103 protein-coding genes, 2 tRNA genes and 2 pseudogenes (1 of these 107 cut by a window edge) are annotated in these 112,321 nt (G+C 65.4%); 50 read left to right on the top strand and 57 right to left on the bottom strand.

Annotated features, from left to right (window positions below; genetic code table 11):
- A protein-coding gene (locus tag Q1A36_RS14890) for a hypothetical protein (protein ID WP_299845698.1) crosses the window boundary here: on the top strand, window positions 1–1,594 show its 3' portion. Its footprint begins 1,445 nt before the window's first position; 1,594 of the gene's 3,039 nt are visible here — the last part of the coding sequence; its start codon lies off the left edge, out of view; its stop codon occupies window positions 1,592–1,594.
- Window positions 1,595–1,841: 247 nt separating this feature from the next.
- Window positions 1,842–2,477: a hypothetical protein gene (locus Q1A36_RS14885; protein WP_299845697.1), complete on the top strand. Its 636-nt coding sequence runs from the start codon at window positions 1,842–1,844 to the stop codon at window positions 2,475–2,477.
- A 7-nt stretch (window positions 2,478–2,484) separates the two neighbouring features.
- Here Q1A36_RS14885 and Q1A36_RS14880 read toward each other — a convergent pair whose 3' ends face one another.
- On the bottom strand, window positions 2,485–3,723 hold the full coding sequence (locus tag Q1A36_RS14880; RefSeq protein WP_299845695.1) for a cytochrome P450: 1,239 nt from the start codon (window positions 3,721–3,723) through the stop codon (window positions 2,485–2,487).
- On the opposite strand from Q1A36_RS14880, the gene Q1A36_RS14875 reads away from it, so the two are divergent.
- From Q1A36_RS14875 to Q1A36_RS14845, 7 genes are all read left to right on the top strand, one after another.
- The gene (locus Q1A36_RS14875; RefSeq protein ID WP_299845691.1) at window positions 3,722–3,976 is read left to right on the top strand and encodes a hypothetical protein; all 255 of its coding nucleotides are present in this window, start codon (window positions 3,722–3,724) and stop codon (window positions 3,974–3,976) included. The genes Q1A36_RS14880 and Q1A36_RS14875 overlap by 2 nt on opposite strands.
- Window positions 3,977–4,033: 57 nt before the next feature.
- A complete protein-coding gene (locus tag Q1A36_RS14870) occupies window positions 4,034–5,626 on the top strand; it encodes an ABC transporter substrate-binding protein (RefSeq protein WP_299845689.1) in 1,593 nt (530 codons plus the stop codon).
- A gap of 71 nt (window positions 5,627–5,697) precedes the next feature.
- Window positions 5,698–6,705: an ABC transporter permease subunit gene (locus tag Q1A36_RS14865; RefSeq protein ID WP_299845687.1), complete on the top strand. Its 1,008-nt coding sequence runs from the start codon at window positions 5,698–5,700 to the stop codon at window positions 6,703–6,705.
- On the top strand, window positions 6,702–7,619 hold the full coding sequence (locus Q1A36_RS14860) for an ABC transporter permease subunit (protein WP_299845684.1): 918 nt from the start codon (window positions 6,702–6,704) through the stop codon (window positions 7,617–7,619). The genes Q1A36_RS14865 and Q1A36_RS14860 overlap by 4 nt, the downstream gene beginning before the upstream one ends.
- Window positions 7,620–7,622: 3 nt before the next feature.
- A complete protein-coding gene (locus tag Q1A36_RS14855; RefSeq protein ID WP_299845682.1) occupies window positions 7,623–8,459 on the top strand; it encodes an ABC transporter ATP-binding protein in 837 nt (278 codons plus the stop codon).
- On the top strand, window positions 8,459–9,328 hold the full coding sequence (locus tag Q1A36_RS14850; RefSeq protein ID WP_299845679.1) for an ATP-binding cassette domain-containing protein: 870 nt from the start codon (window positions 8,459–8,461) through the stop codon (window positions 9,326–9,328). Before Q1A36_RS14855 ends, Q1A36_RS14850 begins: the two co-directional genes overlap by 1 nt.
- Window positions 9,325–10,488, top strand: a complete 1,164-nt coding sequence (locus Q1A36_RS14845) for a Xaa-Pro peptidase family protein (RefSeq protein ID WP_299845677.1) — start codon at window positions 9,325–9,327, stop codon at window positions 10,486–10,488. Before Q1A36_RS14850 ends, Q1A36_RS14845 begins: the two co-directional genes overlap by 4 nt.
- A gap of 25 nt (window positions 10,489–10,513) precedes the next feature.
- Here Q1A36_RS14845 and Q1A36_RS14840 read toward each other — a convergent pair whose 3' ends face one another.
- The 5 genes from Q1A36_RS14840 to Q1A36_RS14820 all read right to left on the bottom strand — a co-directional run bounded on the left by Q1A36_RS14840 (window position 10,514) and on the right by Q1A36_RS14820 (window position 17,936).
- Window positions 10,514–10,915 carry a hypothetical protein gene (locus Q1A36_RS14840; RefSeq protein ID WP_299845672.1) on the bottom strand — a complete coding sequence of 134 codons (402 nt, stop codon included), beginning with the start codon at window positions 10,913–10,915 and terminating at the stop codon, window positions 10,514–10,516.
- A gap of 110 nt (window positions 10,916–11,025) precedes the next feature.
- Window positions 11,026–14,325, bottom strand: coding sequence for a M10 family metallopeptidase C-terminal domain-containing protein (locus tag Q1A36_RS14835; protein WP_299845669.1), 3,300 nt, complete (start codon window positions 14,323–14,325; stop codon window positions 11,026–11,028).
- Window positions 14,326–14,796: 471 nt separating this feature from the next.
- Window positions 14,797–16,008: an NADP-dependent isocitrate dehydrogenase gene (locus tag Q1A36_RS14830; protein WP_101752343.1), complete on the bottom strand. Its 1,212-nt coding sequence runs from the start codon at window positions 16,006–16,008 to the stop codon at window positions 14,797–14,799.
- 111 nt (window positions 16,009–16,119) lie between these two features.
- The gene (locus Q1A36_RS14825; RefSeq protein WP_299845750.1) at window positions 16,120–17,271 is read right to left on the bottom strand and encodes an HD domain-containing protein; all 1,152 of its coding nucleotides are present in this window, start codon (window positions 17,269–17,271) and stop codon (window positions 16,120–16,122) included.
- A gap of 2 nt (window positions 17,272–17,273) precedes the next feature.
- Window positions 17,274–17,936 carry an alpha/beta hydrolase gene (locus tag Q1A36_RS14820; RefSeq protein WP_299845666.1) on the bottom strand — a complete coding sequence of 221 codons (663 nt, stop codon included), beginning with the start codon at window positions 17,934–17,936 and terminating at the stop codon, window positions 17,274–17,276.
- 168 nt (window positions 17,937–18,104) lie between these two features.
- Here Q1A36_RS14820 and Q1A36_RS14815 point away from each other — a divergent pair, with 168 nt between their 5' ends.
- Both Q1A36_RS14815 and Q1A36_RS14810 read left to right on the top strand, forming a co-directional pair.
- Entirely contained in the window at window positions 18,105–18,563 is a 459-nt protein-coding gene (locus tag Q1A36_RS14815; protein WP_101752345.1) for an Rrf2 family transcriptional regulator, read from the top strand.
- Between the two features lie 247 nt (window positions 18,564–18,810).
- On the top strand, window positions 18,811–20,583 hold the full coding sequence (locus Q1A36_RS14810; RefSeq protein ID WP_299845661.1) for a DUF3616 domain-containing protein: 1,773 nt from the start codon (window positions 18,811–18,813) through the stop codon (window positions 20,581–20,583).
- Between the two features lie 12 nt (window positions 20,584–20,595).
- On the opposite strand, the gene arsH is transcribed toward Q1A36_RS14810, so the two are convergent.
- The 3 genes from arsH to Q1A36_RS14795 are packed head-to-tail and all read right to left on the bottom strand — an operon-like array spanning window position 20,596 to window position 22,229.
- Window positions 20,596–21,315 carry an arsenical resistance protein ArsH gene (gene arsH, locus Q1A36_RS14805; protein ID WP_299845658.1) on the bottom strand — a complete coding sequence of 240 codons (720 nt, stop codon included), beginning with the start codon at window positions 21,313–21,315 and terminating at the stop codon, window positions 20,596–20,598.
- On the bottom strand, window positions 21,315–21,686 hold the full coding sequence (gene arsC, locus Q1A36_RS14800) for an arsenate reductase (glutaredoxin) (protein WP_299845655.1): 372 nt from the start codon (window positions 21,684–21,686) through the stop codon (window positions 21,315–21,317). The genes arsH and arsC overlap by 1 nt, the downstream gene beginning before the upstream one ends.
- Window positions 21,687–21,713: 27 nt before the next feature.
- Window positions 21,714–22,229 (bottom strand): Lrp/AsnC family transcriptional regulator, encoded by a 516-nt coding sequence (locus Q1A36_RS14795; protein WP_299845652.1) that lies wholly within the window; start codon window positions 22,227–22,229, stop codon window positions 21,714–21,716.
- A gap of 99 nt (window positions 22,230–22,328) precedes the next feature.
- Between Q1A36_RS14795 and Q1A36_RS14790 the strand changes: the two genes are divergently transcribed.
- From Q1A36_RS14790 to Q1A36_RS14765, 6 genes are all read left to right on the top strand, one after another.
- Window positions 22,329–22,691 (top strand): DUF2849 domain-containing protein, encoded by a 363-nt coding sequence (locus tag Q1A36_RS14790; RefSeq protein WP_299845650.1) that lies wholly within the window; start codon window positions 22,329–22,331, stop codon window positions 22,689–22,691.
- Complete coding sequence (locus Q1A36_RS14785) at window positions 22,684–24,342, top strand: nitrite/sulfite reductase (RefSeq protein WP_299845648.1); 1,659 nt, start codon at window positions 22,684–22,686, stop codon at window positions 24,340–24,342. Before Q1A36_RS14790 ends, Q1A36_RS14785 begins: the two co-directional genes overlap by 8 nt.
- Window positions 24,335–25,078, top strand: coding sequence for a phosphoadenylyl-sulfate reductase (locus Q1A36_RS14780; protein WP_299845645.1), 744 nt, complete (start codon window positions 24,335–24,337; stop codon window positions 25,076–25,078). The genes Q1A36_RS14785 and Q1A36_RS14780 overlap by 8 nt, the downstream gene beginning before the upstream one ends.
- Window positions 25,075–25,452 carry a DUF934 domain-containing protein gene (locus Q1A36_RS14775; RefSeq protein ID WP_299845642.1) on the top strand — a complete coding sequence of 126 codons (378 nt, stop codon included), beginning with the start codon at window positions 25,075–25,077 and terminating at the stop codon, window positions 25,450–25,452. Before Q1A36_RS14780 ends, Q1A36_RS14775 begins: the two co-directional genes overlap by 4 nt.
- A 69-nt stretch (window positions 25,453–25,521) precedes the next feature.
- A complete protein-coding gene (locus Q1A36_RS14770; RefSeq protein ID WP_299845639.1) occupies window positions 25,522–26,367 on the top strand; it encodes a ferredoxin--NADP reductase in 846 nt (281 codons plus the stop codon).
- A 249-nt stretch (window positions 26,368–26,616) separates the two neighbouring features.
- Entirely contained in the window at window positions 26,617–28,605 is a 1,989-nt protein-coding gene (locus tag Q1A36_RS14765; RefSeq protein WP_299845636.1) for an OmpA family protein, read from the top strand.
- Between the two features lie 73 nt (window positions 28,606–28,678).
- Here Q1A36_RS14765 and Q1A36_RS14760 read toward each other — a convergent pair whose 3' ends face one another.
- The 3 genes from Q1A36_RS14760 to rlmB form a co-directional block, all read right to left on the bottom strand.
- Window positions 28,679–29,134 (bottom strand): CoA-binding protein, encoded by a 456-nt coding sequence (locus Q1A36_RS14760; RefSeq protein ID WP_101752355.1) that lies wholly within the window; start codon window positions 29,132–29,134, stop codon window positions 28,679–28,681.
- A 194-nt stretch (window positions 29,135–29,328) separates the two neighbouring features.
- Entirely contained in the window at window positions 29,329–29,739 is a 411-nt protein-coding gene (locus Q1A36_RS14755; RefSeq protein ID WP_299845629.1) for a YHS domain-containing (seleno)protein, read from the bottom strand.
- A gap of 89 nt (window positions 29,740–29,828) precedes the next feature.
- Entirely contained in the window at window positions 29,829–30,632 is an 804-nt protein-coding gene (gene rlmB / locus Q1A36_RS14750) for a 23S rRNA (guanosine(2251)-2'-O)-methyltransferase RlmB (protein ID WP_299845626.1), read from the bottom strand.
- A gap of 147 nt (window positions 30,633–30,779) precedes the next feature.
- On the opposite strand from rlmB, the gene Q1A36_RS14745 reads away from it, so the two are divergent.
- Window positions 30,780–30,863: transfer RNA gene (locus tag Q1A36_RS14745), tRNA-Tyr, on the top strand.
- A gap of 36 nt (window positions 30,864–30,899) precedes the next feature.
- On the opposite strand, the gene Q1A36_RS14740 is transcribed toward Q1A36_RS14745, so the two are convergent.
- Together Q1A36_RS14740 and Q1A36_RS14735 are read right to left on the bottom strand one after the other, a co-directional pair.
- A complete protein-coding gene (locus tag Q1A36_RS14740) occupies window positions 30,900–31,346 on the bottom strand; it encodes a hypothetical protein (RefSeq protein WP_299845624.1) in 447 nt (148 codons plus the stop codon).
- A gap of 3 nt (window positions 31,347–31,349) precedes the next feature.
- Window positions 31,350–32,447, bottom strand: coding sequence for an agmatine/peptidylarginine deiminase (locus tag Q1A36_RS14735; RefSeq protein ID WP_299845622.1), 1,098 nt, complete (start codon window positions 32,445–32,447; stop codon window positions 31,350–31,352).
- Between the two features lie 243 nt (window positions 32,448–32,690).
- Between Q1A36_RS14735 and Q1A36_RS14730 the strand changes: the two genes are divergently transcribed.
- Window positions 32,691–33,710: a hypothetical protein gene (locus tag Q1A36_RS14730; RefSeq protein ID WP_299845619.1), complete on the top strand. Its 1,020-nt coding sequence runs from the start codon at window positions 32,691–32,693 to the stop codon at window positions 33,708–33,710.
- Between the two features lie 3 nt (window positions 33,711–33,713).
- On the opposite strand, the gene mgrA is transcribed toward Q1A36_RS14730, so the two are convergent.
- The 6 genes from mgrA to Q1A36_RS14700 form a co-directional block, all read right to left on the bottom strand.
- Window positions 33,714–34,784: an L-glyceraldehyde 3-phosphate reductase gene (mgrA, locus tag Q1A36_RS14725; protein WP_299845617.1), complete on the bottom strand. Its 1,071-nt coding sequence runs from the start codon at window positions 34,782–34,784 to the stop codon at window positions 33,714–33,716.
- Window positions 34,777–37,674 (bottom strand): isoleucine--tRNA ligase, encoded by a 2,898-nt coding sequence (ileS, locus tag Q1A36_RS14720; protein WP_299845614.1) that lies wholly within the window; start codon window positions 37,672–37,674, stop codon window positions 34,777–34,779. The genes mgrA and ileS overlap by 8 nt, the downstream gene beginning before the upstream one ends.
- 307 nt (window positions 37,675–37,981) lie before the next feature.
- The gene (locus tag Q1A36_RS14715; RefSeq protein ID WP_299845611.1) at window positions 37,982–38,797 is read right to left on the bottom strand and encodes an NAD(P)-dependent oxidoreductase; all 816 of its coding nucleotides are present in this window, start codon (window positions 38,795–38,797) and stop codon (window positions 37,982–37,984) included.
- Window positions 38,794–39,246 carry a MarR family transcriptional regulator gene (locus Q1A36_RS14710; RefSeq protein ID WP_299845608.1) on the bottom strand — a complete coding sequence of 151 codons (453 nt, stop codon included), beginning with the start codon at window positions 39,244–39,246 and terminating at the stop codon, window positions 38,794–38,796. The genes Q1A36_RS14715 and Q1A36_RS14710 overlap by 4 nt, the downstream gene beginning before the upstream one ends.
- A 48-nt stretch (window positions 39,247–39,294) precedes the next feature.
- Entirely contained in the window at window positions 39,295–40,776 is a 1,482-nt protein-coding gene (locus tag Q1A36_RS14705) for a UdgX family uracil-DNA binding protein (protein ID WP_299845606.1), read from the bottom strand.
- Window positions 40,776–42,005, bottom strand: a complete 1,230-nt coding sequence (locus Q1A36_RS14700) for a putative DNA modification/repair radical SAM protein (RefSeq protein WP_299845603.1) — start codon at window positions 42,003–42,005, stop codon at window positions 40,776–40,778. The genes Q1A36_RS14705 and Q1A36_RS14700 overlap by 1 nt, the downstream gene beginning before the upstream one ends.
- Window positions 42,006–42,098: 93 nt before the next feature.
- Here Q1A36_RS14700 and Q1A36_RS14695 point away from each other — a divergent pair, with 93 nt between their 5' ends.
- Complete coding sequence (locus Q1A36_RS14695) at window positions 42,099–42,890, top strand: DUF3445 domain-containing protein (protein WP_299845600.1); 792 nt, start codon at window positions 42,099–42,101, stop codon at window positions 42,888–42,890.
- Window positions 42,891–42,953: 63 nt separating this feature from the next.
- Here Q1A36_RS14695 and Q1A36_RS14690 read toward each other — a convergent pair whose 3' ends face one another.
- On the bottom strand, window positions 42,954–43,376 hold the full coding sequence (locus tag Q1A36_RS14690) for a glyoxalase superfamily protein (RefSeq protein ID WP_299845599.1): 423 nt from the start codon (window positions 43,374–43,376) through the stop codon (window positions 42,954–42,956).
- 318 nt (window positions 43,377–43,694) lie between these two features.
- Here Q1A36_RS14690 and Q1A36_RS14685 point away from each other — a divergent pair, with 318 nt between their 5' ends.
- Window positions 43,695–44,762 carry an alkene reductase gene (locus Q1A36_RS14685; protein ID WP_299845597.1) on the top strand — a complete coding sequence of 356 codons (1,068 nt, stop codon included), beginning with the start codon at window positions 43,695–43,697 and terminating at the stop codon, window positions 44,760–44,762.
- Window positions 44,763–44,841: 79 nt separating this feature from the next.
- Here the strand turns inward: Q1A36_RS14685 and glnA are convergent, their stop codons facing one another.
- Window positions 44,842–46,248 carry a type I glutamate--ammonia ligase gene (glnA, locus tag Q1A36_RS14680; RefSeq protein WP_299845594.1) on the bottom strand — a complete coding sequence of 469 codons (1,407 nt, stop codon included), beginning with the start codon at window positions 46,246–46,248 and terminating at the stop codon, window positions 44,842–44,844.
- 73 nt (window positions 46,249–46,321) lie between these two features.
- A complete protein-coding gene (locus Q1A36_RS14675) occupies window positions 46,322–46,660 on the bottom strand; it encodes a P-II family nitrogen regulator (protein WP_101752364.1) in 339 nt (112 codons plus the stop codon).
- A 162-nt stretch (window positions 46,661–46,822) separates the two neighbouring features.
- Between Q1A36_RS14675 and Q1A36_RS14670 the strand changes: the two genes are divergently transcribed.
- The 5 genes from Q1A36_RS14670 (at window position 46,823) to Q1A36_RS14650 (ending at window position 51,290) form a co-directional block, all read left to right on the top strand.
- Window positions 46,823–48,511, top strand: a complete 1,689-nt coding sequence (locus tag Q1A36_RS14670; RefSeq protein WP_299845588.1) for an NAD(P)H-hydrate dehydratase — start codon at window positions 46,823–46,825, stop codon at window positions 48,509–48,511.
- Window positions 48,512–48,594: 83 nt separating this feature from the next.
- Window positions 48,595–48,679: transfer RNA gene (locus Q1A36_RS14665), tRNA-Leu, on the top strand.
- Between the two features lie 24 nt (window positions 48,680–48,703).
- On the top strand, window positions 48,704–50,038 hold the full coding sequence (tig, locus tag Q1A36_RS14660; RefSeq protein WP_299845585.1) for a trigger factor: 1,335 nt from the start codon (window positions 48,704–48,706) through the stop codon (window positions 50,036–50,038).
- Between the two features lie 109 nt (window positions 50,039–50,147).
- Window positions 50,148–50,825: an alpha/beta hydrolase gene (locus Q1A36_RS14655; protein ID WP_299845583.1), complete on the top strand. Its 678-nt coding sequence runs from the start codon at window positions 50,148–50,150 to the stop codon at window positions 50,823–50,825.
- Window positions 50,826–50,897: 72 nt separating this feature from the next.
- Window positions 50,898–51,290: a nuclear transport factor 2 family protein gene (locus tag Q1A36_RS14650; protein WP_157935892.1), complete on the top strand. Its 393-nt coding sequence runs from the start codon at window positions 50,898–50,900 to the stop codon at window positions 51,288–51,290.
- Between the two features lie 4 nt (window positions 51,291–51,294).
- Here the strand turns inward: Q1A36_RS14650 and Q1A36_RS14645 are convergent, their stop codons facing one another.
- Window positions 51,295–52,398 carry a YihY/virulence factor BrkB family protein gene (locus Q1A36_RS14645; protein WP_299845579.1) on the bottom strand — a complete coding sequence of 368 codons (1,104 nt, stop codon included), beginning with the start codon at window positions 52,396–52,398 and terminating at the stop codon, window positions 51,295–51,297.
- A 37-nt stretch (window positions 52,399–52,435) separates the two neighbouring features.
- Complete coding sequence (locus Q1A36_RS14640) at window positions 52,436–53,191, bottom strand: hypothetical protein (RefSeq protein ID WP_299845576.1); 756 nt, start codon at window positions 53,189–53,191, stop codon at window positions 52,436–52,438.
- A 128-nt stretch (window positions 53,192–53,319) separates the two neighbouring features.
- Between Q1A36_RS14640 and purB the strand changes: the two genes are divergently transcribed.
- From purB to gap, 4 genes are all read left to right on the top strand, one after another.
- The gene (gene purB, locus Q1A36_RS14635) at window positions 53,320–54,648 is read left to right on the top strand and encodes an adenylosuccinate lyase (protein WP_299845573.1); all 1,329 of its coding nucleotides are present in this window, start codon (window positions 53,320–53,322) and stop codon (window positions 54,646–54,648) included.
- A 60-nt stretch (window positions 54,649–54,708) separates the two neighbouring features.
- The gene (locus Q1A36_RS14630) at window positions 54,709–55,731 is read left to right on the top strand and encodes a FliG C-terminal domain-containing protein (RefSeq protein ID WP_299845570.1); all 1,023 of its coding nucleotides are present in this window, start codon (window positions 54,709–54,711) and stop codon (window positions 55,729–55,731) included.
- 65 nt (window positions 55,732–55,796) lie between these two features.
- The gene (locus Q1A36_RS14625) at window positions 55,797–55,940 is read left to right on the top strand and encodes a hypothetical protein (RefSeq protein ID WP_299845567.1); all 144 of its coding nucleotides are present in this window, start codon (window positions 55,797–55,799) and stop codon (window positions 55,938–55,940) included.
- 211 nt (window positions 55,941–56,151) lie between these two features.
- Window positions 56,152–57,153, top strand: a complete 1,002-nt coding sequence (gene gap / locus Q1A36_RS14620; protein ID WP_101752372.1) for a type I glyceraldehyde-3-phosphate dehydrogenase — start codon at window positions 56,152–56,154, stop codon at window positions 57,151–57,153.
- A 99-nt stretch (window positions 57,154–57,252) separates the two neighbouring features.
- Here the strand turns inward: gap and Q1A36_RS14615 are convergent, their stop codons facing one another.
- On the bottom strand, window positions 57,253–57,567 hold the full coding sequence (locus Q1A36_RS14615) for an antibiotic ABC transporter (RefSeq protein WP_101752373.1): 315 nt from the start codon (window positions 57,565–57,567) through the stop codon (window positions 57,253–57,255).
- 128 nt (window positions 57,568–57,695) lie between these two features.
- Between Q1A36_RS14615 and pyrC the strand changes: the two genes are divergently transcribed.
- The 8 genes from pyrC (at window position 57,696) to Q1A36_RS14575 (ending at window position 66,169) form a co-directional block, all read left to right on the top strand.
- Entirely contained in the window at window positions 57,696–58,739 is a 1,044-nt protein-coding gene (gene pyrC / locus Q1A36_RS14610) for a dihydroorotase (protein WP_299845558.1), read from the top strand.
- Window positions 58,736–59,407, top strand: coding sequence for an orotate phosphoribosyltransferase (locus tag Q1A36_RS14605; protein WP_299845556.1), 672 nt, complete (start codon window positions 58,736–58,738; stop codon window positions 59,405–59,407). The genes pyrC and Q1A36_RS14605 overlap by 4 nt, the downstream gene beginning before the upstream one ends.
- A 157-nt stretch (window positions 59,408–59,564) precedes the next feature.
- Window positions 59,565–61,052: a replicative DNA helicase gene (locus Q1A36_RS14600; RefSeq protein ID WP_299845554.1), complete on the top strand. Its 1,488-nt coding sequence runs from the start codon at window positions 59,565–59,567 to the stop codon at window positions 61,050–61,052.
- Window positions 61,043–61,399, top strand: coding sequence for a DMT family protein (locus Q1A36_RS14595; protein ID WP_299845551.1), 357 nt, complete (start codon window positions 61,043–61,045; stop codon window positions 61,397–61,399). The genes Q1A36_RS14600 and Q1A36_RS14595 overlap by 10 nt, the downstream gene beginning before the upstream one ends.
- A gap of 28 nt (window positions 61,400–61,427) precedes the next feature.
- The gene (locus tag Q1A36_RS14590; RefSeq protein WP_299845548.1) at window positions 61,428–62,594 is read left to right on the top strand and encodes a multidrug effflux MFS transporter; all 1,167 of its coding nucleotides are present in this window, start codon (window positions 61,428–61,430) and stop codon (window positions 62,592–62,594) included.
- A 171-nt stretch (window positions 62,595–62,765) separates the two neighbouring features.
- Entirely contained in the window at window positions 62,766–64,163 is a 1,398-nt protein-coding gene (locus tag Q1A36_RS14585) for a helix-turn-helix transcriptional regulator (protein ID WP_299845543.1), read from the top strand.
- A gap of 172 nt (window positions 64,164–64,335) precedes the next feature.
- The gene (locus tag Q1A36_RS14580) at window positions 64,336–65,661 is read left to right on the top strand and encodes a M23 family metallopeptidase (RefSeq protein WP_299845540.1); all 1,326 of its coding nucleotides are present in this window, start codon (window positions 64,336–64,338) and stop codon (window positions 65,659–65,661) included.
- Window positions 65,651–66,169 (top strand): polymer-forming cytoskeletal protein, encoded by a 519-nt coding sequence (locus tag Q1A36_RS14575; protein ID WP_299845537.1) that lies wholly within the window; start codon window positions 65,651–65,653, stop codon window positions 66,167–66,169. The genes Q1A36_RS14580 and Q1A36_RS14575 overlap by 11 nt, the downstream gene beginning before the upstream one ends.
- A gap of 78 nt (window positions 66,170–66,247) precedes the next feature.
- On the opposite strand, the gene Q1A36_RS14570 is transcribed toward Q1A36_RS14575, so the two are convergent.
- The 4 genes from Q1A36_RS14570 to Q1A36_RS14555 form a co-directional block, all read right to left on the bottom strand.
- Window positions 66,248–67,078 (bottom strand): DUF2189 domain-containing protein, encoded by an 831-nt coding sequence (locus Q1A36_RS14570; protein ID WP_299845534.1) that lies wholly within the window; start codon window positions 67,076–67,078, stop codon window positions 66,248–66,250.
- Window positions 67,079–67,138: 60 nt separating this feature from the next.
- Window positions 67,139–67,630 (bottom strand): pantetheine-phosphate adenylyltransferase, encoded by a 492-nt coding sequence (gene coaD / locus Q1A36_RS14565; RefSeq protein ID WP_299845531.1) that lies wholly within the window; start codon window positions 67,628–67,630, stop codon window positions 67,139–67,141.
- A gap of 88 nt (window positions 67,631–67,718) precedes the next feature.
- Complete coding sequence (locus tag Q1A36_RS14560; protein WP_232816646.1) at window positions 67,719–68,156, bottom strand: CBS domain-containing protein; 438 nt, start codon at window positions 68,154–68,156, stop codon at window positions 67,719–67,721.
- A gap of 43 nt (window positions 68,157–68,199) precedes the next feature.
- Window positions 68,200–69,150, bottom strand: coding sequence for a LysR family transcriptional regulator (locus Q1A36_RS14555; protein WP_299845528.1), 951 nt, complete (start codon window positions 69,148–69,150; stop codon window positions 68,200–68,202).
- A gap of 103 nt (window positions 69,151–69,253) precedes the next feature.
- Between Q1A36_RS14555 and Q1A36_RS14550 the strand changes: the two genes are divergently transcribed.
- From Q1A36_RS14550 to Q1A36_RS14525, 6 genes are all read left to right on the top strand, one after another.
- The gene (locus Q1A36_RS14550; protein ID WP_299845525.1) at window positions 69,254–70,753 is read left to right on the top strand and encodes a CoA-acylating methylmalonate-semialdehyde dehydrogenase; all 1,500 of its coding nucleotides are present in this window, start codon (window positions 69,254–69,256) and stop codon (window positions 70,751–70,753) included.
- Window positions 70,754–70,887: 134 nt separating this feature from the next.
- Complete coding sequence (locus Q1A36_RS14545) at window positions 70,888–72,033, top strand: acyl-CoA dehydrogenase family protein (RefSeq protein ID WP_299845523.1); 1,146 nt, start codon at window positions 70,888–70,890, stop codon at window positions 72,031–72,033.
- Window position 72,034: 1 nt separating this feature from the next.
- Window positions 72,035–73,042, top strand: a complete 1,008-nt coding sequence (locus Q1A36_RS14540; RefSeq protein WP_299845520.1) for an enoyl-CoA hydratase/isomerase family protein — start codon at window positions 72,035–72,037, stop codon at window positions 73,040–73,042.
- Window positions 73,039–73,908 carry a 3-hydroxyisobutyrate dehydrogenase gene (gene mmsB, locus Q1A36_RS14535; protein ID WP_299845517.1) on the top strand — a complete coding sequence of 290 codons (870 nt, stop codon included), beginning with the start codon at window positions 73,039–73,041 and terminating at the stop codon, window positions 73,906–73,908. The genes Q1A36_RS14540 and mmsB overlap by 4 nt, the downstream gene beginning before the upstream one ends.
- A gap of 99 nt (window positions 73,909–74,007) precedes the next feature.
- On the top strand, window positions 74,008–74,313 hold the full coding sequence (locus Q1A36_RS14530) for a hypothetical protein (protein WP_299845514.1): 306 nt from the start codon (window positions 74,008–74,010) through the stop codon (window positions 74,311–74,313).
- Between the two features lie 155 nt (window positions 74,314–74,468).
- On the top strand, window positions 74,469–74,948 hold the full coding sequence (locus tag Q1A36_RS14525; RefSeq protein WP_299845511.1) for a hypothetical protein: 480 nt from the start codon (window positions 74,469–74,471) through the stop codon (window positions 74,946–74,948).
- 21 nt (window positions 74,949–74,969) lie between these two features.
- On the opposite strand, the gene recN is transcribed toward Q1A36_RS14525, so the two are convergent.
- From recN to ftsW, 14 genes are all read right to left on the bottom strand, one after another.
- Window positions 74,970–76,613, bottom strand: a complete 1,644-nt coding sequence (gene recN, locus Q1A36_RS14520) for a DNA repair protein RecN (RefSeq protein WP_299845508.1) — start codon at window positions 76,611–76,613, stop codon at window positions 74,970–74,972.
- 34 nt (window positions 76,614–76,647) lie between these two features.
- Window positions 76,648–77,502 carry an outer membrane protein assembly factor BamD gene (locus tag Q1A36_RS14515; protein ID WP_299845743.1) on the bottom strand — a complete coding sequence of 285 codons (855 nt, stop codon included), beginning with the start codon at window positions 77,500–77,502 and terminating at the stop codon, window positions 76,648–76,650.
- A 139-nt stretch (window positions 77,503–77,641) separates the two neighbouring features.
- A complete protein-coding gene (gene lpxC, locus Q1A36_RS14510; protein WP_299845505.1) occupies window positions 77,642–78,577 on the bottom strand; it encodes a UDP-3-O-acyl-N-acetylglucosamine deacetylase in 936 nt (311 codons plus the stop codon).
- A 229-nt stretch (window positions 78,578–78,806) separates the two neighbouring features.
- Entirely contained in the window at window positions 78,807–80,417 is a 1,611-nt protein-coding gene (gene ftsZ, locus Q1A36_RS14505; protein WP_299845502.1) for a cell division protein FtsZ, read from the bottom strand.
- A 224-nt stretch (window positions 80,418–80,641) separates the two neighbouring features.
- The gene (gene ftsA / locus Q1A36_RS14500; protein ID WP_299845499.1) at window positions 80,642–81,976 is read right to left on the bottom strand and encodes a cell division protein FtsA; all 1,335 of its coding nucleotides are present in this window, start codon (window positions 81,974–81,976) and stop codon (window positions 80,642–80,644) included.
- 6 nt (window positions 81,977–81,982) lie between these two features.
- Window positions 81,983–82,912, bottom strand: coding sequence for a cell division protein FtsQ/DivIB (locus Q1A36_RS14495; RefSeq protein ID WP_299845496.1), 930 nt, complete (start codon window positions 82,910–82,912; stop codon window positions 81,983–81,985).
- Window positions 82,900–83,835, bottom strand: coding sequence for a D-alanine--D-alanine ligase (locus Q1A36_RS14490; protein WP_299845493.1), 936 nt, complete (start codon window positions 83,833–83,835; stop codon window positions 82,900–82,902). Before Q1A36_RS14490 ends, Q1A36_RS14495 begins: the two co-directional genes overlap by 13 nt.
- Window positions 83,836–83,984: 149 nt before the next feature.
- A complete protein-coding gene (gene murB / locus Q1A36_RS14485) occupies window positions 83,985–84,920 on the bottom strand; it encodes a UDP-N-acetylmuramate dehydrogenase (protein WP_299845492.1) in 936 nt (311 codons plus the stop codon).
- A 200-nt stretch (window positions 84,921–85,120) separates the two neighbouring features.
- Entirely contained in the window at window positions 85,121–86,713 is a 1,593-nt protein-coding gene (locus tag Q1A36_RS14480) for a hypothetical protein (protein WP_299845489.1), read from the bottom strand.
- A gap of 48 nt (window positions 86,714–86,761) precedes the next feature.
- The gene (locus tag Q1A36_RS14475) at window positions 86,762–87,109 is read right to left on the bottom strand and encodes a hypothetical protein (protein WP_299845486.1); all 348 of its coding nucleotides are present in this window, start codon (window positions 87,107–87,109) and stop codon (window positions 86,762–86,764) included.
- On the bottom strand, window positions 87,106–87,372 hold the full coding sequence (locus tag Q1A36_RS14470) for a DUF2484 family protein (protein WP_299845483.1): 267 nt from the start codon (window positions 87,370–87,372) through the stop codon (window positions 87,106–87,108). The genes Q1A36_RS14475 and Q1A36_RS14470 overlap by 4 nt, the downstream gene beginning before the upstream one ends.
- Entirely contained in the window at window positions 87,369–88,796 is a 1,428-nt protein-coding gene (gene murC, locus Q1A36_RS14465; protein ID WP_299845480.1) for a UDP-N-acetylmuramate--L-alanine ligase, read from the bottom strand. Before murC ends, Q1A36_RS14470 begins: the two co-directional genes overlap by 4 nt.
- The gene (locus tag Q1A36_RS14460; RefSeq protein WP_299845477.1) at window positions 88,793–89,878 is read right to left on the bottom strand and encodes a UDP-N-acetylglucosamine--N-acetylmuramyl-(pentapeptide) pyrophosphoryl-undecaprenol N-acetylglucosamine transferase; all 1,086 of its coding nucleotides are present in this window, start codon (window positions 89,876–89,878) and stop codon (window positions 88,793–88,795) included. Before Q1A36_RS14460 ends, murC begins: the two co-directional genes overlap by 4 nt.
- Entirely contained in the window at window positions 89,878–91,044 is a 1,167-nt protein-coding gene (gene ftsW, locus Q1A36_RS14455; RefSeq protein WP_299845474.1) for a putative lipid II flippase FtsW, read from the bottom strand. Before ftsW ends, Q1A36_RS14460 begins: the two co-directional genes overlap by 1 nt.
- 164 nt (window positions 91,045–91,208) lie before the next feature.
- Between ftsW and Q1A36_RS14450 the strand changes: the two genes are divergently transcribed.
- Window positions 91,209–91,562: a metalloregulator ArsR/SmtB family transcription factor gene (locus Q1A36_RS14450; RefSeq protein WP_299845469.1), complete on the top strand. Its 354-nt coding sequence runs from the start codon at window positions 91,209–91,211 to the stop codon at window positions 91,560–91,562.
- Window positions 91,559–92,017, top strand: a complete 459-nt coding sequence (locus tag Q1A36_RS14445) for an SRPBCC domain-containing protein (protein ID WP_299845464.1) — start codon at window positions 91,559–91,561, stop codon at window positions 92,015–92,017. The genes Q1A36_RS14450 and Q1A36_RS14445 overlap by 4 nt, the downstream gene beginning before the upstream one ends.
- A 24-nt stretch (window positions 92,018–92,041) precedes the next feature.
- Here Q1A36_RS14445 and murD read toward each other — a convergent pair.
- The 9 genes and pseudogenes from murD to Q1A36_RS14400 form a co-directional block, all read right to left on the bottom strand.
- A pseudogene (gene murD / locus Q1A36_RS14440) lies at window positions 92,042–93,511 on the bottom strand (UDP-N-acetylmuramoyl-L-alanine--D-glutamate ligase); the annotation flags it as partial.
- A 28-nt stretch (window positions 93,512–93,539) separates the two neighbouring features.
- The gene (mraY, locus tag Q1A36_RS14435) at window positions 93,540–94,622 is read right to left on the bottom strand and encodes a phospho-N-acetylmuramoyl-pentapeptide-transferase (RefSeq protein WP_299845461.1); all 1,083 of its coding nucleotides are present in this window, start codon (window positions 94,620–94,622) and stop codon (window positions 93,540–93,542) included.
- Window positions 94,623–94,625: 3 nt separating this feature from the next.
- Window positions 94,626–96,008, bottom strand: a complete 1,383-nt coding sequence (gene murF / locus Q1A36_RS14430) for a UDP-N-acetylmuramoyl-tripeptide--D-alanyl-D-alanine ligase (RefSeq protein WP_299845459.1) — start codon at window positions 96,006–96,008, stop codon at window positions 94,626–94,628.
- Entirely contained in the window at window positions 96,005–97,483 is a 1,479-nt protein-coding gene (locus tag Q1A36_RS14425) for a UDP-N-acetylmuramoyl-L-alanyl-D-glutamate--2,6-diaminopimelate ligase (RefSeq protein ID WP_299845740.1), read from the bottom strand. The genes murF and Q1A36_RS14425 overlap by 4 nt, the downstream gene beginning before the upstream one ends.
- Before the next feature lie 21 nt (window positions 97,484–97,504).
- Window positions 97,505–99,334: a penicillin-binding protein 2 gene (locus tag Q1A36_RS14420; protein WP_299845456.1), complete on the bottom strand. Its 1,830-nt coding sequence runs from the start codon at window positions 99,332–99,334 to the stop codon at window positions 97,505–97,507.
- The gene (locus Q1A36_RS14415; RefSeq protein WP_299845454.1) at window positions 99,331–99,717 is read right to left on the bottom strand and encodes a cell division protein FtsL; all 387 of its coding nucleotides are present in this window, start codon (window positions 99,715–99,717) and stop codon (window positions 99,331–99,333) included. Before Q1A36_RS14415 ends, Q1A36_RS14420 begins: the two co-directional genes overlap by 4 nt.
- Window positions 99,717–100,685, bottom strand: a complete 969-nt coding sequence (gene rsmH, locus Q1A36_RS14410; RefSeq protein ID WP_299845451.1) for a 16S rRNA (cytosine(1402)-N(4))-methyltransferase RsmH — start codon at window positions 100,683–100,685, stop codon at window positions 99,717–99,719. The genes Q1A36_RS14415 and rsmH overlap by 1 nt, the downstream gene beginning before the upstream one ends.
- A 4-nt stretch (window positions 100,686–100,689) precedes the next feature.
- The gene (gene mraZ / locus Q1A36_RS14405) at window positions 100,690–101,199 is read right to left on the bottom strand and encodes a division/cell wall cluster transcriptional repressor MraZ (RefSeq protein ID WP_299845448.1); all 510 of its coding nucleotides are present in this window, start codon (window positions 101,197–101,199) and stop codon (window positions 100,690–100,692) included.
- 603 nt (window positions 101,200–101,802) lie between these two features.
- Window positions 101,803–103,113: an FAD-binding oxidoreductase gene (locus Q1A36_RS14400; protein WP_299845445.1), complete on the bottom strand. Its 1,311-nt coding sequence runs from the start codon at window positions 103,111–103,113 to the stop codon at window positions 101,803–101,805.
- A 245-nt stretch (window positions 103,114–103,358) separates the two neighbouring features.
- On the opposite strand from Q1A36_RS14400, the gene Q1A36_RS14395 reads away from it, so the two are divergent.
- Complete coding sequence (locus Q1A36_RS14395; protein WP_299845442.1) at window positions 103,359–104,039, top strand: hydrolase; 681 nt, start codon at window positions 103,359–103,361, stop codon at window positions 104,037–104,039.
- Between the two features lie 69 nt (window positions 104,040–104,108).
- Here the strand turns inward: Q1A36_RS14395 and Q1A36_RS14390 are convergent, their stop codons facing one another.
- The 3 genes from Q1A36_RS14390 to Q1A36_RS14380 all read right to left on the bottom strand — a co-directional run bounded on the left by Q1A36_RS14390 (window position 104,109) and on the right by Q1A36_RS14380 (window position 107,361).
- A complete protein-coding gene (locus Q1A36_RS14390) occupies window positions 104,109–105,470 on the bottom strand; it encodes a glutamine synthetase family protein (RefSeq protein WP_299845439.1) in 1,362 nt (453 codons plus the stop codon).
- A 136-nt stretch (window positions 105,471–105,606) separates the two neighbouring features.
- Entirely contained in the window at window positions 105,607–106,305 is a 699-nt protein-coding gene (locus Q1A36_RS14385; RefSeq protein ID WP_101752412.1) for a type 1 glutamine amidotransferase, read from the bottom strand.
- Window positions 106,306–106,392: 87 nt separating this feature from the next.
- The gene (locus tag Q1A36_RS14380) at window positions 106,393–107,361 is read right to left on the bottom strand and encodes a threonine dehydratase (protein ID WP_299845434.1); all 969 of its coding nucleotides are present in this window, start codon (window positions 107,359–107,361) and stop codon (window positions 106,393–106,395) included.
- A 116-nt stretch (window positions 107,362–107,477) separates the two neighbouring features.
- Here Q1A36_RS14380 and Q1A36_RS14375 point away from each other — a divergent pair, with 116 nt between their 5' ends.
- Window positions 107,478–108,605, top strand: a complete 1,128-nt coding sequence (locus Q1A36_RS14375) for an aminotransferase class V-fold PLP-dependent enzyme (RefSeq protein ID WP_299845431.1) — start codon at window positions 107,478–107,480, stop codon at window positions 108,603–108,605.
- 10 nt (window positions 108,606–108,615) lie between these two features.
- On the opposite strand, the gene Q1A36_RS14370 is transcribed toward Q1A36_RS14375, so the two are convergent.
- Window positions 108,616–111,117 carry a cation:proton antiporter gene (locus Q1A36_RS14370; protein WP_299845429.1) on the bottom strand — a complete coding sequence of 834 codons (2,502 nt, stop codon included), beginning with the start codon at window positions 111,115–111,117 and terminating at the stop codon, window positions 108,616–108,618.
- Window positions 111,118–111,431: 314 nt separating this feature from the next.
- Between Q1A36_RS14370 and Q1A36_RS14365 the strand changes: the two are divergent.
- Window positions 111,432–111,692, top strand: a pseudogene (locus Q1A36_RS14365) (transposase); the annotation flags it as partial.
- Window positions 111,693–111,842: 150 nt separating this feature from the next.
- A partial coding sequence (locus Q1A36_RS14360) for a transposase (RefSeq protein WP_299845426.1) occupies window positions 111,843–112,321 on the top strand: 479 nt, incomplete at its 3' end.

Here is a 112,321-nt window from a genome sequence, read left to right as displayed (position 1 = left end):
GAGCGCCAATGCCGTGCGGCTCGAAGGCCGGGCAGATCTGGCCGAATTGACCGGCGGTCGCGCGCAGGGGGCGATCGGGCTGTGGTATGACGACAAGCAGGAAGGTTTTGTCTCGGCCGATGACGATATCGACCGCGACCAGACCGACTGGGGCTTCCTCGGCGAACTGGCCCTTGGACCGGCCAGCACGTTGACCTTTGGCCACAAGGATTTCCGCCGCGACGGCGGCGAGAAGCGCCGTGACAGCCGGCTTGGCATCGCTCACCGGATCGCCCCGCACTGGACGGTTGAGGGCGAGGTCGCCCATACCGACCGGCTGGACCCGGATGGCGATGACGAGGCGCAGGGCCAGCGCACCGATCTGGGGGCAAGGCTGACCTATGATCCCGGTCGCGGCTATCGCCTCTGGGCGTTCGGCCAAGCGACGGCCAGCCACGAAGGCGGCCTGCCCCGCAACAATCGGGCGGGCGTCGGGGCCGAGGCCGATCTGTCGGACCGTCTCAGCGCCGCCGCCGAAGTGTCGGACGGCAATCTGGGTTTCGGCGCCGATGCCTCGCTGCGCTGGCGTGGCGAGAACGGCAGCACCTGGGTCTCGTACCGGATGGACCCGATGCGGCGCTTTGACCGGACCGATTTCGAGGGCCGGGATCGCGGCATCTGGGTTCTGGGGGCCGAGCGGCAGCTGGGCAGCAATACCACGTTCCGCACAGAACAGACCATCGATCGCTTCGGCGACCGGCATTCGCGTGGGGTAACGCATGGCCTGCGCTATGCCACCGAAGGCTGGCAGGTCGATGGCACGCTGACCAATGGCCGGCTGGCCGATCCCGATGGCGGCGAGATCCGCCGCAAGGGCATCTCGCTGGCCGCAGCCTTCAGCGATGGAGATGCGTTGAAGACCGGGCTGCGCGGCGAATACCGCACGGATGACGGCGATGATGACGACCGCGACCGGGAAAGCTGGGGCCTCAGCGGCCACCTGCGCTACAAGCTCAGCGAAGAGTGGCGACTGGTCAGCGATCTGGACGCGATCATCTCGGATTCAAGCGAGTCGGCCCTGCGCGACGGGCGTTATATCGAGGGCAATCTGGGCCTCGCCTATCGCCCCGTGGCCAACGACCGGCTGAACATGCTGATGCGCTATACCTATCTCGAGGACCTGCCGGGCCCAGATCAGGTCAATCTCGACGGCGATGAGGGCGGCCCGCGCCAGAAAAGCCACATCTTCGGCATCGACGCCAATTACAAGCTGAACGATCTCTGGACCATCGGCGGCAAGCTTGGCTATCGCCGCGCCGAGGTCTGGACCGAGCGCGAAAGCGGCGGCGCCAGCGTCCCGAACACCGCCTACCTGGCGATCCTGAGGGCGGATTATCACGTCATGCACAACTGGGACCTGATGGCAGAGCTGCGCAGCATGCGCTTCAAGGAAGCCGAAGTGACCGAGCATGGCGTGCTGGCCAGCGTCTGGCGCCATGTCGGCCCGAACATGAAGCTGGGGCTTGGCTACCAATGGGGCGATGTCTCGGACGACCTGCGCAGCCTCGATGGGCGAAAATCCGGCGTGTTCATGAACGTGGTGGGCAGCTTCTAGACGCGCGGGATTCTCGCCTGCAGGACAAGAATCTTGCATTGACTGCAGGTTTTGGCTTCTGCTGGACTGAACGGTTTGCTAGGCTTGAAAATATGGTGCCGGGAATCGCCCCATTTTTTCATTGCAGTTTGTGCATTACAACTCTAGATTGAGTCGTAACTGCCCCGACCATTGCGCGATGTCCCGGGTGAGCGTTCATCCCAGTTGCGTTTTCGGGCGGGCCTGTGATCGGGAAGCATGAACCGGAATGATCCACGCGCTCGACTTCACCCATGCCGGGGATGGTTCCCGGAGCCCGGCTTTCCCGGGCAATCGCGTGATTTCCGGTCAGGGCTATCTTGAACATCACTGGCATCCCTTCCAGACGCCGCCGCAGCCGGTCGTATTTGCTGGCCTTGCGGCCCTGGCACTGATCGGGCTGCTGGTTGAGAGCGGCGCGATTTCGATCTGGCCGGCGATGACAATCGCGGCCTTCGGCCTTTACTGCTATCTTGTCATCTCCAGTGACGGGGAAGACGCCGAAATCGAAAATGTCACCCCGATTGATACCCGCTCTGGCTGTATCGACCCGGCTGATGTCGAGCAACTGATGACGATCCTGATGCGCAATCGCTTGTCGGCTACCCGGCGCGGCTTGCAGGCATCCAGCCGCGCGCTGCGCAATACGGATGTCCTTCGCCACGAGATCGGGTTCCACCACGGACGGTTGACCCATTCGATCATCTCGCAGCACCCCGGCAGCCGGCGCGAAACCCGTGTCAGGGTCAAGGGCGACGACCAACTTGCCGATCTGGCGCGGGACATCTTTGGCGACGACCTGAACCGGGTGTCCGTCTATACCGGCGGCATGCTGGACTGCCTGACCGCGCGCAGCGGACGCTAGGCGCGCATCATCCCTGCCGCGACAAGCGCAGGTTCAACGCCACCGGCCCCCGCACCGACAGCCCGCGCTTGTACGCCACCTGCTCCTGCGCCAGCGAGATGGTCCCGAACCGCGCCAGCAGGGTCTCGAAGATCACCTTCATGTTCAGCCGGGCGATATTGTTGCCAAGACAGAGATGCGCCCCCTGCCCGAAGGCCAGGTGCCGGTTCGGGCTGCGCTCGATGCGGAAGCTGTCGGGTTCGTCGAACATCGCCGGATCGCGGTTGGCCGCGCCGTAGAGCAGGCCGAAGGTGGTGCCGGCGGGCCAGACCCGCCCGCCGATCTCGATCTCGGCGGTGGCGTGACGGTGGAAGAAGGGCAGCGGCGGCTCATAGCGGAAGATCTCCTGGATCGCCACCGGCAGGCCCTCGGGGTGTTCGCGCAGCGCCGCCATCGCCTCGGGATGCTTCAGCAGAAGATGCATCCCGCTGCCCAAGACGTCGATGGTCGAGCCATGACCTGCCATCAGGATCAGCATGCAGGTCGAGATGAACTCGTCGCCCTGATACTGCCCCGTCGCCTCGTCCGCGATCATGCGCGAGATCAGGTCGTCATGCGGGTTTTTCTGCCGTTCGGCCTTCAGTTCGACAAGGAAATCGTGGAACTCGCGCGTGGCCTTTTCGGCCAGCGCCTTGCGCGCATCGCTGCGATCCACGTCGAAATACTGCACCACATCCTCGGACCAGGCCCGCATCTGGGCCGAATGCTCCTGCGGCGCGCCGAGGATATGGGCGATGACCCGGCCGGGGACATGGGCGGCGAAATCCTCGATGAACTCGATCTCGTCGCGCCCCTCCAGATCATCCAGCAGACCGTTTACGATCTGCCGGACCATCGGCTCCAGCCCGGCGACGGCCGAGGCGGTGAACTTGCCCAAGAGCAGCCGGCGCAAGCGGCGATGCGGCTCCCCGTCGCTGTCCAGAAGCGAGACCTGCACGAAACGCTGGTGATAAGGCATGTCGTGCCAATTCGCCTGCCGCTGCCGCCTGGCGGCCTCTTCCGCAGATTCCAGCCCGTCGAGCGAACGCACCATGTTCGGGTCGGTCGCCACCTTGGACACATCTGCAAATCGCGACAGAAGCCAGAGGCCCTGATCCTCGAACCAGGTCGGCCCCTCTGCCTCGCGCAGGGAACGGTAAACGGCATAGGGATCCTGTGCGAAGGCGTCCGACAGAGGGTCGAAGCTGATGCGGTCAAGCGAGGTCATGGCCTGGTCTTTTCTGGTTCTGCCGGGCGGGCATCTTCTGACAGGTGGTTGGGCGCTGCAAGCCGGATGGCGCAGCCACGACGCGCAGCAAGATCTGTGCCGCAGGAAAAAGATGTTGCACGGATTACAGAATTCGGATGAGACTCCCGTCAAGCGTGCATTCGGCAACCCCATCCGCCGACTTGCCGCTACGGCAAGCCGCTACGTTATTGCGGCGGGGCGAGGGCTCGGCTACGCCAACGAGCGTGGTTAATGCTTTTGCCGATTGACGTGGCAATTGCTTTCACAACGACAACAGGGAGAACGACCTATGAAAAAATTCTTTATCTTTGCGTCAGCGCTGGCAATGACCGCCGCGATGGCCGAAGCCAAGACCTTCGTCTATTGCTCGGAGGCCTCGCCCGAGGGGTTTGACCCCGCGCCCTATACCGCAGGCACCACCTTCGATGCCTCGGCGCATCCGATCTACAACCGACTGACCGAGTTCAAGAAGGGCACGACCGAGGTCGAGCCGGGCCTGGCTGAAAGCTGGGAAGTCTCCGAGGACGGCACCGAATACACCTTCAAGCTGCGCCAGGGCGTGAAATGGCATTCGAACGAGAAATTCACCCCGACCCGTGATTTCAACGCCGATGACGTGATCTTCTCGTTCGACCGTCAGGGCAATGCCGAGAACCCGTGGCACCAGTATATCCCGGGCATCACCTATGAATACTATACCTCGATGTCGATGCCGGACCTGGTGAAGTCGGTCGAGAAGATCGACGACTATACCGTCAAGATCACGCTGAACTCGCCGGAAGCGCCGTTCCTTGCGAACATCGCCATGCCCTTCGCCTCGATCGTGTCCAAGGAATATGCCGATGCGCTGGACGCTGCCGGCACCAAGGAAGACCTGAACAACATGCCGATCGGCACCGGACCGTTCAAGTTCGTGGCCTACCAGAAGGACGCGGTCATCCGTTACGCCAAGAACCCGGATTACTGGGGCACGGCGCCGATCATCGACGATCTGGTCTTCGCCATCACCCCCGACGCCGCCGTGCGCCTTCAGAAGCTGAAGGCCGGCGAATGCCACCTGATGCCCTACCCGGCCCCGGCCGATCTCGAGGCGATCCGCGCCGACAGCAACCTGAAGCTTGACGAGCAGGCAGGTCTGAACGTCGGCTACCTGGCCTATAACACCACCGTTGCGCCCTTCGACAAGCCCGAGGTCCGCAAGGCGCTGAACATGGCGATCAACAAGCAGGCGATCGTCGATGCGGTGTTCCAGGGCGCGGCCGAGCCGGCCAAGAACCCGATCCCGCCGACCATGTGGTCCTATAACGACGCGATCCAGGACGATCCCTACGATCCGGAAGCCGCCAAGGCCGCATTGGAAGCCGCCGGCGTCACCGACCTGTCGATGAAGATCTGGGCGATGCCGGTGCAGCGCCCCTACATGCCGAACGCCCGCCGCACGGCCGAGCTGATGCAGGAAGACCTGTCCAAGGTCGGGGTGAAGGTCGAGATCGTCTCCTATGAATGGGGCGAATACCTGGCCAAGTCGATGGAGCCGGGCCGTGACGGCGCGGTGATCCTGGGCTGGACCGGCGACAATGGTGATCCGGACAACTTCCTGCAGGTGCTGCTCAGCTGTGATTCCGCTGGCGAAGGCGGCGCGAACCGCGCATTCTGGTGCAACGAGGATTTCTCGAAGCTGCTGAAGGATGCCAAGATCACCGCCGATCAGGCCGAGCGCACGGCGCTCTATGAGCAGGCGCAGGTGATCTTCAAGGAGCAGGCCCCGTGGTACACGATTGCCCATTCCACCCAATATGTGCCGATGTCGGCCAAGGTGTCGGGCTTCGTGATGAGCCCCCTGGGCGACTTCACCTTCGAGACCGTCGATATCGCCGAGTAATCGGGCCTATCTGAACCGAAACCGGACGCGCGGGGACCAGTTCCCCGCGCGTTTCACAAGGACAAGGGCGCATGGTCCGTTTCATCCTGACAAAGCTTCTTTACCTGATCCCGACATTCCTCGGCATCACCATCATCGCCTTCGGGCTGGTGCGGATCCTTCCCGGCGATCCGGTGCTGCTGATGGCCGGCGAGCGCGGCGTGACGCCCGAGCGCCATGCCGAACTTTCCGCGGCGCTTGGCTATGACAAGTCGCTGCCGTTGCAATATCTCGATTTCCTCGGCCGGCTGATGCAGGGCGACCTCGGCAATTCGCTGGTCACCAAGAAGCCGGTCCTGACCGAATTCCTGGCCCTGTTCCCGGCGACGCTGGAACTGGGCTTCTGCGCCATCATCATCGCCACGCTGATCGGCGTGCCGGTCGGCGTGCTGGCCGCGATCAAGCGCGGCAGCTGGTTCGACCAGATCTCGATGACCGCCGCGCTGGTGGGCTTTTCCATGCCGATCTTCTGGTGGGGCCTTTTGCTGATCATCTTCTTCTCGGGGATGCTGGGCTGGACGCCCGTCAGCGGCCGGATCAGCCTGCTTTACTACTTCCCGAACGTCACCGGCTTCATGCTGATCGACAGCCTGCTGTCGGGCCAGAAGGGTGCCTTCCTGTCGGCGGTCAGCCACCTGATCCTGCCCTCGGTGGTGCTGGCGACCATTCCGCTGGCCGTCATCGCGCGCCAGACCCGCTCGGCCATGCTCGAGGTGATGGGCGAAGATTACGTCCGCACCGCCCGCGCCAAGGGGATGCCGCCGCGCCGGGTGATCGGCATTCACGCGCTGCGCAATGCGATGATCCCGGTGATCACCACCATCGGCTTGCAGGTCGGTGTGCTGATGGCCGGGGCGATCCTGACCGAGACGATCTTTTCCTGGCCCGGCATCGGCAAGTGGATGATCGATTCCATCTCGCGCCGGGATTACCCGGTGGTGCAATCCGGCCTGCTCTTGATCGCCGTCATGGTGATGCTGGTGAACCTGCTGGTTGACCTGACCTATGGCCTCATCAATCCGAGGATCCGTGTGAAATGACCGACACCATCCAAACCAACACCCCGGTCAGGCTGTCCAATGCCGCCATCCGCCGCCGCATGATGGCCGAATTCTGGTTCTATTTCAGCCAGAACCGCGGCGCGGTCATCGGCCTCGTCGTGTTCATCCTGCTGGTTCTGGTGGCGATCTTCGCCCCGGTGCTGGCCCCCCACAGCCCGACCCAGCAATACCGCGACGCCCTCTTGGTGCCGCCGATCTGGCAAGAGGGCGGGCGCGAGGGCTTCATCCTCGGCACCGATGCGGTGGGCCGGGACATCCTGTCCCGCCTGATCTTCGGCGCGCAGTATTCGCTGTTCATCGGCATCGTGGTCGTGTCGATCGCGCTGGTCGGCGGCATCATCATCGGGCTGGTCGCCGGTTTCTTCGGCGGATGGATCGACAATGTCATCATGCGGGTCATGGACGTGATTCTGGCATTCCCCTCGCTGCTGCTGGCCCTTGTGCTGGTCGCCGTGCTGGGGCCGGGGCTGACCAATGCGATGATCGCCATCGCCATCGTCTACCAGCCGCATTTCGCCCGCCTGACCCGCGCCGCCGTCATGTCCGAGCAGAAGCGCGAATACGTCACCGCCGCCCGCGTCGCCGGCGCGGGCAACCTGCGGCTGATGTTCAAGACCATCCTGCCCAACTGCCTTGCCCCCCTGATCGTGCAGGCGACGCTGTCCTTCTCCAGCGCAGTGCTCGACTCGGCGGCCCTGGGCTTTCTCGGCATGGGCGCGCAACCGCCCGCGCCGGAATGGGGCACCATGCTGGCCGAGGCGCGCGAGTTCATCCTGCGCGCCTGGTGGGTCGTCACCTTCCCCGGCCTCGCCATCCTCGTCTCGGTGCTGGCGATCAACCTGATGGGCGATGGCTTGCGCGACGCGCTTGACCCCAAGCTGAAGCGGAGCTGAGCCATGGCGCTGTTGAACATCAAGAACCTGACGGTCAAATTCGCCACCGCCACCGGCAGCTTTACCGCCGTGGACGGGATCGACGTGCATGTCGACAAGGGCGAGGTGCTGGCCATCGTCGGCGAATCCGGGTCGGGCAAGTCGGTCTCGATGCTGGCGGTGATGGGGCTTCTGCCCGACACCGCCACCATCACCGCGGACGAGATGACCTATGACGGGCGCGACCTTCTGAAGATGTCGAAGGCCGAGAAGCGCAAGCTGATCGGGCGCGAGATCACCATGATCTTCCAGGAACCCATCGCCTCGCTGAACCCGGCCTTCACCGCCGGCTTCCAGATCGAGGAGGTGCTGCGCATCAATCTGGGCATGTCGAAGCGCGAGGCCCGCGCCCGCGCCATCGAGCTGTTCACCGCCGTCGGCATCCCCTCGCCCGAGGAGAAGCTACGGGCCTATCCGCACCAGATGTCGGGCGGGCAGAGCCAGCGGGTGATGATCGCCATGGCGATTGCCAGCAATCCGCGTCTGCTGATCGCGGACGAGCCGACCACGGCGCTGGACGTGACCATCCAGAAGCAGATCCTCGACCTCTTGATGAAGCTGCAAGAGGACTACGGCATGGCGCTGATCCTCATCACCCATGACATGGGCGTAGTGGCCGAGACCGCCGACCGGGTGGTGGTGCAATACAAGGGCAAGAAGATGGAAGAGGCCGACGTGCTGTCGCTGTTCGAGGCACCGCAGAACCCCTATACGCGCGCGCTGCTGTCGGCCCTGCCGGAACACGCAACAGGCGACCGCCTGCCCACCGTGTCCGAAATCTTCCAGAAGGAGGGCGCGTGATGGCTGGTCAAACTCCCGCCACCCAGACCCCCGTCGTCGAAGGCCGCGCCATCGTTCAGGATTACCACGTCCCCGGCAGCCTCTTCACCGGCAGCAAGACGGTGCGCGCGCTGAAGGGCATCGATTTCGCGGTCCAGAAGGGCAAGACGCTGGCCATCGTCGGTGAAAGCGGCTCGGGCAAGTCGACGCTGGCGCGGATCATCGCGCTGATCGACGCGCCCTCGGGGGGCGAATTGCGCATCGATGGCCAGCCGGTCGACATCTCGAAACACCGCCCCGACAGCGCGCTGAGGTCCAAGGTGCAGATGGTGTTCCAGAACCCCTATGGCAGCCTCAACCCGCGCCAGAAGGTCGGCGATGTGCTGATGGAGCCGCTGATCATCAACACCCGCACCCCCGCCGCGGAACGGCGCGAGCGGGCCGAGGCGATGCTGGTCAAGGTCGGTCTCGGACCTGAACACTTCAACCGCTATCCGCACATGTTCTCGGGCGGCCAGCGGCAGCGGATCGCCATTGCGCGCGCGCTGATGCTGAACCCGCAGCTGCTGGTGCTGGACGAGCCGGTTTCGGCGCTGGACCTGTCGGTGCAGGCGCAGGTGCTGAACCTTCTGGCCGATCTCCAGGACGAGTTCGAGCTGACCTATGTCTTCGTCAGCCATGACCTGTCGGTGGTCCGCTATATCGCCGATGACGTGATGGTGCTGTCCAAGGGCGAGGCGGTGGAACAGGGCACGCGCGAGGCGCTGTTTGCCGATCCGCAGCATCCCTATACCAAATCGCTCTTCGCCGCGACGCCGGTTACGGATGTCGAGGCGATCCGCGCCCGGGTGGTGCAGCGTCAGGCCGCACGTCAGGCGCAACGGGCGTGAGCGTCACCGATTACGACAAGGCTCTGGCGGCGTTCACGCGCGTGGACGCCCCGGCCATTCCCGATGCCGAGTTCTCGGGCCGTATCGACACCCTGCGCGCCGCGATGCGGGCTCAGGGTCTTGATGCCATCTGGCTGGATGCCAGCGCCTCGCTGACCTATTACACCGGCCTGTCCCTCGGCCTGTCGGAACGGCTGCACGGAGCGCTGATCGGCGCGGATGGCCGGCTGACCTATGTGACGCCGAATTTCGAACGACCAAAGCTGGAAACCATGATCCGGCTTCCCGGCGATATCGCGGTCTGGGAAGAGGACGAGGATCCCTTTGCCCTGATCGCCGCGCAGGTTCAGGGGCGGATCGCACTGGACCCGGCCATGCCCTTCGGCTTTGCGCATCGGATGATGGCCCTGCCCGGCGTCGCGGTTGCCTCGGCCGGTGATTTGATCGCGGCGCAGCGGCGGATCAAATCAGCCGCCGAGCTGGCGATCCTGCAGGTGGCGATGGATGCCAGCCATGCGGTGCAAAAGGCCGTCCATGCCGGATTGCGGCCCGGCATCGGCACGCGCGAGGTCAGGGATTTCATCGAAGCCGCACATCAGAAGCTTGGCCTGGCACCGGTCTTCGCCGCCGTGCAATTCGGCGAGGCCACCGCCTATCCGCATGGCGTGCCCTATGAACAAACTTTGGCCGAGGGCGACATGGTGCTGGTCGATCTGGGGGGAAAGCTGCACGGTTATCACTCCGACATCACCCGGACCTATGTCTTCGGCTCGCCCACGGCGCGGCAGCGGCATCTGTGGGAGTGTGAACAGCGCGCCCATCAGGCCGGCTTCGACGCCGCGCGTCCCGGCGTGCCCTGCGCCGCCGTGGATGCCGCCGCCCGCGCTTCGCTGGTCGCGGACGGGTTCGGTCCGGGCTACCACGTGCCCGGCCTGCCGCATCGGACCGGCCACGGGCTGGGGCTCGAGATCCACGAAGAGCCGTGGATCGTTGCCGGCAACCAGACGCCGCTGGCCACCGGCATGTGCTTTTCCATCGAACCGATGCTCTGCGTCTATGGCGAATGTGGCGTCCGGCTGGAGGACATCGCCTACATGACCGAGACCGGCCCGCGCTGGTTTGTCGCGCCGTCGGACTCGATCGACAGGCCATTTGCCTGAATGAGGCGGCGCCGGGCGGCGCTGCTTAGTACATGACGGTATAAAGCGTGATCTCGACCGGCGCGCCGGGCTCGATCTGGGCGCTGCCACGGGCCAGCAGCCAGCCGTCCTCGCGCAGAAGCTGGGCGACGATCTCCTGCGTGGGCACGGCCTTTGCCAGCGTGGTGGCGGGAAGCGTGAACTCCAGCGCCGTTGCCTTGCCGTTGCTTTCCACGCCCGCCGTCGCGGCGAGAGACTGCGCCGTCTTCGCGACTGCCGAATTCTCGAGTGTGATCTCGATCTGACCCTTGGGGATAGGCCCGCCGCCCTCGAAGGTGACGGTGCCGCTGACACCGCCTGATTGCGCTGAAACCGAACCGGCAACCACCGCGACCGCAGCGGTTCCGGCGGCAAACAGCAATCGGCGGCGATCTGTCTGGCGCTTCATCAGTCTGGTCCTTCCGGTTGAACGGTACGGGGCGCCACTGGTCAGGCGCCCCGGATGGTCATGCAGAAAAACGGGAGGGAAGGCCCTACGGTTCCCCACTCCCGCCGCTATCAGATGATGACGAAATCCGCCGCCGAGAGGTTCAGCCGCGCCGCGAGCTGCGCGAACTGGATCGCCTCGCCATCGCCAGACCCATCGGCGTCATAGGACAGGGTGCCGTCATTGGTGTCATAGATGATCCGGTCATTGGCATCCTGCGCCGTGCCGGCCTGGCTGCTGTGGAAGGCGCCGAAGGTCAGAACGCCGCTGTCTCCGACCTCGGTGAACCGGTCGAGATCCAGCAGGATCGTGTCGTCGGCCACGTTGAAGTCGGTGATCCGGTCGACATTGTCCGGGCCAAGCTCGGTCGAGAAGCGGAAGCTGTCCTCGCCCGCGCCACCGGTCAGCACATCCGCGCCGAGCCCGCCATCCAGGAGGTCATTGCCCGCGCCTCCGTTCAGACGGTCGTCCCCGGCCTCGCCCGGCTCGGCCGGGGCCGGCGGGAAGTCGACCGAGACGTTCAGCTCGTAGGTTGAGCCTGCCGGCACGGCCTCCGACCAACCACTACCCGGGGCGGTGGGATTCCACTCGCCTTCGAGGATGTAGTAGGTACCGGTTTCCTCGACGACAAAGACCGTGCTCGAATCCCGGCCACTGGACGAACCGGGGTCACCGCCGCCATCGTCATTCTCGGCGACGATATTGCCGTCGCTGTCCAGAAGCCTGACCCAGCTGTCATGGATGTCGGGATCGGCAATGTGGTCGATATCGATGGTGATGACCGTGCCGGCCGCCAGGTCGATGCGGTAATAGCCGCCCTGGCCGTTGCCGGTGGCATTGACGGTGGTGTGCAGCACCGTGGTCGAGTCGAAGATGTCGGGATCTTCCGCCAGCGAGAAGTTGTTCGAGATGTCGAAGGCGGTCGCGATCGAGTTGTTGGTCGCATCGGGCCCCAAGGTGGCATAGCCGGTGCCCATGCCCGGACGCGGCAGCGGCTCGCCCTGGTAGGCGAAATCGCCCTGCAGGACATCATCGCCGCCGCCACCGTCGATCCTGTCATCGCCGCCCTGCCCGGTCAGAACGTTGGCGGAGCCATTGCCCTTCAACCGGTCATCGAAGCCCGATCCGGCAAGGTTCTCGATCGAGACATAGGTATCCCCGGCATTCTTGGCACGGCCGAGGTCAAGATTGACCCCGCGCGTCGCGTCGGCGTAATCCGCCGTGTCGCTGCCCGCGCCCCCATTCAGCGTATCCGCCCCGCCGCCACCGGTCAGGCGGTCATCGCCCGAGCCGCCGGCGAGGTTGTTCGCCTGACCATTGCCGATCAGGTAGTCATCGTGAAGCGAGCCGACGACATTCTCGACATTGGCGATGATGTCGTGGCGGATGACCGTGCCGCGCCCGACGATCTGCACCGGACCGTCACCATCGCCGCCATTGGCCGTGCCGTTCAACAGATCGACCGTCACCCCGGCGGAGCTGCCGGAATAGACGATGGTGTCGATCCCGTCACCGCCATCCAGGTAATCCTGACCAGTGCCGCCGATCAGCGTGTCATTGCCGGCCTCGCCATAAAGGATGTCGCCGTCATTGCCGCCATCGAGGATATCGTTGCCAGCCCGACCGTTGAACACATCGCCGCCGCCCCGTCCGATGAAGTGGTTGGCCGCAGCAGTGCCGATGAAGCGGTCGATCCGGTCATCCGAGCCGATCAGGTTCTCGATGCTGTAGAAGGTATCGCCAGAACCGGTGCCGCCGCTGGCGACATTGGTTTCCAGGTTCACCAGAAGCTGGAACGGGCTTTCCGTGCTGTAATCGACCGTGTCGGACCCCGCGCCGCCGAGGAACACGTCGACCCCGTCCTGACCGCGCAGCACGTCATCGCCCTCGCCGCCATCCAGCGTATCGTTGCCGGCACCGCCGACCAGCGTGTCATTGCCACGCCCGCCATAAAGAGCATCGGCGGCATCGTCGGTCTCGGTCTGGTCCTCCAACTCGGCGATCGGGATGGTGTTGTTGATGTCGCGGCTGGCCAGCGTATCGCGGCCGCCGATCAGCAGGTCATCGCCATCGAGGCCAAAGATCGTGCTGCTGCCCGCACCGGCGTTGATGGTGTTGTCGCCCGCGTCGCCGAAGATGAGGTTGCCGATGGTGCCGCCGCCCGGCGGATTGGTGCTACCACCATTGCCCGGCTCGGTGGGTGTCGCATCGGCGTAGATGATGTTCTCGACATTGGCGATGTTCCGGATCCGGATCGAGCGGTCCATGATGATGACGGTGTCGTTCCCGCCATTGGCCAGTTCGCGCACCACGTCATCGCGCGAGTCGATGATATAGGTGTCGTCGCCGCCATTCCCGGCCATGCTGTCGGCACCGCCGCGCCCGTCCAGCACGTTGTTGCCGTCATTGCCGATCAGGATATCGGCATAGTCGCTGCCGATGCCGTTCTCGATGTAATACTCGGTCTCGTCGGCATTATGGCCGGCAAAGATCGAGACGTTGTTGCTGTGGCCGTTGACGCTGGAGAACTGCCCGGCACGCAGATCGAGGATCGTCGCATGGGTCGAGCCCGAGAAATCGATCGTGTCATTGCCGCCGGTGTCATGGATGACGAAGCCGATGTCGTGCTGCATCCCGGTGGCGGTCAGCTCGTAGCCATATTGCGTGCTGTTGAAGCCGTAATGGTTGTCGCCGGTATTCAGGTTGATGACCTGGTAGGTGCGCACGCCGTTCTCGTCCACGGTCGAGAAGAAGCGGCGGATCACCGCCTCGATATCTGCCGTCAGCGGCGTCGAAGCCGACCAGCGGCTGTCCTCGCCCACGTCGATGCCGTCGAAATAGGACATGACGCTGTATTGTTGGCGGTCATAGGTCCAGGTGGCATTGTTCAGATAGTTGATCTGCACGCCACCGGGGCCACTGTAATTGTAAAGGCCCGGATGGTTCAAGCCGAACTCATGGCCGAATTCATGGATGAAGCTGTCGAAGACATAGCCGCCGATATCGGTCTTGTTCGGCTCGGTATCGTGGAAGCGCTGGCCGACGCTGACATAGCGGTTGCTGGAAAAGGCGCTGCCGTCACTCGGCTCGCCGATCTCGGGGCTGACCACACGCATCCAGTCCGTCGCGGGGTTCCACGCCGCGTCATCGACGATCTCGAACTCGAGCGGCGTGACCGAGGACCACATCGTCAGGGCACCGACGGCTGCCGCCTTGTAGTCGGGGTGATCGTTCAGCTCGGTCACATTGATCCGCAGCGGGTTCGCTGCAATGGCCGGCGTCAGGCTGCGCGGCAGCGCACCGAGATAATCGAGGAAGGCATCGTAATCCTCGCTCTTGCCAAAGGGATTGTCCGGGGTCTGATCGTTCACCCACCATTGTTCGACGGTCTGATTCGGTGACGGCATATTTTCTCGCTCCCTGTGTAACAACTTTAAGTGGTTAAGAAGGCATGACTCATCCACTGTCGGCCAATAGCCGGCATCGCATGTTCCGTGTTGGAGACCTCCCACCTTGGTTAACAATGCGGCGGGAACAGGGGCCTGTCCATGTTTTTCCCCGTCGAGGAGTCAGAGAAAAAATATTTTCAAATCATCATGTTGAACGACATAACGGAATCGTTGGCGAAATTCAGCCTATGGACTGAAGTCAGGCTTCCCTACGGTCAACTTATGTGCGCGGCATCAAGCTGTCACTTTTTCCTTGCGACGGCTTGCCTCTCCCCGCGCGCGCGGCCCGTCAACCCAGAGAGGAAGCGCGAGCCGTCACGGGTCGCCACCGACCCAATGAAAAAGGGCCGGGCAAACCGCCCGGCCCTCGTTTCAGCGTGTCAGTTCGGCGCCTCAGTTCAGCGCCTTGTTCAGATATTCGTCGACCTTTTCCAGATAACCCATGGTGGTCAGCCATTTCTGGTCCGGACCGACCAGCAGCGCCAGGTCCTTGGTCATGTAGCCATCTTCCACGGCCTGCACGGTGACCTTTTCCAGCGTCTCGACGAATTTCATCAGCTGCTCGTTGCCGTCCAGCTTGGCACGGTGCTTGAGACCGCCGGTCCAGGCGAAGATCGAGGCGATCGAGTTGGTCGAGGTGGCATTGCCCTTCTGGTGCTCGCGGTAATGGCGCGTCACTGTGCCATGCGCAGCCTCGGATTCGACGATCTTGCCATCGGGCGTCATCAGCACCGAGGTCATCAGACCCAGCGAGCCAAAGCCCTGCGCCACGATGTCGGACTGCACGTCACCGTCATAGTTCTTGCAGGCCCAGACATAGCCGCCCGACCATTTCAGCGCCGAGGCCACCATGTCGTCGATCAGCCGGTGTTCGTAGAAGATGCCGGCCTTCTTGAAGGCATCGGCGAATTCGGCGTCATAGACCTCCTGGAACAGATCCTTGAAGCGGCCGTCATAGGCTTTCAGGATGGTGTTCTTGGTCGACAGATAGACCGGATAGTTCCGCTGCAGGCCATAGTTGAAGCTGGCGCGGGCGAAATCGCGGATCGAGTCGTCAAGGTTGTACATGGCCATGGCCACGCCCGAACCCGGCGACTGGAACACCTCGTGCTCGATGGTCTCGCCATCCTCGCCGACGAACTTGATCGTCAGCTTGCCCTTGCCGGGGAAGCGGAAATCGGTGGCGCGATACTGGTCACCGAAGGCGTGACGGCCGACGACGATCGGCTGGGTCCAGCCCGGCACCAGACGCGGCACGTTCTTGCAGATGATCGGCTCGCGGAAGATCACGCCGCCGAGGATGTTGCGGATGGTGCCGTTCGGGCTGCGCCACATCTTCTTCAGGCCGAATTCCTCGACCCGCTGCTCGTCCGGGGTGATGGTCGCGCATTTCACGCCGACGCCGTATTTCTTGATCGCTTCGGCGGCGTCCACGGTGATCTGGTCGTCGGTGCGGTCACGCTCCTCGATGCCCAGATCGTAATATTTCAGGTCGACATCGAGATAGGGCAGGATGAGTTTCTGCTTGATGAAATCCCAGATGATCCGGGTCATCTCGTCGCCGTCGAGCTCGACGACCGGGTTTGCTACCTTGATCTTCGACATGGGTGGTCCCTTCGATTGAATGCGAGTTGCCGCCTCATAGCCGCAATCGCGCCGAAAGAAAAGACGGTATGCGATGGTATGCCGTTCTATTCCTACCGCCGGCGCGCGGCTTCAGGCCAGCGGAGCAGCCTTGTCGAAATAGTCCCGCACCCGCTTGCGCAGCCAGTCCCAGACCACCGGCGCGCCACGTGCGATCTTCTCGCCCACCCGCGCCTCGACCTGATCATAGGTCACGTCATACTCAACCCAGCCCGCCCCGCCAGAGCCGAGGTTCTGCAGCACCGGCTGGCAGCGGTCCAGCGATTTGGCAAAGACCGCATCGGGCGTCTCGGCCGCCTCGAACTCCTGCCAGAGCGCCATCAACCCGGCCCCCTGCCCCTCGGGCAGCATTCCGAATATCCGCCGCGCGGCGGCCAGTTCCGCGACCTGGATTTCCGCCGAGCCATGCGCCTGACCGCCCGCCGAATGCAGCGGCACGTCACCCACGTCGATCTCGACCAGATCATGAATGAGCAGCATCCGGATCACCCGGCCGATCTCGACGCCCGGCCCTGCCTGATCGGCCAGCACGAGGGCATAGAGCGCCAGATGCCAGCTGTGCTCGCCGCTGTTCTCGGGGCGCGAGGCATCGATCAGGGTATTGGCGCGATAGACCGATTTCAGCTGGTCGGCCTCGGCCAGAAACCTCAGCCGCGCCGCCAGATCACCCTCGGGCAGCGCCTGCCCGTCGATCAGCGCCTGCGCCAGCGCCATCGCCTCGGGCCATTCGGCCTGCAGTCGCGCCGCGCGCCCGCCCGACAGGTTGTCGCGCACGATCTGCACATGGTCCGGCAAAGGGTCAGGGGCCATCAGCACCTGGAACAGCGGCTGGCTGTGATCCATGCGCTTGGCCATGGCCGCGTCGGGCGAAACCCCAGCCTCGAATTCCTGCCACAGCGCCAGAAGGTCCGCGCCATCCGGCGAGAGCCCGAAAATCCGCTCGGCCGCGCGCGCCTCGGCCATGCGCAGCGCCTCGGGATCATGGGCCAGATGGATCGGGTGATCGCCGGTGTCGATCTCGACCAGATCGTGCAGGAGCAGCATGGCAATGGCCCGGTCGCTCGCGCCGAAGGCCAGCGCATACAGCGCCACATGCCAGCTGTGCTCGGCGCTGTTCTCGGGCCGCGACAGGTCCAAGAGCACATTGGCCCGCAGGACCGATTTCAGCCGGTCGGCCTCGACCAGAAAGGCGAACTGCCGATCCAGCCGCGCCTCGGCCGTCAGGCTCAACGGCTGGTCTCGGTCAACCGCCGCCGCACATAGGTCTGCACCAGATCGATCATAGGCTTCATATGCACCTCGTCATCGCGGAAGAAGTGATCCGCGCCCTCGATTTCCTCGTGGGTGACGGTGATGCCCTTCTGCTCGCGCAGCTTGCCGACCAGCGAATGGGTGTCCTTGGGCGGCGCCACGCGGTCGGCAGTGCCGTTCACGATCAGGCCCGACGAGGGGCACGGCGCGAGGAAGCTGAAATCATAGACATTGGCCTGCGGCGCGACCGAGATGAAGCCGGTGATCTCGGGGCGGCGCATCAGAAGCTGCATCCCGATCCAGGCGCCAAAGCTGAAGCCCGCGACCCAGCAATGCTTGGAGTTGGGGTTCATCGCCTGCAGATAATCCAGCGCCGAGGCGGCGTCGGACAATTCGCCGATGCCCTGATCGAATTCGCCCTGCGACCGGCCCACACCGCGGAAATTGAACCGCATCACGGTGAAGCCCATGTTGTAGAAGGCGTAATGCAGGTTATAGACCACCCGGTTGTTCATCGTCCCGCCATATTGCGGATGCGGATGCAGCACGATGGCGATGGGCGCGTCGGGCTTGCCCGGCTGCGGGTGATAGCGGCCTTCCAGACGGCCTTCGGGGCCGGGAAAAATCAACTCGGGCATGGGCTTCCTTCACGGACAGGGATTTCTTGACGCAAAAGCGGTCGGGCTCTAGACCACACTATCTGGTGCTGCGGCGCCGAAAGCGCAAGAACAGGGCATCTGCGGCATAGCGCAGCGCCAAGCGGGCCGTCAAGAAATCCGCTGCGGCCCGAATGACAGGGGAACGACATGAAGCTCTCGACCAAGGGGCGCTACGCGATCATCGCGCTGACCGATCTGGCCATCGCCAAGCCGGACGAGTTGACCTCGCTGGCCGAGATCGCGGCGCGTCAGGACATCTCGCTGGCCTATCTGGAACAGCTCTTCGTCCGGCTGCGCCGTGCCGGGCTGGTCGACAGCGTGCGCGGCCCCGGCGGGGGCTACCGCCTCGCCCGCACCCCCGAGACCATACGCATCGCCGAAGTGCTCGAGGCGGTGGACGAGACCGTCAGCGCCATGCATGTGGGCGCCGGCGCCTCGGGCGGAGTGTCGGGCTCGCGCGCGCAGACCCTGTCGAACCGGCTGTGGGAGAGCCTTTCGGCCCATGTCTACGTGTTCCTGCACAACCACACGCTGGCGGACGTGGCGAAGAACCAGTTGCTGCCCTGCCCGGCCCTGCCGCGCCTCTTCAGCGTCGTGGACGACTGACCCACCCGCGACCGGCAACCGGGGTCGCCAAATTTTTTGCAGCATCTGCAATTGCTTGCACCGTTTGTACGTGATTCCGCGCATCGGCTTGCACCAAATGTCTGATTTCATCATTTCTGGGGAACCAGAGGCGTTCTCGGGAATAGTGACTGTGTCAGTTCACTGACACCGATGTGACGCTCGGCGGTCGCAGTCGCGCTGCGCTGTCCTTGGACGGGCCGTCAGGTCGTGGCGCAAGGGGAAAGAGATGGCGAAAAAGAAGAAGGACCGATCGGCGGAAGACGGTCAGAAGACCGACCTGTCCCGACAGGACATCACCAGCATCAGCGCCGAGACTGATGATGGTGATCATCCCGCCCTGACGCTGTCGGATCCCGAACCCGGCCCTGCCGCGATGGCCGCGAACGGTCATGACGCCGGTTCCCCGAAGAAGGGAAAGAAGGGCAAGAAGGACAAGGCCGAACCCGAGATGCTTGGGTCGAACAAGGCGGTCGAGACGATGTTCCGCAACGCCTATCGGGCGGAACTGGACACCATCGCCCTGGCTGCGACCAAGGCCAATATCATGATCTCGCTCAATGGGTTCATCATCTCGGCGCTGATGATCTCGGGCGCCTTCATCTTCGCCTCCTCGCCCGCCTTCCTGCTGCCCGCCGGCGTCTTCATGTTCACCGCCGCCGTCTCGATCATCTTCGCGCTGCTCTCGGCCTCGCCCGAGCGCGCCGACCTGATTGGCGCCGTCTGGGGCTGGATGCGCGACGTGGCCGCGCGCCGTGCCCGGCTGCGCGACCTGCGCGCGCGGGTTCTGGTGGCGCAGGAACCCGCGCCGAGCGAGGATCTGAACGTGCTGATCTACGAGGATCGCGTGCGGCTGACGCGCGAGGAATACTGGTCGCGGATGCAGGCGCTGATGCGCGACCGCGAGCAGGTCTATTACCGGATGAGCGATCAGCTCTATTGGCTGGGTGCCGTCGCTGACCGCAAGTTCCGGCTCTTGAACCTCTCCTATACCAGTTTCCGCTGGGGGCTTCTGGCCTCTGTCGTCACCTTCATCGGACTCAAGGGGGTCATCGCCCTCATCGGCAATTCGAGCAGCGAGAATATCGTGCGCTTGCGCAATCTTGGCATCGGTTCCTTCGAAGCGATCTACGAGCCTTCGGCCGTCCAGCAGCTCTCGGATGGCCGGATCCTCGTGGTCGAGGACGAGGCCACGCGGGCGATGAACCTGCTGACGCTGTCCGAGGATGGCAGCCTCAGCGAGGACAGGGCCACCGGGCTGCGCATGGCCCGCAGCTTCGGGCGGCAGCTGAACGATCTCGAGGGGCTGACCATCGACGCGCAGGATCGCGTCTATGCCATCACCTCACATTCGCTGACCAACAAGGGCGAGCGCAATCCCGACCGCGAACAGCTGCTGCGCTTCCGCGTCTCGGGTAGCAGCGTCGGCGAGATCCGCAGCGTCACGCAACTGCGCAATGCGCTGGCCAGCGACCCGGTCGTGACCGAGGCACTGGCCGCCGAACTGGGCGAGGAACCCGATTTCGACGAGCTGAACATCGAGGGGCTGGCCTATGTCCACCAGAGCGGCCATCTCTATCTCGGCCTGCGCGGGCCTCTGGCGAATGACCGCTCGATCATCATCGCCATCGAGAATCCCGACCAGATCTTCGACGACGGCGCCGCGCCGCGCTTTGGCCCGCCGGTGCTTCTGGATCTGCAAGGCGGCGGCATCCGCGCGCTGAGTTTCGACCCGATCCTCGGCAGCTTCCTGATGGTGAACGAGATCGAGGGCTACGAGGGCAACCGCTACTCGCAGCTCTGGTCATGGTCGGGCGCGCCGAGTGTTCGCCCCGAACCGATCGCCCTGCCCGACATCATCAACCTGAACAACGTCGAATCCATCGACTCGATCACCTTCGCCGGAGAACCGCGCCTGTTGATCATGAGTGACGAGGGCAGCGAGAAGAAGAACGAACCCGCGCGCTACATGATGCTGGATTACGAGCAACTGGCGCCCTGAGGCGGGCGCAGCTCAGAGCTTCTGCCGGATCGCCTCGGCCTTCTTTCCGGCCTCGACCCGCTCGGAATAGCGCTCGACCAGCTGCGCGCGATGCGGACGGGTCAGGACGGTGAAGCGCATCAGCTCCTCCATCACGTCGACGATCCGGTCATAGAAGGGCGAGGGGCGCATCCGGCCGTTCTCGTCGAATTGCTCATGGGCGCGGGCGATCGAGGACTGGTTCGGGATGGTGAACATGCGCATCCAGCGGCCGAGGATGCGCATGTTGCTGACCGCGTTGAAGCTTTGGCTGCCGCCATTCACCTGCATCAGCGCCAGCGTGCGGCCCTGCGTCGGGCGCACCGCGCCGATCGACAGCGGGATATGGTCGATCTGCGCCTTCATCAGCCCCGACATCTGGCCATGGGTCTCGGGCGTGGACCAGACCATGCCATCCGACCAGATCGCCAGATCGCGCAACTCGGCAATCGCCGGGTGGCCGTCCTTGTGCTGGTCGGGGAAAGGCAGGTCCGACGGATCGAAAATCCGTGTCTCGGCCCCCATCAGCTTCAGAAGCCGCGCCGCTTCCTCGGCAGCGTAACGCGAATAGCTGCGCTCGCGCAGACTGCCGAACAGAAGGGCGATCTTCACCGGCGGATCGGAAGGACCCAGGCCCGCCGCCACATCGGCATCGAACAGCGTCCGGTCCAGCGCCGGCAGGTTGTCGGGATCGGGAAGGTCGACCAGCCGCATCAGGTCGTCTGACTCTGCGGCAGCAGATCGAAGACCCGGTCCTTGGGGCGGCACAGCATTGTGCCCATCGGCGCAATGACCAGCGGACGCTCGATCAATTGCGGATGCGACGACAGCACATGCAGCAACTGCTCGTCGGTCAGCCCGGGATCATCCAGCCCCATCTCGAGATAGAGATCGCCCTTGCGCCGCAGCAGGTCGCGTGGCGTGCCGTCCAACGCCGCCAGGACCGCGCGCAACTCGTCGACCGAGGGCGGATCCTTCTGATAGTCCCGAACCACCGGCTCGATGCCGCCGCGCCGCAGCGCCTCCAGCACGAAGCGCGAGGTCGAACATCTCGGATTGTGCCAGATCGTGTAGTCGTCGGCCATGACGCCTCCGTTGTTGCCCCCCGAACCCTAGAGGGTCGCCTCGGGGATGGGAAGCGCGGTGGAGTTCTTGATCTCCTCCATCGACAACAGCGCCGTGACATTATGGATCCTGACCTCGCTGATCAGCGACTGATAGAAGCGGTCATAGGCGCGGGCGTTCCGCACCTGCACTTTCAGGATGTAATCGATGTCTCCGGCCAGGCGATGCGCCTCGATCACCTCGGGCCGCTCGCGCAGCGCCTTCAGGAAGCGTGCGGCCCAGTCCTTCTCGTGCTCGCTGGTGCGGATCAGCACGAAGAAACAGGCCTCCAGCCCCAGCGCCTCGGGGTCCAGAATCGCCACCTGCCGGCGGATCACCCCGGCCTCGCGCAGCTTGCGGATTCTGTTCCACACAGGCGTTTTCGAGGCCCCCACCCGGTCGGCAATCTGGTCCAGCGACAGGCTGGCGTCCTCTTGCAGCAGGGACAGGATTTTGCGGTCTACCTCGTCCAAACGGACAGGTGTTTGTGCATGTGCAGCATTCTGGGAAGCATGTTCCGACATCTTGGCCCCATGGGTCGTATCGTCCTTATTTCACAGACCCGTCTGCCAAAATCCAGAACAAAATTCTATATTGAACCCATCCACCGAAAGGGCAGAAAAATGAGCAAAGCCTTCATTCCGACGATCGCCAAACCCGGCGTCATCACCGCGAACAATCTGCGCGAAGGCCATAACGTCTGGATGTGCGAGGATGGCTGGACCGCCGATCCCGCGCAGGCGACGATCTTCGAGGACGAGGCGATTGCCGACCTCGCTTTGCTCAAGGCCATCGGTCAGTCCAATATTGTTGTCGGCCCCTATCTGGTCGAGGCCCGGCGCGGCCCGAACGGCCCCGAGCCGACGCATTTCCGCGAGGCCTTCCGCCAGCGCGGTCCGTCGAATTATTTCCACGGCATTCAGGCCGAGAAGCAGGCCGCCAACGAAAATGCCGCCGTCCACCCGCTCGAGGCCAGCCATGTTTGACGCCCGCCCCATCGATACCGAATATGTCCGCCACCGCGCCGCGCAGTTCCGCGCGCAGGTGGCGCGACGCCTTGACGGCTCGCTGACCGAGGACGAATTCCGCCCGCTTCGCCTGATGAACGGCGTCTATCTGCAGCTTCATGCCTATATGCTGCGCGTGGCCATTCCCTATGGCACGATCAGCCCCGATCAGATGCGCACCCTGGCGCTTCTGGGCAGCAAGTGGGACAAGGGTTACGGCCATTTCACCACGCGGCAGAACATCCAGTTCCACTGGCCGAAGCTGGTCGATATCCCGGACATGCTGGACGCGCTGGCCGCCGTCGGGATGCACGCCATCCAGACCTCGGGCAATACCATCCGCAACACCACCACCGATGTCTTCGCCGGTGCCGCTGCGGACGAGCTGACCGATCCCCGCCCCTATGCAGAACTGATCCGCCAATGGTCGACCGACCATGGCGAATATCAATTTCTGCCGCGCAAGTTCAAGATCGCCATCTCGGCCGGCAAGCGCGACCGCGCGCTGGTGACGGCGCATGACATCGGCCTGCGCATCGTCGAGCAGGACGGCAAGCTGGGCTTCCAGGTCTGGGTTGGCGGTGGCCTTGGCCGCACGCCGATGCTGGGCGTGGTGATCCGCGACTTCCTGCCGGAAGAGGATCTGCTGCCCTATCTGGAAGCGATCATCGCCACCTATAACCTCTCTGGCCGCCGCGACAACAAGTACAAGGCCCGGATCAAGATCACCGTGTCCGAGCGCGGCATCGACGTGTTCCGCGCCGAAACCGAAGAGGAATTCGTCCGCCGCCGTGCCGCCTTCAAGGGTGTCGACCGCGAGGCGCTGGCCGGCTATCGCGCGCATTTCGCCGCGCCGGAATTCCGCGTGGCTCCGACCGATGGCTACGAGGCCGCCCGCGTTGCGCGCCCGGCCTTCCGCAGCTGGACCGACACCAACCTGCACGCCCATCGCGCGCCGGGCTATGCCAGCGTCGTCGTCACCCTGAAGGCGCCGGGCGCCACGCCGGGCGATGCCACCTCGGAACAGATGCTGCTTCTGGCCGATCTGGCCGAGAAATACGGCCATGGCGACCTGCGCATCAACCACGACCAGAACGTCGTGCTGGCCCATGTCCATGTCTCGGACCTGCCGGCGATCTACGATGCGCTTTTGCCTGCCGGGCTGGCCACCGCCAATGCCGGCAAGACCAGCGACATCATCGCCTGCCCCGGCATGGATTACTGCACGCTGGCGACCGCCCGCTCGATCCCGATCGCGCAGGACATTGCCGACCACTTCCGCGCCGAGGGTCTCGAGGACGAGATCGGCCAGCTGAAGATCCGCATCTCGGGCTGCATCAACGCCTGCGGCCATCACCACTTGGGCCATATCGGCATCCTCGGCCTGGACCGCGCGGGCGTCGAGAACTACCAGATCACGCTTGGCGGTGACGGCTTCGACATTCCGGCCATCGGCGAGCGTGCCGGTGCAGGCTTCCCCGCCGAAGAGGTGGTGCCCGCGATCGACCGGCTGATGCGCGCCTACCTGGAGCAGCGCGAGGACGCGAACGAACCCTTCATCGACACCTATCGCCGCCTTGGCGTCGCACCGTTCAAGGCCGCGCTCTATCCGGAGAAGGCTGATGCTTGATGGCACGCTTGACAGCCGTGCCGCGCGCCTGAACGACCGGTATCGCCACCACGCGGCGACCGAAGTTCTGCGCCGCGCGGTCAAGGACCCCGAGCTTGGGCGGGTGGCACTGGTTTCCTCCTTCGGGGCGGAATCGGTCGTGCTCTTGCACATGGTCAGCGTCGTCGCGCCCGGCCTGCCGGTCCTCTTCATCGACACGCAGATGCTGTTCCCCGAGACGCTGGCCTATCAGCGCGAGGTGGCGCAAAAGCTGGGGCTGACCAATGTGCAGGTGATCCAGGCCTCCGACGCCGAGATCGCCCGCCACGACCCCGATGGCACTCTGCACCAGTTCAACACCGATGCCTGCTGCGACCTGAGGAAGACCGTTCCGCTGGAAGCCGCGCTCTCGGGCTTTGACGCCTGGATCACCGGGCGCAAACGGTTCCAGGGCGGCCAGCGGACCGAGCTTGAATTCTTCGAGCCCGAGCCCCCCGCCCGGCTGCGCATCAACCCGCTGGCGCATTGGCGTTCGAGCGACGTGCAGGATTACATGATCGAGAACAACCTGCCCCGTCACCCGCTGGTGGCCAAGGGCTATCCCTCGATCGGCTGCGCCCCCTGCACCTCGCCGGTGAAACCGGGCGAGGATCCGCGCGCCGGCCGTTGGCGCGGTTCGGAAAAGACCGAATGCGGCATTCACTTCATCGGCGGGCGCATGGTGCGTGTGCCGCAGGGCGGAAAGGTTCCGGCATGAGCGACAGCGAAACCATCATCGTCCGCGACGACGGGTTTCATCCGCAGGGCGACGCCGCCGAGGTCACGCTGGCCCCGGACAGTTCGCCCGAGGATCTGGTGGATCACCTGCATCGCAGCCTGATCGCCATCGATTTCCCGGCCATGACCGACGGGCGCGGCTTTACGCTGGCCCGCCGGCTGCGCGCCCTCGGCTATGAAGGCCGGCTGCGCGCGACGGGCAAGCTGATCGCCGATCAATATGCCATGGCCCGCCGCGTGGGTTTCGACGAGGTCGAGATTTCCGCCGAACTGGCCAAGCGCCAGCCGCAGGAACAGTGGCTGGCCCGCGCCGACTGGCAGGACTGGAACCACCGCGACCGCCTTGCCGGATGAGCACCTCAGAGGCGGCGGCGGGCTTCCCCCTGCCCCGTGCTTGACCTAAAGACTTCAGGAAGACCGACCATGACGCTGGACCTTACCGTGACCGACGCGACCGCTGCCGCCAAGCCGGCCAAGACCATGCCCGATGCGCAGACCGTGACCGCAGTGCGCCACTGGAACGATCACCTGTTCTCGTTCCGCGTGACCCGCCCGGCCAGCCTGCGCTTCCGCTCGGGCGAGTTCGTCATGATCGGCCTGACCGGCGACAATGGCAAACCGCTGCTCAGGGCCTATTCCATCGCCTCGCCCAACTGGGATGACGAGCTGGAATTCTATTCGATCAAGGTGCCCGATGGCCCGCTGACCTCGAAGCTGCAGCATATCCAGCCGGGGGACGAGATCATCCTGCGACCGAAGCCGGTGGGCACGCTGGTCCTCGACGCGCTGCTGCCCGGCAAGCGGATGTGGTTCCTTGCCACCGGCACCGGCATCGCGCCCTTCGCCAGCCTGATGCGCGACCCGGAAACCTACGAGCGGTACGAGCAGGTCATCATGATGCATACCTGCCGCAATGCCGATGAGTTGGCCTATGGCCGCGAACTGGTCGAGAACCTGCGCCATGACCCGCTGCTGGGCGAGCTCTACGGCGAGGAATTCGCCTCGCGCCTGCTCTACTACCCGACCACCACGCGGGAAGAGACGCCCTTCATGGGCCGCATCACCGACAACCTGACCTCAGGCAAGGTCTTCACCGATCTGAACCTGCCGCCCATGTCGGTCGAGAATGACCGCGCGATGATCTGCGGCAGCCTTGCCTTCAACGTCGATGTGAAGGCGGTGCTGGAAGGCTTTGGCCTGGTCGAAGGTGCGAACTCGGACCCGAAGCAATTCGTGGTCGAAAAGGCCTTCGTCGGCGACGGCGTCTGAGACTGATCGAGGGGCGCTGCGCCTCGGACCGGGATATTTCGGTGAAGATGATGAGGGCGCAGCGGTTGACGCGGCGCCCTTTCCCATGGCAGCGCGGCTCACGAACAATTGCGCTGTGCGCTTTCCCAGTCTGCCCTCAACGGATGCGGTCCGTCCACGATCTCACGGAACTGTCACGCAGTTGTTGGGAACCGGTCGGTTTGCCGCCTGTTATCAAGGCTGAGGACCGATCAGCCGGAGAGGAGCGCCATGCGCCGGATCATTCATAATACCACAGCCATCGCCGCCACCATCGCGCTGCTGATGCCGCAGCTTGCCTTGGCCGAGATGCGCCTGCCGAATGACCGCGCGTCGAAAGAGGCCGAGAAACGCTCGACCGAGATGCCCAACCTCGCCTCGGCGCTGCAGGATGAACTGGCCGCCGGGCTGACGGTCGACAGCCTGATCTGCGCCAATGGCGACGCCCGGCCCTGTGGCGACAAGGTGCGGCTGATGACCCCGCGCGGCGTCATAGTCGAGGTGGCCGAGGACGACACCATCATCCTTGCGCCAGAGCGGCAGCAGGTGAACGAGGCCGATGCCGAGGGCAAGCTGACCCCGCGCGATGGCGCGCGTCCTGCCGTCGCCGAGGCCACCACCGAGAGCGTGGCCGGGGCCCTCGCCCTGGCGCTGGAAGGAACACAGGGCGGTGATGCCGCCGCAGCGGCGGAGGCTGCCATTGCAGCTGTGGTTGGCGAGAGCGAACCCAACGCCGCAGCGCTGGCCGCCGCCATTGCGGCCGAGCTTGGCGCTACCGAGAAGACCGCCAAATCCGAAAGACCCGCAGTCGAATCGTCTCCGCGTCTGCACCTTGCAACCAGTGATCGGGCCCGCCAGCGCCTCGAGGACATGCCGCGCCTTGCCGGGGTGCTGACCTCCGAGATCGATTCAGGTCTGACCCTCGCGGATCTCTCGTGCCAGGACGGCGGCGCCCAACCCTGCGCCAAGGGTGTCGCGATGATGACACCGCGCGGAATCGCGGTTATCGCCAATGATCGTGGCGATGTCGCCCTGCTGGCGCAATCCAGCCAGACCAATACGGTCACCGCCGAGGGCAAGGTCGTGCCGCGCGCACCCGAAGCCGACACCGTCGCAACCGCCGCCGCCAAGGAGGCCGCAGCCGCCGCCAAATCGCCCATAGCGGCTGCGCTCGAGGCAAGCGAGGGCGCAGGCCGCGTGATCGAGGCGGAGAAAGTGACCAAGGAGAACACCCGCTCCTCGGCCGAGGATTTCGAGGCCAGCCTTCGCGCGGCTCTGCAGCAGGCTGCCACCGGCGAGGCCCCGCAGCGCAATACCGCCGCCGAGAACAAGGATGACAACGACCTCGCCAAGGCGCTGATCCTGGGATTGGGCGCGGTGGCGGTCGGCTCGATGCTGAACAAAAACCGGCAGGTGGCGCTGGCAACCCCCGACCGCGTGGTGGTTGAACGCGCCGATGGCAGCCAGGAGGTGATCAAGGACGAGGTCGCGCTGCTGCGCCAGCCGGGCAGCACCGTTGCGACCGAGAACTTCGACGACGGCTCGTCGCGCACCATCGTCACCCGCGAGGATGGCAGCAAGGTCGTGACCATCCGCGACGCTGACCTGCGCGTGCTGCGCCGCACGCTGATCGCAGCGGATGGCAAGTCGACCATGCTGATCGACGACACTGCCGATGTAAGGCCGGTGGACGTGGCCAGCCTGCCCGAACCCGCGCCGGTCCAGACCACCACCGGCACGCTGTCCGAAGACGAGCTGCGCGCCGCTCTGCAGCGTGAATCCAGTATCGACCGCCGCTTTACCCTCGGCCAGATCCGCAACATCCCCGAGGTGCGGGCGCTGGTCGCGCCGGTGAACATCGACGCGATCACCTTCGATACCGGCTCGGCCGCGATCAATCCCAGCCAGGCCCAGCAGCTGGCCTCGCTTGGCCGGGTGATCCAGGACGCCGTCGCCAAGAACCCGCGCGAGGTCTTCATGATCGAGGGTCACACCGACACCGTGGGCGCCGGCGCGATGAACCTGGCGCTGTCGGATCGCCGGGCGGAATCGGTGGCACTGGCGCTGTCGGAATATTTCGACGTGCCGCCGGAGAATATGGTGGTGCAGGGCTATGGCGAGCAATTCCTGAAAGTCCGCGCCGAGGGCGATATCCGCGCCAATCGCCGCGCCTCGGTCCGCCGGATCACCGACCTCTTGCAGACCGCGCAGGCGAACTGAGCCTGTCGCCACTGACCCGAACGAGAAAGGCCGCAGCAGATGCTGCGGCCTATTTTCGTTCCCGATCAGCGTCTCAAAGGAAGCGCGGAAACTCGATCTTCGGGCAGCGGTCCTGCACCACGCTCACGCCACGGCGACGAGCCTGCGCGGCGGCTGCATCATCGTAGACGCCAAGCTGGGTCCAGATCACCTTGAGACGCGGCAGGTGTGTCAAGGCCTGATCAACGATCGGGCCCACGGCATCCGAGCGGCGGAAGATGTCGACCATGTCGATCCCGGCATCCTCGGGGATCGAGGCAAGGTCGGGATAGACCACTTCGTCCAGAATGGTATGCCCGGCATGGCCGGGATTCACCGGGATCACCCGGATGCCCTGCGACTGCAGATATCGGGCCACGCCCCAGCTGGGACGGTCCTGATTCGGCGACAGGCCCACCATCGCAACCACGCGGGTTTTGCGCGCAATCTCAGCGATTTCGCGGTCAAGCAGATCAGCTTCGTCGATGCTCTCGGCCAAACTTTGTGACATGACATTCCCTCATCCAAAGGTTGCGCCAGCCTTGCATATAAAAGGCGCCCGGTCCAGAGATCTGGCCGGGCGCAAGTCACGGAACGAGGGACAGTGATCCGAACATGACCGTTCCGGGGTCACGTTCTACAGTGATAAATGGGTGACGGCGGCAAAAAGTTCCAGAGGTGTCGCGAATTCGTGATTGCAGCGGCCTATTGCAGCGAGGCCCAGACCTTGCGTGCCTGCATTAGAATCGCCCGCGGGTCCTTCATGAAGCTGCGCTGGTTGTCGTCCGAGCCGAGCAGATAGACCCGCTGCCCGACGATGACGAAATGGCGCGGATCGCCCGGCTGGCTGCGCCCGCGCGACAGCGCAACCGGGCAGAGCCCGTTCAGCCCCGGCGCATAGCTGCGCGGATCGGCCTCGAACATCGCCCGGTTCTCGACGGTCGCGAAATGCCAGACCATGCCCTGCCACAGCGTCGAGATATCGTTGCGCCCCGGAACCGCCCGACCCTCGGCCTGGTAGCCGACGGGATCAAAGCCCCCAAGCGCCCAGTCCTGTGCATGGACGGGCGCAATCGGGGTCAGCAGGGCGAACAGGGTGAAGAGCAGGGTTTTCATGGCAGAATCTGGCAGCGGAACCTGCCAAATCTGGCAGTCGCGCCGCCGATTCTCAATGTGCTCGCGCAAGTTGTCGCGCTGATGTGACCTTAAGGCCGCGTTGCTGCATAAAGTGCAACAGCCGCCGCGTTCGAGACGTTCAGCGATCCGAAATCGGCGGCGAAGGGTATCCGCACGATATGGTCACACAGCTCCATGGTCCGCGACCGCATCCCCGGCCCTTCCGCGCCGAGCACAAGGCAGATCGCCCGGCCCGGCAGATCCGCCAGCAGATCGGGCAGCGTCGCGGTCCCGGTGCCGTCGAGTCCCACCAGGATGAAGCCCATCTCCTTCAGCGAGATCAGCGCATCGGCCAGGTTCGGCACGCGCAGATAGGGCTGGCGTTCCAGCGCGCCCGAGGCGGTCTTGGCCAGCGCCCCTGTCTCGGGTGCCGAATGCCGCGCCGGCGCGATGACCGCGCGGGCGCCAAACACCTCGGCCGTGCGCAGGACCGCGCCGATGTTATGCGGGTCCGTCACCCGGTCCAGCGCCACAACCAACGGCCGCACCTCGCCCGGCGCCGCGCGCAAAGCCGCCTCGCTGAGACTGCCCCATTTCAGCGGCTTCACCTCCAGCGCCGCGCCCTGATGGACGCTTTCGCCGGCCAGCGGCACAGCCTTGTCGAAGACCCGCGGATCGGTGATCTCGGGCTCGATCCCGTGCAGATCGCCAAGCCGGTCCCGCGCATTGGGAGTGATGACCAGCCGCAGCTTCTCGCGCGCCGGATTGGCCAGCGCGTCGCGCACCGCGTGCAGGCCGAACAGCCAGACCGTCTCGGCCGCCGAGGCGCGGCGGGCGCGTTCCTTGTCGATCACCCAGGTGGGTTTCTTGGCTTTTCCGGGCTTCTCGGCCATCTGGCATTCCTTTCGCGTCCGGTCCTCATTGCGCGTTAGCCAGCCTCCGCGCAAGTCCCTTGGCAGAGAGGTCACATCTTCCCCTGAAATCCGCTTGACGCCCCCCCGCACGCCAGCTAATCACCCGCACACGCCGATAGCGACGGCGGGCGACGAGCTGCAAGGTGCGGCAGCGGACTGTAACTCCGCCGGGGAGACCCATGCCTGGTTCGATTCCAGGGTCGCCCACCATTTTCCCCCAAGATCGACCGATCACCGGCACCTGAGTCACCCGCAGAGCTTCACCCGCTCACAGCCCAGCCCCAGGTCGTCGATCAACTCCCGCACATCCTCGGTTTGCGTCTCGCGGTTCGCCGGGTCGCAGAGATAGGCCATGTGCACGCCGAGATAAGAGGCCATCGGTGCCCGCCAGTCGGGCGAGGTGTCGACCATCTGCTCGGCGGTATAGAGCAGGTAATCGACATAGGCCGCATAGCCGGTGATCTGCGGGCCGTCCGTCAGCGCACAGTAATCCGCTGCGGCCAGTTCGGGCTTCTGCACCGTCAGGTTCAGGAATTCACGATAGATCTCGCGCGCCGTCTGGTCGCGTTGGATGCGGTCGGCCTGCGCCACCTGGTAGGGAATGACCACCAGCGCAGTCAGGGCGGCAAAGGCGGTGGCCAGCGCCCCCACCGCCTGCAGGGGTTCGGCATGGCGGATCAGCCAGTCGCGCACCGATCAGACCTTCGGCTGCTCATGGGTGGTGCAGTGGATGCCGCCGCCGACCTCGCCCACCGGATCGATGTTCAGCATCACGATCTCGCGGTCGGGATAGAGATCGGCAAGGATCTCGGCCGCCGCCTCATCCGCCTCGCGGTCGCCGAATTCGGCGGCAATCACCGCACCGTTGCAGACGTAATAATTGACGTAGGACGAGACGAAATCGGGGCTGTCCACGCGGATGTCCACAGGTTCGGGCAGGACAACCAGTTCCAGCTTGTTCCCTTCGGCATCGGTTGCCTCGGCCAGGATGTCATGGGTCTCGAAGGCCGAGACCGACCATGGATCGCTCGGGTCGATCTCCTCGCCCATCTGGATCAGCACCTGCCCGGGCTTCACGAAGCGGGCCAGCGCGTCGATGTGGTAATCGGTGATATCGGCGCCGATGATCCCCGGCGCCCAGATCATCTTCTTCGCGCCCATGGTTTCCAGCAGCATCGCCTCGATCTCTGACTTGCTGCCCGTGTTGCGGTTCGGGTTGATGAAGGTGCTTTCATGGGCGATCAGCGTGCCGTTGCCATCGGTCTCGACACCGCCGGCCTCGCCCACCAGTCCGGTGTCGAAGACCTGCAGCCCCATGCGATCGGCCACCCGCGCGGCGACCAGCCCGTCGGCGCCATGCACCTGCTTGTTGCCCCAGCCATTGAAGTTGAACTGGGTCACGGCCAGCCCGCCCTTGCCGTCGATGACAAAGGACGGTCCGCTGTCGCGGCACCACAGATCGTCGGTCGGAATGTCCCAGAGCTCGACCTGGCCCGAGACCAGCTTCCTGATCGCCTTGTGATGCTCGGCTGCGGCCAGCATCACCACCGGCTCGAACTCGGCGATGGTGCTGGCGATCTCGGCAATGGTCTCCTGCAGGTCGAAGAGGAAATCCGGGTCGTCATGCACCTTCCGGTTTACCGGCCATTGCATGAAGGTCCGCTCGTGCGGGTCGGTCTCCTCAGGATACCAGAAGCCGGCGGCGCGGGCACCGCCCTGCGCCTCGGCGCGACCCGAGAGAAGCGAAAGACCACCAATGGCGGCCAGCGACTGAATGAGCGAACGGCGGGACATCATCGGAAACCTCGTACCGGGTCAAATTGTGGACTGGCGCGCACGGGCAAGGTACCCATTACCGACAGCTGGCGGAAGAATGCCGATCAGCGCCCTGAAAAGCGAGGGCAATTCGTCGCAGGTGCCGCTGCGTTGACGAATGCCCCGACCTGCCCTAACCCTGTCAGGTGATCGGCGCGGCGTGCAACCACGGCCGCTTCGGGGCCGATCACGCCCGCTTATCCGCGCGCAAGGGGTTCACGCATGGCGAAAGCGCCGGGCATATCAGAGCAGACCACCCCACCCTTCAACATTCTGATCCTCGCCCAATCCGGCAAGCTCGAGCATCAGGCGCTGATCCTGACAGCCAGCCTGCGCGCCAGCTCGCCCCGCTGGCAGGGGCGGCTGATCGTTGCCGAGCCGCTGCCCGAGGGGGCATGGGACAGGCATCAGACTGCGATCTCGCCGGCGCACCGGGCGCTGCTGACTGAGATGGGGGCCGAGATCACCCCCTTCACCGCACGGCATTTCGGCGCCGCCTATCCCCATGGCAACAAGATCGAGGCGCTGGCGCTGCTGCCTCAGGGCGCGCCCTTCCTGTTCCTCGACAGCGACACGCTGATCACCGGAGAACTGGCCGATCTGGCCATCGATTTCACCCGCCCCTCGGCCTCGATGCGGCGCGAGGGGACATGGCCGCATCCGCCGCTCTACGGACCGGGCTACGGCGAGATCTGGCGCTCGATGTATCAACGCTTCGGCCTCGACTACGAAACCTCGCTGGACCTGACCCAGCCCGACGAGCATTGGGAACGCTATCTCTATTTCAATGCCGGCTGGTTCTTCGGCACCGATCCCGCCGAATTCCACCGCCGCTTCCTCAGCTGGGCGCTGGCCATCCGCGACGAGCCGCAGGACGAACTGGCCAATCAGGTTCTGGACCCCTGGCTTGACCAGGCAGTGCTGCCCTTGGTCATCCACTCCCTCGGCGGCGGCAGGCCGGGGCCGGAGCTTGCCGGGCTGGATGGCGATGTGACCTGCCATTACCGCAACCTGCCGCTGCTCTACGCCCGCGAATCCGACCGGGTGATCGAGGTGCTGGAACAGGCCACCGCCCCGAACCGCATCAAACAGGTGTTGCGCGAGTGGTTCCCGGCCCGCAAGCTGATCTACCAGGGCAAGGGCCGCGACAAGATCCGGCCGATCTTCGCCGGGGCGCCGCTGCCCAGCCAGGAACGCCCGATCCGGCAGGTGCTGAAAAAGACCGACTGGTGGCTGGTCTGATCCTCAGCGCTCGCCCGCGCCTTCCGAGGATCGCGCCCAGAGGTTCACATCGCCCCCTTCGCTGAGCGTATCGATCCGCGCCAGTTCCTCGGCGCTGAACTCGAGGTTCGTCAGCGCGCCGACGCAATCCACCACCTGCTCGGGCCGCGAGGCACCGATCAGCGCGGTGGTCAGCCGCCCGCCCCTGAGGCACCAGGCAATGGCCATCTGCGCCAGCGTCTGCCCGCGCGCCTCTGCCAGATCGTTCAGCCCATTGAGCCGCGCGATCATGTCCGGGCCGAGCCAGTCGGGCGACAGCGATTTCCCCTGCGCCGCCCGGCTGTCCGTCGGAATGCCCTGAAGATACTTCCCGCTCAGCAGCCCCTGCGCCAAGGCCGAAAAGCCGATGCTGCCGATCCCCAGATCCTCCAGCGCGTCCAGAAGCCCGTCGCGCTCGACCCAGCGGTTCAGCATGTTGTAGCTCGGCTGGTGGATCAGGCAGGGCGTGCCCAGATCCTTCAGAATCGCCGCCGCCACCCGGGTGCGGTCGGTGTTATAGCTGGAAATCCCCACATAAAGCGCCCGCCCCGATCGAACGATATGATCCAGCGCCCCCATGGTTTCCTCCAGGGGCGTGTCGGGATCGAAGCGGTGGGAATAGAAGATATCGACATAATCGAGCCCCAGCCGCTTCAGCGACTGGTCGCAGGACGCGATCAGGCTCTTGCGGCTGCCCCATTCCCCATAAGGCCCGGCCCACATCTCGTAGCCGGCCTTGCTGCTGACGATCAGCTCATCCCGCAGGCTACTGAAATCATTGCGAAGAATCTCGCCAAAGGCTTCCTCGGCACGGCCCGCCCGAGGACCGTAGTTATTCGCCAGATCGAAATGAGTGATGCCGTGGTCAAAGGCCGTCCGGGCGATGGCCTGCTTCACCCGATGCGGCGTGTCATCGCCGAAATTGTGCCAAAGCCCAAGGCTGATCGCCGGCAGCCGCAGACCCGAGCGCCCGCAGCGTCGATAGATCATCCGCTCGTAACGATCCTCGGCCGGGTGCCAGACCTGCTCCTTGGGCTTCGGCGGACGCTCAGGCATTGCTCACCACCGCGTCACAGCGGGCGCAAAGGCCCGGATGCTTGTGCGTGCCGACATCGGGCAGGATCTTCCAGCACCGCTCGCATTTCTCGCCCTCGGCCAGCTCGAAGACGACGCCCACACCCGGCACCTCGGCCAGACGGAAGGCCTCGTTCGGGGCCGGATCGGCGGTCAGCGACAGGTCCGAGACGATGCAGAGATCGGCGAAGTTGATCGATTTGAGCGCCGCAAGGATCGGCGCCTCCTCGACATGCACGACCGGCGCGGCCTCGAGGCTGGCACCGATGGTCTTGTCGGCGCGCTTGACTTCCAAGGCCGCCGTAACCACCCGGCGGGCGCGGCGGATATGCTCCCATTTCGCGGCCAAGGGCTCGTTCAGCCAGTCGGCGGGCGTCACCGGGAAGTCATGCAGATGCACGCTGTCATCCTCGGAGGGGAAGCGCGACAGCCAGACATCCTCCATGGTGAAGGGCAGGATCGGCGCCAGCCAGGTCACGAGGCGATGGAACAGGATATCCAGCACCGTCCGGGCCGAGCGGCGGCGGATGCTGTCCGGCGCGTCGCAATAGAGGCTGTCCTTGCGGATGTCGAAATAGAAGGCCGACAGATCCACGGTGCAGAACTGGAACAGCGTCTGGAACACGCCCTGGAAATCATAGGCGTCGTAACCCTGCCGCACCTTGTGATCCAGCTGCGCGAGGCGGTGCAGGATCCACTGTTCCAGCTCGGGCATGTCCGCGGGCGTGACGGACTCGGCCTCGCTGAACCCGGCAAGGTTCCCCAGCATGAAGCGCAGCGTGTTGCGCAGCCGGCGATAGCTGTCGGCGGTGCCCTTCAGGATTTCCGGCCCGATCCGTTGGTCGGCGGTATAATCCACCTGCGCCACCCAGAGCCGCAGGATATCGGCGCCATATTGCTTGATGACCTCGGCGGGTACGATGGTATTGCCAAGCGACTTGGACATCTTCATGCCCTTTTCGTCCAGCGTGAAGCCATGGGTCAGCACGCCGCGATAGGGCGCCCTTCCCTTGGTGGCCGAGGCTTGCAGCAGCGAGGAGTGGAACCAGCCGCGATGCTGGTCGGTGCCTTCCAGATAGAGGTCCGCGATCCCGTCCGGCGCGCCATCGGCCCGGTCGCGGATCACGAAGGCATGGGTCGAGCCTGAATCGAACCAGACGTCCAGCACGTCCATGACCTGGTCGTAATCCTCGGGATTGGCCACGCCCTCCAGCACGGTCTCCTTGAAGCCCGGCCGATACCAGGCATCCGCCCCGTCCTTCTCGAAGGCGGCGATCACCCGGTCATTCACCCGGGCATCGCGCAGCAGGAAATCGGCGTCATCGGGCCGCGCGCCCTTCTTCACGAAGCAGGTCAGCGGCACGCCCCAGGCGCGCTGGCGCGACAGCACCCAGTCGGGCCGGTTCTCGACCATCGAGAAGATCCGGTTCCGCCCGGTCTGCGGCGTCCATTTGACCAGCTTGTCGATCGAGGTCAGCGCGCGGGCGCGGATCGTTTCGCCATATTCACCCATGCCATCGTCCAGCGTCTTGTCGATGGCCGCGAACCATTGCGGGGTATTGCGATAGATCAGCGGCGCCTTGGACCGCCAGCTGTGCGGATAGCTGTGCTTGACCTTGCCCTTGGCCAGCAGCGCGCCGGCATAGGCCAGCTGCTTGATGACGCTGACATTGGCCGGGCCATCCTTGCCATCGGGCAGGATGATCGCCTCGCCACCGAAGAGCGGCAGGTCTTTGCGGTAAGAGCCATCCGGCTCGACATTATAGGTCATCGGCAGGCCGAATTTCTGACCCAGCTGATAGTCGTCATCACCATGGCTGGGGGCGGTATGGACAAAGCCCGTGCCCGCCTCCTCGGTGACATGATCGCCGGGCAGCATGGGAACGTCATAGTCCCATTCGCCCGCGCCGCCGTCGACGCCGCGCATGGGATGGGCCAGAACCAGAGCGCCCAGCTCCTCGGCCGAGACATCGCGCAGGCGGGTGTGGCTTTCGACCTTGGCCGAAGCCATCACCGCATCGGCCAGCGCATCGGCCAGAACTAGCCTCTCGCCCGGCTTGGCGGTGGCGTTTTCCTGAACCGTGCCAACCTCGTAGAGGCCATAGCTGATCGCCGGGTTGAAGGCGACGGCGCGGTTTTGCGGGATGGTCCAGGGGGTGGTGGTCCAGATCACCACCGAGGCGCCGTCCAGCCCCCCGTCCACCGGCTTGAACCGGACCCAGATCGTATGGCTGGTATGGTCGTGATACTCGACCTCGGCCTCGGCCAGCGCGGTCTTCTCGACCGGCGACCACATCACCGGCTTCGACCCTTGATACAGCGAGCCATCCATCAACAGCTTCATGAACTCGGCCGCGATCACCGCCTCGGCGTGGAAGTTCATCGTCAGATAGGGATCGTCCCATTTGCCGGTGACGCCGAGGCGCTTGAACTCCTCGCGCTGGACATCGATCCAGTGCTCGGCGAAGCGACGGCATTCCTGCCGGAACTCGACGATATCGACGGCGTCCTTGTCCTGCCCCTTCTGGCGGTACTGCTCCTCGATCTTCCATTCGATCGGCAACCCGTGGCAATCCCAGCCCGGCACATAGCGCGCATCGCGGCCCATCATCTGCTGGCTGCGGACCACCATGTCCTTCAGGGTCTTGTTCAGCGCATGGCCGATATGCAGGTTCCCGTTCGCATAGGGCGGGCCGTCATGCAGGATGAAGGGCGTGCGGCCCTGCCCGCGCTCGCGCAGGCGGTCATAGATGCCGATCCGCGCCCAACGCTCCAGCCATTCGGGCTCGCGCGCGGGCAGGCCGGCACGCATGGGGAAATCGGTCTCGGGCAGGAAGACGGTATCGCGATAGTCGGGGGTCTCGGCGCTCATCGGGCGGTCCTTTGGGTCGGTCGTTTCGGCAGAATCGATCCCGGCGGCGCGAAGGCTCACACCGCCGGGCTGCTAATTCGTATACCGAAACCCAGAAATCTCATGCCGTTCTCTATAGGAATGACGCCCGCAAGCTGCAAGCGCCGGGCCTTTCATCTTCGTGCAAATATCCCGGGGGGGATCGCCGTCAGGCGATGGGGGCAGCGTGCCCCCCGGGCTGAGCTGGAACGTGCAGATGGACCAGTGCAGGGGTTCGGTATTGCTGTCGCGACTTCTTCCCGTTGCCTTCAGGCGTTCCCATGTGCCGTTAAAGCATATCCTCTCTCGCAGCCTGCCATGTCGTCGCCACTTCGGGCCTGAAGCCCAAGCTTTGCGCCAGCGATCCGTCCAGAACGCCGTACCAGGGATGGGCAAGCGGCGCGGCGCTTGGCTCCATGGGTTTTCCGGCCAACACGCTCAGGTCGAAGATGGTCATCGGCGCATCGTCCACGGTGTTGACAACGTGCCCGTCCAACACGCCATCAAGACCCATCTTTACGACGGTTGCGATGTCGCGATGATGAATCATGCTCAGCCGGTTGGCGGGATGCAGCTTGAGCAATTGAGCAATATGAGGAATCTGCCCGATATGCCCGTCCGCGTCGCCATAGACAAAGCCGAAACGTAATATCGACCAGTTCAAGCCGCTTTCACGTAGCGCGTTTTCGGCTGCGACCTTGCTGGCGGGATAGTCGCGTTCCGGTGCGACAGGGTCGGTCTCCAGTGAAGCCTTGGGGCTGTCCCCGTTGTAAACCAGACCAGTGCTCGCCATGATGAACCGGGCATTGGCCGCGTGCTCTCTGGCGGCCGCGATCAAGTTGCGCGTTCCCTCGAAGTTGACCTTCCAGATCTGCTCTGGCTCTGGAGTGCGCAGGACGGCGGCAAGGTGGATGATGGCCTCCACGCCCGTCACGGCCTCGACCAGCGACGCGGGATCGAGGATATCTCCCTCGACTGCCGTCACGCCGGACGGAACCGACTTGCCGGCGTGCACCAGTGCACGGCAATCGATACCAGCGTCTACAAGCCGAGGCAGGAGCCGGGCGCCCAAGAGACCGGTACCGCCAGTAACAAGAATGGTCATGACTTTTTGCCTTTTTTAAGCAGATTGTTCAGCCGTTCCGTCCCTACGCTGAGCACGCGAGCGACGGTCTCAAGATCGTCTTCAGGAACGCCCTCGAAGGCAGTTTTCGAGATGAGATCGATCGGATTGGGTAGAGTGGCCCAGAGGACCCGCCCTGCCGGGGTGATCGAGAGATGCTTCTGTCGCTGGTCCTCAGGGTCGGTCGCCTGTTCGACAAGTCCCTTGCGCACAAGCGCCGCGACAACGCCGCTTAGCGTCGGCTTCTCGACTTGCAGCGGTATCATCAGATCGCGCTGCGCGACGGGCCCTTCACGAACAAGGTGCCAAAGCACATACCATTGCGTTGATCCGAGATCGTAGGGCCGCAGCGTCGCGTCGATAACCGAACGGGCCGCAAGATGATACTTCTTGGCCCAAGCTCCGGCGGATTGATGATTGTCAGAGGTCAAAACAGCACCATATAGTTCGCTACAAAACCAATATAGTTCGGTACCGAATTATGTCAAGAACGGACCGTCTGCGGATCCTGAGCCGGAAGTTTCAACACAGATCGTCCCCTTGCCTACCAGCCGCCCGGCCAGCGCCAAATCGTCGCGCAATTGCTGACGCGCATCCCGCGACGCCGCACCATCAAGCCGCAGAATATAGCTCGGATGCCAGCTGACCAGCACATCCCCGCCATCCAGCGCCCGTTCGACCCGCCCGCGCCGTTCGGTCAGGCGCCCCGCCCGCCCGGTCAGCGCATAGGCGGCGGAACCGCCCAGAGCGAGTGTCAGGCGCGGCGCGACAAAGCGGCGTTCGAGCCCCAGCCACCAGCGGCAATGCTCGATCTCGCCCCGGTCGGGGTTCTGGTGCAGACGCAGCTTGCCGCGCGGACGGAACTTGAAATGCTTGACCGCATTGGTCAGCCAGACCGGCCCCAGACCCGCCTGCGCCATCTCCTGGCGCAGCAACCGCCCGGCCGGCCCGACAAAGGGCCGCCCCTGCAGGTCCTCGTGATCCCCGGGCTGTTCGCCCACGATCATCAGCGCGGCGGTCGGATCGCCCTCGCCCCAGACCACCTGCGTCGCCGCCTCGCAGAGCGAACAGCGGGTGCAACCGCGCGCGGCCAGTGCGGCCTCATCCAGGCTTTGCGGCTGATCGGGCAGCGGCGCTGGCGCCAGCCGGTCGAGGATGCGACCCACATGGGCCGGAGGCTGTGATGGCATCGCCGCCCGCATCGCCGCCACCCGCCCTTCGGCATCCGCCAGCATCTGTGGAATCAACCGGGTCTCGGGCAGGTTCTTCCAGTATTTCAACGGCATTTCCGACTTCATCGCCGCGATCTTGACCCGCGCGGGATTGAAGATGTTCTGGAAATAGGTGCCCCACAGGGCCTCGCTGGCATCCTCGGGCAGATCGGGACGGGTCTCGGGTGGAGGGGAGAACGTCAACTCCCCCTGCTCGAAGCGGGCCGTCGCCTGCGGGGTCAGGATGATCCAGTCCATATCGCCGAAGCGGCGGGCGAAGAACGGCGTCGCCCGGTCGACGATCAGGTGCGAGGGCTCGAACCAGGCGGCAAAGCGGCGGCGCGGGCCAGCGCCCGGCAGCTCGCGAAAGCGCAGAAAGGCGTGCATCTTATGGATGTCGCGGCGCACCGAACGGGCCAGCGCCGTCAGCCGCAGGGTCAGCGGATCGGCCGGATTGGCGATGGCGCGGCGATCCCGCTGATGACGCAGCATGGCCTGATAGGCCAGTGACGGGGCCTGCGGATCGTCGTGGCAGATGACGGTCTCGAGTAGCGCGATCAGCGGCTTGCTGGCGATGACCGGGCGCGGCCCGTCCCTGTCCGGCAGAGGGTCATCGTCAAACAGGCTCGCGCCCGCGCCATCGCGCGCCCAAGACACCTGATCGGCGGCAATCCCGTGACTGGCCAGCCGTCGCGCGGCCGCGCGCCAGGCCGCAGCCGCCCCTAGCATCGGCAGCGCCACGCGCGGCATCAGAACAGCGAAAGTTGCTGTGGCGCCGGCGCGAAGCGCGCGCGCAGCCCGGCACTGTCGGTCAGCCCGCCGGGCGACCAGTCGAGCAATGTCACGAAGGGTTGCGCCTTTTTCATCAGCGCCCCGATCCGCAACAGATCGCCATAGCGCAGCGGGCCCGAGCGCCGTGCGGCGATGATCCGATCGACCGTCCGCGTGCCAAATCCCGGCACCCGCAGCAGGGATTCGCGCGGGGCGCGGTTCGGATCGACCGGAAAGGCCGCGCGATTGGCCAGGGCCCAGGCCAGCTTGGGATCAAGCGCAAGGTCCAGATTGCCCGAGGGGGCGGGCCCGGCGATTTCGTCCGCGTCGAAACCGTAGAAACGCATCAGCCAATCCGCCTGATAGAGCCGGTGCTCCCGCAGCATTGGCGGTCGGACCAGCGGCAGCGCGGCCGAGGCATCGGGGATCGGGCTGAAGGCCGAGTAATAGACCCGGCTGAGCCGATAGCCGGTGTAGAGCCGCGCCGCCGTGCCCAGAATATCGCGATCAGTGGCGGCATCGGCCCCCACGATCATCTGCGTCGACTGCCCCGCCGGGGCAAAGCGCGCGGGCCGCTTGCCGCCATGGCTGCGATCACGGCTGGCCTCGCGCGCAAGGCGCACATCAGCCATGGCCGCGCGGATCGTCTCGGGGCGTTTCTGCGGCGCAAGGCGGCGGGTGCTGGCATCCTGCGGCAACTCGATATTGATCGACAGTCGGTCGGCATAAAGCCCCGCCTCATCGATCAGTTCACGGCTGGCCTCGGGAATGGATTTCAGATGGATATAGCCCTTGAAGCCATGATCCAGCCGCAGCATCCGCGCGATGCGCACCATGTCGGCCATGGTGTCGTCGGGGCTGCGGATGATGCCCGAACTGAGGAACAGCCCCTCGATATAGTTGCGACGATAGAATTCCAGCGTCAGGGTGACGACCTCTTCCGGGGTGAATCGCGCCCGCTCGACACCCGAAGACACGCGGTTGATGCAATAGGCGCAGTCATAGATGCAGAAATTCGTCATCAGGATCTTCAGCAGGCTGATGCAGCGCCCGTCCGGCGCATAGGCATGGCAGATCCCGCTGCCCCCGGCACTGCCGATGCCGCCCTTGCTGGAATCGCGCCGGGTCGTGCCGCTGGACGCGCAGGAGGCGTCGTATTTCGCGGCATCGGCAAGAATGGCCAGCTTGTCCTGCAGGGTTTTGCGCATGATGGAACAAAGATAGAACACGACAGAAGCGCGGACAAGTTGATCTATCGCAAGCCCCTTGCCCACAGCGCGTCCCGGCGGCACAGATGAGCCATGAGCACCGTCCTGCAATCCCGTCTCGACTTCGCCCCCTGGACCGACCCGGCCACCCGCCGCCTGCCCGGCACCATCCCGGTCGCGCCTGCGGACTGGCTCAGGGTCGATGATGCCTATGCCGGCCAGATGGCGCTGCGTGACCGGCTGATCGCCGATCATCCGGAAACGGTGCTGGCGCTGGACGATGCGGCGCGACCGGCAGCGCAGGAACTGCTCGGGATGATCCTTCCCTTGCTGCCGGCACTCGGGCACCGGGTCGCGGATGGCAGTGTCACCCGCCCGGATGGCGTCACCGTGCCGCTGGACCCCGATGCCCCGATGGCGACGCTCGGCCGGCTGACCGCCGAGGACCTGTGCCTGATGGACCGGCGCGAGGGCAGCGAGGAACATCTGCTGGTCGCCGCCGCCCTCTGTTTTCCGGCGGGCTGGACGCTCAAGCAGAAATTCCTGCGCCCGATGATCCGCATCCACCAGCCCGTCGACCGCTATGACGCCGATGTTGCGCGGCGCGTGCAGCGACTTCTGGACGGGGTGCAGCCGGGTCGCGGGCTGCTGCGCGGCACGGGCCATTGGGCCAGTTCCGGCCTCCACCACCCGCTGACCGAAGAGCGCAAGGCGATCCCGCCCGGCGAGACGCCCTTCATCCGGGTCGAGCGGCAATGCCTGTTCCGCCTGCCCGAAAGCCGCGCCGTGGTGTTTTCCATCCATACCAGCATGATCCGCCCCGAGGCGCTGAGCCCGGAACAGGCCGCGCTACTGGAGGAGTTTCCCATCCGCCGCTCGTCCTGAGGGGCGAAACGAAACAAGGGGGCCAATGGCCCCCTTGGTCCGTTTATCACTGGTCCGGGTCGCTCAGGCGGCTTCCAGCACCAGGTGCGGCTGGCCGTCCGAGGTGCGGCTGATGCTGCGCCCGTCGGTGTTCACCGTGGCGTTGATCCGCTTGCGCGGCGCCTCGAACAGATCCGAGCGCGACACGTCCACCGGTTTGTCAAAGGCGATGGTCAGCGCGTGGTGGTTGCGGCCGCGTTCGCTGGCCGCGATCACCCGCCCGGTAAAGGGCTGGCCCAGATAGCGGCCGCGCACCGCGCCGCCGAATTGCCACAGCGGCGCCGTTTCGGCGGTCGCTTGGGCGGTGTTCCAGTCGCGCGCGCCGTGGCTTTGCGCCACCAGTTCCAGCGCCTGCGAATGGGTCACGGGATTGCCCGCGCGGGTCAGCGCAGCGCGCAGGTTCTTGGCCTGCGATTTCAACGTATTCACATCATGGGTCATGGCCATGGTTTCAGTCCTTCAGACAATGATGCCGTAGCAGGGCGGGGCTCACATTGCCGCCATCGGGCATATTGCCGAAAGCGGGTAGCAGTTCAGGACTTCACCAGAGGCGTCTTGCCTTGTGAGCGGCCGGGGCCTGAACCCGAGGCGCCGATATGGGGCAGGCCCGATCGGCGTTCAAGCCCCCTGCCCCCGGCGGAGCCACGCGGGCGAGTTCCATGCCATTTCCGCAACACGCCCATGCGAAAATCCCCCGGCTGCCAACTTGTCGCAGGCCCGCCCCGGACATAGCTGCAAAAGCCGGACAACCCGAAAGGATCTGTAATGACCACGCTTTTCACGCCGGTTGATCTGGGCGCGCTGCATCTGCCCAACCGCATCGTGATGGCCCCGCTGACCCGCAGCCGCGCCGGCGACGAGCGGCTGCCGAATGCGCTGATGGCCGAATATTACGCCCAACGCGCCGAGGCCGGGCTGATCATCAGCGAGGCGACCAGCGTTACGCCGCAGGGCGTGGGCTATGCCGCCACCCCGGGCATCTGGAGCGACGAACAGGTCGAGGGCTGGAAACTCGTGACCGAGGCCGTCCATGCTCGCGGCGGCCGCATCCTGCTGCAACTCTGGCATGTCGGCCGGATCTCGGACCCGGAACTCTTGAACGGCGATCTGCCGGTCGCGCCCTCGGCGATCCAGCCGGCCGGCCATGTCAGCCTGCTGCGTCCGCAGCGCCCCTATGCCACCCCGCGCGCGCTGGAAACCGATGAATTGCCCGGCATTGTCGAGGCCTATCGCAAGGGCGCCGAGAACGCCAAGCGCGCCGGCTTTGACGGGGTCGAGATCCATGGTGCCAATGGCTATCTGCTGGACCAGTTCCTGCAGGACAAGTCGAACCGGCGCGAGGATGGTTATGGCGGCTCGATCGAGAACCGCGCGCGTCTGTTGACCGAGGTGGCTGACGCGGTGATCTCGGTCTGGGGCGCGGATCGCGTCGGCCTGCATCTGGCCCCGCGCGGCGACAGCCATGACATGGGCGACAGCGATCCCCATGCCCTCTTCACCCATGTCGCGCACGAGATGGGCGCACGTGGTCTGGCCTTCCTGATGCTGCGCGAACATCCGGGCGACGACAGCCTGCTTGGCGCGATCCGCGAGGCCTTCGGCGGCCCGGTCATCGCCAACGAGGGCCTGACCCCGGCCAGTGCCGAGGCGCTGGTCGCGGAAGGCCGCGCCGATGCGGTTGGCTTTGGGCGCGATTTCATCGCCACCCCCGATCTGGTCGCCCGCATCCGCGCCGGTGTGGCGCTGAACAAGCTCGATCCCTCGACCCTCTATGTCGGCGGTGCCAAGGGCTATACCGACTATCCGGCGCTGGCCGAGATCGCGGCAGAGTAAGCGCGCCAGACCGAAGCCATATACGGCCAATAAAAAAGGGCGCCTCGCGGCGCCCTTTTCCATATCACTGTTCCCGGGATCAGCAGCTGTAATACATCAGGTATTCAACCGGGTGAGGCGTGTGCTCGTAGGCGTAGACCTCTTCCCATTTCAGCGCCATGTAGGATTCCAGCTGGTCGCGGGTGAAGACATCGCCCGCCAAGAGGAAGTCCATGTCCTTCTCCAGCTCTTCCAGCGCCTCGCGCAGGCTGCCGCAGACGGTCGGGATCTCGGCCAGCTCTTCCGGCGGCAGGTCATAGAGATCCTTGTCCGAAGCCGGGCCCGGATCGATCTTGTTCTTGATCCCGTCGAGGCCGGCCATCAGCAGGGCCGAGAAGCACAGATAGGGGTTGGCTGCGGGATCGGGGAAGCGGGCTTCCACGCGCTTGGCCTTGGGCGATTCGGTCCACGGGATACGGACGCAGCCCGAGCGGTTGCGGGCGGAATAGGCGCGCAGCACCGGGGCTTCGAAGCCCGGGATCAGACGCTTGTAGCTGTTGGTCGAGGGGTTGGTCAGCGCGTTCAGCGCCTTGGCATGTTTCAGCACGCCGCCGATGAACCACAGGGCTTCCTGCGACAGGTCGGCATATTTGTCGCCGGCGAACAGCGGCTTGCCGCCCTTCCAGATGGACATGTTGACGTGCATTCCCGAGCCGTTATCGCCCTTCATCGGCTTCGGCATGAAAGTCACCGTCTTGCCATAGGCGGCGGCGACGTTGTGGATGACGTATTTGTACTTCTGGATGTTGTCGGCCTGCTCGGTCAGCCCGCCGAAGATCATTCCCAGCTCGTGCTGGCAGGTGGCGACCTCGTGGTGGTGCTTGTCGACCTTGATGCCCATGCGCTTCATGGTGGACAGCATCTCGCCGCGGATATCCTGGCCGGTATCGATCGGGTTCACCGGGAAATAGCCGCCCTTGTGCTGGGCGCGGTGTGCCTGGTTGCCCATCTCGTATTCGGTATCGGTGTTCCAGGCGGCATCGGCCGCGTCGATCTGGAACGACACCTTCTGCGGCGTGACCGAATAGCGCACGTCGTCGAAGATGAAAAATTCGGCTTCCGGCCCGAAATATGCGGTGTCGCCGATGCCCGAGGATTTCAGATAGGCTTCGGCCTTGACGGCGGTGCCGCGCGGATCGCGGCTATAGGCCTCGCCGGTATCCGGTTCGACCACGTTGCAATGCACGCAGAGGGTCTTCTCGGCATAGAACGGATCGATATAGACCGAGGCCGGATCGAGGATCAGCTTCATGTCGGACTGGTCGATCGACTTCCAGCCGGCGATCGAGCTGCCGTCGAACATGAAGCCTTCCTCAAAGAAGTCCTCGTCGACCAGATCGCGGTCCAGCGTCACATGCTGAAGCTTGCCCTTGGGATCGGTGAAACGAACGTCGACATAGGCGACTTCTTCGTCCTCGATCAGCTTCAATACGTCTTTGACTTTCATCTCTTCCCCTTCTTCTTCATGGGCCGACCCGGCGCGAAGGCCGGGCCGGTATTGCGTTGATCCGGCGCGCGCTTCAGACGGCGTCGTCGCCGGTTTCACCGGTGCGGATGCGGATCGCCTGCTCGACCGGCGACACGAAAATCTTGCCGTCGCCGATCTTCTCGGTGCGCGCGGCGGCGACGATGGCGTCGATGGCGGCATCGACCTGATCATCGGGCAGGACCATCTCGATCTTCACCTTGGGCAGGAAGTCCACCACGTATTCCGCGCCGCGATACAGTTCGGTATGGCCCTTCTGACGACCAAAGCCCTTGACCTCGGTCACCGACAGGCCCTGAACGCCAGCCTCTTGCAGAGCTTCCTTCACATCGTCCAGCTTGAACGGCTTGATGATCGCCTCGACCTTCTTCATCGCAATTGACCCTTCCTGCATCCTCAGCGGCTTGCCTGAAGCCTGATTGGCGGGTTTGATGGCCGGGGTAAAGCGACAGAGCGGCCAAGGCGGGGCGGAAAACGCGATGCGCGCCTCTCTGGTTAAAAATAGTGCATGACGCACAAAATTTAGGCAACACCTATGCTGAATGGCACCCAAATCCTGACCACCGCCCAAATGCGCGCCATCGAATCTGCCGCGATGGACAGTGGTGCGGTGACGGGGCTGGAGCTGATGGAACGGGCGGGGGCGGCGGTCGTCGCCGCGCTGCTCGAACGGTGGCCTGACCCGAGGCGGGCATTCGTGCTCTGCGGACCCGGCAACAATGGGGGCGACGGCTTTGTCATCGCACGATTGCTGAAGGATCGTGGAACCGAGGTGACAACCCTGTTTCTGGGTGAGCGCGACCGACTGTCACCAGATGCCGCCGTCAACCATGACCGCTGGCAGCAGATGCTGGGCGAAAGGGATCTTTGGTTGCCAGATCCGGCGGAAGATACCGATTTGACCTCACCCGATTTCGAAATCGAGATCGGTACGAGCACTGTTGTTGTCGATGCCATTCTTGGTACGGGCAGCAATCGCCCGCTGCCATCGGCCTGGGCCAGTCATCTTCTGGATGCCGTCGAATGGGGAAGCCCCGTCATCGCGGTCGATGCCCTGAGCGGGCTCGATCTGGATTCAGGACGCTTTGCCATCGACGGGCGCGAACGGTCCCAAATAGTTGCGACGCTGACGGTCACCTTCCAGCGGGCAAAGGTCGGCCACAAGCTCGAGGAAGGACCGGATCGGTCGGGCGAACTGGTCGTTGCCGATATCGGGCTGGAACAGAATGTACGGCGCTATTTTGAGGGCCCTTACCTGCGTCACGAACCGGTGCCGTCCATCCGGCTGACCTCGCCGGCGCTGGCTCGCCCGTTGAGCAAGTCCTCCGGCCATAAATTCGACCACGGCCACGCGCTGATCCTGGCCGGGACAACGGGCCGGGGCGGCGCGGCGCGATTGGCGACGCGCGCGGCCCTTCGATGCGGCGCTGGCCTTGTCACCCTCGCCTGTCCGCGGGACGCGATCGCGGAGAATGCGGCCTCCCTTCCGGACGCGGTCATGCTCCGGCCGCTGGACGAGCCGGATGAGCTGCGGAAACTGCTGGCTGACAAACGCATCAACGCCATCTGCGCCGGGCCGGGCCTTGGGGTCGAGCGCGCGGCGATGCTTCTTCCCGTGCTCGCGGAGGATGCCCGCGACCCCAAGCCGGTGACATGGGTTGGCAATCAGAAGTCCATCTTCGATCTGCCCTTTCGTACCGGCCGGCCGACAGTGCTGGACGCCGACGCGCTGACAGCCGGGGCGGCGCAGGGCCCGGCCTTTCTGCAAGGCCTGCATGTGAACACGATCCTGACCCCGCATGAGGGCGAGTTCGCGCGGGTCTTTCCCGATCTCGGCGCGCGTCTGAAACAGAAGGACCCGACCCTCTCCACGCTGGAAGCCGTCCGTGAGGCGGCCGACCGGGCCAAAGCGGTGATCCTGCTGAAAGGTCCGACAACGGTCATCTCGGCGAACGCGCGGCGCCTGCGCAGCAAGCCCCCGGTCGAGGCGTGGATCAATTCGGCAGCAGGTCCGGACGCAGTCCCCTGGCTCGCCACCGCCGGATCGGGGGATGTGCTCGCCGGAATCATCACCGGCCTTCTGGCCCGTGGCCTGCCCCCGCTCGACGCCGCCGCGACCGGTGCCTGGCTTCACGCCGCCGCCGCGCGCCGCTATGGCCCCGGCCTCATCGCCGACGACCTGCCCGACCAGATTCCCGGCCTGTTCCGCGATCTCGGGCTGTAAGAATCCCCTCGCACCCCGCGCGCGAGCCTGCTATCAGGGCGCGGAATTTGCGCGGCGGGCTTCTGGTCCGCCCGTTTGACATTGCGGGTGTGGCGAAATTGGTAGACGCACCAGATTTAGGTTCTGGCGCCGCAAGGCGTGGGGGTTCAAGTCCCTCCACCCGCACCAAGTTGGATGAAGGATAGGACGGACATGCAGGTCAAGGAAACCCAGAACGAAGGTCTGAAGCGCGGCTACCAGATCACGCTGACCGGCGACGAGCTGGCCACCAAGGTTGACGGCAAGCTGAAAGAGGCCCAGCCCGAGATCGAGATGAAGGGCTTCCGCAAGGGCAAGGTGCCGATGGCACTGCTGAAAAAGCAGTTCGGCCAGCGCCTGATGGGCGAAGCCATGCAGGAATCGATCGATGGCGCGCTGCGCGACCACCTGGAAAGCTCGGGCGACCGTCCGGCGACCCAGCCCAAGATCGAGATGGAGAACGGCGAGACCTGGAAAGAGGGCGACGACATGGTCGTCAACGTCTCCTACGAGACCCTGCCCCAGATCCCGGAACTGGACGTGTCGAAGGTGAAACTCGAACGGCTGAAGGTGAAGGCCGAGGACAGCGCCGTCACCGAGGCGCTGGAGAACCTGGCCAAGAACGCGCAGAACTTCGAAGACCGCAAGAAGGGCACCAAGTCCAAGGACGGCGATCAGGTCGTGATCGACTTCAAGGGCTTCGTCGATGGCGAGGCCTTCGAGGGCGGTGCCGCCGAGGATTACCCGCTGGTTCTGGGTTCGGGCAGCTTCATCCCCGGCTTCGAGGAGCAACTGGTCGGCGTCAAGGCCGGTGACGAGGTGAAGGTGGAAGTCAGCTTCCCCGCCGAATACGGCGCCCCGCACCTGGCCGGCAAGGCCGCGACTTTCGAGACCTCGGTGAAAGCCGTGAAAGCCCCGAAAGCCGCCGAGATCGATGACGAGCTGGCCAAGAAATTCGGCGCCGAGGATCTGGACGCGCTGAAGAAGCAGATCGCCGAACGCCTGGAAGCCGAATATGCCGGCGCCTCGCGCGCCGTGCTGAAGCGCGCCCTCTTGGACCAGCTGGACGGCATGGTCAGCTTCGACCTGCCGGAATCGCTGGTCGAGGCCGAGGCCGCCCAGATCGCCCACCAACTCTATCACGAAGAGCACCCGGACGATCACGGCCATAACCACGGCGCCATCGAGCCGACCGACGAGCACAAGAAGCTGGCCGAGCGCCGCGTGCGCCTTGGCCTTCTGCTGGCCGATATCGGCCAGAAGGCCGAGATCGCCGTGAGCGACCAGGAAATGACCCAGGCGGTGATGAATGCCGCCCGTCAGTACCCGGGCCAGGAGCGCGCCTTCTTCGAGTTCATCCAGCAGAATCAGGCTGCCCAGCAGCAACTGCGCGCGCCGATCTTCGAGGACAAGGTCGTCGACCACATCGCCGAGGGCGCCAAGGTCAAGGACAAGGAAGTCTCGAAAGAGGATCTGGAAAAGGCCGTCGAGGCGCTGGACGAGCTCTGATCGTTCCGGCCCTTGGCTGACGGATCGGCCCCGCCTGCAGAGGCGGGGCCTTTTCATATCTGCAGGTCGCAAGACCATCGCCCGCAGAACCGACAGAGGAGTGACAGCCATGGCCCTTGTTCTCGCCCCAGGCTTCATGCTCGACGACAATCTCTGGACCGATATGGGTGACGCCCTCGCCCGCTTCGGCCCGATCCATCATGTCGATCCGACGCGCGGTCACTCCATCGAGGAGATGGCGGCGCAGACCCTTGAGAACGTGCCCGGGCGGTTCGACCTGATCGGCTTCTCGATGGGCGGCTATGTTGCCCGCGCGATCCAGCGAGCAGCACCCGAGCGGGTGCGGCGCATGGTGCTTGTCGCCACCTCGGCGCGCGGCGATTCGGCCTTTCAGGCGCAGCGCAAGGCGCTGGTCGCGAAGGCTGACCCGGCCATGTTCGGCGGGATCAGCCACCGGGCGATCCGCATGGCCCTTGCCCCTGATCGTGAGGGCGATACGGCGCTGGTCGAACGCATCCATGCCATGAGCCTCAGGCTTGGCGGCGAGGCCTTCCGTCGCCAGTCGCTGTTCCGGCGCGATGGCGACCTGCCGCAGCTTGCCGCAATCACCTGCCCGACGCTGATCGTCGCCGGCAGTCAGGACCGGCTGCGCTCGGTCACGGAATCGGGCGAGATGCTGGCGGCGATCCCCGGCGCGCGCATGACCACGATCGATGCGGGCCACATGATCCCGATGGAGGCGCCAGAGCCGCTATCCTCCGCGCTGACGGCCTTTCTCGACGCCTGACGTGCGCCCGCGCGATCCCGCTTGCCAGCCGCTGCACCGCTGGCCATGATCCCCGGCAGGGAGGACCGCGCCATGTCACTGATCCGCGATTTCTGGACCGCCATGAACGGCAACGAATGGGCCGCTGTGGCCGAGCATTTCCTGACCGATGATTTCGTCGGCATCTGGCCGCAAACGGGCGAGATCTTCCGCGGGCGCGAGGCCTTCGTTGCCGCCAATGCCTCGCTGGCGGGCCAGCACGGCTGGCTCTTCGAGGTGATGAGGGTGGTAACCGAGGGCGATCACGCCGCCAGCGACGTGCGGGTGATGCAGCGCGACCTGCACATGATCGCGCGCGCCGCCAGCTTCCACGACATCCGCGACGGCAAGATCTGCAAGCAGGTCGAGTTCTGGTCCTATCCGAACAGCATCCCGGAATGGCGGCGCGGCGTACTGGAATCGGACCCCAACCTGGCGAAGTTCTAGGCCGTCAGGCCACCGGCGTCGTGCCCGCCTCGTCGGCCTCGGGATTTCCGGGCACCGGGATCTCGTTCTCGATCTTGATCTGCCGCTCGACCTCGGAATTGATCTCGGCGCCGACGATCACCACCATCGAGGCGATCCACAGCCACATCATCAGGCCGATGGCCGCCCCCAGCGAGCCGTAGGTCTGGTTGAAATTGGCGAAATTCGCCGCGTACCACGAGAAAAGCAGCGAGGCGACGGCGAGGCCAAGCGCGGCGAACAGCGCGCCGGGCGAGATCCAGTGCCAGCGCGCGCTGCGCCGACTGGGGCCGAAGCGGTAAAACACCGCCAGTGCCAGCAGCACCGCCACGAAAATGATCGGCCAGCGCAGCCAGTTGACCAGTTGTTCAGTATAGCGATCAACCGGCAGGAAGCCGAAGACTGCAGGCAAGACCGCGATGGCGCTGAACATGGTCACGACCAGCATGGCCGCGCCGACGGTGAAGCCCATCGCCAGCAGGTTAAGCTGCAGGAAGCCGCGCCGTTCCTTCTGGAACCACGCCACGTTCATCGCCGAGATCATCGCCTTGGTCCCGCCATTGGCCGAGTAGAAGGCGATCAGCAGGCCCATGACGGTCGCCAGCGACAGCGCCGCCTGCGGGGCCGAGGTGATGGCCTCGGTCTGGTCCAGAAGAATGGTCAGCGCGCTTTCGGGGATGAAGCGGTTCAACATCTCGAAATTGTCGATGATCTTCTGCGGATCGGCAAAAAGCCCATAGATCGAGACAAAGGCGGTCAGCGCCGGGAACAGCGCCAGAAGCGCAAAGAATGTCACACCCCCCGCCACCTCGGGCACCCTGTCCTCGTTCACCTGCGTCAGCGTCCGCTTGGCGATGGCGACCCAATCCTGACGGCGCAGCTGCAGGGGCGTTTTCGCCGCGCCCGGCGGGCCGACGCGTTCAGGGGGCGGGAGAACCTTGTCGAAATCGAGCCTCCGGCGCCGGTCCCGCCAGTCGCGACCGGCCTCTGCCTCGGCCTGACCGATGCCAAACCTGGCCCGCGTGGTCTCGTCAAGATCGTCAAACAAGGCATCGAGAACCGAGGCTTTGCGGGGCGGCGGGTTCGTCATCGGCGTCCAGTCAGGCAAGGGTCAGCGACAGGGCAGGTTAGAGGCGATGCAGACGGTCATGGGTCTGCCGGTCCTCGTCCTCGACCCGCACGCCGCCATTGCGCGGCGGCGCCTCCTGCTGATGCTGCTGCGGCGGCCGGGCTTCGGATCGGTCCGCATACCGGGTGTCAGCCCGTCCCTCGCCCCGGTCCAGCAGGCTGCGCACCGTGTCGGCAGCAACCGAGAATTCGCGCATGATCCCGCCGGCCTGCGTGGCAACCTGCCGGAAGCCGGACAAGGCGCTGGTCAGCGCACCCATGACACCGTGGATGCTGCCCGAAAGGTTCTGGGCCGTCTCGCTCACGTCGCGGGCGATGTTGCGGCGCGGGGCGACACGTTCGCGCGCGGCCATGGCGCGCAGGCGGGCGGCGCGGTTGCGGTCGGCCCTGGCACGCTCGCGGGCACGGCGGCGAATCTCTTCGCGCTCCTCCTCGTCCAGTTCGGCAAAGCGCGGCGCAAGGGGGCGCTCGTGCGGCGGATGGCGGTCAGCGGCGGGCTCGTCACCGTGATCGGTCAGCTTCCGCGCCGCCAGCACCACCGCCGCCGTCGCCGCTGCGGCCAGGATGCCGGCACCGCCGAAATAAATCACCTTGCCAGTCAGGGTCGGTCGACGCGACCGGCCGGCGGCACGCGCCGCATCAACGTAAGGCCCCGGTTCCGATGGCGGAATCCGCGAGGAATGGGTGGGGCCGCGCAGGCTGGCGGCGGTTTCGGTTTCACTGGGTTTCGGGTTCACATCGCGCTCGGATGACATGGCGGACCTCGGGAATGGCTGTTTGCAGGTCAACCCGCCACCCCGGCGGAATGTTCCGACTGCGGTGAAATCTTGCCCCCCGGCCCCCTTCCCGCTATCCCGCGCCCAAGCCAGACAGGAGCCCGCCGATGATCCCTCGCTATGCCCGCCCCGAAATGACCGCCATCTGGTCGCCCGAGACCAAGTTCCGCATCTGGTACGAGATCGAGGCCCATGCCTGCGACGCCCAGGCCGAATTGGGTGTGATCCCGCGCGCCAGCGCCGAGGCGGTCTGGAAGGCGAAGGACGTGGAATTCGACGTGGCCCGCATCGATGAGATCGAGGCCGTCACCAAGCATGACGTCATTGCCTTCCTCACCCATCTGGCCGAGATCATCGGTGCCGACAAGGCCCGCTTTGTCCATCAGGGCATGACCAGCTCGGACGTGCTCGACACCACGCTGAACGTGCAGCTGGTCCGCGCCGCCGACATCCTTCTCGCCGACATGGACAAGGTCCTGGCCGCGCTGAAGCGCCGCGCGCTGGAGCACAAGGACACCGTGCGCATCGGTCGCAGCCACGGCATCCATGCGGAACCGACCACGCTTGGCCTGACCTTCGCCCGCTTCTATGCCGAGATGGACCGCAACAAGAACCGGCTGGAAAAGGCCCGGTGGGAGGTTGCCACCGGCGCGATCTCGGGCGCGGTCGGCACCTTCGCCAATATCGATCCGGCGGTCGAGGAGCATGTGTGCAAGATGCTGGGCCTGCGTCCCGAGCCGATCAGCACACAGGTGATCCCGCGTGACCGCCACGCCATGTTCTTCGCCACGCTTGGCGTCATCGCCAGCTCGATCGAGAACATCGCCATCGAGATTCGTCACATGCAGCGCACCGAGGTGCTGGAGGCCGAGGAATTCTTCAGCCCCGGCCAGAAGGGCTCGTCCGCGATGCCGCACAAGCGCAACCCGGTGCTGACCGAGAACCTGACCGGCCTCGCCCGCCTGGTGCGCATGACCGTCGTGCCGGCGATGGAGAACGTGGCTCTGTGGCACGAGCGCGATATCTCGCACAGTTCGGTCGAGCGCGGCATTGCGCCGGATGCCACCATCACGCTGGATTTCGCCCTGAACCGGCTGGCGGGCGTGATCGAGAAGCTGGTCGTCTATCCCGAGAACATGCTGAAGAACATGAACAAGTTCAAAGGCCTTGTGATGAGCCAGCGGGTGCTGCTGGCTTTGACCCAGGCCGGCGTCTCGCGCGAGGATGCCTATCGACTGGTGCAGCGAAACGCGATGAAGGTCTGGGAAGAAGGCAAGGATTTCAAAGAGGAACTGCTGGCCGACCCGGAAGTGACCGCGGCGCTGTCGCCGGCCGAGATCGAGGAGAAATTCGACCTCGGCTACCACACCAAACATGTCGACACGATCTTTGCGCGGGTCTTTGGCCCCGCCGAGGCGAAACAGGCCGGCAGCTAACCGGTCCTTAGCAAAGTTCTGACATTGTTCCCCGGAATGGATCGATTCCGGGGGGCGGCAATGACCAGCACGACAGACCTGACGGCGCGGCAGAAGGCCGCAGTGATCGTGCGGCTGCTGCTGGACGGCGAGGATCAGCTGCCGATCTCGGAACTGGATGCCGAGGTTCAGGCGCTTCTGGCCGAGGAAATGGCGGCAATGCAGCTGATCGACCGCAGCACCCGTGACGCCGTCATCACCGAGTTCTGCGAACAGCTGGAACGGATCGGGCTGACCTTTCCGGGAACTCTGGGCGCGACGCTGGAGCTTCTGGGTCAGCAACTCTCCGAGGATGCCACCGACCGGCTGTGGCGCGCGGCGGCGCTGAGCGGGCGCAGCGACCCGTGGGAGCGGGTGGCAGCCCTGCCAGTTGACCGACTGATCACCCTGGCAAGCACCGAGGCGGTCGAGATCGTTGCCCTGATGCTGTCGAAACTTCCGGTCGAAACCTCGTCCGAGGTCTTTGCCTGCCTGTCGCGCGAGCGGGCGCGCCCGGTGGCGCTGGCCATGTCGATGACCGGCGCGGTGACGCAATCAGCCTTGCAGCGCATCGGCCTTGTGTTGCTGCAGGCCGCAGACAGCCTGCCCCGCCCGGCCATCGAGTCGCCCGCAACCGAGCGGGTGGGCGCGATGCTGAACTTCGCCAGCTCGGATCTGCGGGACGCAATCCTTGACGGTCTGGATCAGGACGATGCGGATTTTGCCGGCGGCGTGCGCAAGACCATCTTCACCTTTCGCCACATCCCCGCGCGGATCGCCCCCCGCGACATTCCGCGCATCACCCGCGAGGTCGACAACGCCGTGCTGGTCCGCGCCCTTGCCGGTGCCAAGGACAATGACGCCGAGGCGGCGACCTTCATCCTGTCGAACCTGCCGCAGCGCCTGGCCGAATCGCTGCGGGGCGACATGGAAAGCGCGGGCGCCCTCCGTGCGCGCGACGCCGAGGCGGCCATGGGCGAGGTCGTGACCGCGATCCGCAAACTCGTCGATGCCGGCGATCTGGCCTTCGTGCCGATGCCCGAAGACGGCGAGACTGCGGCCTGACAGCGCATGTCCCGCCAGCCTTCTCGGCTTGCGGGCAGGCACGGTTCTGGCCTAGCACCAACACCATGACCAACCGGATCGCCATTTTCCTTGCGCTACTGATCCTCGGCCTGTTCCTGGCCGATCACTACCTGTTCCATTGGGGCCTGCCGCTGTTTTTCGCCCGGCAATTCGCCTCGTTGATCGAATGGGTCAGCTTCTGGCGCTGAACGCAGTCGGCCCTGTCACCCCTGGATTTCTCGAATCACGCCAGCGGCGCACCCGCAAGCCGGTGCACCATGTCCAAAAGCCGCATGTTAGCGCATAACATCAGCAATTGACCTCTTTTCCTCACATGGCCTGCCGATCCCGCTCTCGCCATTTGCATCACCGGCGGATCGGCGGTATGGGAAGCCAAATTCATCTGGCGGAGTATGCACCATGGCAGTCAAGGTAGCGATCAACGGCTTCGGGCGGATCGGACGCAACGTTCTGCGCGCGATCATCGAATCGGGCCGCACCGATATCGAGGTCATCGCGATCAACGATCTGGGTCCGGTCGAGACCAATGCCCACCTGATCCGCTTCGACAGCGTGCATGGCCGCTTCCCCGGCACGGTCACCGTCAACGGCGACAGCATCGACGTCGGCCGTGGCCCGATCAAGGTCACTGCGATCCGCAATCCGGCCGACCTGCCCTGGGGTGATGTCGACGTGGTGCTGGAATGCACCGGCATCTTCACCGATGCCGACAAGGCCAAGGTTCATCTGGAAAACGGCTCCAGCCGCGTGCTGGTCTCGGCCCCCTCGAAGGGCGCCAGCAAGACCATCGTCTTCGGTGTGAACGATGACACGCTGACCTCGGAAGACCTGATCGTCTCGAACGCCAGCTGCACCACCAACTGCCTGTCGCCGGTGGCCAAGGTCCTGAACGATGCCATCGGCATCAAGAAGGGCTTCATGACCACCATTCACAGCTATACCGGCGACCAGCCGACGCTGGACACGATGCACAAGGACCTGTACCGCGCCCGCGCCGCCGCCATGTCGATGATCCCGACCTCGACCGGTGCCGCCAAGGCCGTGGGCCTGGTCCTGCCCGAGCTGAACGGCAAGCTGGACGGCGTGGCCATCCGCGTCCCCACCCCGAACGTCTCGGTCGTCGATCTGGTCTTTGAAGCCGAGCGCCCGACCACCGTCGAAGAGGTGAATGCCGCGATCAAGGCGGCCGCCGACGGTCCGCTGAAGGGCATCCTCGGCTATACCGATCAGCCGAACGTCTCGATCGACTTCAACCACGACCCGCATTCCTCGATCTTCCATCTCGACCAGACCAAGGTGCTGGAAGGCAACATGGTCCGCATCCTGACCTGGTACGACAACGAATGGGGCTTCTCGAACCGCATGTCCGATACCGCCGTGGCGATGGGCAAGCTGATCTGAGCGCAAGCCGGCAAGGCAAACTGAAAACGGCGGGGCATGTCCCCGCCGTTTTTCATTCTGGCTGTTCGACCTGAACTGCCGGGCCGAGGTGAACGGCGCTTACCGGCTGCCGGTCAGCCGGCGCGAATTGGCGCGGGTGCGCTTGCCATAGGGGCGCAGGGCGGCGGACATGACGCGCTCGGCACTGGCGCCACGGCTGGCGGCGCGGGTCATCGCGAACAGCGATTCGGTCGCGGCGGCCTGTTTCTCGGCGACCATGCGAAACGGCTCGCCCGGGGACTGGTTCATCATGCCCATCATGCCCAGAACCCGCATCCCGATGACGAATTGCGATTCGATGGCGATGCGCGTCATCTGGCTCATCAGGGCGATCTGGGCCGAGGGAGCAGCCAAGAAGTTGAAGGAATTATTCATGTTGCAGCGTCCTTTCCTGTCTCCCCGATTGCACTAACTGCATACGCATCCCTCATTTTACAACCACAACTTTAGGATTGGGTGTAGATGGCTTGGCATTTGTGGCCGCCACGCTATAGAGGCAGGCCATGACCGACAGCATCACGATCCGCCGCCCCGACGATTGGCACCTGCATCTGCGCGATGGCGAGATGCTGGCAGCCGTGGCCCCGCATTCCGCCGGTTTCGGCCGGGCGATCATCATGCCCAACCTGGTGCCGCCGGTGGTGACCGGCGCGCAGGCCGCCGCCTACCGCGAGCGGATCATGGCCGCGCTGCCCGAGGGTGCTGCGCTTCAGCCGCAGATGACGCTCTACCTGACCGACACGACCGATCCGGGCGATGTGGTCGCCGCGCATCAGTCGGGCATCATCCGCGCGGTGAAGCTATACCCCGCCGGTGCCACCACCAATTCGGCCAGCGGCGTCACCGATTTCGACCGGGTGCGCCCGGTGCTGGAGGCCATGGCCGAGACCGGAATTCCGCTTTGCGTGCATGGCGAGGTGACTGATCCTGCGGTCGATATCTTCGACCGCGAGGCGGTGTTCATCGACCGCGTGCTGGACCCGGTGCGCCGCGCGACGCCGGGACTGCGGGTGGTCATGGAACATATCACCACCGCCGATGGCGTCGCCTATGCCCGCTCGGGCGGAGATGACCTGGGCGCGACGATCACCACGCATCACCTCGTCATCAACCGAAATGCCATCCTCGCTGGCGGCATCCGGCCGCATTACTATTGCCTGCCCGTCGCCAAGCGCGAAAGCCACCGGCTGGCGCTGCGCGAGGCGGCGACCTCGGGCGAGGCGCGTTTCTTCCTCGGCACCGACAGCGCGCCGCATCCCGACCGCGCCAAGCTGATGCCCTGCGGCTGCGCCGGCTGTTTCACCGCGCCCAATACCATGTCGATCCTCGCCCATGTCTTCGAGGAAGACGGCGCGCTGGACCGGCTCGAGGCCTTTGCCAGCCTGAACGGCGCCGCCTTCTATGGCCTGCCGCCGAACGAAGATCGCATCACCCTGACCCGGCGCGACACGCCCGCCGCCTATCCCGAAACCATTACCGCCGGCGACGAGACCGTCACCCTCTTCGATCCCGGCTATCCGCTGTTCTGGCACCTGGAGTCCGCATGAGCCTGCCCTACCCCACGCGCGAGGAAATCGCCCGCCTCTCGGCCCGGATGCTGCTGGAGATCAAGGCCGTCGATTTCAACGCCGAGACGCCCTTCACCTATGCCTCCGGGCTGAAGGGGCCGACCTATGTCGATTGCCGCCGGATCATCAGTTTTCCGCGCGTTCGCCAGACGCTGATGGATTTCATGGCCGCGACCGTCATGCGCGATGGCGGTTTCGAGGCCTTCGACAATGTCGCGGGCGGCGAGACGGCAGGCATTCCCTTCAGCGCCATGGTGGCCGAACGGCTTGGCCTGCCGATGACCTATGTGCGCAAGAAGCCCAAGGGCTATGGCCGCAATGCCCGGATCGAGGGCGTCATGACCGAGGGCCAGCGGGTGCTGCTGGTCGAGGACCTGACCACCGATGGCGGCAGCAAGCTGAGCTTTGTCGATGCGATCCGCGAAACCGGGGCGAGTTGTGCCCATACGGCGGTGATCTTCTATTACGGGATCTTCCCCGAGACGACGCAGCGGCTGGCCGATCACGGCGTGCAATTGCATCATCTCTGCACCTGGTGGGATGTTCTGGCCGAGGCCCGCGCGCAAGAGGCCTTTGACGCGGCGACACTGGCCGAGGTCGAGACCTTCCTGACCAGCCCCCGCGAATGGCAGGCGGCACATAGCTGAATTAAGTCAATCAGTTAGAATATTTTATCCACAGGTCGTCCACAGGCTGTCCACCGCCTTCGGGATGATCTGACCCCATGTTTTTTCGCCGGACCGCGTTCCCTGAAGGGCCGCGATCGGGTAAGTTTCGGCACAAATCATAACGAGGGCAGGAATCATGGCAGAGGCGACGGCGATCACGATTCGGCAGGCCAGCAGGGACGCCGAAGAACAGGCCGTGCCCTATTCCATCGAGGCCGAGCAACAGCTTCTGGGCGCGCTTCTGACCAATAACGACGTGTTCGACCGGATAAGCCAGATCATCAAGGCCGAGCATTTCTACGAGCCGGTCCATGCCCGCATCTTCGAGATCTGCTCGGACCGCATCCGCAAGAACGCACTGGCGAGCCCCGTTACCATCAAGGCCTTCATGGACAATGATTCCGGCCTGAAGGATCTGGGCGGCCCGGCCTACCTGGCGCGGATCGCCGGGGCCGCAATCTCGGCCTATGCGGCGCGCGACTATGCCCAGATGATCCGCGAGTTTGCCCTGCGCCGCGACCTGATCGCGCTGGGGCAGGACATTTCCGCCCGCGCCGCCAGCGTCGTCGTCGATGACGATGCAGAGCAGCAGATCACCGCCGCCGAGCAGGTGCTCTACAAGCTGGGCGAACAGGGCACGGCCGAGCGCGGCTTCCAGAGCTTCCTCAAGGCCGTGACCAGCGCCGTCAACGCCGCCAATGCCGCCTATCAGCGCGACGGCGACCTGTCGGGCACCTCGACCGGGCTGGTCGATCTGGACCGCAAGATGGGCGGCCTGAACAATTCCGACCTCATCATCCTTGCCGGTCGTCCCTCGATGGGGAAAACCTCGCTGGCCACCAACATCGCCTTCAACGTCGCCAAGGCGCACAAGATGGGCGAGCGGTCCGATGGCACGCACGGCACGGTTGCCGGCGGCGTGGTGGGCTTCTTCAGCCTCGAGATGTCGGCCGAGCAGCTGGCGGCGCGGATCCTGTCCGAAGCCGCCGAGGTGCCGTCCGAGCGCATCCGTCGCGGTGACATGGACGAGGCCGAGTTCCGCCGCTTCGTCGAGGCCGCCCATGCGCTGCAAAGCTGCCCGCTTTACATCGATGACACCCCCGCCCTGCCGATCAACCAGATGGCCGCCCGCGCCCGGAAGCTGAAGCGGACGCATGGGCTGGACGTGCTGATGGTCGACTACCTGCAGCTGCTGAAGGCGGCATCCGCGAAGGACAGCCGGGTCAACGAGGTGAGCGAGATCACCCAGGGCCTGAAGGCCATCGCCAAGGAGCTGAACATCCCGGTCATTGCCCTGTCGCAGCTGTCGCGTCAGGTCGAGAACCGCGAGGACAAGCGCCCGCAGCTTTCGGACCTGCGCGAATCCGGCTCGATCGAGCAGGACGCCGATATCGTGATGTTCGTCTATCGAGAAGAATACTACCGCGAGCGCGAGAAACCGGCCGATCACGAGCTGGACAAGATGGCCGAGTGGCAGAAGCAGATGGAATCCTGCCATGGCAAGGCCGAGGTCATCCTGGGCAAGCAGCGTCACGGCCCCATCGGCACGGTCGAGCTGTCTTTCGAGGGCCAGTTCACCCGCTTCGGCAACCTCGCCAAGGATCGCCAGACGCAATGGGACTGAACCTGCCGATCCCGGTTGTCACCATCGGCTTGCTGATCGCCTCGAATGTCTTCATGACGGTCGCATGGTATGGGCATCTGAAGTTCAAATCGGCCCCGCTGCTGACCGTCATCTTCGTCAGCTGGATGATCGCCTTCTTCGAATACACCATGCAGGTTCCGGCGAACCGCATCGGCCACGGCTATTATTCGGCCGCCCAACTGAAGACCATTCAGGAGGTCATCAGCCTCTCAGTCTTCGCCATCTTCTCGTGGGTCTACCTGGGCGAGCGGCTGACCTGGCAGCATGGCGTCGGCTTTGGCTTCATCTGCCTTGGCGCCTGGTTCGTCTTCCATGACTGGGGCTAGGACAGGCAGCAGAACGCCGCCGCATCTCATGACGCTGGTGGCGCTGTCGGGCGTCGCGGCGCTGTCGATGAACGTGTTCCTGCCCTCGCTGCCGGGAATGGCGCGGGATTTCGGCGTCGATTACGCGCTGATGCAGCTGTCGGTCTCGGCCTATATCGGCGCCAGCGCCGTGCTGCAGCTTCTGGCCGGGCCGATCAGCGACCGGCTGGGGCGTCGTCCGGTGGTGCTGTGGTCGCTGGTGATCTTCCTTCTGGCCACGCTCGGGACGCTTCTGGCGCGCGACGCCACGACCTTCCTTGTGTTCCGCATCATTCAGGCCGCCATTGCCCCCTGCATGCTGGTCTCGCGCGCGGCGGTGCGCGACATGTATGACGGCAACCGCGCCGCCAGCATGATCGGCTATGTCACGATGGGCATGTCGGTGGTGCCGATGATCGCGCCGATCATCGGCGGGGTGCTGGACGAGGCCTTTGGCTGGCGGGCGAATTTCGCGCTCATGGGCGTTCTGGGGCTGATCGTGCTGGTCTGGGTCTGGCTCGATCTGGGCGAAACGGTCCGCGATGGCGGCGTGCCGCTGCGCCAGCAGATCGCCAACTACCCGGTGCTGGCGCGCTCGGTCCGCTTCTGGGGCTATTGCGCGGCGGCGGCGCTGTCCTCGGGGGCGTTCTTCGCCTATCTCGGCGGCGCGCCCTTCGTCGGTGAGCATGTCTTTGGTCTCACCTCGGCCCAGGTCGGCTATTACTTCGCCGCACCGTCCATCGGCTATCTGGCCGGCAACTTCATGTCCGGGCGTTTCTCGGCGCGACTTGGCCTGAACCCGATGATCCTCGGCGGTTCGATCATCTGCTTTGCGGCGCTGGCCGTGGCACTGCTTGCGGATCTGGCGGGACTGCACCATCCGCTGATCTTCTTCGGCGCCATCGCGCTGATGGGCGTCGGCAACGGGCTGGTGCTGCCCAATGCCAACGCCGGGATGATGGGCGTGCGGCCCGAGCTGGCCGGCACCGCCTCGGGTCTCGGCGGGGCGCTTGCCGTGGCCGGGGGCGCGGTGCTCTCGGCGCTGGCCGGGGCGCTGCTCCATGAAGGCGCCGGGGCGATGCCGCTTCTGGCGATCATGACCGCATCGGCCCTTGGCTCGCTCGTGGCGATTCTCTGGGTGATCCGGCGCGAGCGGATACTGACCGACGAGATCTGACCGCGGCCAACGATATTTTAAGCTTTGCCGGCTAATCTGGCCGGCATGTTCCGATTGCCCCGCCTTTTTCTGGTTCTTCTGCTGCTGGCCCCGCCGGTTCAGGCAATGCAGCCTCTTGCCCCGGATAGTTTGCAAAGGCTAAACGCCGATTTGCAAAGCGGAGGGGCGATCATGTCGGTGCAGAAGATCTATGCGGGCGTCTCGCTGCGCGAGACCCGGGCGCGGGCCGGGCTGAACCAGCGCGCCTTTGCCGAACGGCTGGGGGTCAGCCTGCCCTATCTCTCGCAGATGGAAAACAACCACCGACCGATCTCGGCGGGGGTGTTGCTGCGGCTGGCACAGGAGTTCGGCATCGACCTGACTGCGCTGTCCGCAGGCGATGCCGAGCGGCTGGTCATCGACATGCAGGAGGCACTGGCGGACCCGGTCTTCGATGCCGCCCCCGCATTGGCCGATCTGCGGCTGGCCGCGACCAATGCCCCGGTTCTGGCGCGCGCCTTTCTGGATCTCTACCGCGCCCATCGCTCAGGTCAGGAGCGGCTGGCGGCGCTGGACGAGGCGATCGGCGCCTCGGGCCAGAACGCCACCCCCGCGCCGTGGGAAGAGGTGCGGGATTTCTTCCATTACTGCGACAACTACATCGACGCAGTGGACCGCGCGGCCGAGCGTTTTGCCTGCCCCGATGGCCAGCGCGGTGATCCCTGGACCCTGGCGCAGGAGGCGCTGGCGGGCGCGGGCTTCACAGTGCGGATGACCGAACTGCCCGCCGGCGCGGTCTTCCGCCGCGAGGGGCGCGCGCTTCTGGTCAATGCCTCGGCCGAGGCCCCGACCCGGCGTTTCCAGCTGCTGCATCAGGTCGCACTGGCGCGGCATGGGGAACTGTTGGAGGCGACGCTGGATCTGGCGCGATTCCGCAGCGAGACCGCGCGCGAGATCGCCCGGATCGGCCTTGCCAACTACTTCGCCGGGGCCGCGCTGATGCCCTATCGCGCCTTCCTGCGCTTAGCCCGGGCCGAACGTCACGACCTTGAACGGCTGGCGCATCTGTTCGATGCCTCGCTGGAACAGGTGGCGCACCGGCTTTCGACCCTGCAGCGCCCGGCGGAAAAGGGCGTGCCCTTCTTCTTCGTCCGCGTCGATCAGGCCGGCACCATCACCAAGCGCCATTCCGCCACGCGGCTGCAATTTGCCCGCTTCGGCGGCGCCTGCCCGCTGTGGAACGTGCATCAGGCCTTCGAACAACCCGGCCGCTTCCTGCGGCAGATGGCCCAGACCCCCGATGGCGCGCGCTATCTGCTTCTGTCCCGCGATGTCTCGAAACCCGGCGGTGCCTTCGGCGCGCCGGTGCGGCGCTTTGCCATCGGCCTTGGCTGCGAGATCACCCATGCCGCCGGCATGGTCTATGCCGACGGGCTGGATCTGACCAACCCACCTTCCTATGAACCCATCGGCATTTCCTGCCGAATCTGCCCCCGGCCCGACTGCCACCAGCGTTCGGTCCCGCCCATCGACCGCAGCCTGCGGGTGCCTGCGGATCGCAACGGTCCTTTACCCTATGAAATCGCCTGACGATTTCATTCAAAGCTCGGCGGGTTTCCGCCGCAACTGGCGTGAATCTGCCCAACTGGGTATAGCCCGGCAGCTAGGCTGTTGCATTGAAGGCACAGCCCCTGTTTACGAAAGTCAGACTGGAACCATAAGGGTCCCGGATCAACGGGACTTGGCAGCTTGGGGACATGCATTGGCTTTTGGGATCACGAACCGTCTGAATTCGTCGCTTGAGCGCTGGCTGCCCGAGCAACGGCTTTTCCTCCGTTCCGACGACAGCACCCGGTTCGTCCGACTGCGCCCGCTGACCCAGTTCGTCGCCATCGGCGGCACCACGCTGGTCTTTGGCTGGGCCATCCTTGCCAGCTCGATCCTCGCCATCGACGCGATCAGCGCCGGCTCGTCCCGCGATCAGGTCCTGCGCGCCCAGAGCGCCTTCGAAGAGCGGCTGGAGCAGCTTTCGGCCGAGCGTGACGCCCGCGCCGCCGATGCCGCCGCCGCCCAGACCCGCTTCACCGTGGCGCTGGACCAGGTGTCGAAGATGCAGTCGCAACTGCTGGCCTCCGAGGAGGCCCGGCGCGAGCTGGAAACCGGCATGGGCGCGGTGCAATCCACCCTGCGCACGGCCATTACCGAGCGTGACAGCGCCCAGGACGAAGCCAAGACGCTGACCGCCGCGATCGAGGACAATACCGGCCAGCCCTTGCCGCAGGCCGGCCGCAACGAAGAATTCTCGGTGGCGCTCGACATCCTGTCGGGCGAGCTGAAACAGGCTTCGAGCCAGCGCGCCGAAGCCGTGGCCGAGGCTGAAGAGGCCCGCCAGACCGCCGAAGAGATCGCCGTAGAGCGCGACGAGATCCTGGCCCGCCATGACGAGATCTTTGCCCAGCTGGAAGACGCCGTCAGCATCTCGGTCGAGCCGCTGGACAAGGTCTTCCGCTCGGTCGGATTGAACCCAGAAGACGTACTGCGCACCATCCGCAGCGGTTATTCCGGCCAGGGCGGCCCACTGAACCCCATTGCCTATTCCAGCCACGGCAATGCCGCCATCTCGCAGGACGAGACCAAGGTCAACCAGATCATCGTGACGCTTGACCAGATGAACACCTATCGCATCGCCATGGAAAAACTGCCAATGGCCATGCCGGTATCGTCGTCCTTCCGCTACACCTCGGGCTACGGTCGCCGCTGGGGCCGCGCGCATCAGGGGATCGACATGGCCGCGCCGACCGGCACCCCGGTCAGCGCGACGGGCGATGGCGTGGTGATCTTTGCCGGCCGTCAGGGCGCCTATGGCAATTTTATCAAGATCCAGCATGAGCTTGGGACCGAGACCCGCTATGCCCATTTGTCCAAAATTCGCGTGAAGACCGGACAACGCGTGTCGCAAGGCGATCGAATTGGTGATATGGGCAATACAGGTCGTTCGACCGGCCCGCATCTGCATTACGAAGTTCGGGTGAATGGTCGGGCTGTCAATCCTATGAGCTTCATCGAGGCAGCAAGCAATGTTCAGTAAATCCCGTGTAACCGACACCGGAAACAAAAACCCGGGCACTCCGGCCCCCAAGGATGCCGAGATGGCGACCCCGCAACCGGCGCCGGCGATGCCCGAGCGCGCAAGCGACTTCTCGGCAGCGCCCTCCGCCGCGCCGCGTCCGCGGACCACACCCTCGGTCCTGTCCTCGGACCTGACCGTGACCGGCAATATCCGCACCCAGGGCGACATCCAGATCGAAGGCAATATCGAGGGCGACATCCGCGCCCATCAGCTGATCGTCGGCGAAACCGCCACCATCAAGGGCGAAGTGGTCGCCGATGACGTCATCGTCAATGGCCGCGTCGTCGGCCGCGTCCGTGGGCTGAAGGTGCGTCTTTCGGCCACCGCGCGGGTCGAGGGCGATATCGTCCACAAGACCATCGCCATCGAATCGGGCGCCCATTTCGAAGGTTCGGTCCAGCGCCAGGACGATCCGCTGTCGGGCGAAGGCACCAAGAAACTGGCCCCGCCGAGCGCCGCCAGCTGATCGCAGGCTGGACTGTCAGCATAGAAAAGGGGGCCGCGGCCCCCTTTTTCATGTCCGGCGAACAGCAGAACGAAGTGATCAGTCCGGACGATCCTGCGCCCGGTCCGCAGCCGGAATTACCGCGCGATAGACATGCCAGCTGGCATGGCCCAGCACTGGCAGGGCGATGAACAGCCCCAGAAAGGCCGGCAGGATGCCGAGCGCCAGCACGACAGCGATGACCACGCCCCAGACCAGCATTGGCAGGGGATTGCGAAACACCGCCCGGAACGAGGTGATGATCGCCGTGATGAAATCCACCTCGCGGTCCAGCAGCAGCGGCAGGCCGATGACGGTGATGCAGAACAGCACCCCGGCAAATCCCGCCCCGATCAGCGTGCCGATGGCCAGCATCAGCAGCCCCCGGCCCTGAAACAGCACCTCGGGCGAGGTGGTGATATTGGTCAGCGCCGACAGGCCCATGAACAGCGCGAAGATGGTATGGGCGACGAAGACCCAGAACATGAACATCAGCAGGATCACCATCGCCATGGATGGGATCTGCCGATCCTTCTGGGCAAAGACCACGCCCGCCACCGAAGGCCAGTCCAGCGGCTCGCCCGCCTCGAGCCGGCGACTGACCTCGTAGAGACCGACAGCAGCAAACGGCGCAAGCAGCGGGAAGCCGACGACGAAGGGGATCAGCCACCATTCCTGCCCCGCCGCCAGCGCCACCGCCGTCAGTGCCAGGCCACCCAGCACGTAGAAGGCCGAGAACAGGAGGCCAAAACCCGGAGCCCGGCGGAAATCACCCCACCCTGCCGCGAGCGCGGCCCAGATCGCCGCTGTTGAAATCCGCGCCGGTTCGGGCACGACATCCGGGCTGCGCGGCAGCCCCATGGTGACGGGCGTGACAACAGGATCGGGCATGGCGAACTCGCTCGTTTCGCCACAACCTAGAACCGAGTCACGCGCCGATCAACGGGCTTGTCAGGCGAAGCGCTCGCGCAGGGCCACGTCGATATCGGGGGTCACGAATTTCGACACGTCACCCCCCAGCCGGGCGATCTCTTTCACCAGACGTGAAGCAATGGCCTGCCGCCGGGCATCGGCCATCAGGAACACCGTCTCGACGCTGGCATCCATCGCCCGGTTCATCCCGACCATCTGGAACTCATACTCGAAATCCGCCACCGCCCGCAGCCCGCGCACGATCACCGAGGCGCCCACGTCGCGGGCGCAATGGATCAGGAGGTTGTCGAAGGGATGGACCTGGATCTCGCCACCGGTCTTGGCGGTGATCGCCGCGCATTCGCTCGTGACCATCGCCACCCGCTCTTCAAGACTGAACAGCGGGTTCTTGTCCTTGTTGATCGCCACCCCGATCACCAGACGATCGACCAGTGCCATGGCGCGCTGGATGATGTCGATGTGACCCAGGGTGATCGGATCAAAGGTGCCGGGATAGAGGCCGATACGCATCAACGGGTTCCCTCCGGTTCGTCGTCGCCGTGACCCAGAAACCCGATCAGGCGGGCGATTTCAAGCCATTACCCTCGCAAGCGCGGGCTCAGTTGCCCATGATCATGCCGGTCAGCGCCTCTTTCTCGGCGGCAAGTTCCTTCAGCCGGCCGCTGACGGCATCGCCGATCGAGACCACGCCCAGCATGTTGCCCTCGTCATCGACCACCGGCAGGTGGCGGAAACGACCCTTGGTCATGCGGTCCAGAATCACCAGCGCATCCTCGGACCGGGTGCAGGTCTGCACCTGCTTCGTCATCAGGTCGCTGATCGGGGTGTCCAGCACGGCGGCGCCGTTCTTGCCCAGCTGGCGGACGATGTCACGCTCGGACAGGATGCCGTCGGGGCGCTTGCCATCGCTCGAGACGACGACGGCACCGATGCGCAGGTCCGACAGGACGCGAACGGCGTCGGCGACGGTATCGGTGGGCTTCACCGTCACGATGGTCGCGCCCTCGACCCCCGGTTTCCCCGAATCGCCCTTCATGGACAGCAGTTGATTGACCAGCATGGGTGCCCCCGTTTCGCGCTTACGTTGAGCCCATCTTTTTCACCTTCTGGCGAGCCGTCAAGTCCGCCGATGGGGACTCGGCCCGAACCAGCGCCTCGAGACGCGTCACTTCGCGCCTCAGAGCCTGCGCCAGCGCCTCGGCCAAGAGACTCAGCCGGCGGCTGGCGCGGTCATCGGCATGGCGCAACAGCCAGAAGCTGCGGGTCAGCGAAATCTCGTCCGTCAGCACCGGCACCACGCCCGGGGTGAAGGGAATGGCGAAATCATGCACGATGCCAAGGCCCGCCCCGGCGCGGATGGTCTGCATCTGCACCGAGACCGAATTCGAGGTGATCGCCGCCGCCTCGACCCCGGTTTCGGCCAGATAATCCAGCTCGCGGTCGAAGATCAGGTCCGGGATATAGCCGATCAGCCGGTGATGGCGCAGATCGGCGCGACTGGTCAGCGGCGGGCTGGCGGCCAGATAGTCGCGATGCGCGGCCAGATGCAGCCGGTAATCGACCAGCCGCTGCACCACCAGCCGCCCGGTCTCGGGGGGCGAGACGCCGATGGCCATGTCGGCCTCGCGTTTCGACAGGTTGAAGACCCGCGGCAGGGCGACGATCTGGATCTCGAGCCCCGGATGGGCGTCGCAGAGCTGCCGGGCGACCTGCGGCAGCAGGTAGTTCGCGCAGCCATCCGGCGCGCCGATACGCAGCTGTCCACCGATCCCGGTCTCGTGGCTGGCCGCCTCCGAGGCGGCAGTGACCGCCTGCTCGGCCGCCTCGGCGGGTGCCATCAGCCGCGCGCCCTCTTCGGTCAGGGCATAGCCCTGCGGCGTCTTCAGAAACAGCGTGGCCCCGATCGAGGCTTCCAGCCGCGCCACGCGCCGGCCCATGGTCGAGGCATCCAGCCCCAGCCGCCGTCCCGCCCCCGACAGGCTCTCGGCCCGCGCCACGGCCAGGAATATGCGCAGATCGTCCCAGTCCATGCGTCCCCGGCTTTGCAGAATCGCAAAATGCTTTTGCCAGACTGCCTCTTTTACCGGCATTTCCGCAAGGCTATTGTCGCCCCAGCCATGTATGGAGGATGCGATGAAAGAGATTCATCACTGGATCGACGGCAAGGAATACAAGGGCACTTCGGGCCGCTTCTCGGATGTCTACAACCCCGCCACGGGCGAGGTGCAGGCCAAGCTGTCGCTGGCCACCAAGGACGAGCTTGACGCCGCCGTTGCCAGCGCAGCCAAGGCGCAGGTCGCCTGGGGCGCCACCAACCCGCAGCGCCGCGCCCGCGTGATGATGGAATTCGTGCGCCTCATCAACCGCGACATGGACGTGCTGGCCGAAACGCTGTCGTCGGAACATGGCAAGACCTTCCCGGATGCCAAGGGCGACGTGCAGCGCGGTCTGGAAGTGATCGAATTCTGCATCGGCGCGCCGCATCTGCTGAAGGGTGAATTCACCGACAGCGCCGGCCCCGGCATCGACATCTATTCGATGCGCCAGCCGCTTGGTGTCGTTGCGGGCATCACGCCCTTCAACTTCCCCGCCATGATCCCGCTGTGGAAGATGGGCCCGGCGCTGGCCGCCGGCAATGCCATGATCCTGAAGCCGTCCGAGCGTGACCCCTCGGTGCCGATGATGCTGGCCAAGCTGCTGCAGGAAGCCGGTCTGCCCGATGGCGTGCTGCAGGTCGTCAATGGCGACAAGGACAGCGTCGACGCAATCCTCGACAACCCGGTGATCCAAGCGGTGGGCTTCGTCGGCTCGACCCCGATCGCCCAGTATATCTATGAGCGTGCGGCCCAGAACGGCAAGCGCGCGCAGTGCTTCGGCGGCGCCAAGAACCACATGATCATCATGCCCGATGCCGATCTGGATCAGGCGGCGGATGCTCTGGTCGGTGCCGGCTTCGGCGCGGCAGGCGAACGCTGCATGGCGATCTCGGTCGCGGTGCCAGTGGGCGACAAGACTGCCGATGCGCTGATCGAGCGGCTGGTGCCGCGGATCGAGAAGCTGAAGGTCGGCCCCTGGACCGCCGGCAATGACGTGGATTACGGCCCGGTCGTGACCAAGGCCGCCAAGGAGAACATCCTGCGTCTGGTGCAGTCGGGTGTCGATCAGGGCGCCGAGCTGGTCGTCGATGGCCGTGACTTCAACCTGCAGGGCTATGAAGACGGCTTCTTCGTCGGTCCGCACCTGTTCGACCGCGTGACCCCGGACATGGACATCTACAAGACCGAGATCTTCGGCCCGGTCCTCTCGACCGTCCGCGCCCAGACCTATGAAGAAGCGATCAACCTGGCCATCGACCATGAATATGGCAATGGCACTGCGATCTTCACCCGTGACGGCGACACCGCCCGCGACTTCGCCAGCCGCATCAATATCGGCATGGTCGGCGTCAACGTGCCGATCCCGGTTCCGCTGGCCTATCACACCTTCGGCGGCTGGAAGAAGTCGGGCTTCGGCGACCTGAACCAGCACGGCCCCGATGCCTTCCGCTTCTACACCCGCACCAAGACGGTGACCGCGCGCTGGCCCTCGGGCATCAAGGAAGGTGGCGAGTTCAACTTCAAGGCCATGGACTGATCCATCGCGCTTGTCGCTGATATCCGGAGGGCGGGGCTATCCCCTGCCCTTCCCTCGGGGCGGCTTGCCACAGGCCGCCCCGCACTGATAATTAAACATACGTTCATTTCTGCACGTCCGGGGAGGGACCGCCGATGGATTTCGCGCTGAGCGAGGAGCAGCAGGCCGTTTTCGACATGGCCCGCGATTTTGGCGAAACCCGGATCGCGCCCCATTCGCGCCAGTGGGAGGCAGACGGCACGATCCCGAAAGACCTCTGGACCGAGATCGCCCAGCTGGGCTTCGGCGGGCTTTATGTCAGCGAGGAGTATGGCGGCTCGGGCCTCTCGCGGCTTGATGCGACATTGGTCTTCGAGGCCCTCGCCATGGCCGATCCCTCGGTCGGCTCGTTCCTCTCGATCCACAACATGTGCGGCGGCATGATCGACAAGTTCGGCAGCCCCGAGACCAAGGCCCGCTGGCTGCCAGGTCTCTGCAGCATGGAGAAGGTGTTCAGCTATTGCCTGACCGAGCCGGGTTCGGGGTCAGACGCCGCGGCGCTGCGCACCCGGGCCGAGCGGACGAACGAGGGCTATCGCCTGAACGGCACCAAGGCCTTCATCTCGGGCGGCGGCTATTCCGATGCCTATGTGGTGATGGTCCGCACCGGCGAGGACGGGCCGAAGGGCATCAGCACGGTGATCGTCGAGGATGGCACGCCCGGCCTCAGCTTCGGCGCGATGGAAGACAAGATGGGCTGGCGCGCCCAGCCCACCGCGCAGGTGCAGTTCGATGATTGCACCGTCCCGGCGGAAAACCTGCTGGGGCACGAGGGCAAGGGCTTCAGCTATGCCATGGCGGGTCTCGACGGCGGGCGGCTGAACATCAGCGCCGGGGCGCTTGGCGGGGCGCAGGGGGCGCTGAACGCCACGCTGGCCTATATGGGCGAGCGGCGGGCCTTCGGTCAGAGCCTCGACCAGTTCCAGGCGCTGCAGTTCCGGCTGGCCGAGATGGAGACCGCGCTGCAATCGGCCCGCATCTTCCTGCGGCAGGCGGCATGGAAGCTGGATACCGGCGCACCGGATGCCACCAAGTTCTGTGCCATGGCCAAGCTCTATGTCACCGACCGCGCCTTCGAGGTGGCCAATCACTGCCTGCAACTGCATGGTGGCTATGGCTATCTGGCCGATTACGGCATCGAGAAGATTGTGCGCGACCTGCGCGTGCACCAGATCCTTGAAGGCACCAATGAAATCATGCGGCTGATCGTCGGCCGCGCGCTTCTGTCCGAACGGGGGTAAGATGGACGACCTCAAGATCCGCAAGACTGGCCGCGCCGGCCGCATCACCTTCACCCGCCCCAAGGCGCTGAACGCGCTGACGCATGAGATGGCACTGGCGATCCACGAGGCGCTGAAGGACTGGCGCAATGACGCCGAAGTGGAGCTGATCGTCATCGATGCCGAGGGCGACCGCGCCTTCTGCTCGGGCGGCGATATCGCGCAGGTCTATCGCGGCGGGCTGGAGGGCAACCACCAGATCGGCCGCGACTTCTTCCGCGACGAATACCTGATGAACGCGGCCATTGCCGATTATCCCAAACCCATCGTCGCCTTCATGCAGGGTTTCGTGATGGGTGGCGGCGTCGGCGTCGGCGGCCATGCCAGCGACCGGATCGTCGGCGACACGACGCAGATCGCCATGCCCGAAAGCACCATCGGGTTGATCCCCGATGTCGGCGGCACCTGGCTTCTGGCGCGCGCGCCGGGCCGGATCGGCGAATACCTGATGCTGACCAGCGACCGCATGGGTCCGGGCGATGCGATCCATGCTGGCTTTGCCGACTACTACCTGCCCGAGGCCGACTGGCCCGCCCTGATCGCGCGGCTGGAGGAAACCGGCTCGACCAGCGTGATCGAAGGCCGGACCCCGCCCCCTGCCCCGCTGGCCGATCGCGACCTGTCGGCGCTCGGCGGCGCTAACCTGGGCGAGATCGTGGCGGCGCTGGAAGCAGCGGGCGACGAGGCGACGCTGAAGCCGATCCGCCGCAACTCGCCTTTGTCGATGGCGGCGGGGCTGGCGATGATCCGCGCGGCGCGCGGCGACCGGCGCATCCAGGATTCGCTCGCGCGCGAATACCGCTTCACCTATCGCGCCACCGAAATGGGCGATTTCATCGAGGGCGTGCGCGCCCAGATCATCGACAAGGACCGCAAGCCCGACTGGACGGCCGATGCCTCGGACGCGCATGTCGCGGCGATGCTGGCATCCCTGGGCGATGAGGAACTGAACTGGGAGGACAAGGCATGAAGATCGGATTCATCGGGTTGGGGAACATGGGCGGGCCGATGGCCGCCAATCTGGCCAAGGCCGGGCATGAGGTGGCGGGCTTCGATACCGCCGCGCCGATGCCCGAGGGCGTCAGCAAGGCCGACAGCGCCGCCGCCGCCGCCACGGGTGCGGACGTGGTCATCACCATGCTGCCCAATGGCAAGATCCTGCGCGGCGTCGCCGACCAGGTCATCCCCGCGATGGCAGCCGGTGCGGTGCTTTGCGACTGCTCGACCGTCGACGTGGACAGCGCCCGCGCCGTGGCCGAACAGGCCAACGCCGCAGGAATGGGCGCGCTGGATGCGCCGGTCTCGGGCGGGATCGGCGGGGCGCAGGGCGGCACGCTGACCTTCATGGTCGGCGGCCCGGATGCAGCCTTCGCGACCGTGCAGCCGCTCTTCGACATCATGGGCCAGAAGGCCGTGCATTGCGGCGAGGCGGGTGCCGGTCAGGCGGCGAAGATCTGCAACAACATGATCCTTGGCGTCACCATGATCGCCACCTGCGAGGCCTTCGCGCTGGCCGACAAGCTGGGGCTGGACCGGCAGAAGATGTTCGACGTGGTCTCGACCAGCTCCGGCTACAGCTGGAGCATGAACGCCTATTGCCCCGCCCCCGGCATCGGCCCGAAATCGCCCGCCGACAACGATTACAAGCCGGGCTTCGCAGCCGAGTTGATGCTGAAGGACCTGAACCTGTCGCAGGACGCCGCCAGCTCGGCCGGGGCCGATACGCCGATGGGCCGGCAGGCGCGCGATCTTTACGCCCAATTTGTCGAGCACGAGGATGGCCGCGGCAAGGATTTTTCCGCCATGCTGCCACGCTTCAACAAGTTGAACGGGTAGGATTAACCACAGCGCCAGTTTTTTGTGCATGTGATGGAACCCGACCCGGCGCGCCCATGTTCGCCTTTTGACTTGATGTAGTTGAACCAGGGCAGACTGATGACCACCGCGCGCTCTCTTGCGCTGATCTTGGCAACCGCCGCAGGCATCTCTGCCTTCGGCGTGGCCGGATTCACTCAGTCGAAATCCGGCGGGGCTGCGGCCGAGGCGCAGCAGCCGCTGGCCGTCGGCGATGTCCTGCCCGCAGGCCAGGTCCATATCATCAGCGAGCCGGGGCTCTATGGCCTCGGTCGCAATGTCGGCGGCAGCGCCTATGCCGTCGCCAAGGGGCAACTGATCCGCATCGACCCGAAAACCATGAAGGTCCTGTCGATCCTCAGGCCACAGCGCGCCATTCTCGACTGAAGCGTGCTCTCGCGCACCCTGCTGCGCGCACCGGCAGGTTTCCGTCACGGCTCGGCGAGAATCCTGCGACGCCGGGAACCCCTGCTTGTTGCGGTTCGTTAAGCCGGCAATCCGCCGTGGAAACATGGCCAGAGACAAAATGAAGGACTGAAGAAATGACCAAGCTACGCATGATGACTGCGGCCGCGCTTGGCGTCATGATGGCGTTGGCACCGGTCAGCAGCTTTGCCGATCCCGGCAATGGCAAGGGTAATGGAAACGGCAAGGGCAACGGGCGTCACCACGTCCGGGTTGAAAGCCCCGTCGTCGTGATCGACCGCGACCGCGACCGCGTGGTTCACCGTGACCGCAATATCGTCGTCGCCAACTGCCCGCCGGGTCTGGCGAAGAAGAACCCGCCCTGTGTCCCGCCGGGACAGGCGCGCCGCGGACATGACCGGAATGACGGGATCGATGTCGGCGACATTCTTGACTGGGACGACATCCACATCGTCAGCAATCCCGGCCTCTATGGCCTTGGCAATCCGCCTGAGGGCAACCGCTATGCCATCGTCGATGGCCGGCTGGTGCGGGTCGAGTCGGAAACCGGTCGGCTTCTGTCGATCATCCGGCTGGTGAACGCCATCCTCGACTGACCGAGGTTCAGGGCGCTGCGGCTATCCGGCCAGCAGCGCCCGCGCCGCGTCTACTGCCGCATCCGAGACCTTGTCGCCCGCCAGCATGCGGGCGATTTCGTTGATGCGAGCCTCGTCATCCAGCGCCGCGACCCGGCTGGTCGTCATGCCCTTGCTCACCGATTTCGCCACCTGGAAGTGATGCGCCCCCAGCGCCGCGACCTGCGGGCTGTGGGTGACGACCAGAACCTGCGTGTCATGGGCTAGCTTCGCCAGCCGCCGGCCCACCGCATCGGCAGTCGCACCGCCAACACCCCGATCGATCTCGTCGAAGATCAGCACCAGCGCGTCATTGCCGCGCGCCAAGCAGACCTTCAGCGCCAGGAGGAAGCGTGACAGCTCGCCCCCCGAGGCGATCTTGTCCAGCGGCCCCGCCGGCGCGCCGGGATTGGTGGCGACGGTGAAGGCCACGGCATCGCGGCCATCGGGGCCGGCATCGGCCTCGCCCACCAGAGTCTCGAAAACCGCGCGCTCCATCTTCAGCGGTGCCAATTCGGCTGAGACAGCCTTATCGAGCTGGCCCGCCGCCTTGCTGCGGGTCGCGGTCAGCGTCGCCGCCGCCGCGTCATAACCGGCATCGGCATCTGCCACCGCCCGGCGCAGCGCCGCCATCCGTTCCTCGCCCGCATCGATCCGTCCAAGCCGGTCGCGCAGCTCATCCGCCAGACCGGCAAGATCATCGGGCAGCACGTCATGCTTGCGGGCCAGCGCGCGCAGGGCGAACAGCCGCTCCTCGGTCTGTTCCAGCGCGTGGGGATCAAAGTCCAGTGCCGCCAGCGCCGTCTCGACGCCCGATGCCGCCTCGCCCAGTTCCACCAGTGCCCGGCCAAGCGCCTCGATCGGCGCGTCCAGCCGCCCCTCGGCCCGGTCGGATGCCCCCTCGAGCCAGCGATTTGCGTCGAGCATCGCGCCCTCGGCGCCTTCGGGACCGATCATCTGCAAAGCACGTGCCACGTCGCCGCGAATCCGCTCGGCCGCCTGCATGGACCGCCGCGCCACGTCCAGCGCGACCTCCTCGCCCGGCTCGGGGGCGAGATCGTCAAGTTCCTTGACCGCGTGGCGCAGGAAATCCTCTTCCTTCTTCGCCGCCTCCAGCGCTGCCTGAGCCTCGGCCAGCGCCGCCCGCGCCTCGCGCCGGGCCGCCCATGTCCGCCGGGTCGGGGCCAGATCCACCCCGGCAAAGACATCCAGCAGCGCGCGGTGGCCGCGCGGGTTGAGCAGGCCCCGGTCGTCATGCTGGCCGTGAAGTTCCACCAGCAGGTCGGAAAGCTGCCGCAGCACCTCGCCCGAGACCCGGCGGTCGTTGACCCATCCGGTCTTGCGCCCATCCCCGCCATTGATGCGCCTTAGGATCAGCTCGTCCCCGGCCTCGATCCCGGCCTCGTCCAGCACGGCCCGGGCGGGATGATCGGATGGCAGGTCAAAGACCGCCGTCACCTCGCCCTGCGTCGCGCCCGCGCGCACCAGGTCGGCCCGGCCACGCCAGCCGAGAACGAAGCCCAAGCAGTCCAGCAGGATCGACTTGCCGGCCCCGGTCTCGCCGGTCAGAACGTTCAAGCCCGGCCCGAACGTCAGCTCGAGCCGGTCGATCAGCAACATGTCGCGAATGTCCAGCGAACGCAGCATCGCCCTATCCGTTGCAGGCGCTAGCCGCGCCGCGTCACAGCCAGCGCCCCTGCACCACCTGGCGGTAGACATTGGTCAGCCAGCTGTTGCCCTGCGGCGTCGCCGACAGCCCGCGTCCGCGCAGCTGGGCATAGGCATCCTCGTAGAAGGGCGAGGACTGGAAGTTGTGGCCCAGAATCGCACCGGCCGTCTGCGCCTCGTCGTTGAGGCCAAGGGCCAGATAGGCCTCGACCAGACGCATCAGCGCCTCGGGCGTGTGGGTGGTGGTCTGGAATTCCTCGACCACCACGCGGAAGCGGTTGATCGCGGCGGAATAATGACCCTGCTTCAGGTAATAGCGGCCGATCTCCATTTCCTTCGCCGCCAGATGGTCGAAGGCCAGGTCGAATTTCAGGATCGAGCTGCGGGCGTATTCGCTTTCGGGATATTCCTCGATGACCGAGCGCAGCGATTGCAGCGCCTGGAAGGTCAGGCCCTGATCGCGGCCAACCTCGTCGATCTGGTCGTAATAGCTGAGCGCCAGCAGGTATTTCGCATAGGCCGCATCCTCGTCACCCGGATAGGTGTCGATGAACCGTTGCGCCGCGCCCCGCGCCTCTTCGTAATTCTTGGCCCGGTGATAGCCATAGGCCTGCATGATCAACGCCCGCTTGGCCCATTCGGAATAGGGGTAAAGCCGCTCGATCTCGCTGAAATAGAAAACCGCATCCTCGGGCTTGCGGCTGTTCTCCAGCTCGTACTCGCCGCGCTTGTAGATTTCCTCGGCGGTGAAATTCTCGAGATTCTTCGGCGCGTCGGACTGACCGCCGCCGAAGCGCGAACAGCCGGCCGTCACCGATGCCACAAGCAGCATTGCCAGCAGGATTGCCGAAGATTTCGATCGCGCCATGGTCACTCTGTCCATTAATTCCGTCTTGTGACCGCAGTGCTTCCGCCCGACGGCCCGGTCGTCCTAGCACAGAACATCAGAGGGCGCAAAATGGCAATCTGTTGATTGCGGCTGGCTTTCGTCCGGCGATCCCGGGCATTCAGCCCAGAACCGCCTCGTTTCCGGCCAGCGGACCATAGGCCGAGACGCCGGCACCGGGCAGGCGATTCTCGAGCTCGGCCGAGACCTCGACCCATTCCCAGGCATCGGGCTGGGCAAACAGCGCGCGCAGCACCTTGTTGGTCATCGCATGGCCCGCACGGTGGCCGGTATAGCGCGCCAGAAGCGGCGCGCCGGCCAGCGCCAGATCGCCCATCGCGTCCAGCATCTTGTGGCGCACGGCCTCATCGGAATGGCGCAGACCGCCTGGCGACAGCACCTTCGCGCCATCGATGACGACCGCGTTCTCGTAGGTGCCACCCAGGGCCAGCCCGTTCTTGCGCATCGCCTCGACATCGGACTGACGGCAGAAGGTGCGGCTGTCGGCCAGTTCGCGCAGGAAGGCGCCATTGGCCATGTCCAGCCGCTTTTCCTGATGGCCGATCGCGGCATCGGTGAAGTCGATCTGGAAATCGATCTCCAGATGGTCAGCCGGTTCGAGCCGGGCAAAGACCTCGCCCTCGCGCACCTCGACCGGGCGCAACACGCGGATGGCGCGCTGCGTCTTGCCCTGCAGACGGATGCCGACTTTCAGGATGCCGCGGACGAAGGGCTGGCTCGACCCGTCAAGGATCGGCACTTCCGGTCCATCGACGTCGATCAGCGCGTTGTGGATGCCGGTTCCGGCCAGCGCGGCCATGATATGCTCGACGGTCGAGAGCGTGGCGCCCTGACCGTTGTCCAGAAGCGTGCAGAGCGGCGACAGCGTGACATTGTCCCAACGCGCGGCAATGCGGTTCTCGACCCCGTCGAGATCCACGCGGCGGAAGACGATGCCGTGACCAGCCGGGGCGGGCTTGATCACCAGACGCGCAGCGGCACCCGAGTGCAACCCGACGCCCGCGAACTCTGCCTTGCTTTTGATCGTTGCCTGCATGGTCTGCCTGCCGTTTCTTTTCGATTCCGGGGCCATGAGGGCATCCGGTGATCCTCAGGTAGGCGCAGCCCCGCCACCACTCAATTAACGAATTGTAACGGGTTGAAACATTCACCGGCGGAGTCCTGCCCGCACCTTGGATGCGCCGGTCATCGCATTGTTTCAAAAATGAAAAAGGGCCGCGTTGCGCGGCCCTTCCGGATTCTCATGTGACGATTTTGTGAGCGGCTCAATTCGCCTGGCGGCGCAGGAAGGCCGGGATTTCGACATTGTCCTCGCCGGCATCGGGGCTGGCAAGATTGTCGAAATCGGATTCGCTCTGGCGCGCACGGCTGGCCACACGCTCGCTCACCCGCTCGGCAATTGTGCTGGCGGCGGGCTTGGCGGCGGCAGCGCCATCAGCGTGACCGGCAACCCGCTCGATCAGGCGGCCGAGGCCGCCCATGCGGCTTTGCTGGGCATTGGCTTGCGGGGCCGGAGCGGCGCCGCGGGCCTGGCGCTCGCCGTGATTCTCGACGGCGCGCTGCAAGCGGGCCATCACCTCGGGCTTCACCGTCACCCGGTCCTGGCCGGGGGCCTTGGGCGTGTAATAGCCAGCCAGTTCATCCTCGACCTCGGGGGTCGCGACGGCAGGCTTGGCGGCGGGCTGAGGACGGGTCCAGCCGGCGGGCGGCATGTCGTCGTCACCGATCACCGGACGCTGCTCGGCCACCGGGGCGACCGGACGGGTTTCGGCCACGGGCGCGGCGGGGGCCGGTGCGCGGCGCGGCGGCACCGGCAGCTCTTCCTCGCGGGACTTCTGGCCGACGGTCGGATTCTGGGTCAGCGGCTCGGACATGCTGCGGCGCGGGGTCGGAACCTCGGCCACCGAAGGTTCGGCATCGATGCCGGTCGCCACGACCGAAACGCGCAGCGTGCCGTCCATCGACGGGTCCAGCGTCGAGCCGACGATGATGTTGGCATCGGCATCCACCTTGTCGCGGATGATGTTCGCCGCCTCGTCCAGTTCGAACAGGGTCAGGTCGTAGCCGCCGGTGATGTTGATCAGCACGCCCTTGGCGCCGTTCAGGCTGATCTCGTCCAGAAGCGGGTTGGCAATGGCACGCTCGGCGGCTTCGACGGCGCGATTGTCGCCCGAGGCCTCGCCGGTGCCCATCATCGCCTTGCCCATCTCGTCCATCACCGCGCGGACGTCGGCGAAGTCGAGGTTGATCAGGCCCGGACGCACCATCAGGTCGGTCACGCCCTTGACGCCCTGATACAGCACGTCATCGGCCATGGCGAAGGCTTCGGTGAAGGTGGTCTTCTCGTTGGCCAGCCGGAACAGGTTCTGGTTCGGGATGATGATCAGCGTGTCGACGACCTTCTGCAGGGCCTCGACGCCCTCCTCGGCCTGACGCATCCGCTTGGTGCCTTCGAACTGGAAGGGCTTGGTCACGACGCCGACAGTCAGGATACCCATCTCGCGCGCGGCCTGGGCGATGATCGGGGCGGCGCCGGTGCCGGTGCCGCCGCCCATGCCGGCGGTGATGAAGCACATATGCGCGCCCATCAGGTGATCAACGATATCCTCGATGGTTTCCTCGGCGGCCTTGGCCCCGATCGAGGGCTTCGCGCCCGCGCCCAGACCCTCGGTCACTTTCGGACCGATCTGGATGCGCTGCTCGGCCCGCGAGCCGGCCAGCGCCTGCGCGTCGGTATTGGCAACCACGAACTCGACTCCGTCGAGCTGCTTCTCGATCATGTTGTTGACCGCGTTGCCGCCCGCGCCGCCGACGCCAAAGACCGTGATCCGCGGCTTCAGTTCGTCTTGATCGTTCATCATCAGATTGAGGTTCATGGTGTCCGCCTGTTTCGCTGTCTGCCGGGCCTTGTTCGCCCACCCGGTCGAATCCCCGTTTATCCGTCCAATCGTAGCGGCAATACCCCCCTGCGTCACCCGAAAAACACCCGTCAACCGCAAAATATGGCGGTTCGGACGGAGCGTTTCGGCGGTATCTTGCCAAGTCGACAGGATATGGTGGAGGGCAAACTGCCCCCCGCATATCGCTTGTTATGTCTGTCTCACCAGTTGTTACGGAACCAGCGATAGGCCCGGCGCAGGCTGCGCGCGGAATAGCGGTCGGCGGGCATTTCGAAATCCCACCACTCGTCCTGCGGATGGGCGGCGAACAGTGCCAGGCCCACGGCGCTGGCAAAGCTGGGATCGGTCAGCTGATGCGCCAGCCCGTCGATGCGCAGGGGCCGCCCGCAACGGACGTTCGGCCCGAGGATGCGGGTCGCCAGGCCGTCCAGACCGGGGATCTGGCTGCCGCCGCCGGTCAGCACGATCTGCTGGCTGGGCAGCGAGTCAAAGCCCGCCGCATCCAGCCGCTGACGGACCTCTTCCAGGATTTCCTCGACCCTTGGACGCATGATGCCGATCACGTCGCTGCGGCTGACGCTGCGCCGGTCGGATTCCCAGTCACCGGTATCGCCGCCCACCTCGATCATGTCACGGTCGTCGCGCCCGGTGGCCTCGATGCCGCCGTTCAGGGTCTTCAACCGCTCGGCCACGGCATAGGGCACGCGCAGGCCCTGGCTGATGTCCTGGGTGATCAGATGTCCGCCGATGCGCACCCAGTCGGCATAGATCATGTGCTTCTTGATGAAGATGGATACGCCGGTTCCGCCGCCGCCCAGATCGATGCAGGCCGCACCCAGCTCCTGCTCGTCCTCGACCAGGCTGGCGCGCCCCGCCGCATAGGAGGCGCTGGCAATGCCCGCAAGTTCCAGATCGCAGCGGCGGATACAATGCAGCAGGTTGCCGATGGCATCGCCATCGACGGTCAGCACATGCATGTCGCAGGCCAGCCGGTTGCCGGCATGGTCGCGCGGATCGCCCAAGCCGCTGCGGTGATCGACGGCGAAATTCACCGGCTGCGCGTGCAGCACCTCGCGCCCGCGCCCGAAATCCGGCGCGTCGCAGGCGGCCAGCACCGAGGCCACGTCATGTTCCGTGACCTTGCCCTGCTCCAGCGTGATCTCTCCGGCCAGACCATAGGACGAGGGCCGCCCGCCCGAGAGGCAGGCGATGACATGATCGACCCGGACCCCGGCCATCTTCTGCGCCGCCGCGACCACGGTGCGCACCGCACGCTCGGTCTCGGCCATAGTCTCGATCTCGCCACCGCGCATTCCCCGCGCGCGGGTTGTGGCGGCGCCGATCACCTTGAACTCGGCCTGCCCGGCCATCGGCCCGACGCCATCAGCCTCGCGCGTGGTGCCCGAGCCGTCGAATTTCAGCACGAGGCAGGCAATCTTCGAGGTGCCGATGTCGAGAATGCCGATCACGCCGCGTTGCATGGCGGCGCGGCGCATGTTCCGCATGGCGCGTTGCGTCTGGTAAAGATCGGTCATGTCTGCCTAGCCCCCCGTCTTGTCCTGATCCGGCAGCACCTGCCCGTCCAGCCCCAACAGGGGCAGGCCACGGGCACCGCGGATGGTGTTTCTGGCATCGATCCCCATGCGGATGATCGGTCGCTCGGCATCGCGCAGGTCGATCACGCTGATGTCGCGGCCGAGCACGTCCTGTTCTTTCTGCAGCTTGATCGCCCGCTCCATCGCGACGATGGCGCCGGTTTCGGGCAGCAGGATGCGCTGGCCGTGATCCAGCACCACGTCCCACCGCCGTTCGCCCTGCCGCTGCAAGCCGCGCAAGCGCGGCAGGATCGGGCCGGCGGCATCGATCAGCGCCAGCGCCTCGGCGGTCACTTGATCGGCACCGTCGCCCGAGATGATCGGCAGGTCGGGCCGCATCTCGCGCGAGGTGACGCCGGCGACGCGGTGGCCGGTCTTGTCCAGCATGTCGATGCCGCGCGCATGACGCCAGAGCAGCGCCGGCTGGCGCTCGGTGACGACTGCCGACAGGATACCGCCCGGCTTGATCCGAAGTTCGATGGTCTCGACCGCATCCAGCGCCAGAACCTGCAGGCGCAGCGCGGTCAGGTCGATGTCGAAACTCGAGGCCGGCAGATCCACCGGCAGCATCGCCCGCAGCGCCTTGTCGACGGCGGGCGATGCGCCCTCGATGGTCATCATCCGGACCTGGAATTCCTCCCGCGACTGGACCTTGTCCACCAGCCCGTCGATGCCCTCGGACAGCATCGCCCGGCGATCCTCGTCCGACAGCCAGATACCGACGGTCATGGCCAGCAGAAAGGCTGGCAGACCGATCCGCAGAAAGCGGCGATAGAGCGGCCTCAGCCACATCCGCTCCAGCCGGTATTGCAGCCGCGACGGCGCCGGGTCGCGCTTGGGCTTCGGGGCTCCGTGTTGATCGCTCAGGCTCGCCACAGCGCATCCTCGATCATCCAGCGCATCAGCGCCGGAAAGTCATGGCCCGCATGGGCAGCCTGTTCGGGGGCCAGTGAGGTCGGCGTCATGCCGGGCTGGGTGTTCAGTTCCAGAATGATCAGCCCGTCCAGACCGCGTGTCTCGTCCCACCGAAAATCGGTGCGGCTGACGCTGGTGCAGCCGAGGGCCTGATGCGCGCGCAGCGCGTAATCGAGGCAGGCGGCGGTAATCTCGGCGGGCAGTTCAGCCGGGATCACATGGCGCGATCCGCCGGGCTTGTACTTGGCATCGTAATCATACCAGCCCTCGGCGATGATTTCGGTCACCCCCAGCGCGCGGTCGCCCATGACGGTCGTCGTCAACTCGCGCCCCGGCGCATAGGTCTCGACCATGACACGCTCGGGCATCGAGGGCGACAGGGCCGGCGGGCCGTTATTCTCGGCCTGAACGATGTAGACGCCCACGCTCGAGCCGTCGTCATTGGGCTTCACCACATAGGGCGGCACCATGACATGGCGGGCGCGCACCTCGTCGGCATCGGCGATGATGCTGTCGACAACCGGCAGACCAGCGGCGCGGAAGGCGGCCTTGGCCCGGGTCTTGTCCAGCGCCAGCGCCGAGGCCAGCACGCCGGAATGGGTATAGGGAATGGCCAGCCATTCGAGGATGCCCTGCACGCAGCCATCCTCGCCATAGCGACCATGGAGCGCGTTGAAAACCGCATCGGGCCGCAAGTCCTGCAGCCGCGCGACGATGTCGCCATTGCGCTCTTTGCCGAGGACGACCTCGGTTACATCAAAGCCCGCCACCCGCAGCGCATTCGCGCATTCGCGCCCCGACGACAGGGAAACCTCGTGCTCGGCCGAGGGTCCGCCCATCAGGACGGCTACGGTGTGGGCTGTCCTGCTCGACCTGCCCGCCACGTTTCGCCTTTCGCGCCCGGTTTCTCCGGGCTTTCTTTCACTCTGCGCGGCCGGGTTCGGCCCGGACCTGCGCGATATTCGTTATGGATGTATTCACCTTAGCGGCAATCCCTGAATCGCAAAAGCCCAATTTTCCGGATTGGCGCGGCTCACTCGGCCTCGGGCAGCGGATCGCCGATGCGGATCACTTCCCATTGCAGCTCGTGCCCGCTGCTTTCCAGCACCCGGCGCCGCACCAGCTCGCCCAGCCCCTCCAACTCGGCGGCGGTGGCGCCGCCGGTATTCACCAGGAAGTTGGGGTGTTTTTCCGACATCTGCGCCCCGCCCCAGCTGTGACCGCGCAGCCCCGCCGCGTCGATCAGCGACCAGGCCTTCAGCTCATGCGTGTCATCGGCCCGGCCGGTGCTGGAAAAGCCCGCCGGGTTGCGGAAGGTCGAGCCGGCGCTGCGGTCCTTGGTCGGCTGGGTCTCGTCGCGCTTGGCCAGTTGCTGCGCCATCTTCTCGTGCAGCGCATCCGGGTCGTCGCGTTCAGCGCGGAACACGGCCTCGGTCAGCACCCAGCCCTCGGGCATTTCGGCATGGCGATAGGCAAAGCGGAAATCGTCAGGCTTCAGAACCACGCGGGCCCCGTCGCGGGTGATGGCACGGGCCTCGATCAGATGATCGGCGACATAGCTGCCATAGCAGCCCGCATTCATTCTGACCGCGCCGCCGATGCTGCCCGGAATGGTGCGCAGGAAGGTCAGGTCCAGCCCCGCATCCGCCGCCCGCCGCGCCACATGCGCATCCAGCGCGGCAGCACCGGCAATGACCGTTTCCCCAGCGATTTCAATGCCGTTGAAGCCCCGGCCAAGCCGGATCACCACCCCCCGGATGCCGCCATCTCGGACGATGAGGTTCGAGCCGACGCCGATGGGAAAGACCGGAACGGCGGGATCGAGTGCCGCCAGAAACGCCGCCAGATCCTCGGCATCGGCGGGCTGGAAGAGCCAATCGGCAGGGCCGCCGACGCGCAGCCATGTGAGGGCATCGAGAGGGCGATCGGCGGTCAGGGTGCCGCGGGGCGTGGGAAGATCGAAGGTCATCCGGCGGTGGTAGCCAGTGGCGAAGGGGGCGTCAACTCGGCGGGGGCGACGAGGGTGCAACGGCTGCGAGCGTTGCGTGGCGGCGGGTGGTGGGGTGAGGGGCGAATGGGCCAGAAAATGCTGGGGTTGGGGCGGCACAGGGCGTGCACAGGCTGTACACAGGGGGTGCACCGGAGTGGGCAAAGTACCGCAATGCTCCGCTAAGACCACAGCCAGCGGAACACTGCGTCTTTGACGGCCTTTGCTACAGGGGACCGGGCAAGATACTCGATTGCCTTCAAATATCCGCCGGCCTTGGCAATTAGCGAGTTTCCCGCCGCAAAGCCTTTGCCAATATCCTTCCCGAAGCGCAGGACCTGTTCCACGCGCAGAAGCCGCCCGGCGAGCCGGAATGACGCCGCAGCCCGTTCCTCGGCGGGCGTGGCCGGGTCTGTGGCTGCTGCCGCATCCTCGGGCAAGACTTCAGCCAGCCGCCCTTCCAGAAGCGGCTCGATCACCTGAACCACTTCCTCGATCGCTGCACCGGCATCGATCAAAGCATCATTGTCGGCGATGACGGCCCGCCGTTCGAGCACCTGCCGGGTCTCGAGGTCCGACCCCAGAATATCAGCTCCGGCCTCGCGCAGACGGCTGCGGTAGTCCTCGATCAACGCATCCTGATCGGCCGAGGGGCATTCGCCCGCTTCGATGCGCACATGAAGTCGGCGCGTTGCGGCAGCACAGGCATCGAACAGTTCGACCGGCAGGTTGCCGGCGTCCTCGACGGCGCGGCGCAGCATGGTCAGATCAGCGGCGAGTGCTCCATAGGCCTGTCCGCCTTCACCATCGAAAACCTGCACAGCCTTGAGCATCTTGCGCCGGACATAAGAGGCCATGTCCTCGGGCAACTGCGCATCGGGAATGAGACGCAGTTTGCCTGTTTGCGGATTGACCTCGATCTGTTCGCCATTGGCGGTTGCGCGGAGGGCGTGATCGCGGCGAATGTCGCCGATACGCCGGTCCAGCGCCTCACCGCCCTCGTGCCACAGCGCCTCCTCGATCATCGCCACGTCGCGCAGAAGCGGCCAGTTCTGCGGACGACCGTCCAGGGCCTTCTGATACCAGTCGACCCAGAAGTCGCCACCCGGGAATTGCTGAAGGATAGCTCTCGCTACAGCCCAGAGATGTTCGGTCGGATTTCCGTCGGGCCAGAGTCGGAGGTCCGACGCGCCGCGCCCCTCGATGATCGAGTGAACATCGAACTCGACAGCGGACCAGAAAGCGATGTTGTCGTCTACGAGAACGGCACTGGCTGAAGCGAGATTTGTCGTCGCGGTTTCTCGGGCGTACAGTGCTCGCGCAATGGTGTCATGTGTCGCATTGGTGTAGATCGCAGTTGCATGAGCTATGGCTTCAACGGCGGTGGCGGGATTGGCGGCAGCAACGGCAGCCGCAGCCAATGCGAACACGGAGGCACTGAAGCCGCCGCGGTCGTTGGTCATGCCCGGATGGGCTTGAAGGGCCTCACTTGCGGCACGGGCGGCAGCAACTACGGCGGCATTGGCGCGATTCACCGCAACGGCAATTTCTGGGCTTGGGATCTTAGTCGCAACCATCAAGCTTAGACTCAGTTGGAGATTGGGCAAAGACCTCAAGCCAACTCGCGCTGCCCAGCTCTCGCCTGCGTCAGCAAGCCCGTGCGGCAATACGCGCATCACTGCCCGATGGGCGATCAGCGCGGCGTCCTCGCCGGGCCGAACCCTTAGCCAAGCCTGAAGGCTCTGTTCATCTTGCACCTGTGGCAACTCGCTCATCCCCGCATCATCAATGCGCGATCGCCCCGGAGCAAGCCCGGATCACCCCTACGCCAACCCCGCCAGCACCACCGCCCCCGCAGCCACGGTCAGAAGTATGGTGGCCAAAGCTCCCTGCCAACTCTTCCAGACCAGCCCCTGCCCCAGCGCCTGACCGGCAACCAGCCCCACGGTCACACCGCCCAAGGCCGGGATCACGGTGGCCTGCATGGCGATCCATGCCGACAGATCGTGGTGGACACCATCGCCCACCAGCGCGCCGCGCAGTTGCAGGGCGATCACGGCCAGCAGGACCGAGAGGATCATCAGCGGCCAGAAGGTTCGGGAGAAGCTGCACCAGAAGGCAATGAAGCCAGCGCCCGCACCGCAGATCGCGCCGATCAGCAGCGGGTTCATTCGGCCGGTGCCACGGGCGCGGGCGCAGGTGCCGGCTGGCGCGGGCGGCGCTGCCTGAGCAGCAGCGCCATGCCAATCCCGAGGCCCGCAAGCCCGACCGCCGGGCCGCAGCGCAGGGTCAGAAGGCCCAGAACCGGCACGCCAAGCGCCACGGTGATCCGGGTCGCAAGGCTGCGGCGATGGGCGGGCAGTCGCGGGATCAGCAAGGCGAGGATCAGCCAGGCAGCGGCCAGACCCAACGCGGTATAGACCGCAGCCGTCACGCGGCCTTGCCTTGCAGCCGCTCGGGCAGCCCGTTGGCCCAGGTCGAGATGGTGCCTGCGCCAAGGCAGACGACCATGTCGCCGGGCCGGGCCTGTTCACGCACCAGCCGGGCGAGGTCTTCCTCGTCCATCACCGCGCGGGCATGGCGATGGCCATGGGCAATGAGGCCCGCAACCAGATCGTCGCGCGAGGCGCCGGGGATCGGATCTTCGCCGGCGGCATAGACCTCGGCGATCCCCACGACATCGGCCTCGTTGAAGCAGGTGCAGAAATCCTCGAAGAGGTTCGACAGCCGCGAATAGCGGTGCGGCTGGTGCACGGCGATGACCCGGCCCTGCGTCGCCTGGCGCGCGGCCTTCAGCACGGCGGCGATCTCGACCGGGTGGTGGCCGTAATCGTCGATGATCGTGACGCCGTTCACCTCGCCCACGCGGGTGAAGCGGCGACCGACGCCGCCGAACTTGGCCAGCGCCTCGCGGATCTCGGATTTCTTGATGCCGAGATGGCGGGCGACGGCGACGGCAGCGAGGGCGTTCGAGACATTGTGGTCGCCGGGCATGGGCAGGCTGCAGCCCTCGATCATCTCGACACCGCCGGTCTCGGTCGGGCCTTCGCATTGCAAGGCAATGTCGAACAGCGCGATGCCGTTCTCATAGCGCAGGTTCATCGCCCGCACATCGGCCTGGGCGTTGAAGCCGAAGGTCACCACGCGGCGGTCGGTCAGCTTGCCGACCAGCGCCTGCACCTCGGCATGGTCAGTGCAGCAGACGGCGAGGCCGTAGAAGGGAATGCGCGAGGCGAAATCGAGGAAACCCTGACGCAGCGCGTCGAAGCTGCCCCAATGCTCCATATGCTCGGGGTCGATATTGGTGATGATGGCAATGTCGGCGGGCAGGCGGTTGAAGCTGCCATCGCTTTCATCGGCCTCGACCACCATCCACTCCCCTGCCCCGGCGCGGGCGTTCGAGCCATAGGCATGGATGACGCCGCCATTGATGACGGTCGGGTCAAGATTGCCGGCATCCAAGAGCGTGGCGACCATGGTGGTGGTGGTGGTCTTGCCATGCGTTCCGGCAATGGCGATGTTCGATTTCATCCGCATCAGCTCGGCCAGCATCTCGGCGCGGCGGACGACCGGCAGGCCACGGCGGCGGGCTTCCTCCAGCTCGGGATTGCCCTTCTTGATCGCGGTCGAGATGACGATGACGCCGGCCTCGCCGATATTCTCGGCGCGCTGGCCCTCGAAGACGGTCGCGCCCAGCTTTTCCAGCCGGTCGGTGATCTTCGAGCGTTTCAGATCCGAGCCCTGAACGCGGTAGCCCAGTGTCAGCAGCACCTCGGCGATGCCCGACATGCCGATGCCGCCAATGCCGACAAAATGGATGGGGCCCAGTTCCATGGGCAGTTTGGTGGCGGCATTCATCGGGCAAGCTCCGTGACGAGATCGTAGAGGCGGCGGGCCGCATCGGGGCGGCCAAGGGCAAGTGCGGCTGCGGCCATGCGGGCGGCGCGGGCGGGATCGCTGAGGACCGCGAGCATGTCGCGCGTCAGGCTTTCCACGTCAAGCACCGATTCCGGCAGCATCAGCGCGGCCTCTGCATCGGCAAGCGGCCGCGCATTGGCGGATTGGTGGTCATTGGTGGCCGTGGGCAGCGGGATCAGGATCGAGGGCCGGCCTATGACCGTCAGGTCGGCGATGGTCGAGGCGCCCGAGCGGGCGACGACCAGCTGCGCCTCGGCAAAGCGGCGGGGCACGTCATCGAAGAAGTGCCGCACCTCGGCCACGACACCGGCGGCGCGATAGGCGGCGACAACGCGGTCGTGATCCTCTTTCCGCGCCTGATGGGCGACGCGCAGGCGCGGGCGCAGGTCCGAGGGCAGCGCGGCGATGGCGGCGGGCACCATGTCCGACAGGATCCGCGCCCCCTGCGAGCCGCCGATGATGACCAGATGGATCGGGCCTGCGCCGGGCGGCTGATAGGGGCTGCCGGCATAATCCATCACCGAGGCGCGGACCGGGTTGCCGGTATGGATGCCGGTGACACCCTGCGGCAGTTCGGTGGGCCATGTGCCGCAGGCGATGCGGTTGACGCGGCTGGCGAAGCGCGAGTTCACCCGGCCCATCACCCCGTTCTGTTCATGGATCATCCGCGGCAGGCCCATGCTGAGCGCCGCCGACATGGCCGGGATGGTCGGATAGCCGCCGAAGCCCACCACCACATCGGGCCGGTCTCGGCGAAAGCCGCTGCGCGCGGCCAGCACGCCCGAAGCGATCTTGAAGGGCGCGGCCAGCTTGCCCATCAACCCGCCGCGCGAGGTAGTGGCCGAGGGCACCACGCTACGCTCGACCGTCTGGGGGAAGCCATCGGCATAGCGGGCGCCGCGATCATCGGTCGACAGCTTCACCCGCCAGCCCTCGGCCAGCAGCACCTCGGCCAGAGCCTGAGCCGGAAACATGTGGCCGCCGGTTCCCCCGGCAGCGATCAGCGCAAGCTTCCCCGACATCAGCGCCCGGCCCTGCGCAGGATCTCGGCCATCTCGCCCTGCGGGCGGGTGCGGGTCAGCGCCAGGAGCATCCCCATGGCAATGCCCGAGGCGATGACCGACGAGCCGCCGTAACTCACGAAGGGCAGCGTCATCCCCTTGGCGGGCAACAGACGCACGGCCACGCCCATGTTGATCAGCGCCTGCACACCGAAGGCGCAGGCCAGACCGGTGCCGGCGATTCGGACGAAGGGATCACGCTCTTTCAACAGCCGCATCAGCGAACGCACGACGATGGTGCAGTAAAGCGCGATTATCGCCAGCACCATGATGAGGCCATATTCCTCGGCCGCCACCGCGATGATGAAGTCGGTATGGGCATCGGGCAGCGACCATTTCACCGTCCCCTCGCCCACGCCGACGCCGAAGAAGCCGCCCTCCTGAATGGCGTTGGTGGCATAGCCCAGCTGGGTGCGCGGATCGACCTCGGGCGACAGGAAGCCGTCGATACGACGGGCAAAGTGCTCAGAGGCACCATAGGCGAAGATGCCGCCGCAGATGGTCAGGCCCGCGACGATCATCAAAAGGACCATCGGAGCACCGGCGACGAAATACATCACGCCCCAGGAAAAGAGAACCAGCGAGGCTTGGCCGAAATCGGGCTGCAGTGCCAGAAGCAGCACCACGGTAACGGCGGCGAGGAAGGAATAGGCCTTGCCCGGGGGGCCGCCGACCTCCTGGCTTGCCGCCATGAACCAGGCGCACAGCGCGACGAAGCCCGGTTTCAGGAATTCCGAGGGCTGGACCGACAGGCCGGCGACGGACAGCCAGCGCACCGCGCCCTTGCCGAAATCGGTGCCGATGACCGGCAGGGCCAGAATGGCCGCAAAGGCGGCGATGAAGCCCACCACACCCAGCCGGCGCACCTGCCGGGGTGACATCATCGAGAAGACGATCATCGCCACCAGCGCGACACCGCCCATCACCGCCTGGCGCTGGACATAGTAGAATCGCGGCAGATGGTTCTTCTCGGCCAGCGGCACCGAGGCGGCCAGCCCCAAGAGCAGCCCCATCGCGAACAGTCCCAGCACGCAGGCCAGCGACCATTTGTCGACCGTCCGCCACCAGCGTGGAAGAATAGGATCACCCGCCCGAACGGGGGTGGCGCCAAAGACCATCTCGGTCATGGGAATACCGCCTTCACTGCCTCTGCCTCGTCCGGTTTTCCCGGATCTGGGCGCGAGCATAACCTGATTTACCCTGTCACGCTACTGGGGAAATTCCGCATCTTTCCGTGGGCCGGGCCAGCCCGGTTGATTAAATAACCGAATCGTTATATAACTTTCTCATTATGCAAAACCTCGACGCCCGACTGACCGCCCTTGCCGACCCGACTCGCCGCGCCCTGATCGAGCGGCTGGCCCTGGGCGAGGCCACGGTCGCCGAACTGGCCCGGCCCTTCGCCATCAGCCAGCCGGCGATTTCGCGCCATCTGAAGGTGCTGGAAGAGGCCGGGCTGATCGAGACGCGCGTGGCCGGCACCTCGCGGCCCCGCCGCCTTCGAGCGCAGGCATTTGCCGAGACCGCCGACTGGTTCGGCCCCTTCTTCGCCGCGCTGGATGCGCGGTTCCGGGCGTTGGACCGGGTTCTGGCCGAGATGCCCGACCCCTCACCGGAGACTGCAACCGAAAGGACAGATCCATGACCAAGCTGATCGCAAGATCCGAAGGCGAGCGCGACGTGATCGTTACCCGCCATTTCGCCGCCCCGCCCGAGAAGGTCTGGCACGCGCTGACCGACACCGCGCTGATGCGGAAATGGATGACCAGCGATTTCGGCCCGCTGAAATCGCTGACCGGCGAGGCCGTCGTCGGCGGCACGCATCATTTTGTCTGGGACACCGATGGCAAGGACATGAACATGATCGCCACCTATGACCTGCTGGAGGCGCCAGAGCTGATCCGCCACCGCGAGGCCTGGCCGGAATACGGCTATATGGAAAGCGTGATCGAGACCCGGCTGAGCCCGGCACCGGGCGGCACCGAGATGCGCATGGTGATCACCTTCGCCACATCCGAGGCCCGCGATCAGGCGCTGGAGGTCGGCATGACCGAGGGCATGGAGGCGACCTATGCCAATATGGACAAGCTCTTGGCGTAGGCGCGGCAGAGGGCCGGCGGAGGCTCAGCCCTCGGCCGGCTTCAGCCCCTCGACCAACGCCACGAAATGCTCGCCGCGCTTCTCGAAATTGGGATACTGGTCGAAACTCGCCGCTGCCGGGGCCAGCAGCACCGTCTCGCCCGGTTCGGCCTCGGCGGCGGCGCGGGCCACGGCCTGCTCCATCGTCTCGGCGATCTCGTAAGGCGTCTGGCCGATCTCGAGAGCGAAATCGCGGGCGGAATGGCCGATGAGATAGGCTTTCGTCACCCGCCCGAGGAAGGGCTGCAGCGCGGTGATGCCGCCCTCTTTCCCCAAGCCCCCGGCGATCCAGCGGATGCGGTCGAAGGCCTGCAGCGCCTTGGCGGCGGCATCGACATTCGTGGCCTTGGAATCGTTGACGTAACGCACGCCGCCGATCTCGGCGACGGTCTGGCTGCGATGCGGCAGACCCAAGAAGCTGTGAAACGCCGCCTCGATCTCGCGCGGGGCAAGGCCCACGGCGCGGCAGGCGGCATAGGCGGCGCAGGCGTTCTGGTGGTTATGCGCACCGGGCAGGCCCTTCACCTCGCGCAGATCGATCGAGGCCGCCTGACGCCCCTTGCGGTATTCGGACAGAAAGCCCTTCTTGGCAAAGACCGACCAGCCGGGACCGTCGAGCTTGGTCTCGGACGAGATGCGGATCACCCGGTCATCGCTCGGCGCCATGGACAGCTGATCGGCGAGGTAAAGCCCCTCGATCTCATCGACGCCCACAACCGCGCGATCCGGCCCGCCCTCGGAAAACAGCCGGCGCTTGGCGGCGAAATAGCCGCCCAGGCCCGAATGGCGGTCCAGATGATCGGGCGAAAGATTGGTGAAGACGGCGACATCGGGGGTCAGCGCGCGGGCCAGATCGGTCTGATAGCTCGAGAGCTCCAGCACCACGACCTCGCCATCCTCGGCGGGGTTCAGCGACAACACGCCGGTGCCGATATTGCCGCCCATCTGCGTCGGGCGGCCGCATTCCATCAGGATATGGTGGATCAGCGCCGTGGTGGTCGATTTGCCATTCGAGCCGGTGACGGCGATGACGCGGGGGATGCGGTCGAACTCGTTCCACTCGTCAGTTGCAAAACTGCGGAAGAACAACCCGATGTCATTGTCGACCGGCACGCCGAGCCGCATGGCCTTCTCGATCACCGGATGGGGCTTTGGATAGAGATGCGGGATGCCGGGGCTGGTGATGAGGGCGCTCACCCCGTCCCAACCTGCATCGCGGGTCAGATCGACGATCTCCCAGCCATCGGCGGCGGCAGCCTCGCGCGTGTCGACCCCGTCATCCCAGGCAATGACGCGGGCGCCACCGGCCTTCAGCGCGGCAGCGGTGGCCTTGCCCGAGCGGCCAAGGCCAAGAACGGCGATGGTCTGGTTTTCGACGCCTTCGACGGGAATCATTCTGTCACCTGCTGTTGCCGGGGGACTGCGCGTCCCCCGGTCCCCCTGCGGGATATTTGCGCCAAGATGAAGGCGGTGGGCAAGCGCACTAGCGCAGCTTCAGCGTTGCCAGACCGATCAGCGCGAGGATCAGGGCGATGATCCAGAAGCGGATGACGATCTGCGGCTCGGCCCAGCCCTTCTTCTCGAAATGGTGGTGGATCGGGGCCATCAGGAAGACCCGCTTGCCGGTGCGCTTGAAGTAGAGCACCTGGATGATGACCGACAACGCCTCGACCACGAAAAGTCCGCCGATGATCGCCAGCACGATCTCGTGCTTGGTGGCCACCGCGATGGCACCCAGCGCGCCGCCAAGGGCGAGGCTGCCGGTATCGCCCATGAAGACGGCGGCGGGGGGCGCGTTGTACCAGAGGAAGCCAAGGCCGCCGCCGATCAGCGCGGCGACGAAGATCAGGATCTCGCCGGTGCCTGGAACATGATGGACACCGAGGTAATTGGTGAAGTCGACCCGACCCACCGTATAGGCGATGACGCCAAGGCTCGCCGCCGCGATCATCACCGGCATGATCGCCAGCCCGTCGAGACCGTCGGTCAGGTTCACCGCATTGGCGGCGCCGACGATGACGATCATGGCGAAGGGGATGAAGAACCAGCCGAGGTTGATCAGCGCGTCCTTGAACACCGGCAAGGCCAGCTGCCCGGTCAGGTCAGCGGGCTGCAGATACATGGTCCATGCGGCGGCGAGGAACGCGAGCGCCAGCCCCAGTGCCATGCGGATGCGACCCGAGACGCCCTTGGTGTTCATCTTGCTGACCTTGGCATAGTCGTCGGCGAAGCCGATCGCCGCATAACCCGCCGTGACCATCAGGATCATCCAGACATAGCCGGTATCGAGCCGCGCCCAGAGGAGCGTCGAGGTGAACAGCGCCGAGAGGATCAGGAGGCCGCCCATGGTCGGCGTGCCGGCCTTGACAAAATGGCCTTCCGGACCGTCATCGCGGATCGGCTGGCCCTTCTTCTGCGTGCGGCGCAGATAGTTGATCAGCGGACGCCCGAAGATGAAGCCGAAGATCAGCGCGGTGAAGAAGGCCGCGCCTGCCCGGAATGTGATATAGCGGAACAGGTTGAAGAGGTCTCCGCCCTCGGACAGGCTGCTGAGCCAATACAACATCTTCTAACCCCTTGTTACCGGCTGAGGCGTCTGCCCCGATTTGCGCAGCGCGTCAACGACCGTCGAGATCCTCGATCCTTTCGAGCCCTTGACCAGCACAATGTCGCCGGCAGCCACCAGCTCGGTCGCCCGGGCGGCCAGATCGGCGGCGCTTTCCGCCCATTCGCCGCGCTTTTCAGGCGGCAGCGCCTCGTAGAGGTGGCGCATCCGGGGACCGGCGAGGTGGATCAAGTCGATGCTGCCCATGGCCGGATCATCGGCCATTGCGGCGTGCAGCACCATCTCGTCGGGACCAAGTTCCAGCATGTCGCCAAGGATCGCCACGCGGCGGCCGCCTTGCAGCCCGGCCAGCGTCGCAAGGCCAGCGGCGAGCGAGGTCGGGTTGGCGTTATAGGCGTCATCGATCAGGCGGATGCCGCCCAATGTCTCGACCGCACCGCGGCCCTTGGGCGGCAGCCAGTCGCCAAGGCGTTTCGCCGCCAGCTTCACATCCGCCCCCGCCGCCGACAAAGCGGCCAGCACGCCGATGGCGTTCATGGCGAAATGGGCGCCGGTGGTCTGCAGGGTGAATTCGACAATCTGGCCGGTGATATTGGCGTGAAGCCGCAAGACGCCATCACCCGGCATGATCTTCAGGGGCTTGGCAACGCCCTGCGCGCCAAAACCCACGACCAGCGCACCGGCCGCATCGGCGGCATCGCGCAGGATCGGTGTGGTGCTGAGGTCTTCGGGGATGATCGCCGTGCCCATCGGCAACAGCCCCTCGAAGATCGCGCCCTTCTCGCGGGCGATACCTTCCAGCGCGCCGAAGGCTTCCATATGCGCCGCCGCGATGGTGGTGATCATCGCCACATGCGGTCGCGCCATGCGGGCCAGGGGCGCGATCTCGCCCGGATGGTTCATGCCGATCTCGATGATGGCGAAATCGGTGGCGGCGGGCATTCGTGCCAGCGTCAGCGGCACGCCCCAATGGTTGTTATAGCTGGCCTCAGCGGCATGGATGCGGCCCTGCCCGACCAGCGCGGTGCGGGCCATGTCCTTGGTCGAGGTCTTGCCGACCGAGCCGGTGATGGCGATGACCTTGCCCTGCGTCCGGGCGCGACCGGCGCGACCCAGAGCCTCGAGCGCGGGCAGCACTTCGGGCACGATCAGGAGGGGCGCGGTGGGCGCAACACCCTCGGGGATGCGACTGACCAGCGCGGCGCTGGCGCCCTTTTCCAGCGCCTGCGCGACGAAATCATGCCCGTCGCGTTCGGCCTGCAGTGCGACGAAGAGATCGCCCTTTTGAAGCGTGCGGGTGTCGATGCTGACACCCGAAGCGGTCCAGTCGCCCTGCGCGCGGCCACCCGTGGCGGCGGCGGCGTCGGCTGAAGTCCAGAGGCTCATATCTTGCCATCCAGTGCCGCGACGGCGACCGAAGCCTGTTCGGCATCGTCGAAGGGATAGACATCCTGCCCGATGATCTGGCCACTTTCATGGCCCTTGCCCGCGATCAGCAGCGCATCACCCGGCTGCAGCGCATCGACACCGCGCAGGATCGCCTCGGCCCGGTCGGCAACTTCGGTCGCCTCGGGGCCCGCGCCCGCCATGACCGCCGCGCGGATCAGCGCCGGGTCCTCGGTGCGGGGATTGTCGTCGGTGACGATGACCACATCGGCAAACTGCCGTGCCGCCTCGCCCATCAGCGGGCGCTTGCCGCTGTCGCGGTCGCCCCCGGCCCCGATCACCACGATGATCCGGCCCATGACATGCGGGCGCAGCGATTGCAGCGCCGCGATCACCGCGCCGGGCTTGTGGGCGTAGTCCACGAACACCGTCGCGCCATTGTCGCGCCGCGCCGCCAGTTCCATCCGGCCGCGCACCGTGGTCAGGCCCGAGAGCGCCGGGATGATCTCGTCAGCCGTATTGCCGGCAGCCATGACCAGCCCCATCGCGGCCAGCACATTCTCGGCCTGGAACCCGCCGATCAGCGGCAGGCGCACCAGATAGGGTTTTGCGTTGATCGAAAAGCGCAGGTCCTGCCCGGTGGCGTCATAACGCTGATCGAGGATGCGCAGATCGGCGCCCTCGGCCTTGCCATAAGTGGTCAGCGTCAGGCCGCGATCCCGGGCGATGTCGGCCATCTGCCTGCCACGCTCGCCATCGACATTGATGACCGCCTTCGCGCCTTCTTCCAGAATATGATTGAAGAGCAATGCCTTGGCGGCGAAATAGTCATCGAAATTCTTGTGGTAATCCAGGTGGTCCTGGCTGAAATTGGTGAAGGCGGCGGCTTCCACCCGCACCCCGTCCAGACGCCGCTGGTCGAGCCCGTGGGACGAGGCTTCCATCGCCGCATGGGTCACGCCGGCCTCGGCGGCTTCGGAGAGGATGCGGTGCAGCGTCAGCGGGTCGGGCGTGGTATGGGCCAGTTTCGCCTGATAATCGCCCTGCACCCCCATCGTGCCAAGCGAGATGGCGCTGTAGCCAAGCGCCTGCCAGATCTGCCGGGTGAAGCTGGCGACCGAGGTCTTGCCGGCGGTGCCGGTGACCGCCACGACATGTTCGGGCTGGGTCTCGAACCACAACGCGGCGGCACCGGCCAGCGCGGCGCGCGGGTCTTCGGCGATGATCAGCGCGCCCGACCAGCCCTTCAGCACGTCGGCCGCGATCTCGGCGCCCTTGCGATCGGTCAGCACGGCGCCGGCATCCATGCGCAGCGCATATTGGATGAAGTCGGCGCCGTGGCGTTCCGAACCCGGCAGCGCGGCGAAGAGGTGGCCGGGGCGCACCTGCCGGCTGTCCAGCGAAATGCCGGTTATCTGCGGGTCGCGCCCGTCCCTTGCCCTCAGCCCCAGATCCGAGAGCTTCTTGTCGCTAATCGTCACAGTCCCTGCCACCCGTCAGTTATTTGCGACGAGCTTTACTGCAGCAGGGGCGGTCTGTTCAACACGCGGCTCGAATCGCGCAGCAATCTCGGGCAGCTTTTCGTCGGTGATCGGCGCCAGACCTAACAGCGGCGCCAGACGGCGAACCAGCTCGGCCGCAACCGGCGCGGCTGTGGCGCCGGCGGTGCGGGCCTCGCCGCCACCGCTGCTGATCGAGGGCTCATCCAGCGTCACCAAAAGCACATATTCAGGGTTCGACGCCGGGAAGACCGAGGCGAAGGTCGAGACCACCTTGTTCTCGAAATAGCCGCCGCTCGGACGCGGCTTGTCGGCGGTGCCGGTCTTGCCGGCAACTTCGTAGCCCGGCACTTCCGAGGCGCGGGCGGTGCCGCGCGTCACCACCTGACGCAGCATCGAGATGGCCAGATCGGCGGCCCGCGGCGACAATACCTGCGCGCCCTCGGGGCGTGTGCGGCGATGGACCAGCGTGGGCGTGACGCGGCGGCCGTCATTGGCGATGGTGGCATAGGCGGCGGCAAGGTGCAGCGGACTCGCCGCCAGACCGTGACCGAAAGCCACAGTAGCCGAGGTGACGGCTGGCCAGCGAGGCGGCACCAGGGGCTTGCCGGTCGGCGCCTCGACCATCTCGATCGGCGTCGGCTCGAAGAAGCCCAGCTTCTCGAGGAAATCCTTCTGCCGATCGGCGCCGAGAAGCTGGGCGATCCGCACCGTGCCGACGTTCGAGGATTTCACGATGATGTCGGTAACAGAAAGTTGCCCGCCGTAATTGTGGAAATCGTTGATGCGATACTTGCCGATGCGCATGGGGCTGGAGGCATTGATCATCGTGTTCGGATTGACCAGCCCCAGGTCCATCGCCTGCGCCACCGGGAATATCTTGAAGGTCGAGCCCAGTTCATACTGGCCCTGCACCGCCCGATTGAAGAGCGGACTGTCCGAGGGATCGCCCTTCAACATCGGCTTCGGCCGCTCGTTCGGGTCGAAATCGGGCAGGCTCGCCATTGCGACGATCTCGCCGGTCTTGACCTCCATCAGGATGCCGGCGGCACCCTTGGCATTCATCACGCTCATGCCCGAGGCCAGCACCTCCTCCATCGCCGCCTGTGCGGTCAGGTCGATGGAGAGGGCCAGCGGCGCGCCCTCGTTCGCGGGATCGCGCAGCCAGCCGTCAAAGGCCTTCTCGACCCCGGCGACGCCCAGAACCTCGGCGCTGCTGACGCCCTCCTTGCCAAAGGCTGAGCCGCCAAGGATATGGCTGGCGATACGGCCATTCGGGTAGAGCCGCATCTCGCGCGGACCAAAAAGCAGCCCCGGCTCGCCGATGTCATGCACCTCCTGCATCTGCTCGGGGCTGATCTTTTTCTTGATCCACAGGAATTTGCGATCGCCGGTCAGGTCCGTGCGCAGCCGCGCCGGGTCGAGATCGGGGAAGATCCGGGTCAGCTGGGTGATGGTGTTCTCGGCATCGACCAGCTGATAGGGATGGGCATAGAGCGAATAGGTCAGCAGGTTCGTCGCCAGCACCCTGCCGTTGCGGTCGGTGATATCGGCGCGCTGCGACATGATCCGCGCGGTCGAAGCCTGGGCCTGCGGCTCGACTGGCTCGCTGGCGGCAAGGCTGCCCATGCGCGCGCCCACCGTGCCGAAGGCACAGAGGAACACGGCGGCCGTCAGGATCAGCCGCCCCTCGGCCCGACGGCGGGCCTTGTCCTGGATCTCGGAATGGCGGCGGGCGCGGTTTTCGGCCTCGATCTCGTCGGGATCGGTGCCGGTTTCTCTTGCGCGCAGGATGCGGGCAAGGGGACGAAGGGGGGTGCGGATCATGGTTGAACCTCGCTCGAGGCCGGGACGAGGGTCCCGGCGGCACGGTCACTGATGAATTGCGGGCGGGCCTGCGGGCGCTTGGGCGGCACCGGCGGCGGCGCGGGATAGTCGATCTGGGCCAGCTGCACGAATTGCCCGGCCTCGATCGGCACCAGCCGCAGCCGGTCGAAGTTCAGGTTCACCAGATCGCGCAGCCGCTCGGGCCGGTTCAGATAGGCCCATTCGGCGCGCAAGACGCCAAGATCCTCGCGCATCTGGCCGATCTCGCGCTGGACCTGCCGCATCTCGTCGATGGCCGCCTGGGTGCGGTAGTTTTCGCGGTAGGCCCAGAAGGCCAGACCCATCACTGCCAGAACACAGGACAAATAGATAACCGAGCGCATCACGCCCCCCCCATGGCCGGCAGTCTTGGCAGTCCAAGCGTGGCCGCATCGGCGCGGCCGGCAGGCGCGTCGGTGCGGATGGCGACGCGCAACAGGGCCGAGCGCGCGCGGGGATTTCCGTCCAGTTCGTCAGGATCGGGACCGATGGCCTTGCGGAAGGGCAGCGTGAAGGCGGCGGGCGCGGTCTCGGCCTGCGGGGCATAGCGGCTGCCGCCCCCCGCCGCATTGGCGCGCGCCTGCATGAAACGCTTCACGATCCGGTCTTCCAGCGAATGGAAGCTGACCACCGCGAGCTTGCCCCCGGCGCGAAGTGCGCGCTCGGCGGCCTCGAGCCCGGCCAGAAGCTGGCCGAATTCGTCATTTACCCAGATGCGGATGGCCTGAAAGCTGCGGGTCGCCGGATGGCTTTGGCCGGGTTTGGCGCGCGGCAGGCAGCCCGCCACGATCTCGGCCAGTTCGGCGGTGCGGCTCAGTGGCCGGGCGGCGACGATGGCGCGGGCGATGCGGCGCGCGGCGCGTTCCTCGCCATAGTGATAAAGCACATCGGCGATCTGGCATTCCTCGGCGCTATTCAGCAGATCGGCGGCCGACGGGCCGCTGTCGCCCATGCGCATGTCCAGCGGCCCATCGCGCAGGAAGGAAAAGCCGCGCTCGGCCTGATCGAGCTGCATCGAGCTGACGCCAAGGTCCAGCACCACGCCATCGACCGGCTCGCCCGCCAGTTCATCCAGTTGCGAGAATGTCCCCTCAACCAGTCGCAGCCGGTCGCCATACTCACCCCTCCAGCCCTCGGCCATGCGAAAGACCGAAGGGTCTCGGTCGATGCCGATGACCTGACCGGCACCGGCCTCCAGCAGCCCGCGCGCGTAACCGCCCGCGCCGAAAGTGCCATCGACCCAGAGGCCCGAGACGGGATCAACCGCCCTGAGAAGCGGCTTCAGCAGGACGGGGATATGCGGCTGTGCCATGGCTTTACCCCTCGTCCCGCGCCAGCGGCGGCGGCAACAGGGACAGCGGATCGGCGCCGGGCTCGAAATCGGGTATCCGCGCCTCGAGCGCCTCGGCCTCTTCGGCATAGGTCTCGGGCGTCCACAGCTTCAGATATTCGCCCGAGGCGATGAAGAAGGCGCGGTCGGCAAGGCCGATCTTCTCGCGCAGCTTCAGCGGCAGCAACAGCCGCCCGTCATTGTCGATCTCGGCCTCTTCGGCAAAGCCGTTCATCGTCGCTTCCAGCACCCCACGCTCGGGGCTGCCGCGCGGCATCCGGTCGATCTGGCGGTCGATATCCTCGATCGCCTCGATGGTATAAAGCTGCAAATGGGTCTGTTTGCTGGAGCCGTAGACGATGACCAGTTGCGGGCGACCGCCGGCCTGCCAGTCCGGATCGCACTGCTCGAAGACCCGACGGAACTTGGCCGGAATCGAAACGCGGCCTTTCGCGTCGACCTTGACCTCTTCCGAGCCTCTGAACCTGCGCGCCACCGGGGCCTGCTCCTTACCTCACCGTCCGCTCTTCCGGTCTCCCGAAAGAGAAAGGGCGGATCGAGCCGCTGCCACTGCTCGATCCGCCGCCCTCGTTCCCATTCCTGGGCCCCGATTTTCGGGGTTGGCCTTTCCCTTGCGCGCCACCTGGGGGAGGTGCTGCTCGCGCGCCGGGTCGGCGATATTGGAAAACGGGTGCCTGTATGAAGCCTGCTTCGCCTTCCGGGGTCTTGATGCCCCTTCACTGCCCGTCTTCGTGAGTTAGTTGTGACATGGGATTATATGGGACGCAATGGAAATTTGCGGGTAGTCTTGGGTCATGACCACCTCGATCGCATCGAACGAGGCAAGAACACTACGGATGGCAGCCGTTGTCGAGCATAATTATTGCGCGCATTTGTGGCAAACACACTACATTTAGTGCAGACTGATCGGTCTGAAAAAAGTGGCGCAAAATCCCAGCCAGATCCAGATGTCGTGCGCCAGCGTGGCTCTACACGGAAAATACTGGCAGAATCACGCCAGATCACAGGGCGGTGATTCGGATTTCGGGGTCCAGTGGGGCAAATTCCCAGAACCCGGTCGCTTTCCGGTCAGAGTGGGTCAGAATCCCAAACGGTCCCGCAACGCATACCAGCTCATCCCCGCCACGAGCAGCGGGCTTCGCAGCATGGCGCCGCCGGGGAAGTTGTGGCTGGGCACCGCGGACATGGCATCAAAGCCCGCCGCCTGCCCAGCCACGGCATCGGCCATCAGCTTGCCCGCCAGCGTCGCCAGCGCCACGCCATGGCCGGAATAACCGCTGGCCGACAGCGCGTTCAGCGCCGGCCGGGTGAAATAGGGCATCCGGTTCATCGTGATCGCCAGCGTGCCGCCCCAGCCATGGGTCAGGGCGACATCCTTGAGACCCGGATAGACCGACAAGAGATGCGGCCGCACCTTGGCGCGGATGTCCCTGGGAAAGCGATAGCCGACCGATTCCCCGCCACCAAAGATCAGCCGCCTGTCCTCGCTGAGCCGCCAGTAATTCACCACGAATTTGGTGTCGGCAACGGCGATGTTCTCGGCGAGCACCTCGGCGGCGCGGTCCCCCAGCGGCTCGGTTGCAACGATGTAATTGTTGATCGGCATGACCCGGCGTGCCACCGGGGCACTGAGCCGGCCAAGATAGCCATTGCCGGCATAGATGACCTGATCGCAGATCACCCGCCCGGTATCGCAGCGCACGATGGTCTTGCCCGTCGCCTCGCGCGCGTGCTCGACCTGATGGACATGGCTGTTCTCGTAGAGGCGCGCCCCCGCATCGCGGGCCAGCCGCGCCATACCGATGGCGAGGTTCAGCGGGTGCAGATGCCCTGCCCCGCGATCCAGATCGCCGCCGATATAGGCGTATGAGGGCACCAGCGCGCGGAAGGCGTCGCGGTTCAGCGGCTGCACCTTGTCATAGTCGTAATGCCGCGCCAGATGCTCGGCCAGCTTGCGGGCATGGGCGACCTCGTCGGCGCTGCGGCAGGCATGGGCCACGCCGTCATGCACCGGCACATCCGCCGCCCAGGCCAGACCGCGCGTCAGCGCCTTGGCCTCTTCGGCCAGATCCCACAGCCGCCGCGCCTGATCGCGACCGAGGTTCTTCTCCAGCCAGTCAACCTCCTGCCGCTGGCCCGATCCCAATTGCCCGCCATTGCGGCCCGATGCGCCAAAGCCCACGCGATGCGCCTCGACCAGCGCCACGTCCAGACCCGCCTGCACCAGATGCAGCGCTGCCGAAAGGCCGGTATAGCCGCCGCCGATCACCGCCACATCCGCCCGCGTCTCACCCTTCAGCTGCGGGAACGGGTCCAGAGGATCACGGGTCTCGGCATAGAGGCTCGCCGGGTATTCCCCGCGCCGGTCATTGACATAAAGCAGGTCCATGGCCGCCTCCGCTTGCCCGGCCCTTCCCCGGACCGTTTCGCCTTTCTGCCAGAGCCCGGTGCAAAGCTCTAGGCCCCCGGCATTGGCAGATTGCACCTGTCAATCCAGCCGTAGGAACCCCAGCGTTCCATTTTATCGAACATATCTTCAATTGTTCGTTCTGATTTTCGAACTATCTTTCGATCATCGGCAGAGAAGACCCGAAAGGACCCTGCCCCCAACCAAAACGACTGAAAGGAAATGCCATGAGTGCTCCTGCCAATTTCAACGGCGCCAAGCCGGTCATCAATCCCGATGATGCGGTGCTGCTGCTGATCGACCACCAGAGCGGGCTGTTCCAGACCGTGAACGACATGCCGATGACGACGCTGCGCCGCCATGCCGGGGCCCTGGCCTCGATCGCGACGCTGGCGAATATCCCGGTCATCACCACCGCCTCGGTGCCGCAGGGCCCGAACGGCCCGCTGATCCCCGAGATCCACCAGAACGCGCCCCATGCGGTTTATGTCGCCCGTCGTGGCGAGATCAACGCCTGGGACAACCCGGCTTTCGTGAAGGCAGTCGAGGCCACCGGCCGCAAGACCCTGATCATCGCCGGCACCATCACCAGCGTTTGCATGGCCTTCCCCGCCATCAGCGCCATCGCCGAGGGTTACAAGGTCTTCGTGGTGATCGACGCCTCGGGCACCTATTCGAAGATGGCCGAGGAAATCACGCTCGCCCGCGTGGTTCAGGCCGGTGCGGTGCCGATGGATACGGCCGCCGTCGCCTCGGAAATCCAGAAGACCTGGCACCGCGACGACGCCGAGAAATGGGCCGAGATCTATACCCAGATCTTCCCCGAATACCGGCTGCTGATCGAGAGCTATGCCAAGGCCCGCGAAGTCGAGCACGAGGGCGAAGAGCTGGATTCGGCCAAGGGCTGAGCCGGACAGACAGACAGGAAAGGGGGCGCATTGCGCCCCCTTTTTTCATGCCCGGTCTTCACCAGAACCCTAGACATTAAGCAACAGATGTTCCCGTTCCCAGGGCGAGATCACCTGCAGGAATTCCTTGTATTCGTTGCGCTTCACCGACTCGTAGACCGAGACGAATTCGTCGCCCAACACGCCGCGCATCGGTTCGCTGTCGACCATGATGTCCAGCGCGTCGCCAAGCGTCAGCGGCAGTTCGTCCTCGGACATATAGGCGTCGCCCAGGCATTCGGCGCGCGGGTTCTCGGCCTCGATCAGGCCCAGATAGCCGCAGGCCAGCGATGCGGCGATGCCGAGATAGGGGTTGCAATCCATCCCCGCCAGCCGGTTCTCGATCCGCCGCGCCTCGGGGCCCGAGATCGGCACGCGCAGGCCGGTGGTGCGGTTGTCGCGGCCCCATTCCAGGTTGATCGGTGCGGCGAAGTCGGGGACATAGCGGCGATAGCTGTTCACATAGGGCGCCAGCAGCGCCACCGCAGCGGGCAGGTGTTTCTGCATCCCGGCGATGAAATGCATGAATTCCGGCGTCTCGCGGCCGCGCTCGTCCGAGAAGATGTTCTGGCCGGTCTTCAGATCCACCACCGAGTGATGGATATGCATGGCGCTGCCCGGTTCGCCCTCGATGGGTTTGGCCATGAAGGTGGCAAAGCAGTCATGGCGCAGCGCGGCCTCCCGGATCAGCCGCTTGAAATAGAAGATCTCGTCGGCCAGCGCCACCGGATCGCCGTGGTTCAGGTTGATCTCGATCTGCCCGGCCCCGCCTTCCTGCAGGATGCCGTCGATCTCGAAACCCTGCGCTTCGGCGAAATCATAGATGTCGTCGATGACCTTGCCATATTCGTCCACCGCCGACATGGAATAGGCCTGCTTGGCCGCCGCCCGCCGGCCCGAGCGTCCCATCGGCGGGATGATCGGCTGGTTCGGGTCGATGTTGCGGGCGACGAGAAAGAATTCCATCTCGGGTGCGACGATGGGTTTCCAGCCCTTTTCCTCATAGAGGCTGACCACCCGCTTCAGCACGTTGCGCGGGGCGACCGGCACCGGCTTGCCGGCCTGGTCGAACACGTCATGGATCACCTGCACGGTATAATCCGCCGTCCAGGGCGCGGCGGTCGCCGTGCTGAAATCCGGCGTCAGGATCATGTCGGGTTCGGTGAAGGCGCCGGTCGGGTTATCGGCCCATTCGCCGGTGATCGTCTGCAGGAAGATCGAGTTCGGCAGGAAGAACTTGTCCTGCCGGGCGAATTTCGAGGCCGGCATTGCCTTGCCCCGGGCGACCCCGGCAATGTCGGCGACGATGCATTCCACCTCGTCCAGCCGGATGTCCTTGATATAGTCCTGCGCGGCGTTCGGGATGCGCGCGATCCATTCGGGTTGGGTCATGTTTCCTCGAGCGCGCGGGCCGGCGCGGGATGCGGGCCGGTCAGCGCGTTTGCGACGCCGGCAGGGTCAGCCGGCGACCTGTTTTGCCCGGCCGGGATACCGGACCGGGCTTCCGCGAGAGTCGCGCGACATGGCGTCATGCAGCACCGCGGGCGGCGCTGCGGGGTTGCTTGAAGAAGGCCTCGATGCGGTCGGCCAGCCCGGCATTGTCATTCTGCTGCCCCATCCGCGCCTCGGCGGCGTCCAGCAGCTCCTGCGCCACCTTGCCCTTGGCGCGATGCTCGATCAGGCCACGGATGAAGGTATCGTCGAATTCGGGATGGGCCTGCACGGTATAGGCGCGATCGCCATAGACCAGCGCCGCATTCTCGCAGAAGGCATTGCGACCGACGATCTCGGCCCCTTCGGGCAGGCTGACCACCTGATCCTGATGCCAGGCGTTCAGCGTGACCTTTTCGCCCTCGAAATCGTAATCCTGCGCCCCCACGGCCCAGCCATCGGGGTTCTTGATGACTTTGCCGCCAAGCGCCTGCGCGATGATCTGGTGCCCAAAGCAGACGCCGACCATCGGCACGCCCTCGGCATAGGCGCGGCGGATGAAATCCTCGAGCGGCGGGATGAAGGCGTGATCCTCGTAGGCGCCGTGACGCGAGCCGGTCAGCAGCCAGCCATCGGCGTCATGGATGGTCGCGGGAAACTGCATCTCCTCGACATGGAAGGTGCGGAAGTCAAAGCCGCGATCGGCCAGCAGCTTCACGAACATGTCGGGGTAATCCCCGAGCGAGGCTTTCAGAACGTCCGGGGACTGACCGCATTGAAGAATGCCGATGCGCATGGTTGGGCCTGCAGATGAACAATTCCTGTAACCTATGCCCGTCCCCCCCTTTGCCGCAAGGGGGGCCGCAGCGGGTGACGGAACGGCTTATGGGCTCGGCGTCTCGCCCGACAGCAGCTGCGCCGCCTTGGCGCTGTCGATATTCCCGCCCGAGAGGATCACCGCCACCCGTTTTCCCTTTTGCCGGTCGGCTTCCGCCATCAGCGCGGCCAAGGCCGCCGCCCCTGCCCCTTCGGCGATGTTATGGGTGTCACTGAACAGCACCCGCGCCGCTTCGGCGATCTGAGCATCGCTGACCGCCACGATCCGCGACGCACCCTTGCCATAGATCGCCAGCGCCTCGGCCACCGGCACCCGCACCGCCATGCCATCGGCGAAGGTGGTGGCGCTCAGCGTCTCGATCACTTCCCCGGCCTCGACCGACAGCTTCGCCCCGGCCGCGCCTTCGGCCACCACGCCGACCACCTCGGTTGCCAACCCCAGCGCATCGCGGGCCGCGATCACCCCGCAAATGCCCGAGCCGCATCCGATGGGCACATAGACCGCATCGAGCGGCGGGGCGTCGTTGAACATCTCGAAACCATAGGTAGCGACGCCCCGCACCAGTTCGAGGTGGAAGGGCGGCACCGGGAACAGGCCCTCGGCCTCGGCGGCAGCCATGGCAGCCAAGCGCGCCTCGTCGAAATCGTCGCCATGTTCGCGCAGCTCGGCCCCGTAGGCCCGCATCGCGGCGTTCTTCTCGGGCGAGTTGCCCCGCGGCACATAGATGACAGCGCGCAGACCCGCCGCCGTCGCCGCGCGCGACTGGCTCTGGCCGTGATTGCCGCGCGTGGCGGTGATGACACCGGGACAATCGGGCTGGGTCCGCCGCAGCCAGTCGATCAGGGTGATGCCGCCCCGCACCTTGAAGGCGCCGGTGGGCAGGTGGTTCTCGTGCTTGACCCAGACCTCCGCGCCGATCCGCGCCGACAGCTGCGGCCAGTGATGGGTCGGCGTTGCCGGCACCTGCGCGTGAACCAGCGCGGCGGCCTCTTCCAATTCCCTGCGATCGAACATGGCACCCCCTTTGTCGCGGGCCACGCTAGCCAGCCCGCTTCTGCACCGCAAGGCGGACTGGTCGGCCCGACCGGGCCGCGCTAACCTGCGCGCAACCCTGACGGAAAGGACCCGCCATGCCCGGACTGCGCCCCGAGATCGACCCCGATGGATTGCAGGAATTCTCGGTCGTCTTCACCGACCGTTCGCTGAACCACATGTCGCAGAAGTTCCAGCGCGTCATGCGCGGGCTGAACGACACGCTGAAAGGCGTCTACAAGGCCGAGGCCGTGGCCATCGTTCCGGGCGGTGGCACCTATGCGATGGAATCGGTGGCCCGGCAATTCGCCCGTGGCGGCCATGCGCTGATCGTCCGCAATGGCTGGTTCAGCTATCGCTGGACGCAGATCTTCGAGGCAGGCGGCTTTGCCGGGGAAACCACCGTGGTCAACGCCCGCCCTGCCGGCGACGAGCCGAAGCCCGCCTATGCGCCCCCGCCCATCGAGGAGGTGGTGGCCCGCATCCGCGAGGCGCGGCCCGATGCGGTCTTTGCGCCGCATGTGGAAACCTCGGCCGGGCTGATCCTGCCCGACGATTACATCACCGCCATGGCGGCGGCGGCGCATGAGGTCGGCGCGCTGATGGTGCTCGACTGCATCGCCTCGGGCGCGATCTGGGTCGACATGGCGGCAACCGGCGTCGATGTGCTGATCTCGGCCCCGCAGAAGGGCTGGTCCTCGACGCCCGCCGCAGGGCTGGTGATGTTCTCGGCCGAGGGCGCGCGGCGGCTGGCCGAGAGCGAAAGCGACAGTTTTGCCCTCGACCTGAAGAAATGGCGCGCGATCATGAAGGCTTACGAGGAAGGCGGCCACGCCTATCACGCCACCATGCCGACCGACTCGCTGGTGGCGCTGCACGCTGCCATGGCCGAGACCGAGGCGCTGGGGTTCGAGGCGGCACGGGCGGCGCAATGGCACCTGGGCGACAGCGTGCGTGAGATGCTGGCCGAAAAGGGCATCCGTTCGGTGGCGGCACAAGGGTTCGGCGCGCCCGGCGTGGTGGTCAGCTATACCGACGATCCCGAGATCAAGACCGGCAAGAAATTCGCCGCCGAGGGGTTGCAGATCGCCGCCGGCGTGCCGCTGCAGGTGGGAGAAGGCGATGGCTTCTCGACCTTCCGGATTGGCCTTTTCGGCCTCGACAAGCTGAAGGATGTCGAAGGCACGCTGGCGCGGCTGAAGCCGGCGATGGAGAAGCTGCTCTGAGGCCCGGGGCTCAGAGCGCCACATCCAGTGCGTCGGGATCGACGCCGCGCTTTACCGCAGCGTCGCGCACGACCTGACGCAGGGCCGGGCTGCGCTTCAACAGCTTGCGAAAGCGCTCCTCGTCCAGCTTCAACAGGGTCGAGGGCACGATGGCCTTCACCTCGGTCCGCAGCGGGTTCTTCATCAACAGGAACATCTGTCCGAACATCTCGCCCCGGCCAAGTCGATGGCGGACGCCCGCCGTCTCGGCCTCGACCGCGCCCGAGGAGATGAAATAGACCGCGCGCTCATGCGCATCCTTGCTCTGGATCACCTGCCCCGGCGCGGCATAGCGGGTCAGAAGCGCCCGCGAAAGCGGCTTCAGCGTGGCATCATCCAGCCCGGCAAAGGCCGGCAGGCGACGGACCAGTTCCAGCTTCTGCACCGCAAGGTCGAGATGCGGGCGGGCCTCGGAACTGGCGCGGCGATTGGCGATACCCTGATTGAGCGACAGGTGCAGTTCATCCCCGATCAGCCCGTCCTCGTAGAAAGATTCGTATTCGCGTTCCTCCAGCCTCAGCGCGGTGCGGCGGATCAGCCGGCGTTCCAGCTCCTCGGCGAATTCGGGGAATTGCAGCCGCAACCCCTCCAGCGTCTGCTCGACCTCTTCCATGCGACGTTCCAGCATCTCGTGCAGCAGGTCCGAGACCCGGCGGCCATGGATGCGGCGAATGCGGCGGTCGATGAATCCATGCAGTTCCGACAGGATCTGGCGCTGCGCGATCAGTTCCTCGAAGCCGTTCGCGGTCATCCGCTCCAGCCCCCGCGACAGGCCAAGGCGATTGTGGAGCGTCATCGCCACGCGGAAGCGCATCCCCGGCCGCAACCAATCGCGCGCGGCCCGGGCATAGCCCAAGCGCCCGCCGGTGCGCGCGCCCTCCATCACCCGATCGGCCTGGGCCAGCACCGTTTCCAGAATACGGGCGGAGATCTCGCGCTCGCGGAAAGCCTTCAGTACCAGGTCGCGCTCGGCCCCGGCCAGCGCGATCAGGCCAAGCGTCACCCGGTCGCGGTCCAGGATGGCCTCGGATTCCTCGGCCTTTGACACGGCCTCATCCAGACGCTGTGCAAATCGTTTTGCCTCGGATCGCACAGTCTCGCGGGTCAGGCGGAAGCCCTCGGCGGTCTGGGCGATATCCTCGCGCACCTGCTGCAGCGCGACGGCAACCACCTGGTTGGACAGCGCGCTGTCCAAGGGCGACAGCTTGCTGAGCCCCAGCCGGCGGATGACCCGCCGCAAGGTGGTCCCCTGAACGAAGAGAGTGAAGAGGGTGAAGCCTGTGGCGAGGATACCGACCTGCCGCTTGATGTCGGGATCGACGCGGAAATTCTCGGTCACGGCCAGCGCCAGCGCCAGCGTTACCGCGCCCCTGAGGCCACCCCACAGGATCGCCACGCGATAGGGGCGCTGCACCTCGGGCGAGAGCCTAAGCCGGGTCAGGATCGGCAGCACGCCCCACAGGATCACCGCGCGGGCCACGAAGGCCGCAACGATGACCACGCCGATCAGGAGCAGGTCATTCAGCCGCGCGTCGCCCAGCAAACGCGGGATCAGCAGCGCGGCAAGGATGAAGATCAGCGCCCCGGCCCAATGCGCCAGCGCCGCCCAGATCTGCCGCAGATTGGCCCAGATCGCCGGCGACATCCGGCCCGGCCCGAGGAAGTTCAGCGTCATGGCCGAGACCACCACCGCGATCACGCCCGAGGCATAGCCGCTTTGTTCGGCGGCGATGAAGGCCAGATAGGGCAAGGCGATCGACAGCGAGATGACCGCCAGTTCGTGCTCGGCCACCATGGCCATGACCGCGGCGGCAACCCGCGCCGCCAGCCAGCCGATCAGCGCGCCGCCCAGCATCAGCACCGGCAGGCGCAAGAGCGCCGAGCCGATGGTCGGGTCGGTCTCGCCGGTCATCACCAGCCCCATGAACAGCGAGAAAAGCGCGATCGCGGCGGCGTCGTTCAACAGGCTCTCGCCCTCGATGATCCGTGCAAGCCGTCGGGGTGCCGCCAGCGAGCGGAAGATGGCGACCACGGCCGAGGGGTCGGTGGTCGAGACGATGGCGCCGATCAGGAAGGCCGCCGCGAAGGGCATGGCCCCGGTCCAGCTCAGCGCCATGCCGACGAAGAAGGTGGCGATCAGCACCGCAACGACAGCGAGGACAAGGATCGGCACCCAGTCATCGGCCATGCGGCGCAGGTTCATCTCGATCACCGCCTGAAAGATCAGCGTCGGCAGGAAGATATACAGGAAGACGTTACTGCGGATCGGCAGCATCAGGATTGCCGCCGCCTGCTGGTTGAAGGCATCGGTCAGCTCGGTCCTGAGCAGGAACCCTGCCCCGGTGGCGATGATGACCCCGATCAGCGCCAGCACAACGCTGAAGGGCAGACGCAGGCGAATGGCCAGCGGTTCGGAAAGACCAATGACCAGGAACAGCGACGCAATGATTGTCGTGATAACAACGATATCCATGCTGTTCTCTTACGCATCGTCAGGCTTTGAGGAAATGACATTCTGCTGATCGCCGGAAGGCAGATCATCAATACCGCCTGCAAAGGCAGAGACCGACGCTGAGAGCCCGCGGACTGCGGACCGCCCCAGAACCTGAAGGTCCGACGGTATTTCGGGGTCGGATGCCATCGGACTTGCCATCCTCACCATTTGCGCGAGATCGGCCAGGGTTCATGCCGGCAGGTTGCTTCCGGGTAGGTCGGGGGCTTGCATTGGCCTGTTTGAACTGATGCGGGTGTGCCGAAGGCTCCAACTGCTGAACAGGATAGAGTATCATGAGCAAGACCACGAACAAGTTTTCCCCTGAAGTGCGCGAACGCGCTGTGCGGTTGGTCCTCGACAATGAGGGTCAGCATGGATCGCGGTTTCAGGCCATCGTGTCGATCGCGGCGAAGATCGACTGTTCGGCCAATACGCTGAATGACTGGGGCAAGAAGGCCGAGGTCGACAGCGGCTGGCGCGCCGGCGTCTCGACCGATATGGCCGCGAAGCTGAAGGCCCTGGAGCGCGAGAACCGCGAACTGCGGCAAGCCAATGTGGATCTGTCCCGGTTCCGTTCCGGTCGGGTGCTCATGTTAGGCTGGATGCTGTCCCTGGGCGTGGTGTAGGTTCTGGCTGAGGTTGTCACCTGCGTTGTTCCGGTAGGGTCTGGTTGCTGACACCAACCTGGACCGGAGATTCTACCGATGACCACCGACATGATGAAGCTGCGCGACCTCGTCGAGAAGACCCCCGATGCCGATCTGCTGCGCGAGATGATCGGGTTTGCCGCCGAGCGGCCGATGGAGCTGGAGGTCGGCGCCGTGACGGGCGCGGCCTATGGAGAGAAGGCGCCGGAACGACGGGCGCAGCGCAATGGTTACCGTGACAGGGACTGGGAGACACGCGCCGGAACGGTCGAGCTGCGGATTCCGAAGCTGCGGAAGGGGAGCTACGTCCCCGGTTTCCTCGAACCCCGGCGGATGGCGGAGAAAGCACTGACGGCGGTGATCCAGGAGGCCTATGTCCAAGGCATCTCGACGCGGTCCGTTGATGATTTGGTCAAGGCCATGGGCATGTCGGGGATCAGCAAGAGCCAGGTTTCGCGGCTCTGCGAAGAGATCGACGGCAAGGTGAAGGCGTTTCTGAACCGGCCCCTCGAAGGCGATTGGCCCTATCTCTGGAT

The organism is uncultured Paracoccus sp. (assembly GCF_947487305.1).
Taxonomy (GTDB): domain Bacteria; phylum Pseudomonadota; class Alphaproteobacteria; order Rhodobacterales; family Rhodobacteraceae; genus Paracoccus.
The sequence above is the reverse complement of the archived record's forward strand: the minus strand, read 5'-3'. Positions and strand labels throughout refer to the sequence as shown.

What these genes read in the sequence shown, in the direction of transcription:
- lpxC (WP_299845505.1), bottom strand. Translation starts at nt 78,577, where the DNA reads ATGCAGGCAACGATCAAAAGCAAGGCAGAGTTCGCGGGCGTCGGGTTG.
- Q1A36_RS14545 (WP_299845523.1), top strand. Translation starts at nt 70,888, where the DNA reads ATGGATTTCGCGCTGAGCGAGGAGCAGCAGGCCGTTTTCGACATGGCC.
- Q1A36_RS14550 (WP_299845525.1), top strand. Translation starts at nt 69,254, where the DNA reads ATGAAAGAGATTCATCACTGGATCGACGGCAAGGAATACAAGGGCACT.
- Q1A36_RS14675 (WP_101752364.1), bottom strand. Translation starts at nt 46,660, where the DNA reads ATGAAGAAGGTCGAGGCGATCATCAAGCCGTTCAAGCTGGACGATGTG.
- Q1A36_RS14625 (WP_299845567.1), top strand. Translation starts at nt 55,797, where the DNA reads ATGACCAACCGGATCGCCATTTTCCTTGCGCTACTGATCCTCGGCCTG.
- Q1A36_RS14450 (WP_299845469.1), top strand. Translation starts at nt 91,209, where the DNA reads ATGCAAAACCTCGACGCCCGACTGACCGCCCTTGCCGACCCGACTCGC.
- mraY (WP_299845461.1), bottom strand. Translation starts at nt 94,622, where the DNA reads ATGTTGTATTGGCTCAGCAGCCTGTCCGAGGGCGGAGACCTCTTCAAC.
- Q1A36_RS14375 (WP_299845431.1), top strand. Translation starts at nt 107,478, where the DNA reads ATGCCCGGACTGCGCCCCGAGATCGACCCCGATGGATTGCAGGAATTC.
- Q1A36_RS14530 (WP_299845514.1), top strand. Translation starts at nt 74,008, where the DNA reads ATGACCACCGCGCGCTCTCTTGCGCTGATCTTGGCAACCGCCGCAGGC.
- Q1A36_RS14600 (WP_299845554.1), top strand. Translation starts at nt 59,565, where the DNA reads ATGGCAGAGGCGACGGCGATCACGATTCGGCAGGCCAGCAGGGACGCC.
- mgrA (WP_299845617.1), bottom strand. Translation starts at nt 34,784, where the DNA reads ATGCCTGAGCGTCCGCCGAAGCCCAAGGAGCAGGTCTGGCACCCGGCC.
- Q1A36_RS14850 (WP_299845679.1), top strand. Translation starts at nt 8,459, where the DNA reads ATGGCTGGTCAAACTCCCGCCACCCAGACCCCCGTCGTCGAAGGCCGC.
- Q1A36_RS14385 (WP_101752412.1), bottom strand. Translation starts at nt 106,305, where the DNA reads ATGCGCATCGGCATTCTTCAATGCGGTCAGTCCCCGGACGTTCTGAAA.
- arsH (WP_299845658.1), bottom strand. Translation starts at nt 21,315, where the DNA reads ATGCGGCTGGTCGACCTTCCCGATCCCGACAACCTGCCGGCGCTGGAC.
- recN (WP_299845508.1), bottom strand. Translation starts at nt 76,613, where the DNA reads ATGCTGCGTTCGCTGGACATTCGCGACATGTTGCTGATCGACCGGCTC.
- ftsZ (WP_299845502.1), bottom strand. Translation starts at nt 80,417, where the DNA reads ATGAACCTCAATCTGATGATGAACGATCAAGACGAACTGAAGCCGCGG.
- Q1A36_RS14445 (WP_299845464.1), top strand. Translation starts at nt 91,559, where the DNA reads ATGACCAAGCTGATCGCAAGATCCGAAGGCGAGCGCGACGTGATCGTT.
- Q1A36_RS14860 (WP_299845684.1), top strand. Translation starts at nt 6,702, where the DNA reads ATGACCGACACCATCCAAACCAACACCCCGGTCAGGCTGTCCAATGCC.
- Q1A36_RS14765 (WP_299845636.1), top strand. Translation starts at nt 26,617, where the DNA reads ATGCGCCGGATCATTCATAATACCACAGCCATCGCCGCCACCATCGCG.
- Q1A36_RS14555 (WP_299845528.1), bottom strand. Translation starts at nt 69,150, where the DNA reads ATGGACTGGGACGATCTGCGCATATTCCTGGCCGTGGCGCGGGCCGAG.
- purB (WP_299845573.1), top strand. Translation starts at nt 53,320, where the DNA reads ATGATCCCTCGCTATGCCCGCCCCGAAATGACCGCCATCTGGTCGCCC.
- Q1A36_RS14650 (WP_157935892.1), top strand. Translation starts at nt 50,898, where the DNA reads ATGTCACTGATCCGCGATTTCTGGACCGCCATGAACGGCAACGAATGG.
- Q1A36_RS14865 (WP_299845687.1), top strand. Translation starts at nt 5,698, where the DNA reads ATGGTCCGTTTCATCCTGACAAAGCTTCTTTACCTGATCCCGACATTC.
- Q1A36_RS14730 (WP_299845619.1), top strand. Translation starts at nt 32,691, where the DNA reads ATGGCGAAAGCGCCGGGCATATCAGAGCAGACCACCCCACCCTTCAAC.
- Q1A36_RS14705 (WP_299845606.1), bottom strand. Translation starts at nt 40,776, where the DNA reads ATGCCGCGCGTGGCGCTGCCGATGCTAGGGGCGGCTGCGGCCTGGCGC.
- Q1A36_RS14480 (WP_299845489.1), bottom strand. Translation starts at nt 86,713, where the DNA reads ATGAGCGAGTTGCCACAGGTGCAAGATGAACAGAGCCTTCAGGCTTGG.
- Q1A36_RS14685 (WP_299845597.1), top strand. Translation starts at nt 43,695, where the DNA reads ATGACCACGCTTTTCACGCCGGTTGATCTGGGCGCGCTGCATCTGCCC.
- glnA (WP_299845594.1), bottom strand. Translation starts at nt 46,248, where the DNA reads ATGAAAGTCAAAGACGTATTGAAGCTGATCGAGGACGAAGAAGTCGCC.
- Q1A36_RS14735 (WP_299845622.1), bottom strand. Translation starts at nt 32,447, where the DNA reads ATGTCCCGCCGTTCGCTCATTCAGTCGCTGGCCGCCATTGGTGGTCTT.
- Q1A36_RS14560 (WP_232816646.1), bottom strand. Translation starts at nt 68,156, where the DNA reads ATGAAGGGCGATTCGGGGAAACCGGGGGTCGAGGGCGCGACCATCGTG.
- Q1A36_RS14815 (WP_101752345.1), top strand. Translation starts at nt 18,105, where the DNA reads ATGAAGCTCTCGACCAAGGGGCGCTACGCGATCATCGCGCTGACCGAT.
- gap (WP_101752372.1), top strand. Translation starts at nt 56,152, where the DNA reads ATGGCAGTCAAGGTAGCGATCAACGGCTTCGGGCGGATCGGACGCAAC.
- Q1A36_RS14855 (WP_299845682.1), top strand. Translation starts at nt 7,623, where the DNA reads ATGGCGCTGTTGAACATCAAGAACCTGACGGTCAAATTCGCCACCGCC.
- Q1A36_RS14715 (WP_299845611.1), bottom strand. Translation starts at nt 38,797, where the DNA reads ATGACCATTCTTGTTACTGGCGGTACCGGTCTCTTGGGCGCCCGGCTC.
- Q1A36_RS14775 (WP_299845642.1), top strand. Translation starts at nt 25,075, where the DNA reads ATGAGCGACAGCGAAACCATCATCGTCCGCGACGACGGGTTTCATCCG.
- ftsW (WP_299845474.1), bottom strand. Translation starts at nt 91,044, where the DNA reads ATGACCGAGATGGTCTTTGGCGCCACCCCCGTTCGGGCGGGTGATCCT.
- murC (WP_299845480.1), bottom strand. Translation starts at nt 88,796, where the DNA reads ATGAATGCCGCCACCAAACTGCCCATGGAACTGGGCCCCATCCATTTT.
- Q1A36_RS14400 (WP_299845445.1), bottom strand. Translation starts at nt 103,113, where the DNA reads ATGGACCTGCTTTATGTCAATGACCGGCGCGGGGAATACCCGGCGAGC.
- arsC (WP_299845655.1), bottom strand. Translation starts at nt 21,686, where the DNA reads ATGGCCGACGACTACACGATCTGGCACAATCCGAGATGTTCGACCTCG.
- Q1A36_RS14790 (WP_299845650.1), top strand. Translation starts at nt 22,329, where the DNA reads ATGAGCAAAGCCTTCATTCCGACGATCGCCAAACCCGGCGTCATCACC.
- Q1A36_RS14810 (WP_299845661.1), top strand. Translation starts at nt 18,811, where the DNA reads ATGGCGAAAAAGAAGAAGGACCGATCGGCGGAAGACGGTCAGAAGACC.
- Q1A36_RS14795 (WP_299845652.1), bottom strand. Translation starts at nt 22,229, where the DNA reads ATGTCGGAACATGCTTCCCAGAATGCTGCACATGCACAAACACCTGTC.
- Q1A36_RS14515 (WP_299845743.1), bottom strand. Translation starts at nt 77,502, where the DNA reads ATGGCGCGATCGAAATCTTCGGCAATCCTGCTGGCAATGCTGCTTGTG.
- Q1A36_RS14380 (WP_299845434.1), bottom strand. Translation starts at nt 107,361, where the DNA reads ATGTTCGATCGCAGGGAATTGGAAGAGGCCGCCGCGCTGGTTCACGCG.
- ftsA (WP_299845499.1), bottom strand. Translation starts at nt 81,976, where the DNA reads ATGACCGATCTTTACCAGACGCAACGCGCCATGCGGAACATGCGCCGC.
- pyrC (WP_299845558.1), top strand. Translation starts at nt 57,696, where the DNA reads ATGACCGACAGCATCACGATCCGCCGCCCCGACGATTGGCACCTGCAT.
- Q1A36_RS14630 (WP_299845570.1), top strand. Translation starts at nt 54,709, where the DNA reads ATGACCAGCACGACAGACCTGACGGCGCGGCAGAAGGCCGCAGTGATC.
- Q1A36_RS14525 (WP_299845511.1), top strand. Translation starts at nt 74,469, where the DNA reads ATGACCAAGCTACGCATGATGACTGCGGCCGCGCTTGGCGTCATGATG.
- Q1A36_RS14595 (WP_299845551.1), top strand. Translation starts at nt 61,043, where the DNA reads ATGGGACTGAACCTGCCGATCCCGGTTGTCACCATCGGCTTGCTGATC.
- Q1A36_RS14700 (WP_299845603.1), bottom strand. Translation starts at nt 42,005, where the DNA reads ATGCGCAAAACCCTGCAGGACAAGCTGGCCATTCTTGCCGATGCCGCG.
- Q1A36_RS14415 (WP_299845454.1), bottom strand. Translation starts at nt 99,717, where the DNA reads ATGCGCTCGGTTATCTATTTGTCCTGTGTTCTGGCAGTGATGGGTCTG.
- Q1A36_RS14370 (WP_299845429.1), bottom strand. Translation starts at nt 111,117, where the DNA reads ATGGATATCGTTGTTATCACGACAATCATTGCGTCGCTGTTCCTGGTC.
- tig (WP_299845585.1), top strand. Translation starts at nt 48,704, where the DNA reads ATGCAGGTCAAGGAAACCCAGAACGAAGGTCTGAAGCGCGGCTACCAG.
- Q1A36_RS14760 (WP_101752355.1), bottom strand. Translation starts at nt 29,134, where the DNA reads ATGTCACAAAGTTTGGCCGAGAGCATCGACGAAGCTGATCTGCTTGAC.
- murB (WP_299845492.1), bottom strand. Translation starts at nt 84,920, where the DNA reads ATGACCTTCGATCTTCCCACGCCCCGCGGCACCCTGACCGCCGATCGC.
- Q1A36_RS14645 (WP_299845579.1), bottom strand. Translation starts at nt 52,398, where the DNA reads ATGACGAACCCGCCGCCCCGCAAAGCCTCGGTTCTCGATGCCTTGTTT.
- Q1A36_RS14780 (WP_299845645.1), top strand. Translation starts at nt 24,335, where the DNA reads ATGCTTGATGGCACGCTTGACAGCCGTGCCGCGCGCCTGAACGACCGG.
- Q1A36_RS14395 (WP_299845442.1), top strand. Translation starts at nt 103,359, where the DNA reads ATGAGTGCTCCTGCCAATTTCAACGGCGCCAAGCCGGTCATCAATCCC.
- mmsB (WP_299845517.1), top strand. Translation starts at nt 73,039, where the DNA reads ATGAAGATCGGATTCATCGGGTTGGGGAACATGGGCGGGCCGATGGCC.
- Q1A36_RS14420 (WP_299845456.1), bottom strand. Translation starts at nt 99,334, where the DNA reads ATGATCCGCACCCCCCTTCGTCCCCTTGCCCGCATCCTGCGCGCAAGA.
- Q1A36_RS14875 (WP_299845691.1), top strand. Translation starts at nt 3,722, where the DNA reads ATGGCCTGGTCTTTTCTGGTTCTGCCGGGCGGGCATCTTCTGACAGGT.
- Q1A36_RS14770 (WP_299845639.1), top strand. Translation starts at nt 25,522, where the DNA reads ATGACGCTGGACCTTACCGTGACCGACGCGACCGCTGCCGCCAAGCCG.
- Q1A36_RS14695 (WP_299845600.1), top strand. Translation starts at nt 42,099, where the DNA reads ATGAGCACCGTCCTGCAATCCCGTCTCGACTTCGCCCCCTGGACCGAC.
- Q1A36_RS14390 (WP_299845439.1), bottom strand. Translation starts at nt 105,470, where the DNA reads ATGACCCAACCCGAATGGATCGCGCGCATCCCGAACGCCGCGCAGGAC.
- Q1A36_RS14540 (WP_299845520.1), top strand. Translation starts at nt 72,035, where the DNA reads ATGGACGACCTCAAGATCCGCAAGACTGGCCGCGCCGGCCGCATCACC.
- Q1A36_RS14690 (WP_299845599.1), bottom strand. Translation starts at nt 43,376, where the DNA reads ATGGCCATGACCCATGATGTGAATACGTTGAAATCGCAGGCCAAGAAC.
- Q1A36_RS14820 (WP_299845666.1), bottom strand. Translation starts at nt 17,936, where the DNA reads ATGCCCGAGTTGATTTTTCCCGGCCCCGAAGGCCGTCTGGAAGGCCGC.
- Q1A36_RS14830 (WP_101752343.1), bottom strand. Translation starts at nt 16,008, where the DNA reads ATGTCGAAGATCAAGGTAGCAAACCCGGTCGTCGAGCTCGACGGCGAC.
- Q1A36_RS14460 (WP_299845477.1), bottom strand. Translation starts at nt 89,878, where the DNA reads ATGTCGGGGAAGCTTGCGCTGATCGCTGCCGGGGGAACCGGCGGCCAC.
- coaD (WP_299845531.1), bottom strand. Translation starts at nt 67,630, where the DNA reads ATGCGTATCGGCCTCTATCCCGGCACCTTTGATCCGATCACCCTGGGT.
- Q1A36_RS14885 (WP_299845697.1), top strand. Translation starts at nt 1,842, where the DNA reads ATGATCCACGCGCTCGACTTCACCCATGCCGGGGATGGTTCCCGGAGC.
- Q1A36_RS14605 (WP_299845556.1), top strand. Translation starts at nt 58,736, where the DNA reads ATGAGCCTGCCCTACCCCACGCGCGAGGAAATCGCCCGCCTCTCGGCC.
- ileS (WP_299845614.1), bottom strand. Translation starts at nt 37,674, where the DNA reads ATGAGCGCCGAGACCCCCGACTATCGCGATACCGTCTTCCTGCCCGAG.
- Q1A36_RS14880 (WP_299845695.1), bottom strand. Translation starts at nt 3,723, where the DNA reads ATGACCTCGCTTGACCGCATCAGCTTCGACCCTCTGTCGGACGCCTTC.
- Q1A36_RS14640 (WP_299845576.1), bottom strand. Translation starts at nt 53,191, where the DNA reads ATGTCATCCGAGCGCGATGTGAACCCGAAACCCAGTGAAACCGAAACC.
- Q1A36_RS14570 (WP_299845534.1), bottom strand. Translation starts at nt 67,078, where the DNA reads ATGCCCGATCCTGTTGTCACGCCCGTCACCATGGGGCTGCCGCGCAGC.
- rlmB (WP_299845626.1), bottom strand. Translation starts at nt 30,632, where the DNA reads ATGGCCGAGAAGCCCGGAAAAGCCAAGAAACCCACCTGGGTGATCGAC.
- rsmH (WP_299845451.1), bottom strand. Translation starts at nt 100,685, where the DNA reads ATGGCACAGCCGCATATCCCCGTCCTGCTGAAGCCGCTTCTCAGGGCG.
- Q1A36_RS14655 (WP_299845583.1), top strand. Translation starts at nt 50,148, where the DNA reads ATGGCCCTTGTTCTCGCCCCAGGCTTCATGCTCGACGACAATCTCTGG.
- Q1A36_RS14615 (WP_101752373.1), bottom strand. Translation starts at nt 57,567, where the DNA reads ATGAATAATTCCTTCAACTTCTTGGCTGCTCCCTCGGCCCAGATCGCC.
- Q1A36_RS14670 (WP_299845588.1), top strand. Translation starts at nt 46,823, where the DNA reads ATGCTGAATGGCACCCAAATCCTGACCACCGCCCAAATGCGCGCCATC.
- Q1A36_RS14585 (WP_299845543.1), top strand. Translation starts at nt 62,766, where the DNA reads ATGTCGGTGCAGAAGATCTATGCGGGCGTCTCGCTGCGCGAGACCCGG.
- Q1A36_RS14575 (WP_299845537.1), top strand. Translation starts at nt 65,651, where the DNA reads ATGTTCAGTAAATCCCGTGTAACCGACACCGGAAACAAAAACCCGGGC.
- Q1A36_RS14590 (WP_299845548.1), top strand. Translation starts at nt 61,428, where the DNA reads ATGACGCTGGTGGCGCTGTCGGGCGTCGCGGCGCTGTCGATGAACGTG.
- Q1A36_RS14840 (WP_299845672.1), bottom strand. Translation starts at nt 10,915, where the DNA reads ATGAAGCGCCAGACAGATCGCCGCCGATTGCTGTTTGCCGCCGGAACC.
- murF (WP_299845459.1), bottom strand. Translation starts at nt 96,008, where the DNA reads ATGAGCCTCTGGACTTCAGCCGACGCCGCCGCCGCCACGGGTGGCCGC.
- Q1A36_RS14475 (WP_299845486.1), bottom strand. Translation starts at nt 87,109, where the DNA reads ATGAACCCGCTGCTGATCGGCGCGATCTGCGGTGCGGGCGCTGGCTTC.
- Q1A36_RS14785 (WP_299845648.1), top strand. Translation starts at nt 22,684, where the DNA reads ATGTTTGACGCCCGCCCCATCGATACCGAATATGTCCGCCACCGCGCC.
- Q1A36_RS14755 (WP_299845629.1), bottom strand. Translation starts at nt 29,739, where the DNA reads ATGAAAACCCTGCTCTTCACCCTGTTCGCCCTGCTGACCCCGATTGCG.
- Q1A36_RS14870 (WP_299845689.1), top strand. Translation starts at nt 4,034, where the DNA reads ATGAAAAAATTCTTTATCTTTGCGTCAGCGCTGGCAATGACCGCCGCG.